General features: G+C 69.4%; 102 protein-coding genes and 1 tRNA gene (1 of these 103 only partly in view). 50 read left to right on the top strand and 53 right to left on the bottom strand.

Annotated features, from left to right (window positions below; all coding sequences use genetic code 11):
- Positions 1-833: the 3' portion of an MFS transporter gene (locus tag VGT80_RS00855; RefSeq protein ID WP_327452050.1), read on the top strand. The gene continues 655 nt to the left of window position 1, outside the view; only the last 833 of its 1,488 coding nucleotides appear in the window; the start codon falls outside the window, past its left edge; its stop codon occupies positions 831-833.
- 9 nt (positions 834-842) lie between these two features.
- Here VGT80_RS00855 and VGT80_RS00850 read toward each other — a convergent pair whose 3' ends face one another.
- Positions 843-2,099 (bottom strand): TetR/AcrR family transcriptional regulator, encoded by a 1,257-nt coding sequence (locus VGT80_RS00850; protein WP_327452048.1) that lies wholly within the window; start codon positions 2,097-2,099, stop codon positions 843-845.
- Positions 2,100-2,138: 39 nt separating this feature from the next.
- Positions 2,139-3,572: a helix-turn-helix domain-containing protein gene (locus tag VGT80_RS00845; RefSeq protein ID WP_327452046.1), complete on the bottom strand. Its 1,434-nt coding sequence runs from the start codon at positions 3,570-3,572 to the stop codon at positions 2,139-2,141.
- Between the two features lie 166 nt (positions 3,573-3,738).
- On the opposite strand from VGT80_RS00845, the gene VGT80_RS00840 reads away from it, so the two are divergent.
- From VGT80_RS00840 to aceB, 3 genes are read left to right on the top strand one after another with little or no spacing between them, the layout of a single operon-like run.
- Positions 3,739-5,331 (top strand): isocitrate lyase, encoded by a 1,593-nt coding sequence (locus VGT80_RS00840; RefSeq protein ID WP_327452044.1) that lies wholly within the window; start codon positions 3,739-3,741, stop codon positions 5,329-5,331.
- A gap of 15 nt (positions 5,332-5,346) precedes the next feature.
- A complete protein-coding gene (locus VGT80_RS00835; RefSeq protein ID WP_327452042.1) occupies positions 5,347-5,556 on the top strand; it encodes a DUF4170 domain-containing protein in 210 nt (69 codons plus the stop codon).
- A gap of 22 nt (positions 5,557-5,578) precedes the next feature.
- A complete protein-coding gene (gene aceB / locus VGT80_RS00830; protein ID WP_327452040.1) occupies positions 5,579-7,180 on the top strand; it encodes a malate synthase A in 1,602 nt (533 codons plus the stop codon).
- A 144-nt stretch (positions 7,181-7,324) separates the two neighbouring features.
- Here aceB and VGT80_RS00825 read toward each other — a convergent pair whose 3' ends face one another.
- Entirely contained in the window at positions 7,325-8,116 is a 792-nt protein-coding gene (locus tag VGT80_RS00825; protein WP_327452038.1) for an SDR family oxidoreductase, read from the bottom strand.
- Positions 8,117-8,304: 188 nt separating this feature from the next.
- Between VGT80_RS00825 and VGT80_RS00820 the strand changes: the two genes are divergently transcribed.
- Both VGT80_RS00820 and VGT80_RS00815 read left to right on the top strand, forming a co-directional pair.
- Positions 8,305-10,383, top strand: a complete 2,079-nt coding sequence (locus VGT80_RS00820; RefSeq protein ID WP_327452036.1) for a 3-hydroxyacyl-CoA dehydrogenase NAD-binding domain-containing protein — start codon at positions 8,305-8,307, stop codon at positions 10,381-10,383.
- Between the two features lie 81 nt (positions 10,384-10,464).
- A complete protein-coding gene (locus VGT80_RS00815; protein WP_327452035.1) occupies positions 10,465-11,670 on the top strand; it encodes an acetyl-CoA C-acyltransferase in 1,206 nt (401 codons plus the stop codon).
- 51 nt (positions 11,671-11,721) lie between these two features.
- Here the strand turns inward: VGT80_RS00815 and VGT80_RS00810 are convergent, their stop codons facing one another.
- The 4 genes from VGT80_RS00810 to VGT80_RS00795 all read right to left on the bottom strand — a co-directional run bounded on the left by VGT80_RS00810 (position 11,722) and on the right by VGT80_RS00795 (position 15,186).
- Complete coding sequence (locus tag VGT80_RS00810) at positions 11,722-12,672, bottom strand: glycosyltransferase family A protein (protein ID WP_327452034.1); 951 nt, start codon at positions 12,670-12,672, stop codon at positions 11,722-11,724.
- 71 nt (positions 12,673-12,743) lie between these two features.
- Positions 12,744-13,337, bottom strand: a complete 594-nt coding sequence (locus VGT80_RS00805; protein ID WP_327452032.1) for a DUF3501 family protein — start codon at positions 13,335-13,337, stop codon at positions 12,744-12,746.
- Positions 13,337-14,701: a (Fe-S)-binding protein gene (locus tag VGT80_RS00800; protein ID WP_327452030.1), complete on the bottom strand. Its 1,365-nt coding sequence runs from the start codon at positions 14,699-14,701 to the stop codon at positions 13,337-13,339. The genes VGT80_RS00805 and VGT80_RS00800 overlap by 1 nt, the downstream gene beginning before the upstream one ends.
- A 68-nt stretch (positions 14,702-14,769) precedes the next feature.
- Positions 14,770-15,186 (bottom strand): rubrerythrin family protein, encoded by a 417-nt coding sequence (locus VGT80_RS00795; RefSeq protein ID WP_327452028.1) that lies wholly within the window; start codon positions 15,184-15,186, stop codon positions 14,770-14,772.
- A 149-nt stretch (positions 15,187-15,335) separates the two neighbouring features.
- Here VGT80_RS00795 and VGT80_RS00790 point away from each other — a divergent pair, with 149 nt between their 5' ends.
- Positions 15,336-15,539: a hypothetical protein gene (locus tag VGT80_RS00790; RefSeq protein ID WP_327452026.1), complete on the top strand. Its 204-nt coding sequence runs from the start codon at positions 15,336-15,338 to the stop codon at positions 15,537-15,539.
- Positions 15,540-15,552: 13 nt separating this feature from the next.
- Here the strand turns inward: VGT80_RS00790 and VGT80_RS00785 are convergent, their stop codons facing one another.
- On the bottom strand, positions 15,553-16,890 hold the full coding sequence (locus VGT80_RS00785) for an MFS transporter (RefSeq protein WP_327452024.1): 1,338 nt from the start codon (positions 16,888-16,890) through the stop codon (positions 15,553-15,555).
- Complete coding sequence (locus VGT80_RS00780) at positions 16,887-18,209, bottom strand: MFS transporter (protein ID WP_327452022.1); 1,323 nt, start codon at positions 18,207-18,209, stop codon at positions 16,887-16,889. Before VGT80_RS00780 ends, VGT80_RS00785 begins: the two co-directional genes overlap by 4 nt.
- A 131-nt stretch (positions 18,210-18,340) precedes the next feature.
- Between VGT80_RS00780 and VGT80_RS00775 the strand changes: the two genes are divergently transcribed.
- Complete coding sequence (locus VGT80_RS00775) at positions 18,341-20,437, top strand: PQQ-dependent dehydrogenase, methanol/ethanol family (RefSeq protein ID WP_327452020.1); 2,097 nt, start codon at positions 18,341-18,343, stop codon at positions 20,435-20,437.
- A 12-nt stretch (positions 20,438-20,449) separates the two neighbouring features.
- Here VGT80_RS00775 and VGT80_RS00770 read toward each other — a convergent pair whose 3' ends face one another.
- Complete coding sequence (locus tag VGT80_RS00770; RefSeq protein ID WP_327452018.1) at positions 20,450-21,046, bottom strand: alpha-ketoglutarate-dependent dioxygenase AlkB; 597 nt, start codon at positions 21,044-21,046, stop codon at positions 20,450-20,452.
- 84 nt (positions 21,047-21,130) lie between these two features.
- Between VGT80_RS00770 and VGT80_RS00765 the strand changes: the two genes are divergently transcribed.
- A complete protein-coding gene (locus VGT80_RS00765) occupies positions 21,131-21,922 on the top strand; it encodes a DUF6065 family protein (RefSeq protein ID WP_327452016.1) in 792 nt (263 codons plus the stop codon).
- Between the two features lie 69 nt (positions 21,923-21,991).
- Here the strand turns inward: VGT80_RS00765 and VGT80_RS00760 are convergent, their stop codons facing one another.
- On the bottom strand, positions 21,992-22,768 hold the full coding sequence (locus VGT80_RS00760) for an alpha/beta hydrolase (RefSeq protein WP_327452014.1): 777 nt from the start codon (positions 22,766-22,768) through the stop codon (positions 21,992-21,994).
- Positions 22,769-22,780: 12 nt separating this feature from the next.
- Complete coding sequence (locus VGT80_RS00755) at positions 22,781-24,040, bottom strand: LLM class flavin-dependent oxidoreductase (RefSeq protein WP_327452012.1); 1,260 nt, start codon at positions 24,038-24,040, stop codon at positions 22,781-22,783.
- A 169-nt stretch (positions 24,041-24,209) separates the two neighbouring features.
- On the opposite strand from VGT80_RS00755, the gene VGT80_RS00750 reads away from it, so the two are divergent.
- The 4 genes from VGT80_RS00750 to VGT80_RS00735 all read left to right on the top strand — a co-directional run bounded on the left by VGT80_RS00750 (position 24,210) and on the right by VGT80_RS00735 (position 28,456).
- Positions 24,210-25,973, top strand: coding sequence for an N-acyl-D-amino-acid deacylase family protein (locus VGT80_RS00750; RefSeq protein WP_327452010.1), 1,764 nt, complete (start codon positions 24,210-24,212; stop codon positions 25,971-25,973).
- 10 nt (positions 25,974-25,983) lie between these two features.
- Positions 25,984-26,364 (top strand): hypothetical protein, encoded by a 381-nt coding sequence (locus VGT80_RS00745; RefSeq protein WP_327452008.1) that lies wholly within the window; start codon positions 25,984-25,986, stop codon positions 26,362-26,364.
- A 127-nt stretch (positions 26,365-26,491) separates the two neighbouring features.
- Positions 26,492-26,770 (top strand): usg protein, encoded by a 279-nt coding sequence (locus VGT80_RS00740; protein ID WP_349256588.1) that lies wholly within the window; start codon positions 26,492-26,494, stop codon positions 26,768-26,770.
- 69 nt (positions 26,771-26,839) lie between these two features.
- On the top strand, positions 26,840-28,456 hold the full coding sequence (locus VGT80_RS00735) for a peptide ABC transporter substrate-binding protein (RefSeq protein ID WP_327452006.1): 1,617 nt from the start codon (positions 26,840-26,842) through the stop codon (positions 28,454-28,456).
- 29 nt (positions 28,457-28,485) lie between these two features.
- Here the strand turns inward: VGT80_RS00735 and VGT80_RS00730 are convergent, their stop codons facing one another.
- The gene (locus VGT80_RS00730) at positions 28,486-28,794 is read right to left on the bottom strand and encodes a glycine zipper 2TM domain-containing protein (protein ID WP_327452004.1); all 309 of its coding nucleotides are present in this window, start codon (positions 28,792-28,794) and stop codon (positions 28,486-28,488) included.
- A 183-nt stretch (positions 28,795-28,977) separates the two neighbouring features.
- Here VGT80_RS00730 and VGT80_RS00725 point away from each other — a divergent pair, with 183 nt between their 5' ends.
- Positions 28,978-29,235 carry a GlsB/YeaQ/YmgE family stress response membrane protein gene (locus VGT80_RS00725; RefSeq protein WP_327452003.1) on the top strand — a complete coding sequence of 86 codons (258 nt, stop codon included), beginning with the start codon at positions 28,978-28,980 and terminating at the stop codon, positions 29,233-29,235.
- Between the two features lie 90 nt (positions 29,236-29,325).
- Here the strand turns inward: VGT80_RS00725 and VGT80_RS00720 are convergent, their stop codons facing one another.
- Positions 29,326-30,006: a peptidoglycan DD-metalloendopeptidase family protein gene (locus VGT80_RS00720; RefSeq protein WP_327452002.1), complete on the bottom strand. Its 681-nt coding sequence runs from the start codon at positions 30,004-30,006 to the stop codon at positions 29,326-29,328.
- Positions 30,007-30,095: 89 nt separating this feature from the next.
- On the opposite strand from VGT80_RS00720, the gene VGT80_RS00715 reads away from it, so the two are divergent.
- Positions 30,096-31,550, top strand: coding sequence for an energy transducer TonB (locus tag VGT80_RS00715; protein WP_327452000.1), 1,455 nt, complete (start codon positions 30,096-30,098; stop codon positions 31,548-31,550).
- Here the strand turns inward: VGT80_RS00715 and tcuA are convergent.
- Positions 31,547-33,058 (bottom strand): FAD-dependent tricarballylate dehydrogenase TcuA, encoded by a 1,512-nt coding sequence (tcuA, locus tag VGT80_RS00710; protein WP_327451999.1) that lies wholly within the window; start codon positions 33,056-33,058, stop codon positions 31,547-31,549. The two genes, VGT80_RS00715 and tcuA, sit on opposite strands and share 4 nt — an antisense overlap.
- Before the next feature lie 54 nt (positions 33,059-33,112).
- Here tcuA and VGT80_RS00705 point away from each other — a divergent pair, with 54 nt between their 5' ends.
- Entirely contained in the window at positions 33,113-36,013 is a 2,901-nt protein-coding gene (locus VGT80_RS00705; protein ID WP_327451997.1) for a hypothetical protein, read from the top strand.
- A 66-nt stretch (positions 36,014-36,079) separates the two neighbouring features.
- A complete protein-coding gene (locus VGT80_RS00700; protein ID WP_327451996.1) occupies positions 36,080-37,894 on the top strand; it encodes an alkaline phosphatase family protein in 1,815 nt (604 codons plus the stop codon).
- A 3-nt stretch (positions 37,895-37,897) separates the two neighbouring features.
- Here VGT80_RS00700 and VGT80_RS00695 read toward each other — a convergent pair whose 3' ends face one another.
- From VGT80_RS00695 to VGT80_RS00685, 3 genes are all read right to left on the bottom strand, one after another.
- Positions 37,898-38,716 carry an enoyl-CoA hydratase/isomerase family protein gene (locus VGT80_RS00695; protein ID WP_327451995.1) on the bottom strand — a complete coding sequence of 273 codons (819 nt, stop codon included), beginning with the start codon at positions 38,714-38,716 and terminating at the stop codon, positions 37,898-37,900.
- Between the two features lie 90 nt (positions 38,717-38,806).
- Positions 38,807-38,896: transfer RNA gene (locus VGT80_RS00690), tRNA-Ser, on the bottom strand.
- A gap of 105 nt (positions 38,897-39,001) precedes the next feature.
- Positions 39,002-39,424 (bottom strand): PaaI family thioesterase, encoded by a 423-nt coding sequence (locus VGT80_RS00685; RefSeq protein ID WP_327451994.1) that lies wholly within the window; start codon positions 39,422-39,424, stop codon positions 39,002-39,004.
- 179 nt (positions 39,425-39,603) lie between these two features.
- Between VGT80_RS00685 and VGT80_RS00680 the strand changes: the two genes are divergently transcribed.
- Together VGT80_RS00680 and VGT80_RS00675 are read left to right on the top strand one after the other, a co-directional pair.
- The gene (locus tag VGT80_RS00680) at positions 39,604-40,800 is read left to right on the top strand and encodes a thiolase domain-containing protein (protein ID WP_327451993.1); all 1,197 of its coding nucleotides are present in this window, start codon (positions 39,604-39,606) and stop codon (positions 40,798-40,800) included.
- 2 nt (positions 40,801-40,802) lie between these two features.
- Entirely contained in the window at positions 40,803-41,219 is a 417-nt protein-coding gene (locus VGT80_RS00675; protein ID WP_327451992.1) for a Zn-ribbon domain-containing OB-fold protein, read from the top strand.
- On the opposite strand, the gene VGT80_RS00670 is transcribed toward VGT80_RS00675, so the two are convergent.
- From VGT80_RS00670 to VGT80_RS00660, 3 genes are read right to left on the bottom strand one after another with little or no spacing between them, the layout of a single operon-like run.
- The gene (locus tag VGT80_RS00670; RefSeq protein ID WP_327451990.1) at positions 41,216-42,286 is read right to left on the bottom strand and encodes a hypothetical protein; all 1,071 of its coding nucleotides are present in this window, start codon (positions 42,284-42,286) and stop codon (positions 41,216-41,218) included. The two genes, VGT80_RS00675 and VGT80_RS00670, sit on opposite strands and share 4 nt — an antisense overlap.
- 51 nt (positions 42,287-42,337) lie before the next feature.
- Positions 42,338-42,907, bottom strand: a complete 570-nt coding sequence (locus VGT80_RS00665; protein ID WP_327451988.1) for an AAA family ATPase — start codon at positions 42,905-42,907, stop codon at positions 42,338-42,340.
- 5 nt (positions 42,908-42,912) lie between these two features.
- Positions 42,913-44,133, bottom strand: a complete 1,221-nt coding sequence (locus VGT80_RS00660) for a CoA transferase (RefSeq protein ID WP_327451986.1) — start codon at positions 44,131-44,133, stop codon at positions 42,913-42,915.
- A gap of 74 nt (positions 44,134-44,207) precedes the next feature.
- On the opposite strand from VGT80_RS00660, the gene VGT80_RS00655 reads away from it, so the two are divergent.
- Positions 44,208-45,374 carry an acyl-CoA dehydrogenase family protein gene (locus VGT80_RS00655; protein WP_327451985.1) on the top strand — a complete coding sequence of 389 codons (1,167 nt, stop codon included), beginning with the start codon at positions 44,208-44,210 and terminating at the stop codon, positions 45,372-45,374.
- Entirely contained in the window at positions 45,371-46,147 is a 777-nt protein-coding gene (locus tag VGT80_RS00650) for an enoyl-CoA hydratase/isomerase family protein (protein WP_327451983.1), read from the top strand. The genes VGT80_RS00655 and VGT80_RS00650 overlap by 4 nt, the downstream gene beginning before the upstream one ends.
- Here VGT80_RS00650 and eda read toward each other — a convergent pair.
- From eda to pgl, 4 genes are read right to left on the bottom strand one after another with little or no spacing between them, the layout of a single operon-like run.
- Positions 46,144-46,758: a bifunctional 4-hydroxy-2-oxoglutarate aldolase/2-dehydro-3-deoxy-phosphogluconate aldolase gene (gene eda, locus VGT80_RS00645; RefSeq protein ID WP_327451981.1), complete on the bottom strand. Its 615-nt coding sequence runs from the start codon at positions 46,756-46,758 to the stop codon at positions 46,144-46,146. The genes VGT80_RS00650 and eda overlap by 4 nt on opposite strands.
- The gene (glk, locus tag VGT80_RS00640) at positions 46,755-47,726 is read right to left on the bottom strand and encodes a glucokinase (protein WP_327451979.1); all 972 of its coding nucleotides are present in this window, start codon (positions 47,724-47,726) and stop codon (positions 46,755-46,757) included. The genes eda and glk overlap by 4 nt, the downstream gene beginning before the upstream one ends.
- Before the next feature lie 2 nt (positions 47,727-47,728).
- Positions 47,729-49,543 carry a phosphogluconate dehydratase gene (gene edd / locus VGT80_RS00635; protein ID WP_327451977.1) on the bottom strand — a complete coding sequence of 605 codons (1,815 nt, stop codon included), beginning with the start codon at positions 49,541-49,543 and terminating at the stop codon, positions 47,729-47,731.
- Between the two features lie 13 nt (positions 49,544-49,556).
- Positions 49,557-50,216: a 6-phosphogluconolactonase gene (pgl, locus tag VGT80_RS00630; RefSeq protein WP_327451976.1), complete on the bottom strand. Its 660-nt coding sequence runs from the start codon at positions 50,214-50,216 to the stop codon at positions 49,557-49,559.
- Between the two features lie 191 nt (positions 50,217-50,407).
- On the opposite strand from pgl, the gene VGT80_RS00625 reads away from it, so the two are divergent.
- Both VGT80_RS00625 and VGT80_RS00620 read left to right on the top strand, forming a co-directional pair.
- Positions 50,408-51,466, top strand: coding sequence for a glycosyltransferase family 4 protein (locus VGT80_RS00625; RefSeq protein WP_327451974.1), 1,059 nt, complete (start codon positions 50,408-50,410; stop codon positions 51,464-51,466).
- Positions 51,467-51,473: 7 nt separating this feature from the next.
- The gene (locus VGT80_RS00620) at positions 51,474-53,624 is read left to right on the top strand and encodes an amylo-alpha-1,6-glucosidase (RefSeq protein ID WP_327451972.1); all 2,151 of its coding nucleotides are present in this window, start codon (positions 51,474-51,476) and stop codon (positions 53,622-53,624) included.
- Here the strand turns inward: VGT80_RS00620 and pyk are convergent.
- Positions 53,621-55,039, bottom strand: coding sequence for a pyruvate kinase (gene pyk, locus VGT80_RS00615; RefSeq protein WP_327451970.1), 1,419 nt, complete (start codon positions 55,037-55,039; stop codon positions 53,621-53,623). The genes VGT80_RS00620 and pyk overlap by 4 nt on opposite strands.
- 202 nt (positions 55,040-55,241) lie before the next feature.
- Between pyk and VGT80_RS00610 the strand changes: the two genes are divergently transcribed.
- On the top strand, positions 55,242-57,137 hold the full coding sequence (locus tag VGT80_RS00610; RefSeq protein ID WP_327451968.1) for a glycoside hydrolase family 15 protein: 1,896 nt from the start codon (positions 55,242-55,244) through the stop codon (positions 57,135-57,137).
- Positions 57,138-57,187: 50 nt separating this feature from the next.
- Positions 57,188-57,415 carry a hypothetical protein gene (locus VGT80_RS00605; RefSeq protein ID WP_327451966.1) on the top strand — a complete coding sequence of 76 codons (228 nt, stop codon included), beginning with the start codon at positions 57,188-57,190 and terminating at the stop codon, positions 57,413-57,415.
- Between the two features lie 60 nt (positions 57,416-57,475).
- Here VGT80_RS00605 and zwf read toward each other — a convergent pair whose 3' ends face one another.
- Complete coding sequence (gene zwf, locus VGT80_RS00600) at positions 57,476-58,939, bottom strand: glucose-6-phosphate dehydrogenase (RefSeq protein WP_327451964.1); 1,464 nt, start codon at positions 58,937-58,939, stop codon at positions 57,476-57,478.
- A gap of 150 nt (positions 58,940-59,089) precedes the next feature.
- Between zwf and otsB the strand changes: the two genes are divergently transcribed.
- The 6 genes from otsB (at position 59,090) to VGT80_RS00570 (ending at position 66,325) form a co-directional block, all read left to right on the top strand.
- Positions 59,090-59,839, top strand: a complete 750-nt coding sequence (otsB, locus tag VGT80_RS00595; RefSeq protein ID WP_327451962.1) for a trehalose-phosphatase — start codon at positions 59,090-59,092, stop codon at positions 59,837-59,839.
- Positions 59,836-61,236, top strand: coding sequence for an alpha,alpha-trehalose-phosphate synthase (UDP-forming) (locus VGT80_RS00590; RefSeq protein ID WP_327451960.1), 1,401 nt, complete (start codon positions 59,836-59,838; stop codon positions 61,234-61,236). Before otsB ends, VGT80_RS00590 begins: the two co-directional genes overlap by 4 nt.
- Before the next feature lie 12 nt (positions 61,237-61,248).
- The gene (gene ligD, locus VGT80_RS00585; protein WP_327451958.1) at positions 61,249-63,867 is read left to right on the top strand and encodes a DNA ligase D; all 2,619 of its coding nucleotides are present in this window, start codon (positions 61,249-61,251) and stop codon (positions 63,865-63,867) included.
- 84 nt (positions 63,868-63,951) lie between these two features.
- Positions 63,952-64,308, top strand: a complete 357-nt coding sequence (locus VGT80_RS00580; protein ID WP_327451955.1) for a DUF1428 domain-containing protein — start codon at positions 63,952-63,954, stop codon at positions 64,306-64,308.
- 82 nt (positions 64,309-64,390) lie between these two features.
- Positions 64,391-64,768, top strand: a complete 378-nt coding sequence (locus VGT80_RS00575; protein ID WP_327451953.1) for a VOC family protein — start codon at positions 64,391-64,393, stop codon at positions 64,766-64,768.
- Positions 64,769-64,846: 78 nt separating this feature from the next.
- Positions 64,847-66,325 (top strand): carboxylesterase/lipase family protein, encoded by a 1,479-nt coding sequence (locus tag VGT80_RS00570; protein WP_327451951.1) that lies wholly within the window; start codon positions 64,847-64,849, stop codon positions 66,323-66,325.
- A 55-nt stretch (positions 66,326-66,380) separates the two neighbouring features.
- Here the strand turns inward: VGT80_RS00570 and VGT80_RS00565 are convergent, their stop codons facing one another.
- On the bottom strand, positions 66,381-67,559 hold the full coding sequence (locus VGT80_RS00565; protein ID WP_327451949.1) for an NAD(P)/FAD-dependent oxidoreductase: 1,179 nt from the start codon (positions 67,557-67,559) through the stop codon (positions 66,381-66,383).
- Positions 67,560-67,649: 90 nt separating this feature from the next.
- On the opposite strand from VGT80_RS00565, the gene VGT80_RS00560 reads away from it, so the two are divergent.
- Complete coding sequence (locus tag VGT80_RS00560; protein ID WP_327451947.1) at positions 67,650-68,414, top strand: pseudouridine synthase; 765 nt, start codon at positions 67,650-67,652, stop codon at positions 68,412-68,414.
- Here VGT80_RS00560 and VGT80_RS00555 read toward each other — a convergent pair.
- Together VGT80_RS00555 and VGT80_RS00550 are read right to left on the bottom strand one after the other, a co-directional pair.
- Positions 68,411-69,274 (bottom strand): Ku protein, encoded by an 864-nt coding sequence (locus VGT80_RS00555; RefSeq protein WP_327451945.1) that lies wholly within the window; start codon positions 69,272-69,274, stop codon positions 68,411-68,413. The two genes, VGT80_RS00560 and VGT80_RS00555, sit on opposite strands and share 4 nt — an antisense overlap.
- Positions 69,275-69,333: 59 nt before the next feature.
- Positions 69,334-70,860, bottom strand: coding sequence for a carboxylesterase/lipase family protein (locus VGT80_RS00550; protein ID WP_327451943.1), 1,527 nt, complete (start codon positions 70,858-70,860; stop codon positions 69,334-69,336).
- Positions 70,861-71,075: 215 nt separating this feature from the next.
- On the opposite strand from VGT80_RS00550, the gene VGT80_RS00545 reads away from it, so the two are divergent.
- From VGT80_RS00545 to VGT80_RS00515, 7 genes are all read left to right on the top strand, one after another.
- Complete coding sequence (locus VGT80_RS00545; protein ID WP_327451941.1) at positions 71,076-71,858, top strand: protein imuA; 783 nt, start codon at positions 71,076-71,078, stop codon at positions 71,856-71,858.
- The gene (locus VGT80_RS00540) at positions 71,779-73,317 is read left to right on the top strand and encodes a DNA polymerase Y family protein (protein ID WP_327451939.1); all 1,539 of its coding nucleotides are present in this window, start codon (positions 71,779-71,781) and stop codon (positions 73,315-73,317) included. Before VGT80_RS00545 ends, VGT80_RS00540 begins: the two co-directional genes overlap by 80 nt.
- A complete protein-coding gene (locus VGT80_RS00535; RefSeq protein WP_327451937.1) occupies positions 73,314-76,508 on the top strand; it encodes an error-prone DNA polymerase in 3,195 nt (1,064 codons plus the stop codon). The genes VGT80_RS00540 and VGT80_RS00535 overlap by 4 nt, the downstream gene beginning before the upstream one ends.
- Before the next feature lie 28 nt (positions 76,509-76,536).
- Positions 76,537-77,199 (top strand): helix-turn-helix domain-containing protein, encoded by a 663-nt coding sequence (locus VGT80_RS00530; protein WP_327451935.1) that lies wholly within the window; start codon positions 76,537-76,539, stop codon positions 77,197-77,199.
- A 118-nt stretch (positions 77,200-77,317) separates the two neighbouring features.
- Positions 77,318-78,979: a carboxylesterase/lipase family protein gene (locus tag VGT80_RS00525; RefSeq protein ID WP_327451933.1), complete on the top strand. Its 1,662-nt coding sequence runs from the start codon at positions 77,318-77,320 to the stop codon at positions 78,977-78,979.
- A gap of 178 nt (positions 78,980-79,157) precedes the next feature.
- Positions 79,158-80,276 (top strand): glycosyl hydrolase, encoded by a 1,119-nt coding sequence (locus VGT80_RS00520; RefSeq protein WP_327451931.1) that lies wholly within the window; start codon positions 79,158-79,160, stop codon positions 80,274-80,276.
- A 3-nt stretch (positions 80,277-80,279) separates the two neighbouring features.
- Positions 80,280-80,543, top strand: coding sequence for a MoaD/ThiS family protein (locus VGT80_RS00515; protein ID WP_327451929.1), 264 nt, complete (start codon positions 80,280-80,282; stop codon positions 80,541-80,543).
- On the opposite strand, the gene serA is transcribed toward VGT80_RS00515, so the two are convergent.
- The 4 genes from serA to VGT80_RS00495 all read right to left on the bottom strand — a co-directional run bounded on the left by serA (position 80,540) and on the right by VGT80_RS00495 (position 84,381).
- Positions 80,540-82,114 carry a phosphoglycerate dehydrogenase gene (gene serA / locus VGT80_RS00510; RefSeq protein WP_327451927.1) on the bottom strand — a complete coding sequence of 525 codons (1,575 nt, stop codon included), beginning with the start codon at positions 82,112-82,114 and terminating at the stop codon, positions 80,540-80,542. The two genes, VGT80_RS00515 and serA, sit on opposite strands and share 4 nt — an antisense overlap.
- Positions 82,115-82,238: 124 nt before the next feature.
- Complete coding sequence (locus VGT80_RS00505; protein ID WP_327451925.1) at positions 82,239-83,405, bottom strand: phosphoserine transaminase; 1,167 nt, start codon at positions 83,403-83,405, stop codon at positions 82,239-82,241.
- 124 nt (positions 83,406-83,529) lie between these two features.
- Positions 83,530-83,985 (bottom strand): hypothetical protein, encoded by a 456-nt coding sequence (locus VGT80_RS00500; protein ID WP_327451923.1) that lies wholly within the window; start codon positions 83,983-83,985, stop codon positions 83,530-83,532.
- A 66-nt stretch (positions 83,986-84,051) separates the two neighbouring features.
- A complete protein-coding gene (locus VGT80_RS00495) occupies positions 84,052-84,381 on the bottom strand; it encodes a hypothetical protein (protein WP_327451921.1) in 330 nt (109 codons plus the stop codon).
- A 226-nt stretch (positions 84,382-84,607) separates the two neighbouring features.
- On the opposite strand from VGT80_RS00495, the gene VGT80_RS00490 reads away from it, so the two are divergent.
- Both VGT80_RS00490 and VGT80_RS00485 read left to right on the top strand, forming a co-directional pair.
- Positions 84,608-86,515 (top strand): ATP-binding protein, encoded by a 1,908-nt coding sequence (locus VGT80_RS00490; protein ID WP_327451919.1) that lies wholly within the window; start codon positions 84,608-84,610, stop codon positions 86,513-86,515.
- 199 nt (positions 86,516-86,714) lie between these two features.
- Entirely contained in the window at positions 86,715-87,116 is a 402-nt protein-coding gene (locus VGT80_RS00485; RefSeq protein WP_327451917.1) for a hypothetical protein, read from the top strand.
- Between the two features lie 51 nt (positions 87,117-87,167).
- On the opposite strand, the gene VGT80_RS00480 is transcribed toward VGT80_RS00485, so the two are convergent.
- The 3 genes from VGT80_RS00480 to thiD all read right to left on the bottom strand — a co-directional run bounded on the left by VGT80_RS00480 (position 87,168) and on the right by thiD (position 89,421).
- The gene (locus tag VGT80_RS00480; RefSeq protein ID WP_327451915.1) at positions 87,168-87,986 is read right to left on the bottom strand and encodes a PhzF family phenazine biosynthesis protein; all 819 of its coding nucleotides are present in this window, start codon (positions 87,984-87,986) and stop codon (positions 87,168-87,170) included.
- Positions 87,987-88,051: 65 nt separating this feature from the next.
- Entirely contained in the window at positions 88,052-88,567 is a 516-nt protein-coding gene (locus VGT80_RS00475; protein WP_414693881.1) for a nucleotidyltransferase family protein, read from the bottom strand.
- 53 nt (positions 88,568-88,620) lie between these two features.
- Positions 88,621-89,421 carry a bifunctional hydroxymethylpyrimidine kinase/phosphomethylpyrimidine kinase gene (thiD, locus tag VGT80_RS00470; RefSeq protein ID WP_327451911.1) on the bottom strand — a complete coding sequence of 267 codons (801 nt, stop codon included), beginning with the start codon at positions 89,419-89,421 and terminating at the stop codon, positions 88,621-88,623.
- A gap of 77 nt (positions 89,422-89,498) precedes the next feature.
- On the opposite strand from thiD, the gene VGT80_RS00465 reads away from it, so the two are divergent.
- The 4 genes from VGT80_RS00465 to VGT80_RS00450 all read left to right on the top strand — a co-directional run bounded on the left by VGT80_RS00465 (position 89,499) and on the right by VGT80_RS00450 (position 92,859).
- Positions 89,499-89,801, top strand: coding sequence for a metalloregulator ArsR/SmtB family transcription factor (locus tag VGT80_RS00465; RefSeq protein ID WP_327451909.1), 303 nt, complete (start codon positions 89,499-89,501; stop codon positions 89,799-89,801).
- Complete coding sequence (locus tag VGT80_RS00460) at positions 89,798-90,295, top strand: SRPBCC family protein (RefSeq protein WP_327451907.1); 498 nt, start codon at positions 89,798-89,800, stop codon at positions 90,293-90,295. The genes VGT80_RS00465 and VGT80_RS00460 overlap by 4 nt, the downstream gene beginning before the upstream one ends.
- 129 nt (positions 90,296-90,424) lie before the next feature.
- Positions 90,425-91,366 (top strand): ABC transporter ATP-binding protein, encoded by a 942-nt coding sequence (locus tag VGT80_RS00455; protein WP_327451905.1) that lies wholly within the window; start codon positions 90,425-90,427, stop codon positions 91,364-91,366.
- Entirely contained in the window at positions 91,363-92,859 is a 1,497-nt protein-coding gene (locus tag VGT80_RS00450; RefSeq protein ID WP_327451903.1) for an ABC transporter permease, read from the top strand. Before VGT80_RS00455 ends, VGT80_RS00450 begins: the two co-directional genes overlap by 4 nt.
- Here VGT80_RS00450 and folP read toward each other — a convergent pair.
- Positions 92,856-93,650 (bottom strand): dihydropteroate synthase, encoded by a 795-nt coding sequence (folP, locus tag VGT80_RS00445; protein WP_327451901.1) that lies wholly within the window; start codon positions 93,648-93,650, stop codon positions 92,856-92,858. The two genes, VGT80_RS00450 and folP, sit on opposite strands and share 4 nt — an antisense overlap.
- A 134-nt stretch (positions 93,651-93,784) precedes the next feature.
- Between folP and VGT80_RS00440 the strand changes: the two genes are divergently transcribed.
- Complete coding sequence (locus VGT80_RS00440; protein ID WP_327451899.1) at positions 93,785-93,985, top strand: hypothetical protein; 201 nt, start codon at positions 93,785-93,787, stop codon at positions 93,983-93,985.
- Positions 93,986-94,044: 59 nt separating this feature from the next.
- Here VGT80_RS00440 and ftsH read toward each other — a convergent pair whose 3' ends face one another.
- Both ftsH and rpsU read right to left on the bottom strand, forming a co-directional pair.
- A complete protein-coding gene (ftsH, locus tag VGT80_RS00435; RefSeq protein ID WP_327451897.1) occupies positions 94,045-95,928 on the bottom strand; it encodes an ATP-dependent zinc metalloprotease FtsH in 1,884 nt (627 codons plus the stop codon).
- Positions 95,929-96,107: 179 nt separating this feature from the next.
- Positions 96,108-96,341, bottom strand: a complete 234-nt coding sequence (gene rpsU, locus VGT80_RS00430) for a 30S ribosomal protein S21 (RefSeq protein ID WP_068874644.1) — start codon at positions 96,339-96,341, stop codon at positions 96,108-96,110.
- Positions 96,342-96,540: 199 nt separating this feature from the next.
- On the opposite strand from rpsU, the gene VGT80_RS00425 reads away from it, so the two are divergent.
- Positions 96,541-97,215: a COQ9 family protein gene (locus tag VGT80_RS00425; RefSeq protein ID WP_327451894.1), complete on the top strand. Its 675-nt coding sequence runs from the start codon at positions 96,541-96,543 to the stop codon at positions 97,213-97,215.
- Here the strand turns inward: VGT80_RS00425 and VGT80_RS00420 are convergent.
- Together VGT80_RS00420 and purE are read right to left on the bottom strand one after the other, a co-directional pair.
- Positions 97,193-98,287 (bottom strand): 5-(carboxyamino)imidazole ribonucleotide synthase, encoded by a 1,095-nt coding sequence (locus VGT80_RS00420; protein WP_327451892.1) that lies wholly within the window; start codon positions 98,285-98,287, stop codon positions 97,193-97,195. The genes VGT80_RS00425 and VGT80_RS00420 overlap by 23 nt on opposite strands.
- An 8-nt stretch (positions 98,288-98,295) precedes the next feature.
- The gene (gene purE, locus VGT80_RS00415) at positions 98,296-98,790 is read right to left on the bottom strand and encodes a 5-(carboxyamino)imidazole ribonucleotide mutase (protein WP_327451890.1); all 495 of its coding nucleotides are present in this window, start codon (positions 98,788-98,790) and stop codon (positions 98,296-98,298) included.
- A gap of 145 nt (positions 98,791-98,935) precedes the next feature.
- Between purE and VGT80_RS00410 the strand changes: the two genes are divergently transcribed.
- The gene (locus VGT80_RS00410) at positions 98,936-99,649 is read left to right on the top strand and encodes a GGDEF domain-containing protein (protein WP_327451888.1); all 714 of its coding nucleotides are present in this window, start codon (positions 98,936-98,938) and stop codon (positions 99,647-99,649) included.
- Between the two features lie 6 nt (positions 99,650-99,655).
- Here the strand turns inward: VGT80_RS00410 and VGT80_RS00405 are convergent, their stop codons facing one another.
- From VGT80_RS00405 to VGT80_RS00395, 3 genes are read right to left on the bottom strand one after another with little or no spacing between them, the layout of a single operon-like run.
- Complete coding sequence (locus tag VGT80_RS00405) at positions 99,656-99,868, bottom strand: YdcH family protein (protein ID WP_327451886.1); 213 nt, start codon at positions 99,866-99,868, stop codon at positions 99,656-99,658.
- A gap of 15 nt (positions 99,869-99,883) precedes the next feature.
- Positions 99,884-100,330 carry a TIGR02444 family protein gene (locus VGT80_RS00400; RefSeq protein WP_327451884.1) on the bottom strand — a complete coding sequence of 149 codons (447 nt, stop codon included), beginning with the start codon at positions 100,328-100,330 and terminating at the stop codon, positions 99,884-99,886.
- Positions 100,330-100,965, bottom strand: coding sequence for a UbiX family flavin prenyltransferase (locus VGT80_RS00395; protein ID WP_327451882.1), 636 nt, complete (start codon positions 100,963-100,965; stop codon positions 100,330-100,332). Before VGT80_RS00395 ends, VGT80_RS00400 begins: the two co-directional genes overlap by 1 nt.
- A 127-nt stretch (positions 100,966-101,092) precedes the next feature.
- Between VGT80_RS00395 and VGT80_RS00390 the strand changes: the two genes are divergently transcribed.
- Positions 101,093-101,269, top strand: a complete 177-nt coding sequence (locus VGT80_RS00390; protein ID WP_327451880.1) for a YdcH family protein — start codon at positions 101,093-101,095, stop codon at positions 101,267-101,269.
- 155 nt (positions 101,270-101,424) lie between these two features.
- Here the strand turns inward: VGT80_RS00390 and VGT80_RS00385 are convergent, their stop codons facing one another.
- The 8 genes from VGT80_RS00385 to VGT80_RS00350 form a co-directional block, all read right to left on the bottom strand.
- Positions 101,425-102,078 carry a DUF1013 domain-containing protein gene (locus tag VGT80_RS00385; RefSeq protein WP_327451878.1) on the bottom strand — a complete coding sequence of 218 codons (654 nt, stop codon included), beginning with the start codon at positions 102,076-102,078 and terminating at the stop codon, positions 101,425-101,427.
- Positions 102,079-102,272: 194 nt separating this feature from the next.
- Positions 102,273-103,739, bottom strand: coding sequence for a calcium-binding protein (locus VGT80_RS00380; RefSeq protein ID WP_327451875.1), 1,467 nt, complete (start codon positions 103,737-103,739; stop codon positions 102,273-102,275).
- A 3-nt stretch (positions 103,740-103,742) separates the two neighbouring features.
- The gene (locus tag VGT80_RS00375) at positions 103,743-105,536 is read right to left on the bottom strand and encodes a calcium-binding protein (RefSeq protein ID WP_327451873.1); all 1,794 of its coding nucleotides are present in this window, start codon (positions 105,534-105,536) and stop codon (positions 103,743-103,745) included.
- Between the two features lie 145 nt (positions 105,537-105,681).
- Positions 105,682-107,379 carry a M10 family metallopeptidase C-terminal domain-containing protein gene (locus tag VGT80_RS00370; protein ID WP_327451871.1) on the bottom strand — a complete coding sequence of 566 codons (1,698 nt, stop codon included), beginning with the start codon at positions 107,377-107,379 and terminating at the stop codon, positions 105,682-105,684.
- 115 nt (positions 107,380-107,494) lie between these two features.
- Positions 107,495-108,244 (bottom strand): DUF72 domain-containing protein, encoded by a 750-nt coding sequence (locus VGT80_RS00365; protein ID WP_327451869.1) that lies wholly within the window; start codon positions 108,242-108,244, stop codon positions 107,495-107,497.
- A 27-nt stretch (positions 108,245-108,271) separates the two neighbouring features.
- The gene (gene ribB / locus VGT80_RS00360; RefSeq protein WP_327451867.1) at positions 108,272-109,417 is read right to left on the bottom strand and encodes a 3,4-dihydroxy-2-butanone-4-phosphate synthase; all 1,146 of its coding nucleotides are present in this window, start codon (positions 109,415-109,417) and stop codon (positions 108,272-108,274) included.
- Between the two features lie 10 nt (positions 109,418-109,427).
- Positions 109,428-110,000, bottom strand: coding sequence for an NADPH-dependent FMN reductase (locus VGT80_RS00355; RefSeq protein WP_327451865.1), 573 nt, complete (start codon positions 109,998-110,000; stop codon positions 109,428-109,430).
- Between the two features lie 16 nt (positions 110,001-110,016).
- Positions 110,017-111,342 carry an acyl-CoA dehydrogenase family protein gene (locus tag VGT80_RS00350; RefSeq protein WP_327451863.1) on the bottom strand — a complete coding sequence of 442 codons (1,326 nt, stop codon included), beginning with the start codon at positions 111,340-111,342 and terminating at the stop codon, positions 110,017-110,019.
- A gap of 137 nt (positions 111,343-111,479) precedes the next feature.
- On the opposite strand from VGT80_RS00350, the gene VGT80_RS00345 reads away from it, so the two are divergent.
- Positions 111,480-111,803: a hypothetical protein gene (locus tag VGT80_RS00345; RefSeq protein WP_327451861.1), complete on the top strand. Its 324-nt coding sequence runs from the start codon at positions 111,480-111,482 to the stop codon at positions 111,801-111,803.
- The last annotated feature ends 52 nt before the right edge of the window (positions 111,804-111,855 follow it).

Raw genomic sequence — 111,855 nt, 5'->3', positions numbered from 1 at the left:
ACAAGGAGATCCCCAAGCTGCGCGCGCCGCCGCACGCGCGGGTCTCGCTGGGCCAGCTGTCGCGCGAGATGTTCGGCACGCTCGCCAACCGGACCTTCCTGTTCATCCTGTCCTCGAGCTTCTTCTACGCGATGGGGATCGGGCTCGGCTTCTCGATCAACCTCTACTTCTCGACCTATTTCTGGGAGTTCTCATCCTTCCAGATCGGGCTGTTCACGCCCTCGAGCCTGGCCGCCGCGATCCTCGCCTTCGCCATCGCGCCGCGCATCGCCCAGCGGTTCGACAAGAAGCCCGCCGCGATGGTCCTGATCCCGCTGGGCCTGCTGATCCTGGTCGCCCCGGTCATCCTGCGGCTGATGGGCATGTTCCTGCCCAACGGCTCGGCGGCCCTATATCCGACGATCTGGATCCTGAACGTGTTCGGGGTAGGCCTGGGCATCACCGGCTCGATCCTGTTCACCTCGATGATCGCCGACGTGGTCGAGGATTCCGAGCTCAAGACCGGGCGGCGGCAGGAGGGGCTGTTCTTCGCCGCGGCCGCCTTCATCAACAAGGCGGTGTCCGGAATGGGCATCTTCACCTCCGGCATGATCATCAGCGCCATCCATTTCCCGAAGAACGTCAAGCCGGGCGAGGTGCCGCCGGAGACCCTGAGAGCGCTCGGCCTGACCTATCTGCCGGTGCAGTTCGTCCTCTACGGCCTGACCGTGCTGCTCCTGATGGGCTACCGGATCAGCCGCAGCAGCCACGAGGAGACCCTGCGCAAGCTGGCCGCCGCCGCAGACCTCGTCGTCGAGGGCGAGCCGGCTTCAACCCAGGCGAAGCTCAGCTAGCGCCGGCCCTCAGGGCTCGAACAGGCCCATCAGCAGCGGACGGGCGAAGATCGCCGGCGCAGCCTTCGGCTTGATGCCCGGAACCCAGAAGGCGAGCTCGGCGCCGGCGTTCAACGTGGCGTTCAGCATCTGGGCGGCGATGAACGGATCCACCGGCCGCAGCGAGCCCTCGGCGATGCCGTCGGAAATCATCGCGGCGAACCGGTCGGAGACCCGCGCCGACTGCAGCACCATCTGCATGCGGATCGGCTCCGGCACCGCCGACAGGGCCGACATCCGCAGCAGGGGCCCGCGCTCCGAGAGCTGGAATTCACACAGCGCGGCCGCGGCGCTGCAGATTCGCGTCCACTCATCGCCCGGCAGGTCCATGGCCAGCCGCTGGACGCGCCGCATGATCTCGAAGCTGCGCTCGAAGCAGGAGACCACCAGGTCGTCCTTGGCGTCGTTGTGGTGATAGAAACTGCCTTTGGTCACCTGCAGGGCGGCGGAGATCTTGTCCACCGAGGCGCCGCGATAGCCGCGGGCGTTGATCAGCTTGGTGGCGGCGACCAGGAAGGTCTCGCGGCCCTTGTCCTTGCGGCCCGGCGGCTCGATGTCGGACATGGCGATCGGGGCGGGACGCCACTCGGCGCCGGGCGCCGCCAGGCCGCCGACCAGGATCTCGAAGGTGCGGTCGCGGATGCGCGGATAGTCCTCGAGGTCGTACTTCAGCAGCCAGGCGCCGGACCAGAACAGCTGTTCCAGCAGTAGATGGGTGCGGGCGGTCTGCCGACCGCGGGACAGCCATTGAAGCTCCGGCGCGTCGAAGATCTGCCGCAGGTGGCGGAACAGCTTCATGAAGGCGGCGAACACCTGGCCCAGGACCGGCGGGTTGAGCGCCCGCAGGTCGGCGAGCTCGGGCAGCGGCGGCGCCTCGCCGGCCAGCGACTGGCGCAGCCGCTCCATGTAGAGGTCGAGCAAGAGCTTCAGGCGATCCTGCGGCGTCGGCTCGGCGAGCGCGCGTTCCACCATGGCGTCCAGCGCCGCGATGCCGCGCAGCATGCAGGCCCCGGCCAGCTCGTCCTTGCGCCTGAAATAATAGGTGACACTGGTGGTCGACAGATCGACGGCGGCGGCCACGTCGCCCAGGGTCAGGCCCTTCACGCCATGGCGGTTGAGCAGCACGGTCGCGGCGTCGAGGATCGCCTCGCGCTTCCTTTCGAAACGGCTGGTCGCCTTGCCCAATGGGGCCTGCATGGAGGTGCGAACCTTGGCTGTGCCGGCCATTTGCGCATGCGGTCTGGCCCCGCGCCAGCGGCAAGGTGCTCAGTTTGAGGCGAACGGATAGGGCGAGATGGACTTGGTGAAATCGTCCACGGTCAGCGTCCGGCTGATCGGTTCGGCGGCGCGTTGCGGGCAGGCCGGACGCTCGCAGATGCGGCAGGCGGGGCCGATGCCGGTGGCCACCGGATCGGCCAGGTCGAGGCCGCGGGAATAGACCAGCCGCTCAGCGTACTTCAGCTCGCAACCCATGCCGATGGCGAGCTCGGATTCGTCGCCGCTGTAGGGCGTCGACACGCGGGCTACCGTGCGGGCGATGGTGAAGTAGCGCTGGCCGTCCGGTGTCTCGATGATCTGGGTGATGATCCGCCCCGGGGTGCGGAAGCTGGAATGGATGTTCCAGCGCGGGCAGGCGCCGCCGAAGCGGGAAAACGGAAAGGTCGCGCCGGCGAAGCGCTTCGAAATGTTGCCGGCCGAGTCGACCCGCACCATGAAGAACGGCAGACCGCGCGCCCCGGGCCGCGCCAGCGTCGTCAGCCGGTGGCAGGCCTGCTCGAAGGAGACCCCGAAGCGGGCGCGGATCAGCTCGATGTCATAGGCGGTGCGTTCGGCCGCCTCGGCGAACCGGGCGTAGGGCATCAGGACGGCGGCGGCGAGGTAGTTGGCGAGCGATACCTTCAGCAGGTTGCGGGTCGGCCGGTCGGGCGGCCCCGCGCGGTCGGCGAGCGCGTCGAGCAGCTCGCCATTCTCCAGCACCGCCAGCTGATAGGCGAGCGAGAAGGCGCGCCCGGCGCCGGTCAGCACCTCCGACAGGAACAGCCTGCGGCGATGGTGGTCGAAGCGGCGCACGCTCTCCGGCAGCACGTCGACCGGCACGATGCGCACCGCGATGCCATGAACCTTGGCCAGCCGCTCGCGGGCGGCAGCGGCGAAGTCCTGAGGCTCTGGCTTCAGTTCGGCGGAGAGCCGGTCGGCCGCCTCCTCGAGGTCGCCGAAGTAGTTCTTCTGAGCCTGGATGTAGTCGCGCACCCAGTCCGACGGCGAGGGCTGGTCGAAGGTCCCTTCCTCCGGCCGTCCGACGGCGCCGAACTCGCTGAGCCGCCGCTTCTCCAGATAGGCGCGGTAGAGCCGCACGATCGCCTCGGCGACGCCCGGCGCGCTGTCAGCCACCTCGGCGATCTCGTGGCGCGGGACGCCCAGGTCGCGGAACATCTGGTCGGAGAGCACCTCGGTCAGGTCGGTGGCGCTGCCGCTGTCCGGATCGGACGACAGGGACTTCAGGTCCAGATCGTAGGCCTCCGCCAGGCGCAGCAGCACCTGGGCGGTCACCGGCCGCTGGTTGCGTTCCAGGAGGTTCAGGTAGCTCGGCGAAACCCCCAGGTCCTCGGCCATCCGCGACTGGGTCAGGCCCAGGTCGCGACGCAGGCGCTTCATGCGCGCGCCGAGGAACAGCTTTCGGTCAGCGGTGGCGGCCGGCATCTTGTGTGATTGTCACAGATTTACAACCTTGACAAGGTTCGGCTGTGACACACACGCCTTTTCGCAACGCTCAAGCCTGTTCGCACGTGCAATATCAAGCGTTAGAGCCATACAGCGGTTTGTCAAAGACCGCGCAATTCACGCAGTAAAGCGGCGGAAGAGGCAGATGTCCTACCAAGACCACATCATCGAGATGAGCCAGCTCGTCAAAAGCAAGGGCGGGACATGGGACGGCATCGATCCGGAAGGCGTGGCGCGGATGCGCCTGCAGAACCGGTTCAAGACCGGCCTGGAGATCGCCAAATACACCGCCGACATCATGCGCCACGACATGGCGGCCTATGACGCCGATCCGGCCAACTACACCCAGTCGCTGGGCTGCTGGCACGGCTTCATCGCCCAGCAGAAGCTGATCTCCATCAAGAAGCACTTCGGCTCGACGGAGCGCCGCTACATCTACCTGTCCGGCTGGATGGTGGCGGCCCTGCGCTCCGAGTTCGGTCCGCTGCCCGACCAGTCGATGCACGAGAAGACCTCGGTGCCGGCGCTGATCGAGGAGATCTACACCTTCCTCAAACAGGCCGACGCGCGTGAGCTCGGCCTGCTGTTCCGCGATCTCGACGCCGCCCGCGCCGCCGGCGACAAGGCCCGCGAAGAAAAGCTGGTCGACGCCATCGACAACTTCCAGACCCACGTGGTGCCGATCATCGCCGACATCGACGCGGGCTTCGGCAACGCCGAGGCGACCTATCTCCTGGCCAAGAAGATGATCGAGGCCGGCGCCTGCGCCCTGCAGATCGAGAACCAGGTCTCCGACGAGAAGCAGTGCGGTCACCAGGACGGCAAGGTCACCGTCCCGCACGACGACTTCCTGGCGAAGGTGCGGGCCGTCCGCTACGCCTTCCTCGAGCTCGGCGTCGACAACGGGATCATCGTCACCCGCACCGACAGCCTGGGCGCGGGCCTGACCAAGCAGATCGCGGTCAGCCACGAGCCGGGCGACATCGGCGATCAGTACAACAGCTTCCTCGACTGCGAGGAGATCTCGCCGGCCGACATGAAGAACGGCGACGTGGTGCTGAACCGCGGCGGCAAGCTGCTGCGGCCCAAGCGCCTGCCGTCGAACCTCTTCCAGTTCCGCGCCGGCACCGGTGAGGACCGCTGCGTGCTCGATTCCATCACCTCGCTGCAGAACGGCGCGGACCTGCTGTGGATCGAGACGGAAAAGCCGCACATCGAGCAGATCGCCGGCATGATGGACCGCATCCGCGCGGTCGTGCCGAACGCCAAGCTCGCCTACAACAATTCGCCGTCCTTCAACTGGACGCTGAACTTCCGTCAGCAGGTCTATGACGCCTGGGAAAAGGCCGGCAAGGACGTCTCGGCCTACGAGCGCGAGAAGCTGATGAGCGTGGACTACGACACCACGGCGCTGGCCATCGAGGCCGATGAGAAGATCCGCACCTTCCAGGCCGACGCGGCCAAGCGGGCCGGCATCTTCCATCACCTGATCACGCTGCCGACCTATCACACGGCCGCGCTCTCCACCGACAACCTGGCCCGCGACTACTTCGGCAGCCAGGGGATGCTCGGCTACGTGCTGGGCGTGCAGCGCCAGGAGATCCGCCAGGGCATCGCCTGCGTGAAGCACCAGAACATGTCCGGCTCCGACATCGGCGACGACCACAAGGAGTACTTCGCCGGCGAGGCGGCGCTGAAGGCCGGCGGCGTCCACAACACCATGAACCAGTTCGCCTGAGGCGGGGTGCGCGAGATGATGACCACGGAACGCTTCTGGGTCGTCGGCGGCGAGTACAGCTGCCTGGCCTTCAAGACGCTGAAGAACGGGGCCCCGCAGGTGCTGGGCCCCTACCCGACGCGGGAAGAGGCCAAGGCGGCCTGGCGGCGGATCTCCGAGGAGACCCGCAGCTTCGCCACCACCCGCTACGCCATCGCCACCGAGCAACTCACCCTGCCGAACTGATCCCTGGGATCGGAGCCCCGCCATGTCCGTCGATCTCGCCGCCCGGCCCGCCGTCCAGCTGAAGGAGCCGGCGACCGGTCGCGCCGCCGAAGTGCTGACGCCCGATGCCCTGGCCTTTCTCGCCGAGCTGCACCGCCGCTTCAACGACCGCCGGCTGGAGCTGCTGGCGCTGCGCGACGAACGCCAGACCCGTTACGATTCCGGTTCGGCGCCCGACTTCCTGGCCGAGACCAAGTCGGTCCGCGACGGGGACTGGAAGGTCGCCCCGATCCCCGCCGACCTGCAGGACCGCCGCGTGGAGATCACCGGGCCGGTGGACCGCAAGATGATCATCAACGCCCTCAATTCCGGGGCCAAGGTGTTCATGGCCGACTTCGAGGACGCCTCCTCGCCGACCTGGGCCAACATGGTCGAGGGCCAGGCCAACCTGAAGGACCGCTGGGCCGGCAAGCTCGGCTTCACAGACGCCTCGACAGGCAAGGCCTATGCGCTGAAGGACAAGGTCGCGACCCTGATCGTGCGGCCGCGCGGCTGGCACCTGCCGGAGGCCCACGCCCTGGTCGACGGCGAGGAGATGAGCGGCTCGCTGTTCGATTTCGGCCTCTATTTTTTCCACAACGCCAAGGCGACGCTGGCCGCCGGGACCGGGCCCTACTTCTACCTGCCGAAGATGGAGAGCCATCTGGAGGCGCGTCTGTGGAACGACGTCTTCGTCTATGCGCAGCAAGCGGTGGGCGTGCCGAACGGGACCATCAAGGTCACCGTGCTGATCGAGACCTTGCCGGCCGCCTTCGAGATGGAGGAGATCCTCTACGAGCTGCGCGACCACATGGCGGGTCTCAACTGCGGCCGCTGGGACTACATCTTCTCGTTCATCAAGCGGCTGAAGACCCACCCCGAGGCGCTGACGCCGGATCGCGGCGTGATGGGCATGGGCTCCGGCTTCCTGGCCGCCTATTCCCTGAAGCTGATCCAGACCTGCCATCGCCGGGGCGCCTTCGCCATGGGGGGCATGGCCGCCCAGATCCCGGTGAAGGGCGATCCCGCCGCCAACGAGGCCGCCTTCGCCAAGGTGCGCGCCGACAAGGAGCGGGAAGCGTCCAACGGCCACGACGGCACCTGGGTCGCCCACCCGGACCTGGTGCCTGTGGCCCTGGAGGTCTTCGACCGGCTGATGCCGGGGCCGAACCAGCTTTCCAAGCTGCGCGAGGACGTCGTCGTCACCCGCGAGGACCTGCTGCGCGTGCACGAGGGCGAGCGCACCGAGCACGGCCTGCGCGAGAACATCCGGGTCGGGGTCCAGTACATCGAGGCCTGGCTGCGCGGTAAGGGCGCCGTTCCGCTCTACAACCTGATGGAAGACGCCGCGACGGCCGAGATCAGCCGCGGCCAGATCTGGCAATGGATCCGCCACAAGGCGAGCCTCGCCGACGGCCGCGCGGTGACGCCGGAGCTGTTCCGCCAGCTGCTCGACGAGGAGATGGCGGCCCTGCGCCAGACCTTGCCGGCGGAGGCCTTTGATCGTGGCCGCTTCGCCGAGGCGGTGCAGATCTTCACCGACATGAGCCTGTCGGACAGCTTCGAGGAATTCCTGACGCTCCCGGCGTACCGGGCGCTGGATTGATCCATTCAAGATGAGTCCGTCATCCCCGGGCTTGTCCCGGGGACCCAGAAACGGTGGCGTCGGATCAGCTCGCGCGGACCATCCAGCTGCGGTGCTTCTGGGTGGCCGGGCCAAGCCCGGCCATGACGATCAGATTTTTGACGCCTACCCCGCCGCCCCCACCGCCGGCAGGCTGGCCATCGAGACGCCGCCGTCCACGGGGATGGTGACGCCGACCACATAGTCGCCGGCCCGGCTGGCCAGGTAGATCGCGACGGCGGCCATATCGTCGTCGCGGCCGATGCGCCCCTGCGGGATCGCCTTGGCCACCACGTCGCCGTGGTCTCGCGCCGCCCGGTTCATCGCCGAGGGGAAGGCGCCGGGCGCGATGCAGGTGACCAGGATGTTCTCCTTCACCAGCGTCGCCGCCATCCGCCGCGTCAGGTAGATCAGCGACGATTTCGACGCGTGATAGGAATAGGTCTCCAACGGGTTGAGATAGATGCCGTCGATCGAGGCGACATTGATCACCTTGGCCGGCTTGTCCGGGCTCGCCGCCTTCTTCAGCGCGCCATGCAGCGCCTGGGTCAGGAAGAAGGGCGACTTGACGTTGAGGTTCATCACCTTGTCCCAGCCGGCCTCCGGGAACTCGTCGAACGGCGCGCCCCAGGCGGCGCCGGCGTTGTTCACCAGGATGTCGAGCTTGTCCTCATGCTCGCCGTAGCGACCCGCGAGCGCCTGCACGCCGTCCACCGTCGAGACGTCCTGCGGCAGGGAGATGCAGGCCGGGCCGAGTTCGGCGGCGGTGGCGTCGCAGTCGCCGGCCTTGCGCGAGGAGATGTAGACCTTCGCCGCGCCCGCCTCGATGAAGCCCCTGGCGATCATCTTGCCGATACCCCGCGAACCGCCGGTGACCAGCGCCGTGCGCCCCTTGAGCGAGAACAGATCGAGCGACATCGACGCCCCCTTGTCTTGTGTTCCGGACGCCAGGATCGGCGGCCCCTTTTGATCGACGTGCCGCCGCCGTTCCGGCAGCGGCGGGAATTGACTTGGCCCCTTCGGACGGGGCCTATAACAAGCGTTTGAATTTCGCCGGCCGCCACACTCAACGAGCGGCCGCTTCCCGTCAATTCGAGGACGCCCGCATGACCGAGATCAATTCGGTGACGACGCTCACCCGAGACGGCGACATCGCCATCGTGACGCTGAATTCGCCGCCGGTGAACGCGCTGTCGGCCAATGTGCGCGACGGCCTCTTCGAGGGGTTCAAACAGGCCATCGCCTCGGACGCCAAGGCGATCGTGCTGATCTGTGAGGGCCGCACCTTCATCGCCGGGGCGGACATCACCGAGTTCGGCGGCGCCATGAAGGGCGCCAGCCTGCCCGACGTGCAGGCGCAGATGGAGAATTCGCCCAAGCCGGTGGTCGCCGCGATCCATGGCACGGCGCTGGGCGGCGGCCTGGAGGTGGCGCTGTGCGCCCACTACCGCGTCGCGGTGCCCTCGGCGCGCCTCGGCCTGCCGGAAGTGAACCTGGGCCTCCTGCCGGGCGCGGGCGGCACCCAGCGGCTGCCGCGCATCGCCGGTGTCGAGAAGGCGCTGGAGATGATGACCTCGGGCCGCCACGCGCCGGCCAAGGAAGCGCTCGAGATGGGGCTGGTCGACGAGATCGTGCCGGAAGGCCAGCTCAAGGACGGCGCCGTCGCCTTCGCCCGCAAGGCGGTCGCCGACGGCAAGCCGCTGGTCAAGGTGCGGGAGAACAACGCCAAGCTCGAGCCGGCCAAAGGCCACCCGGAGATCTTCGAGGGCTTCCGCAAGGCCAATGCGCGCAAGTTCCGCGGCTTCCTGGCGCCGGAGTACAACATCCGCTGCGTCGAGGCGGCCGTGAATTCGGCCTCGTTCGACGAGGGCCTGGGCGTCGAGCGCAAGCTGTTCATGGAGCTGATGATGGGTCCGCAGTCGGCGGCCCAGCGCTACTATTTCTTCGCCGAGCGGCAGGCCAACAAGATCCCCGACGTACCGGACGACACCCCCACCCGGCCGATCAACAAGGTCGGCATCCTGGGCGCGGGCACAATGGGCGGCGGCATCGCCATGAACTTCGCCAACGCCGGCATCCCGGTGGTGATCGTCGAGGTGAAGCAGGACGCGCTCGACCGCGGGTTCTCCACCATCCGCAAGAACTACGAGCGCTCGCGTGGCGCCGTCGCCGAGCAGACCGAAAAGCGCATGGGCCTGCTGACCGGCTCTCTGGACATGGACGCCTTCGCCGACTGCGACCTGGTCATCGAGGCGGTGTTCGAGCGGATGGACATCAAGAAGGAGGTGTTCACCAACCTCGACCGCATCTGCAAGCCGGGCGCGATCCTGGCCACCAACACCTCGGCGCTGAACATCGACGAGATCGCCTCGGTGACCAAGCGGCCGCAAGACGTCATCGGCCTGCACTTCTTCTCGCCGGCCAACGTCATGAAGCTGCTGGAGATCGTCCGCGCCGACCACACCGCCAAGGACGTCATCGCGACCTCGATGAAGCTCGCCAAGCAGATCGGCAAGGTCGCCGTGCTGGTGGGCGTCACCCCCGGCTTCGTCGGCAACCGCATCCTCGGCCAACGCCAGCGGGAGGCGCAGAAGCTGGTGCTGGAAGGCGCCATGCCCTGGGACGTCGACCGCGTGCTCTACGACTTCGGCTTCCCCATGGGCCCCTTCGCCATGAGCGACCTGGCCGGCCTCGACATCGGCTGGGTAAAGGAGAAGTCCAACGGCGCGACGATCCGCGACGTGCTCTGCGAGATGGACCGGCGGGGCCAGAAGACCGGCGCCGGCTACTACGACTACGACGAGAACCGCAACGCCAAGCCCAGCCCCGTCACCGAGCAGATCATCAACGACTTCATCGTCAAGTCAGGCCGCAACCCGCGCAAGATTTCCGACGAGGAAATCCTCGAGCGCTGCATCTATCCGATGATCAACGAGGGCGCGAAGATCCTCGATGAGGGCAAGGCCATTCGCTCGTCCGACATCGATGTGGTCTGGGTGAACGGCTACGGCTGGCCGGTCTATCGCGGCGGCCCCATGTATTACGGAGACCAGCTCGGCGCCGACAAGGTGCTCGCCAAGATGAAGGAATTCCACGGCGCCATGGGCGAGGACTTCAAGCCCTCGGCGCTGCTGGAAAAGCTGGTCGCCGACGGCAAGAAATTCGCCGATTTCAAGCGTCAATAGAACCCGTCATCCCGGCCAACGGAGGGCCGCAGGGCCCGAAGGCCGAGCCGGGAACCATCCTCTCTTTAAGGACCCCTCCCCATGCGTGAAGCTGTCATCGTCGCCGCCAAGCGGACGCCCATCGGCAAGGCCTACCGCGGCGCCTTCAACAACACCTATGGCGCGACGCTTGCCGCCGAATCCATCCGCGCGGTCGTGGAGCAGGCCGGCGTCGATCCGGGCGAGGTGGACGACGTGGCCTTCGGCTGCGCCCTGGAGCAGGGCACCACCGGCAACAACATCGCCCGCCAGGCGGCGCTGCGCGCGGGCCTGCCCAACACCGTCGCCGGCATGACCATGGACCGGCAGTGCTCCTCGGGCCTGATGGGCATCGCCACGGCCGCGAAGTACATCATCAACGACGGCGCTCCGATCGCTATCGGCGGTGGCGTGGAGAGCATCTCCCTTGTCCAGAACGACAAGGTGAACCGCTACATGGCCTCCGACCCGTGGCTGCGCGAGCATGTGCCCGAGCTCGCCACCTCGATGATCGAGACCGCCGAGATCGTCGCCGACCGCTACGGCATCTCGCGCGAGGCGCAGGACGAATATGCGCTGCAGTCCCAGCAGCGGACCGCCCAGGCGCAGGCCGACAACCGCTTCAAGGACGAGGTGATCTCGGTCACCACGATCATGAAGGTGCTGGTCAACAAGGAGACCGGCGAGACCGCCGACAAGGAGATCACCATCTCCGCCGACGAGGGCAACCGGCCGCAAACCACGCTCGAGGACCTCAAGAAGCTGAACCCGGTGTTCAAGGGCGGCCGCTATGTGCCGGAGGGCAAGTTCGTCACCGCCGGCAACGCCTCCCAGCTGTCGGACGGTTCGGCCGCGGTGCTGATGATGGAGCGCAAGGAAGCCGAGAAACGTGGTCTCACCCCGCTGGGCGCCTACCGCGGCATGGCGGTGGCGGGCTGCGGGCCGGAGGAGATGGGAATCGGCCCGGTGTTCGCCATCCCCAAGCTCCTGGAGCGCAACGGCCTGAAGATCGAGGACATCGACATCTGGGAGCTGAACGAGGCCTTCGCGAGCCAGGTGCTCTATTGCCGCGACAAGCTGGGCATCCCGAATGAAAAACTCAACGTCTCCGGCGGCTCGATCTCCATCGGCCACCCCTACGGCATGACCGGGGCCCGCTGTACCGCCCACCTGATGTACGAGGGCAAGCGGCGCGGCGCGAAGTACGGCGTCGTCACCATGTGCGTCGGCGGCGGCATGGGCGCTGCAGGACTGTTCGAGATCTTCTGATCTGGCCTTCGATCGGAATGCAAAGGGCCGTCCGCGAGGGCGGCCCTTCTGCTATCGGGAGAAGGGGCCGAACGCCGCGCCCAGCATCAGGCCGCGGGTCCAGTGCGTCTGCCAGAGGCGGTCGAAGGTCGCGGCATCAGGCCGGGCCTCGCTCGGCGCGGCGGCTTTGCCGACGCTGCCGGCCAGTCCGCGGAGCAACAGCTTGAGCCGCCGAGCCCAGACCAGCCGGTCCTCGCCGACCATCTCCAGCGCCGAGCCGCGGCCGTGTCGGATCGCCCGGTCGAGCATGAACCCCAGCTCCGTCTGGAAGGGCCGGATCAGGTGCTTCACCCTGGCCGCGGCGACCCCATGGCCTGCGGCGCCGCGGGCGGCGGCGGCCATCATCACCCGGGTGTCCTCGCCCATCGGATAGCGCCGCCGCCAGATCGAATCGAAGCGCGGCCCGACGTATTCCGGCACCTCGGCCAGCACCTCGACGTGGGCTCGCCGCATCATGAAGTTGGGCCCGTAGAGCGCGCCCACCGGCGCGAGGGGCCCGTCGGCGATCTCGCACTTGGCGAACAGCTCGGCGTGGTGGGCGGCGGCGGCCTCGAACCAGGGGCCGGGCTCGCCGTATGCCACCGGGGTGATCGGCCCCCCGAACAGGTCGGCGCCGGGGTTGGCGTCCGCCGCGGCCTCATAGGCGACCAGCCAGTCCGGGCAGGGCTCCACGTCGTCGTCGGTGAACACCAGCAGATCGCCGTCCAGGTGCGGCAGGGCGTGGCGCAGGGCCGAGGCCTTGCCCGGCCGCGGACAGTTCAGCACCTGCAGGGGCAGGTCCATCGCGGCCTCGCTGAGGATGCGCGCCGTGGCGTCGGTGCTCGCATTGTCGACCGCCAGGATGCGGAACGGCCGCCGGGGCGGCTTCAGGCGCCGCAGCGCCTGCAACATCCTGGGGAGCGTCTGTTCGCCATTGTGCGTCGCGAACAGCACGGTGATCGCGGGGGATGAGACCGCAGCCATGCCGAACCCCTTCAAGGTGAAGCTCGGTACGGTAGCGCTGTCAGGGCGTGTCGGGTTCCCGACCGACGGGGTCAGGCGAAGTCCCGGCTGAGCTCCGCGCGCGTGGCCGGGGAAATCCCGGCCAAGTGGCTGTAGTGCTCATGGTCGCAGCCGACCAGGATGGCGGTCGCCGGATCGCGGAAGCGGGCGATGTGCTCCGGCTTCAGCGGGAAGCGCAGGAAGTGCACCGAGGAGGTCTTTCCGTCCTCGCGCGTGCGCTCGATGTCGCCCTCGGGGGCGCCATAGACCCGCTCATCGCCGACGGCCACGAAGAACCTGTCCTCGACCCCGCCGAGCTTGGCCAGGGTCGCCGCGCGGCGCACCGGCTCGTCGATCTCGAACAGCACGGTGGCGACCAGCTCCGAGCCCTGGGGGATCAGCGGATTGTAGGCCGCCAGCTCATCGGCCACCTGAGCCTCGCCGCCCTTCTCGATCAGCAGCATCTCCTGGATCTGGAAGAGCATGGTCTCGAAGCACTCGAAGTGCACGGTGCAGACCGGCCCCAACTCGATGCGGCGCAAGCGCTTGATCGGGAGGAGCTCGGCGCGGCGCTCGCGGCGCACCTTGGCGAACTCGGCGTCGGTCAGCAGGTCCTGGCGGGTCACTGCACGTTGGGCGGCGGGCATCACATCAATCCATAGGCTTGGGCGAGAATCTCGATCGGGTGCGCCTGGCGAGGCGCGGCCTGGCCGTCGGTCACCTCGGTGGCGAGCAGCTGGCCCAGGTGCTTGCAGGCCAGCGGGCAGTCCGAGCACAGGGTCTCCGACCCCTTGGCGGCCACCTGGCGCGCCGCCGGGCGGCCGACCTTCACGGCCGTGGGATAGGTCGCCTTCATCACCCCGAAGGTGCCGCCGTGCCCGGAGCAGCGCTCGACCAGCTCGACGGCCGTGTCGGGGATCAGCCGCAGCATCTCGGCGGACTTGGCGCCCATGTTCTGGGCCCGCGCATGGCAGGCGTGGTGGATCGTGACACCGCCGGCGACGGCTTGCAGGCCGGGCGCCAGGCCCGTCGCGCGGTTCAGCTCGACCACATATTCGCTGACGTCACGCGTGGCCCGCGACAGGGCCGTGACCGCGGCGTTCTCCGGCAGCATCAGCGGCCACTCGAACTTCATCATCAGCCCGCAGCTGGCGGTCAGCGCCACCACGTCGAAGCCGCGTTCGATATAGGGCCCAAAGGCCTTGGCGACGCGCTCGGCGCGGGCCGCCACGTCGCCGACATTGCCCGCTTCCAGCTCCGGCATGCCGCAGCATTCCGGATAGACCAGCTCCACCTCGCAGCCCTGGTGGGCCAGCACCTTGGTGGCGGCGACCGCCGTGTCGGGGGCGTTGTAGTCGACGAAGCAGGTGGCATAGAGGGCCACCTTCTTCTGGCCGAACGCGGGGCCGTCAGGATTGGGGGCCAGCGGCCCCCTCAGCCGGTCGGTGGCGGTCTTGGAATAGTACTTCGGCAGCTCCACCTCGGCGTCGATCTGGGCGATGGCCTCCAGCAGCTTGCGCAGCGGCGTGTTCTTGCGCGCCGTGGCCCAGTTGGCGATCGGCGCCAGGGGCGCCGCGAGCTTGCCGTTGCGGTCGGTCTTGCCGAGCTCCTCGCGCACGAACGCGCGCTCGCCGGCCCGCCGCTTGGCGGCGCGGTAGCGCAGGATCAGATGCGGGATATCGATGTCGAAGGGATGCGGCGGCACGTAGGGACACTTGGTCAGGAAACACATGTCGCAGAGCGTGCAGGCCTGCTCGACGTGGTCGTGCTCCTTGGTCCCGATGCTCTCGACCTCGCCGGTGGCGCTCTCGTCGATGGCGTCGAACAGCCTGGGAAAGCTGTCGCACAGATTGAAGCAGCGCCGGCAGGTATGACAGACGTCGAACTGCCGCTGCAGCTCGTCGTGGACCTTCGCCAGATCGTAGTAGTCGCCGTCGCGCCACTCGATCGGCCTGCGGAATGGCGCGTCGAGGCTGCCCTCGCGGGGAGGGCCTTGTCCGCTGTCGCTCACGATCACCTGCCGGTCGGAATGAGAACGGCGGCTCCGCGAAGAGCCGCCGCTGCGATGTGGCGAATGCCTTAGTCCAGGGTGTCCAACGCCCGCTGGAAGCGGCCGGCATGGGACTTCTCGGCCTTGGCCAGCGTCTCGAACCAGTCAGCGATCTCGTCGAAGCCTTCGTCACGGGCGGTGCGCGCCATGCCCGGGTACATGTCGGTATATTCGTGGGTCTCGCCGGCGATCGCCGCCTTGAGGTTCAGCGAGGTGCCGCCGATCGGCAGGCCCGTCGCCGGATCGCCGACGGCTTCCATGAATTCCAGATGGCCGTGCGCGTGGCCGGTCTCACCCTCCGCCGTCGAGCGGAACACCGCGGCCACGTCGTTGTAGCCTTCGACGTCGGCCTTCTGGGCGAAGTAGAGGTAGCGGCGGTTCGCCTGGCTCTCGCCCGCGAAGGCGGCCTTGAGGTTGTCGAGGGTCTTGCTGCTCGCGAGGCTCATCGTGGGCTCCTTGGGTTGGCCGGCGCGCACTATGGCCGCATGCGTCGATAGAGCCCAATCGCTTCTTTCGATAGTTTGCATAGATCAGGTCTATGGGAACCTTCGGCCCCGTCCCAGCGCTTTTCCCTGCGGACAGAGGAGGCCTGACCATGGGCGACAAGAGCCAGATCCAGGGCGAAGGCAACTACGACGCCGCCCGCAAGTTCGACGCCGAGGAACGCGCCTTCGTCGAGAAGGGCGGCATCGAGAAGAAGGCCCGCGAGGCGGAGGAAGCCCTCGACGGCCCGGAAGGCGAGGACCTCGAGAAGGCTCGCAAGGAGAGCGGGTCGAAGGGCGCCGAGGCCGACGGCTAGGCCGGATGGCCGTTCAGCCGTCGATCTCGGGGAAGGTCTTCCCCTTGGTTTCCTTCGCCAGGAGCGTCGCGACGAAGCTGACGCCGCACGCCACGAGCACATAGATCGCGATCGGCACGGTCGAGCCGGTCGCGCGCAGCAGGCCGATGGAGATGATCGGGGCCAGCGAGCCGCCGACGATGGCCGGCAGCTGGTAGCTGAGCGAGGCGCCGGAGTAGCGCACCCGGGTCGGGAACAGCTCGGCGATAAACGCGCCCTGCGGACCGTTCATGGCGCTGTGGATCAGCACGCCCACCAGGATGGCGAGCGCGATCACGGTGGGCGAGCCGGTGCGCACCAGCGGGAAGAAGACGAACAGCCACAGACCGACGCCCAGCGCGCCGAAGCCATAGACCGGCTTGCGGCCGATCTTGTCCGACAGCCACGACCACAGCGGCATGGAGACCGCGCCCGCCACGCCGCCGGCCATGACGCCATTCAGCGCCACGCTGCGCGGCAGTTTCAGCACCTCGGTGACGTAGGTGATCGTGAAGGCGGTCATCACGTAGTAGGAGATGTTTTCCCCGAGCTTCAGGGCCGCGCCCAGCGCCACGCTGCCGCCCTTGGTCCTGAGCGCCTCGACAATCGGGGCGCGGTGGGGGCCGTCGGCGCCGCCGATGGCCTGCTCGAACACCGGGCTTTCGGCGATCGAGAAGCGCACCCACAGGCCCACCCCGATCAGGGCGGCGGAAAACAGGAACGGCACGCGCCAGCCCCACGAGAGGAAGGCCTCGTTGGTCTGGGTCGCGGCCATGATGGCCAGGATGCCGGTGGCCAGCAGGTTGCCCGCCGCGCCGCCGGCCTGCACGAGGCCGCACCAGAAGCCGCGCCGCGGCGCATCGGAATATTCCGCCGCCATCAGGATCGCGCCCGCCCATTCGCCGCCCAGGCCGAAGCCCTGCACCAGACGCAGCAGGGTCAGCATGATCGGAGCCCAGACGCCCACCGTGTTGAAGCTCGGCAGCAGGCCGATGGCGAAGGTCGCCCCACCCATCACGAAGAGGCTGGCCATCAGCAGCTTCTTGCGCCCGATCCGGTCCCCGAAATGGCCGAAGACCACGGCGCCCAGCGGCCGGGCCATGAAGCCCAGCGCATAGGTCGAAAACGCCAGCATGGCCCCGGTCAGCGGATCCTGGCGGGGAAAGAACAGCTTGTTGAACACCAGGGCCGCGGCGGTGGCGTAGAGCAGGAAATCGTACCACTCGATGGTGGTGCCGATGGCCGCGCCCAGCACCGCGCGGCGGCGGTCCCCCAGGGTCGCGATGCGCAGCGGGCGGGCGCCCGACAACAGCACGGCGGCGTCGCCGGTCATGGGGTCTCCGCGTCGATCTCGGCCCAGCTCTTGCCCTTGGTCTCGCGCGCCATCAAGGCGGCGATGACGCTGACCGTGCAGGCCGCCGCCACGTAGATGGAGATCGGCAGCGAGGAGTGGGTCTGCTTCCACAGCGCCACCGCGATGATCGGGGCGAGCGAGCCGGCCACCACCGAGGTCGCCTGATAGGCGAAGGACGCCCCGGAATAGCGGAAGCGGGTGGGGAAGAGCTCGGCGATGAAGGCCGCCTGCGGGCCATACATGGCGCCGTGGCAGACCAGGCCGACGATCACCGCCAACAGCACCAGCGGCGTGGCGCCGGTGTCCAGCATGCGGAAGAAGGCGAAGGCCCACAACGCCATGCCGCCCGCGCCCAGCGCATAGACCGGCCGCCGTCCGATCCGGTCGGATAGCCAGGAGAAGAACGGCATGGCCGCCACCTCCACCGCCGCGCCGGCCAAGAGGGCGTTCAGCGCCAGGGTGCGGCTCAGATGCCCGACATCGGTGATGTAGGTGAGCGAGAAGGCGGTGATCACGTAGAAGCAGATGTTTTCCCCGACGCGCAGACCCGCGCCGATGGCGATGCCCCCCGGCCGCCGGCGTAGCGCCTCGATCAGGGGGGCCTTCGGGATCGTGTCCTCGCGCCGTTCCAAGGCCTGGAAGACCGGGGTCTCCTCCAACGAGATGCGCACCCACCAGCCAATCGCCACCAGCACGACCGACAGCAGGAACGGCACGCGCCAGCCCCAGGCCAGGAAGTCGTGGTCGGTCTGCACCGCGGCCATGATCGCCAGCACGCCCGCGGCGATCAGGTTGCCGGCCGGAACCCCCACCTGCGGCCAGCCGGCCCACATGCCGCGGCGCCTGGCGTCGCCATACTCCGCGGCCATCAGCACCGCCCCGCCCCACTCGCCGCCCACCGCGAAGCCCTGGATGAGGCGCAGCAGGGTGAGCGCGATCGGCGCCGCCGCCCCGGCGCTGGCGTAGGTGGGGAGCAACCCGATCGCGGCGCTGGAGGCGCCCATCAGCACCAGGCTGACCATCAGGAGGCGCTTGCGCCCGATCCGGTCGCCGAAGTGGCCGAACACGATGCCGCCCAGCGGACGGGCCGCGAAGCCCAGCGCATAGGTGGCGAAGGCCAGCATCGTGCCGGTCAGCGGGTCGGATTTCGGGAAGAACAGCTTGTTGAACACCAGCGCCGCGGCGGTGCCGTAGAGGAAGAAGTCGTACCACTCGATGGTGGTGCCGATCAGGGCGCCGAAGATCACCTTGCGCAGGGTCGCCGGCGAGGCGGCGGGCGGCGCGGCCGTGGTGCTCAAGATATCCCTCCCGACAGCCTTCATGAGGCCTTGGCGCGAGCATGCCCGCGTTCTTCGGCCGCGCACAAGCCGGGGCTCGCGTCGCGGCGGCCGCTGCGGCTACAGTGCCGCAAAGGTACGGGGGAGCGCAGATGAAGGTGCTGATCGGTCTGGCCCTCGCGATGAGCGCGGCGCTGGCGATGGCCGCCAACCAGCCGGTGGACGGGGCGCGGATCGGCGCGGCCGCCAAGGGCGAGTGGCTGAGCCATGGCCGCACCTACGACGAGCAGCGGTTCTCGCCGCTGAGCCAGGTCAACGCGGCGACGGTGGGCAAGCTGGGCCTCGCCTGGTGGGCGCAGTTCGACACCGACCGCGGCCAGGAGGCGACGCCGCTGGTCGCCGACGGCGTGCTCTACACCACCACCGCCTGGTCCAAGGTCTTCGCCTTCGACGCCAAGACCGGCCAGCGCCTCTGGGCCTACGACCCCAAGGTGCCGGGCGAGAAGGGCTTCAACGCCTGTTGCGACGTGGTCAACCGCGGCGTCGCGCTGTGGCGCGACAAGGCCTATCTCGGAGCCCTCGATGGCCGGCTGATCGCGCTCGATCGCAAGACCGGCCGGCCCGTCTGGTCCGTCCAGACCACCGACCCGGACATGCCCTACACGATCACCGGGGCGCCCAGGATCGCCAAGGGCCTGGTGATCATCGGCAATGGCGGGGCCGAATACCCGGTGCGAGGCTACGTCACCGCCTACGATGCGCAGACCGGCAAGCAGGCTTGGCGCTTCTACTTCACGCCCAACCCGACCGGCGCGGCGGATCATGCCGCCTCCGACAAGGTGATGCAGCTGAAGGCCAACGCCACCTGGGGAGCCGGCGCCTGGACCAAGGGCGGCGGCGGCGCCACGGCCTGGGACGCGATCACCTACGACCCCAAGACCGACCTCATCTTCGTGGGCACCGGCAATGCCGGCCCCTGGAACGATCGGATCCGCTCGGCCAAGGGAGACAACCTGTTCGTCACCTCGATCATCGCCCTGAAGCGGTCGACCGGCGCCTATGTCTGGCACTACCAGCCGACGCCGCGCGATGCGTGGGACTATGACGCCGTCCAGCAGCTGATGACCGCCGACCTGAAGATCGGCGGCAAGTCGCGCCACGTGGTCATGCAGGCCGACAAGAACGGCTTCTACTATGTGCTCGACGCGGCCACCGGGAAGGTGATCTCGGCTGAGAAGTTCGTGCCCGTCGACTGGGCCGATCACGTGGACCTCAAGACCGGCCGGCCGGTGGAGCGCCAGGGCGTGCGCTATACTCCCGGCGGCGTGACCGTGCAGTCGCCGGGCGCGCTGGGCGGCCACAACTGGCAGCCCATGGCGATGAACCCCAGGCTCGGCTTGGTCTATATTCCGGCGATGCTGTCGACCGGCGTGTTCGGCGACCCGGATGACTTCCAGTACATTCCCGGCGCCTGGAACACCGGCGAGCCGCGCGGCTCGAAGTCGGGCCCCCACGCGCCGCCGCCGCCGCCCCTGCCCGCGGGGCTGGCCAGGCGGCCGGCCGGCTACGGCGAGCTGATCGCCTGGGATCCGGCGGCCGGCAAGGCCCGCTGGCGCGTGCAGTTCCCGCAGCCCTGGACCGGCGGCGTGCTGGCCACCGATGGCGGCCTGGTGTTCCACGCCGTCGGCCACGAGTTCGCGGCCTATGACGCCGCGAGCGGCAAGAAGCTGTGGACCTACGACACGGTCGCCCCGGCGATTGCCCCGGCCATGAGCTACGCCATCGACGGCGAGCAGTATGTGGCCCTGATGGTCGGCTACGGCGGCGCGGGCGGCATGGGCGGTCTGGAGCCGCGCCGCCTGGGCCGCCTGCTGGTCTTCAAGCTGGGCGCGGCGGCGGCGCCGGCCGCCTATCCGGCGCCGCGCACCTATGCCGACCTCGATTTCACCAAGGCCGAGGCGTCCACCGGCGATGCGGACAAGGGCGACGTGAACTACCGCCGCTATTGCGGCGTCTGCCACGGTGGCGGGGCGTTCCTGCCGAACCTTGCGAAGTCACCGGCCATCCTGCGCAGGCAGACCTTCAAGGCGATCGTCTATGACGGCGCCCTGGCCAGGAACGGCATGCCGCCGTTCAAGCGCTTCATGTCCGAGGCCGAGGTCGAGGACCTGCGGGCCTTCATCCTGTGGAGCGCGCAGCGCCAGGCCGGCGCGCCGGCGCCCGCGGCGGAGCCGGACCACCCGCACTGATCCCGCTTTTCGTCACGCCGGCGCGCCGCCGGCCCTGAAATTGCGGAAGGTGATCGAGTAGCGGAGCTCGGCCACGGGCGGGATCGAGTGCTCCCATTCGGTCCGCGCCGGGCCAGCCAGCAGGTAGGCCGAGCGCGGCGCGAGCCTCAGCGTCAGGCGCTCGAACCCCGTGGCAGTCCGCTTGCGCAGGCGGAATGTGCAGGGCGCCATCAGCGAGACGCCCACCACCTCGGCGAACACCGGCCGGTCGCGATGCCAGCCGATCGGCGCGCCGGGTTCGTATTTGTTGATCAGCACCTGCTGCAGGTCTTCGGGCTTGTGGCCCGCCAGCCCCGCCGCCCGCACGCGCAGCGGCTCGAGCTGTGAGGGCACGTCGTCGGCCTTCAGCAGGTGGCTGCGCGAGAAGTCGTAATGCCAGCCGAACGACACCACCTGACGGCGGCCCTCGAAGCCCTGGAACAGGAACGGCTTGAACGGCAGGGTCTCCAGCCAGGCGGCGAGGTCGCGTTCCTCGGCCGTGGTCACGAATTCGGGCCGATAGACCATGCCCGGCGGCAGGGCGGGCGGGGCCTCGAACAGGCTCGGCTGGTTGGCGGCGGCTCTGGCCATGGCCCATCCTAACGCGCGGTGGGCTTGCCACGATGGCGCCCTTGCAGCGTTGATGCTGGGGCCGTCGCATCGCAAGGTCCCCGCATGCAGCTCGAATGCTTCACCACCCTCGACGATCCGCCGAAGCTCGTGCCCGGCCGCCCCGAACGGCGCTGGATGGACGCCTTCGCCGGCCGCGCGCCCTATCGCTGCCTGCCGCTGACCATGGCCAACACGACCGGATGGGAGATCCTCTGCCCATTCGGCTTCACCGCCGAGTGGAACGGCGGCACGGCGACCTCGGCGATCCGCATCATCCCCGATCCGGACTCCGGCGTGAAGGACCCCTCAGGCTTCGTCATGAGCCACTTCGCCTATGGCACGCTGACCTTCCACACGGGCTACCTGTTCCGCACCGAGCCCGGCTGGGCGGTGCTGGCCGGCGGTCCGCCCAACCATATCAAGCACGGCATCCAGCCGCTGATCGGCCTGGTGGAGACCGACTGGCTGCCCTTCCCCTTCACCATGAACTGGCTGTTCACGGCGCCAAGCCGCGTGCGCTTCGAGAAGGACGAGCCGTTCTGCTTCATCAATGTCGTGGAGCACAACAAGCTGGAGCGCTTCGAACCGGTGCTGAAGACCCTCGACGCCGACCCCGAGCTGAAGACCCAGTACGAGGTGTGGTCCTCGTCGCGCAACGAGTTCAACCAGCAGCTCAAGGACGGCGACCCGGAGGCCCTGAAGCGCTCCTGGCAGAAGTTCTACTTCCGCGGCGAGCGGGTCGAGGGCGGCAAGGTGGAGAGCCATGTCAACAAGCGCCGGCTCAAGACGCCGGAGCCGCAACTCACGCCGTCATCGTCCGCTCGTCCGAAGGACGATGCGGGGGACCCAAGCTGAGTCCGCAGTTCGGAACGGCCGAGTGGGTCACCCGGATCGCTTCGCGACCGTGGGATGACGCAGCTTGGATCACCCCAGTCTCGACACCGCCTCCACCACCGCCGCGGTCTGTTCGACGACGACCATGTGGCCGGCCTCGGGGATGGAGACCAGCTCGGCGCCCTTGATGCCCTTCTTGAAGGCGTGGGCGTAGACCGGCGGGATCAGCCGGTCGGAATCCCCCCAGACCAGCACCGTCCTGGCCTTGATCCGGTAGAGCCGCTGCTGGAGCCCGCGCTCTGGAATGGGAAACAATATGCGCCCGGCCATGCCGAGCTGGCGGGCGTTGGTCACCAGGTACTGCTGCAGGAAACCGGGATCCTCGACATTGCGGCCCGCGGTCATCATCGCCGCCCCGGCCGCTGCATCATGGAACAGTAGCTCCGGCATCTCGTAGGGCATGGTCGAGAACAGGTCCGGGATCGGATGGTCGTCGTCCCAGAGGCCGGCCGGGGCGATCAGCGCCAGGCGCGAGACGTCGTTGGGCGCGACGGCCGCCATCTCGGCCGCGATCATCCCGCCCATCGAGTGTCCGACGAGGATCGGGTCCTTGAGCCCCAGGGCCTCGACCACGTCCCAGCTGTGCAGGGTGAAATCCAGCATGTCGCGGATCTCGGGGCATTCGTCGCTGTCGCCGTAGCCCGGCACCAGGGGCGCGTAGACGTGGTGGCTCTTGGCCAGCGCGGCCAGGAACGGATCCTCCGCCGTGACGCCGCCGGCGCCGTGCAGGAAGACGAGGTCGGGACCCGAGCCGCCTTCGATGTAGCGGACCGGGACGTGTGGGGTCTGGACGGTCTTCAGTTCCATGATCGTCCTCTCCTATTCGGCCGGAATCGGCGCACGCGTCGGCGCGACGGGCAGCGAGCCCGGCGTCACCTGCTTGGCCAGCGGCTTGCACCAAAAGCGGTCGTCGTCGGCATAGTCGGGGAAGATGTTGCGCAGCTTGGGCATCACCTTCTCGGCGAACAGCTTGGTCGAGTACATGCACTTCTCGGCCGGCATGTTCCCCACGTGCATCAGGCAGAACAGGTTGCCGACGTTGAGGCTCTTGGCGAGCTCCTCCAGCCGCTGGCGCACGGTCTCCGGCGAGCCCGCGATCACGTGGCCCTGCTCGGTGAGGTCCTTCCAGGTCAGCTCGGTGAAGCCCTGCGGCCGGCCGTATTGCGAGAGCGCCCCGGTCTGGATGGTCTTGATGGTGCGGTAGCCCGGGGCATCGGCGAAGCCCGGATAGACGTGCAGGCAGCGGTTGTAGAAGTAGTCGATGTGCGGCGCGTAGAGGCGCTCGGCCTCCTCGTCGGTCTCGGCCACGCAGATGGTCTGGGCGAAGCCCGCGCGATAGGGGCTCTTGTCCGGCGCGCCGCGCTCTTCCACCCGCTTCCAGTAGCCGTCCATCAGCGCCTTGGCGCGGATGTAGCCGGTGAAGCTCAGGTATGAGTACGAATAGGTGTTGTCGATACAGAAGTCGTAGGTCTCGACCGAGCCGCCGCCCGGGATGTGCACCGGCGGATGCGGCTGCTGGATAGGCCTGGGCCAGATGTTCACGTGGCGCAGCTTGTTGTAGCGGCCGTTGAAGGCGAACGGGTCGCGCGTCGTCCAGGCCTTGATGATCAACTCATGGGCCTCGGCGTACTTCTCCCGCGTCAGCGAGGGGATCTGGCCGTAGCAGAAGTTGGTGTCCATCGAGGTGCCGACCGGGAAGCCGGCCACCAGCCTGCCGCCCGAGATGCAGTCCAGCATGGCGAACTCTTCGGCCACCCGAACCGGCGGGTTGTAGAGGGCGATGGAGTTGCCCAGCACCACAAGGCCCACGTCCTTGGTGCGGCGGGCCAGGCCGGCGGCGATGATGTTGGGGCTCGGCATGATGCCGTAGCCGTTCTGGTGGTGCTCGTTGACGCCGATGCCGTCGAACCCGAGCGTGCCGGCATATTCCAGCAGGTCCATGTAGGTGTTGTAGACCTCATGGCTCTTCACCGGATCGAACAGACGCTGGTCGATGTCGACCCAGACCGATCGGTTCTTCTCCCGGAAATCGTCCGGCAGATACGGCCACGGCATCAGGTTGAACCAGGTGAACTTCATCGTCGTCTCCTGCCCGCGCCGCCTCTATCCCCGGGCGGTCACTGATCGACGATAACTCATTGCGGGGCGGCGCCAAGCCGACTCGGTCGACGACGCCGCGCGGAAAAACCTCGCCCTTCCCCGACGGCGCCAGGCTATCCTTCGCCAAAGATGTCCTGGGAGGACCGCCGTGCGTGACCTGATCATCCGCAACGGGACCATCGTCGACGGGACGGGCGCCAAGCCCTTCGTCGGCGACATCGCCATCGACGGCGACCGCATCGTCCAGGTGGGCGAGGTCGAGGGCCCCGCGCGCCGCGAGATCGACGCCACGGGGCTCATCGTCACGCCCGGCTGGGTCGACATCCACACCCACTACGACGGCCAGGCGACCTGGGATCCGCTGCTGGCGCCCTCCAGCTGGCACGGGGTGACGACGGCCATCATGGGCAACTGCGGCGTGGGCTTCGCACCCGTTCGGCCCGATGCGCACGACTTCCTGATCGAGCTGATGGAGGGAGTGGAGGACATTCCCGGCTCGGCCCTGCACGAGGGGATCGACTGGACCTGGGAGAGCTTCCCGCAATACCTCGACGCCCTGGAGGCCAAGCCGCGGGTGCTGGATATCGGCACCCATGTGCCGCACGCGCCGGTTCGGGCCTATGTGCTCGGCGACCGCTGCAACACCGACTACGAGCCCAACCGCGAGGAGATCGCCGAGATGGCTCGCCTGGTGCGCGAGGGCGTCGAAGCCGGCGCGCTGGGCTTCTCCACTTCGCGGACCCTGCTGCACAAGGACCTGAAGGGCGTGCACATGCCCGGCACCTTCGCGGGCTCCGACGAGATGCTGGCGCTCGGTCTCTCCATGAAGGGGCTGCAGCACGGCGTCTTCGAGATGGTCTCCGACCATCTGGGCGACGACGACGAGTGGCAGTGGGTCAAGGCCTTCGCCCAGGAGACGGGGCTTCCTGTGACCCTCGTGGCGACCTCGGCCGGCGCCTACGAAGGCAACAAGATGTACAACATCGCCGAGGAGAGCCGCCGCCACGGCATGGACATCCGGCCCCAGATCGCCGGCCGCCCGACGGGCATCCTGCATGGCCTGACCTCCAGCTTCCACGTGTTCCTGGCGAGCCAAACCTGGAAGGAGAAGCTCGCCCACCTGTCGCTGGAAGACCGCCTCGCGGCGATGCAGACGCCCGAGATCCGCGCCGCCCTGCTCTCGGAGGACAGCCCGTTGATCCGCGCGGCCATTGGCGAGGCGCCCACGGACGCAGCGCTGGCGACCGCGCTCGGCGCGTCGAGCCTTCTGTGGCGCATCTTCCCGCTCGGCGAGCGGCCCGACTACGAGCCGGACCGCGAGCAGTCGGTCGCCGGATTGGCCGCGGCCGCCGGCGTCGCCCCGCTGGAGATGATGTACGACCTGCTGCTGCGCGACGGGGGACGTGAGCTGTTCTACCAGCCGCTCGGCGGCTACCAGACCTACAACTTCGACTTCTTCCGCAAGAACATGCAGCACCCCAACGTGCTGTTCGGGCTCTCCGATGGGGGCGCCCACTGCGGCGTCATCGCCGACGCCGGCATGCCGAGCTTCATCCTCACCCATTGGGCGCGCGACCGGACGAAGGGCGAGCAGTTCCCGCTGGAGTTCCTGGTCCGCAAGCTGACCAGCGACACCGCCAAGGCCTATGGCCTGCACGATCGCGGCCAGCTTAAGCCGGGGCTGCTGGCCGACCTGAACGTCATCGACTTCGAGGGTCTGCGGCTGCATCGCCCCGAGGCGGTGCACGACCTGCCGGCCGGCGGCCGGCGGCTGGTGCAGCGGGTGGACGGCTACCGCTATACGGTGAAGTCCGGCCAGGTGACCTTCCAGGACGGGCAGTTCACCGGGGCCCTGCCGGGCTCGCTGGTGCGAGGCGGCCGCGAGGCGGTGATCCTGCAGGCCGCCGAATAGGTCTTGAGCGGTGGCGGCTCGACCGGGCTTCATCGGCTGGTCGCTGGACCGCAGCCAGCGGGAAGACCTGCTGAGGCGCTTCCCGCCGCGCTATGCGGAGGCCGTGGCCGATCACGTGACCTTGAAATTCGGCGATGCGGCGGCGCGACTGCCGACCGAGACCTCGGGGGAGATCGTCGGCCTCGCCGATGATGGCCGCGGCGTCCAGGCCATGGTGGTGCGCATCGGCGGGACTACCGACCGCCCCGACGGCTCGACCTACCACATCACCTGGTCGCTGGCGCCCGGCCGCCGGGCCAAGGAAAGCAACGAGGCGATCGCCGCCCATGGCTGGACGCCGATCGAACCGCCTGTGGCGGTGCAGCTGAAGCCCAGGTCCTACACGACCTGAGCTTGGCAGCAGTCATTCAGCTTGAGTGCTAAGCTCCTGATTTTCAGGAACTATTCAGCGAATCACGCATACGTCTAACTGGCGCGGCGCCCGCGCGGCCCGCGCGTTGGATCAATTGCGCCGAGGTATGCGAATGTTGGCGTCGCCGGAGTTCCGCAAGCAGCTGGAAGGCTACAGCCTCACCACAGCGGAGATCCTCTATCGGATGCCCGATCATCCGAGCCTGCTGCAGAGCTACATCTGGCAGGACTATGACCTGTTCCCCGACTTCCCCGTGCTGAAGAAGTTCCTGGATTTCTGGGAGCGCACGCTGGAGGGCCCGCTGTTCAAGGTGACGGTCGGCCACTGCAAGCTGATCAAGCCGGCGGAGCTGAAGGCGCTGGGCGCGGAGTTCAGGCTGCACTGACCCGACGACCTGCCTCGACATCGCCGGTTTCGCGTGGAGGGATGAGGGCCTCGTGCTGAGGTCCCTGACTTGCGCCGATACCTGATCGCCCTCGTCCCCGCGCTCTCGGCCCTGATGCTCGCCGGCTGCCAGGACAAGCCGCACCGCCCGGCCTGTCCGGCCGGCGCCCAATGCTTCGAGTTCGGCCTCGACGCCGAGCCCGCCACGCTCGATCCGCACCGCGCCAACCTGGTCGAGGAGGCCTGGGTGATTGGCGACCTGATGGAGGGCCTGACCACCGAAGCCGCCGACGGCAGCCCGATCGCGGGCGGCGCCACCGCCTGGGAAACCAGCCCCGACGGCCTGGTCTGGACCTTCCACCTGCGCCACGGCGCGCGCTGGTCCGACGGGACGCCGGTGACGGCCGACGACTATGTCTACGGCCTGCAACGCGTGCTCGATCCGAAAATCGCCTCGATCTACGCCTACCTGGTCTATGTCATCAAAGGCGGCGCGGCGGTCAGCGAGGGCCGCGCGCCGGCGTCCAGCCTGGGGGCCAGGGCGCTCGACCCCTACACCCTGCAACTGACCCTCGAGCACCCGGCGCCCTACCTGCTGGAGCTGACCAAGCACCAGAGCTTCTATCCCGTGCCCAGACATGTGGTGGAGCGGTACGGCGACAACTGGGTCGCGCCCGGGCACTACGTCTCGAACGGCCCTTTCAAGCTGGTCTCCTGGCGCCTGGGCGACCACATCGAGATCACCAAGAACCCGCAGTTCCATGACGCCGCCCACGTCTGTCTGGATCGGGTCGACTATTTCCAGACGCCCGACGCCATCTCCGGCGAACGGCGCGTGCAGAGCGGCGAACTGGACGCCACCAACACCTTCCAGTCCAACCGTATCGACCGGCTGAAGACGGTGATGCCGCGCTACGTCCACACCCATACCGCGCTGGCCACCAGCTACCTGTCGCTCAACACCCGCGGCGTGAAGCCTTTCCAGGACCTGCGCGTGCGCCGGGCCCTGTCGGAAGCCGTCGACCGGGAGTTCATGACCGCCAAGCTGATGCGGGCGGGCCAGCAGCCGGCCTACGCCTTCGTGCCGCCGGGCACGGCCAACTATCCCTTCGGCGTCGGGCTGAGATGGGCCGCCGAGCCGTTCGCCCAGCGCCAGATCGAGGCCCGCGCCTTGCTGGCCCAGGCCGGCTTCACGGCGGCGCACCCGCTAAAGATCGAGATCAAGACCACCACCAACAGCGAGAGCCTGTTGCTCACCGAGGCGATCCAGGCCGACTGGCGCGCCGTCGGCGTCGAGGTCTCCATCGTGCAGAACGACGGGCCCGTGGCCTTCGCCGCCTACGCCGACCGTGATTATCAGGTGGGCTACATGGCCTGGTACGCTGACTTCAACGACCCGCTGACCTTCCTGGGCCTCTTGAAGTCCGACACCGGCGCGCAGAACTACGGCGACTACAAGAACCCGGCCTACGACGCCCTGTTGGCGGCCGCCGACAAGGAGCCGGACGCCGCGCGGCGCGGCCAGATCCTGGCGCGCGCCGAACAGACCATGCTCGATGACGCGGCCATGATCCCAGTCGCCTATACGGTGACCCGCGCGCTGGTGAATCCGCGCGTCAGCGGATGGGTGGACAATCCGGAGAACTTCCACCGCAGCCGCTGGCTGTGCATGGGCCCGGGCCGCTAGCTCCCCGGGGCGCTAGCCTCGTTGCGCGCCTAGTCCCTGCGCCACTCGTAGTGGCAGTGGGTGCTGCCGTTGCTGCGGGCGATCTGGTGGCCCGCCACCGCGCCGACGCCGGCTCCGATCAGGGTGCCGCCGGTCTTGCCGCCCCCGTGGCTGACGGCGTTGCCCAGCAGGCCGCCGGTCACCGCGCCGACCACCGTGCCGGTATTCTTGGCGTGCTGGCTCGCGCCGCAGACCTGCACGCGATGGCGGTGCGGTTGGGCGCTTGCGCTCAGCGGCGCCGCGGCGACGCTGAGCGTGGCCAGGACCAGGGACGCAGAGGCGATCAACTTGTTGCGCAAGGGGGAGTTCTCCTTCGGTTTGCGGGCACACGCTCGGCGGATAGAACCCTCCGCCATGGCTAAGGTTGCTTGCCGCGATCGTCGCTCGGCCAAAACGACGTTCGGAACCTAAGCGGCTCGTCTGGCTTTTTTCGGGCACTCGCCGGCCGCTTCTCACAAAGCCGGCAGCCTGGAGAAAACGCTATGTCAGTTCTTGCCTGGATCGTTCTGGGCCTCATCGCCGGCTTCATCGCCAGCAAGCTTGTGAACAGGACGGGTGGCAATCTGTTGCTCGATCTCGTCCTCGGTGTCGTCGGCGCGTTCGTCGGCGGCTTCCTGTTCACCCGCTTCGGCGCCGCCGGCGTCACGGGCCTGAACATCTATTCGATCCTCGTCGCCATCGTCGGCGCCGTGGTCGTGCTGTTCATCTACCACGCCCTCGTCGGTCGCAGAGCCCTGTAGGCGGCGACCTCCGGCTTCGGTCGGAACGAGATAGTTCGACGACAGTTCGAAAGCCCCGCCATCGCGCGGGGCTTTCTTTTTTCCCGCGCCCTAGTTCATGCCGCTCATGACGCCCGCCCCGCCGGCGCGGGCGAGGATCATGGTCTGGGCGTCGATCTTGCGGCCGCCCTCCACCAGCTCGAGATGGATGTGATCGGTGATGCCGCCGTAACGGGCCTGCAGGCTGTGGGCCGTGCCGATCGGGCGGCCGAGCGCCACGCTGTCGCCGACGCCAACCTGCGGATCGACGTAGAACACCCGCGCCTCCAGGCGCAGGGCCGGGTTCTCGATCTCGACGTACTTGAAGCGCGCATCGCCGGGGTAGGCGTAGCCGATGTGCGACACATAGCCCGAGATCGGGGCCACGACCGCCTGGCCGGCGCGCGAATCGTAGTCGACGCCTTCATGAGGCCGCGAACCGCCATCGCGGCGGGCGTGGAAGAAGCCGTCGCCGAAGGCGTCGTGGCCGCGGGGCGCCTCGCCGGTCGGATTGGCGAAGTCGGGCGCGCCGTCGCCGTCGATGTCGCGGCCCACCCAGGCCGGACCGGAATCGGGTTCGGCCGCCGGCGCCGGCACGGCGGGCGGGGCTTCGACGGCGGTGAGTCGCACGTTCTCGGCCGACAGCGGGGGCGCGGCGAATCCCGTCTGCACGGCGGCGTCGGCGATGCCCAGCGACACCACGGCCAGCCCGAAGCTCAGCGCGATGACGCCCGCGCCGCCGAAGCGGTCCAAGCGCTGCTTTATGAGATGAACAAGCGAAGCTTTTGAGAAGATGTTCAGGTCCATGGCCAGATAAATGGCCGAGGATCGGTGATATATTAATGCGTCATCTCGCCGCTAACGATGACGAGTTCGTTATATACTGTCATCAGTCTGACAATTCGATGTCTTTGTGGCAAAGCTTGACTAAATCTCCGCCGATGGGAGAGTTCGCGACCCTGACCTTGAGAACGGACCTGGCGATGCGCCCTCTCCTGTTCACCGGCCTCCTGTTGGTCCTCGCGAGCGGCGCGGCCGCCGCGGCCGTGAACCCAGACATCCCCGCCGAGGTCATCGGAGGGGCGTCACCCGAGGCCCGGGAAGGCGCGTTCGCCCACCACCCGCAGTCGCGCAATGTGGAGGCCAGAGCGGTGGCCCGTTGCAAGGTGAACGCCGCGGCCGCGGTCTCCGACTGCCAGATCGTCGTCGACACGCCGACCAACTCGGGCCTCGGCCCCGTGCTGCTCGAGGTCGCCCCGCAATACCGCGTGAAGCCTGCGATCCACGCGGGACAGCCCGCGGATGGGCAGGTCCTGATCGAGATGGACACATATCGTTTCGAGAAGCCCGCGGATTGGTTACGCAAACCCACCGCCAGCGACCTGCTGGCGGTCTATCCGGTCGAAGCGTTGCGCGAGGGCCTAGCGGGCCGCGCCCTGATCAGCTGCCTCGCGAGCACCCAGGGCGTGCTGTTCGACTGCTATGTGCAGCGCGAGAGCCCGCCAGGCGTCGGCTTCGGCTCGGCGGCGATCGCGCTGACGCCGCAATTTCTCATGAAGCCGGCGATGCGCGAAGGAAAGCCAGTTGTCTCGGCTGTGCGGATTCCGATCAACTGGGAGAAGAGCGCCCCCGGAAGCGACGGTGGGTTCGGCGCGCGCAAGACGGTGCTTCCAACCCTTGTCTGGCTTGCAGCCCCGGCCTACGCCGACGTGACCGCCGCCTATCCCGTCAAGGCCAGGGCCACCAAGACGGCCGGCCGCGCCACTCTCTACTGCAGCTTTGTCAGTGACGGTCGGCTGACCAACTGCGACGTGATCGCCGAAGAGCCGCGCGGAATGGGCTTTGCGGCCGCGGCGCGCAAGCTGGCGCCGCTGTTTCGAGCTCCGACCGAACTCGGAGACGGCAAGGGGTTGAAGGGAGCCAGCGTACAGCTGCCCTTCACCTTCGATTCCGACATGCTCGCGCCAGGGCGGGCCGCCGTCGGCAAGCCGCAATGGAAGGGGCTCCCGGTCTTCGAGGACGTCCAGACGGCCTTCGCCCACACGCCCAAGAACGTCGGCACGGTTCGCGTAATGCTGAGCTGCGTCGTCCAGCAGGGCGGCTACGTCTCTGACTGCAAGCCAGACTCCGAGGCGCCGTCCGGAAGGGGCTTCGGGGCTGCGGCCGTAGCGCTCGCCGCCAAGTTCCGCCTCAGCACTTGGAGCAACGACGGACTGCCCGTGGTGGGCGGAGCTGTCCGAATCCCGATCCGCTACGAGAGCGACGAGCCGCAACCCGAGCCGCCCGCCAAGCCTTAAGCCCGCACAGCCCGCCCGGCGCTGTCGCCCGCGATCCGGCCGAACACCGCCCCGGCCATCAGGCCCGCGCCCCCCGGATAGTTCTCGTAGAACAGGCCGCCCACCATCTCGCCGGCGGCGTAGAGGCCGGGGATGGGCGCGAGGTCGACGTCCAGAACCTGGGCGTCGGTTGCGATCCGCAGCCCGCCGAAGGTGAAGGTGATGCCGCAGGTGACCGCGTAGGCCTCGAAGGGCGGTTCATCGAGGGTGTTGGCCCAGTTCGACTTGGGAATCTCCAGGCCCTCCGTGCGCCGGCCGTCCTTCACATTGGGATCGAAGGCGATGTCGGTGCGGATCGCGGCGTTGTAGGCCTCAAGCGTGGCCAGCGCCTGCGCCGGGTCGACGTCTTCCAGCTTGGCCACCAGCGCCTCCAGCGTCTGGGCGGTCACCTTGGTCACCTGCTTGATCCGGTACTCGTCACGCAGCAGGTGGGCCACTTTGGCGTCGAACACCTGCCAGGCGAACTGGCGCGGCTGCCTGAGGATCTCGCGGCCGTAGCGGGCATAGGTGTAGTTGCGGAAGTCCGCCCCCTCATCGACGAACCGCTCCCCCCTGGCGTTGAGCATCACCCCGAACGGATAGGAGTGCTTCTGGAAGCCGTCGCCGACAGCCAGGTCGCCGAACTCCGGGGCGTTGCGCTCCCATCCCACCGCATGGCAGCCGGACCAGTTGCCGGTCGGCATGGCCCCGATGTCGAGCGCCATGCGCAGGCCGTCGCCGGTGTTGAACCGCGTGCCGCGCACCTTCGCGAGGTCCCAGCCGGGGCCCAGGTAGCGGGTGCGCCATTCGGTGTTGGCCTGGAAGCCGCCCGCCGCCAGCACCACCGCCTTGGCGGCGATGTCGCGCGTGCGGCCGTCCTGCTTCACGCGCACCCCGTGGACGCCGCCGTCATCGGCGATCAGCGAGATCGCCCGCGCGCCGTAGAGCACCTCCAGCCCTCGTCCGGCTGCGATGCGCGTCCAGCCCTCCACAAGACCCGGCCCGCCGCCCACGGCCTCCACCGTCAGCCCGCCCCAGAACTTGAAGCGGCCATCCACCTTGAAGGCCTGGCGTCCCCAGATGGGCGCGAAGCGGTGGCCCATCTGCGCCATCCACTGCATCGTCGGCTGAGAGCGGGTGACCAGCAGTTCGCAGAGGTCCGGGTCGGTGCGGTACTCGGTGACCCGGCCCATGTCCTCGAAGAACTGGGTTTGCGTATAGGCGCCGAAGTCGGTGGCGGCGACTTCCTGGTCGGTCAGGTCGGGCATCAGGCGGCGCAGGTCGTCCACGCCGTCGTAGGCGAAGCGCATGGCGCCGGCGGTGAAGCGGGTGTTGCCGCCCGACAGCGCCGCGGGCGCGCGTTCCAGCACGGTGACGGCGCAGCCTCGCTCGCCCGCGGCGAGCGCCGCCGCGAAGGCCGCATTGCCGGCGCCCACCACCACCACGTCCGTCATCGCGCCCGCCTCCCGATCCTGCATCAGAGCTTGCACGATTGTCGTCTATTCGGGCTAGCTTCACCGCTCAGCGGGATGGGGAGTATCGCGATGCGGCGGTTGGGTTGGGCGGCGGCCATGGCGGCCGGAATCGTGGCCTGCGCCGGCGTGGCCCAAGGCCAGGGCCTCCAGGCAGGCGAGCCGACGCCCACGGGCTTTGCGATCACGCCCTCCGCCGCGGCGGGCGCGCTGTTCCAGGCGCTGAACCCCGACCTGCCGAGCCTGCCGGGCTTCACCGCCGGCCAGGCCTCGGCCGTGGCGCTGTCACCGGACGGCAAGACCCTGCTGATCCTCACCTCCGGCTTCAACCGCAACCTCGGTCCCGACGGCAAGGCCATTCCCGCCCAGTCGAGCGAATATGTCTTCGTCTATGACGTGAGCGGCGCGGCGCCCGCCAAGCGGCAGGTGATCCAGGTCGCCAACACCTTCCTCGGCATCGGCTGGGCGCCGGCCGGGGACCGCTTCTTCGTTTCCGGCGGCATGGACGACAATGTCCTGGAGTTCACCGGCGGCTCAAGCGGCTTCAAGTCCGGGCGCAGCTTCGCGCTCGGCCACAAGATCGGCCTGGGTCTGTTGGTCAAACCCCAGGCCGCGGGCCTGGCGGTCAGCCCGGACGGCAAGCGGCTGCTGGTCGCCAATATCCAGAACGATTCCGTCAGCCTGATCGATCTGGCGTCGGGGGCCATCTCCGAGCTCGACCTGCGGCCGGGCAAGGGCGCGGCCGGCGGGACCTATCCGCGCGCCGTGTCCTGGGTCTCCAACCGCAAGGCCTATGTGGCCAGCGAGCGCGACCGCGAGATCATCGCGCTTGGCGTCTCCCGCAAAGGCCTCGCCGTCCGGGCCCGCATCCACACCCGCGGCCAGCCAGTGTTCCTGCTGGCCAGCGGCAGGTCGCTGCGGCTCTATGCGGCGCTCGACAACACCGACGCCGTCGCGGTGATCGACCCGATGAGCGACCGGGTGATCGAGGAGATCCCGACCGCCGCGCCGCCGGTGCTGCGCGCCCGCATAGGCCATCTCGGCGGGGCCGGATCCAACAGCCTGGCCCTGTCGGCCGACGCCCGCACCCTCTTGGTCACCAACGGCGGCGAGAACGCCGTGGCCGTCGTGCGCCTGTCGCCCCGGGCGGCCGCCCTGGCCGAGCGCGCGCCGGGCCGCAAGCCGCCCACCCACCGCGGCGGCGACGGCGATGACGACGCCGCCAAGCCCGCCACCCGCTCCGAGGTCGTCGGCCTGATCCCCACCGGCTGGTACCCGACGGGCGTCGCCATCCGCCCGGACGGAGGGCAACTCTATGTGGTCAACGGCAAGTCCAACGCCGGGCCCAATCCCACCGGCTGCCGCAACAACCTCTCGACGGCGAAGGACAACCGATACGCCTGCGGCGCGCGCAACCAGTACGTCTGGCAGCTGGAGAAGGCGGGCTTCCTGACCCTGCCCACGCCGAGCCCGGCGGAGCTTGGCCGACTGACCCGCCAGGTCGCCCGGAACGACCGCTTCCCCGGCGCCCGCGAGGCCGACAAGGGCGAAGCCGTGATGGCCTTCCTGCGCCAGCACATCCATCACGTGATCTACATCGTGAAGGAGAACCGCACCTACGATCAGATCCTGGGCGACCTCGAGGTCGGCGACGGCGATCCGAAGCTGGCGATCTTCGGGCGCGCCATCACCCCCAACCAGCACGCCATCGCCCGCGAGTTCGTCGACCTCGACCGCTTCTTCGATAGTGGCGAGAGCAGCAACACCGGCTGGAACTGGACCACCGCGGCGCGCACCAATGACTGGACCGAGCGCGAGGCGCCGGTGAACTACGCCCAGCGCGGCCTGCAGTACGATCAGGAAGGCGCCAACCGCAACGTCAACGTGGCCCTGGCCACCCTCGCCCAGCGCCGGGCGGCCAACCCGTCGACGCCGAACGACGCCAATGTGCTGCCCGGCGCCGTCGACGTCGCCGCGCCCGATGGACCGGATGGCGCGGCCGGCGCCGGCTACATCTGGGACGGGGCGCTGCGGGCCGGGCTGTCGGTCCGCAACTGGGGCTTCTATGGCGACCTCGTCCGCTACGACAAGGACGCCGGCGCCGCCCAGCTGCCGCTCGACCGCGAGCCCTGGAAGTCCAAGCGCACGGTCTACTACGCCGCCAACCGCTCGCTGCTGGCGATCAGCGACCCCTATTTCCGCGCCTTCGACCAGGCCTTCCCGGACTTCTGGCGCTACCGCGAATGGGAACGCGAGTTCGATGGCTTCATGACCGCCGGGAAGGCGCCCAACCTGATGCTGGTGCGCTTCCCGCACGACCACACTGGATCCTTCGGCCAGGCCATAGATGGCGTGAACACGGTGGAGACCGAGGTCGCCGACAACGACTACGCGGTGGGCATGCTGGTGGAGAAGATCTCCAAGAGCCCGATCGCCAGGGACACCCTGATCTTTGTGGTCGAGGACGACGCCCAGGACGGACCCGACCACGTGGAGGCGCACCGCTCGGTCGCCTTCGTCGCCGGCGCCTACGTGAAGCACGGCGCGGTGATCAGCGCCCGCTACACCACCGTCAACCTGATCCGCACCATGGAGGCGGTGCTGGGGACAGCGCCGCTCGGCCTGAACGACGCCATGGCCGAACCCATGGCCGAGGCGTTCGACATCAAGGGCTCCGGCGACTGGCGCTTCGAGGCCCGCGTCCCGGCCGTGCTGCGCACCACCCGGCTGCCGCTGCCGCCGGCTCGCGAGGCTTGTCTCGCACGGCCGACCCACGACGCGGCCTGGTGGACCGCGGCCATGAAGGGCCAGGACTTCGGCGCCGAGGACCGGCTGGACACCGCCGCCTACAACCGGGCGCTCTGGCGCGGTCTGCGGGGCAATGAGCCCTATCCGGCGGCCCGCAACGGCGCGGACCTGCGGGCGCATCGGGCCGAGCTGTTGGCCAGGGGGACGCACGGGGACTGCGGCTAGCGGCTGCTTTCGAACTGTCACGATCCTGCGCCATGGTGCGGCGCCTGCCGACCATGTGAGATCGCCTTGCCCCTTCGCCGCCTGTTCGCGCTCGCCCTTTCCGCCCTCTCGCTCGCCGGCCCCGCGGCCGCCGCCCGCCCGCACAACCTGATCCTGTTCGTGGCCGACGGCCTGCGCGCGCACATTGTGACGCCGGAAACCGCGCCGGCCATCGCCGCGGTGCGCGCCGAGGGCGTCGATTTCCAGAACAGCCACTCGCTCTATCCGACGGTGACCACGCCCAACGCCTCGGCCATCGCCACCGGCCACCTGCTCGGCGACACCGGCGATTTCGGCAACACCATCTATGTGACCACGCCCCTCGCGGCGCCGGTCTCGTCGGTACTGGCCCCCATCGAGGACGACATCGTCCAGGGGATGCTGAACCAGCGCTACGACGGCGACTATCTCGGCGAGGTGAGTCTGTTGCAGGCCGCCCGCGCCAAGGGTTACGCCACCGCCGTGCTCGGCAAGCTGGGCCCGGTCGGCGTCCAGGACGTGACCAGCCGCGACGGCACGGCCGGCATCGTCATCGACGACGCGACGGGCTGGAACACCGGCGAGGGCGTCGCCTTGCCGCCGGCCATCGTCGCGGCGATCAAGGCCGCCGGCCTGCCGACCCAGGCGCCCGATCGGGGCCTCAACGGCGGCGGCGGGGCCTACAACATGCCCGGCGTCCTGGTGGCCAATGTCGAGCAACAGAACTGGTTCGTGAGCGTCGCCGCCAAGGTGCTGCTGCCGCGCTTCAAGGCGCAGGGTAAGCCCTTCGTGCTGGTGTTCTGGTCGCGCGATCCCGACGGCAGCCAGCACGATCAGGGCGACAGCCTCAACACACTCACGCCCGGCATCAACGGCCCCACCAGCCTGGCCGCCATCCGCAACGCGTCGAACGACCTGCAGGCGCTGCGCGAGGCGGTGGCGCGGCTGGGCCTCGCGGCCGACACCGACATCGTGGTCACCGCCGACCACGGCTTCTCGGTGATGTCGCGGGAGAGCCGAACCAGCGCCTCGGCGCGGACCACCTATCGGGACGTGAAGCCGGGCTTCATCCCGCCGGGCTTCCTCGCCATCGACCTCGCCAAGGCGCTCAAGCTGCCGCTGCACGACGCTGCCGGTCTGCCGGTGGAGGTCGCCGACGGTTTCCATCCCAGGGGCGGCGCTCTGCTCGGCGCCGACCCGAAACATCCCGACGTGGTGGTCGCGCCCAACGGCGGCTCCAACCTGATCTATCTGCCGGGTCCCGACGCCGGCGCGCTCGCCGCGCGCATCGTGCAGGTGCTCACCGAGGAGGACTACACCGGCGGCCTGTTCGTCCGCGACGGCCTCGGGCCGATCCCGGGGACCCTGCCGACCAGCGCGGTGGGGCTGGCGGGCTCGGCGCGCACGCCGGCGCCGGACATCGCCATCAGCTTCGCGAGCTTCGCGACCGGCTGCGCGGATCCGGAGCTGTGCGGCGCCGAGTTCGGCGACAGCGCCCAGCAGCAGGGCCAGGGGACCCACGGCTCCTTCGGCCGCCAGGACACCCACAACTTCATGGCCGCCACCGGCCCCGATTTCCGCAAGGGTTTCGTCGACCCGGCGCCGGTCAGCAACGCCGACTGGGCGCCCACGCTGGCGCGCATCCTCGGCCTCGACATGGCGCCGCGCGGCAAGCTGACGGGCCGGGTCATGGAAGAAGCCCTGGCGGACGGCGCAGCGCCGCCGGCGGCGCGGCGCGTGGTGCTGCGCTCCGAGCCGGCGACCAACGGTTTCATCACCGTGCTCAACGCCCAGACCGCGGCCGGCAAGACCTATTTCGACGCCGCCGGCATGCCCGGCCGGGTGATCGGCCTGGAGCCCTAGCCCCTACCGCCCCTCGAACTTCGGCGCGCGCTTCGCGCGGAAGGCCGCAATCCCTTCGCGGACGTCGGCGCTGGGATTGGTGACCATCACCGCCACCTGAGCATCGACCATCGAGGCCTCCAGGCCGGTCTCCATGGCCTTGGCCATCATCATCTTGGTCAGCCGCACGGCCAGCGGGGCCTTGGCCGCCAGGGTCTCGCAGAGCAGCAGGGTCCGCGCCTCCAGTTCGGCGTCGGCGACCACCTCGGTGACCAGGCCCAGCCGCTCGGCGGTCTCCGCGTCGTAGATCTCGTGCAGCAGGCTCATCTTCAGCGCGCGGTCCAGGCCCATGGCCCGCGGGAACAGCCAGGCGCCGCCCTCGTCCGGCAGCAGGCCCACCTTGTTCGAGGTGTCGCCGAGCTTGGCCGAGGCTGCGGCCACGCGCATGTCGCAGGCCAGCGCCAACGCCAAACCGCCGGCCACCGCATAGCCGCGGATCATCGCCACCGACGGCTTGTCGAGCCGGCGCAGCGCCAGCACCACCGCCTGCATGCCGTCGCGCATCTCGCGCCCGTGGCCCATGGGCGAGGCCGCCACCGCGCGCGAATGCTCGGGATCGGCGCCGCCGATGTCGCCGCCGGTGCAGAACGCCCGCTCGCCGGCGCCGGTGATCAACAGCGCCCGCAGGCCATCGTCGTCCCGGAACGCCACGATCGCCGCCTGCAGTTCCTGCGTCATCCGAAAGGAATAGGCGTTCATCGCCTGCGGCCGGTTGAGGGTGATCCGGGCCACGCCCTGGCGGGGGACGTCGCAGAGGAGGGTCTCGTACGTGGCTTCGAACATCGCGCTCGCCCTTCTTCGCTGAAGCGTCGAAGGTCATCCTGCGTCGCGGCTGGGCGCGCGGCTAGTCCTGCGGTGCGGCTGGGCGAAGGGTGGCGGAGAGGGAGGGATTCGAACCCTCGATACCCTTGCGAGTATGTCGCATTTCGAGTGCGGTGCTTTCAACCACTCAGCCACCTCTCCGGACCGGTGCAGGGCGCTCGTCGATGAGGGCCTGCCGAGTGAGCGGCGGAACCTAGTCAATGGGCCCCGCCGATGCAAGAGCCGGATCGGCGCAGGCAGATCCGGTCAGCGCGGGTAGAGCACCATCTGGGTGCAGCGGAACAGGGCCATGGTCTTGCCGGTGGTTTCGTTGACCGCCTCGGCGTCCCAGACCTGGGTCATGCGCCCGCCGTGCACGAGGCGGGCTGTGCAGGCGACGGTTTCGCCCTCCCGCGCCGTGCCCAGGAAGTTGGTCTTCAGCTCGATGGTGGTGAAACCGGTCGCGCCCTCCGGCAGGCTCGCCACGCAGGCATAGCCGCAGGCGCTGTCGACCAGGCAGATGACCGAGGCGGCGTGCAGGAAGCCGTTGGGGGCCATGTGCTTGCGGCTCGCCGTGAAGCGGCCGACCGCGCGGCCCTGGGCGACCTCCTCCCACTCGAGCGCCAGTTCGCCCGGCAACATGCCCTGCTGGCGCTGGGTGAACTCCGCGGCCTGGTTGCCTTGCATCATGGTCGAGGATGTCCTTCGTGGCGGCCCGCCACCGCGCAGGTGGGGACCCGACGCAGGGGAAGGCAAGAGGCGGCAAGGCAAGGGCTTGCGGAGCCGCGTCGCGATGGGGACAGTGGCGACCGCATTTTTCCAAGGGCGCCGGCCCAAGCCATTCTTCTGATCCATTGCCGGGGAGCACGATGAGCATCAAGGGCAAGGCCTACATCATGGGGGCGTACGAGCATCCGCTCCGCGACGCCCCGGACACCTCGACCCCGCAGCTGCACATGGAATGCGCGCTGGGCGCGCTGGCCGACGCCGGCCTCTCCAAGGACCAGGTGGACGGCTATTTCTGCGCCGGCGACGCGCCGGGGTTCGGCGCCATGTCGATGATCGACTACATGGGCCTGAAGAACGTCCGCCACATGGACTCCACCGAGACCGGCGGCTCCTCCTACATCGTCCACGTGGGCCATGCGGCCCAGGCGATCGCTGCGGGCAAGTGCAGCGTGGCGCTCATCACGCTGGCCGGTCGACCCCGCCACGGCGGCAACCGGCCGGGCGCGCGGATGGGCGCCGGCGGCGGCGGAGGCGGCCTGACCGACGGTCCGCCCGAGGCCGGCTTCGAGAACATCTACGGCGGCTCGACCCACAACACCTACGGCATGTGCGCCATGCGCCACATGTACGAATACGGCACCACGTCGGAGCAGTTGGCCTGGATCAAGGTCGCGGCCTCCCACCACGCCCAGTGGAACGAGCACGCCTTCCTCAAGGACGTGGTCACCGTCGAGCAGGTGGTGAACTCCCGCATGATCGCCGACCCGCTGCACTTGCTGGACTGCTGCGTGGTCACCGACGGCGGCGGCGCGCTGCTCGTCACCAGTCCCGAGGTCGCCAGGAGCCTGAAGCGGCCGAAGGTGAAGATCATCGGCGCGGGCGAGGCGCCCAAGGCCCCGCTCGGCGGCCAGGACCTCGACCTCACCTATTCCGGCGCCGTCTGGTCCGGCCCGCGCGCCTTCGATGAGGCCGGGGTGAAACCCGCGGACATCAAATACGCCTCGATCTACGACAGCTTCACCATCACCGTGCTGATGCAGATCGAGGACCTGGGATTCTGCGAGAAGGGCCAGGGCGGCAAGTTCGTGGCCGACGGCAACCTGATCTCCGGCGTCGGCAAGCTGCCCTTCAACACCGACGGCGGCGGCCTGTGCAACAACCACCCCACCAACCGCGGCGGCATCACCAAGGTGATCGAGGCGGTGCGCCAGCTGCGCGGCGAGGCCCATCCGAAGGTGCAGGTGGCGAACTGCGACCTCGCCATCGCGCACGGCACCGGCGGCTCGCTCGGCACGCGCCACGGCTCGGCGACCGTGGTTCTGGAACGGGAGGCTTGAGAATGTCCGAGACCGAAACCAGGCCCGCCATCATGACCCGGCCGATCCCGGCCCCGGCCGTCAGCGTCGAGACCAAGCCCTTCTGGGACGCGGCCGCCGAGGGGCGCTTCCTGATCAAGCGCTGCGAGGCCTGCGGCAAGGCCCACTGGTATCCGCGCACCTACTGCCCGTTCTGCAATTCCGAGAAGACCGTCTGGGAGGAGAGCCCCGGCGAGGGGGTGATCTACACCTACTCCGTGATGCACCGCTCGCCGAGCGGCCCCTACGCCATCGGCTATGTGACCCTCGACGAGGGGCCGGCGGTGCTCACCAATTTCGTGGACGTGGCGCCGGACGGCCTGTCGATCGGCCTGCGCGTGAAGGTGCGCTTCCAGCCGACGGAGGGAGGCCCGCCCGCCCCGGTGTTCGCGCCGGCCTAGTTCCCCTCGCCGCCCGGGCCGCCGCCGATGTCGTAGGGGCGGCCTTCCTTCTCGGCCGCCCGCGCGCCGGCCAGCATGCCGGTCATGGCGTAGTTGCCCTCGTGGCAAGCGTACTCATAGAGCTGGCCTTTGGACGGATTCAGCGCCAACTCGCCGACGAGCGGCGCGGTGTAGGTCTGCGGGTCTTCCAGCTTGAAGCGGTAGTCGATCTTGTTCGGCGCGATACGGGTGAACCATTCGGTCACCTTGGCCCTGTCCGAGATGCCGCCACGCATGCCTTCCTCCGGCCGCATGCCGACGGTCTCGACTACCAGGGTGTCCCCCTCGAAGTGGCCGATCGAGTCGCCCAGCCACTGGCGGATGTTCGACGGCACGTGGGTCCCGTTCAGCCGGATGTGACGCACGTCGTGGTCCATCTCGACCACGATGATCACCTCGTCCTTGGTCTGCACGATCTGGTAGTTGTTGTTGTACATCACCGGCAGCATCGGCGGCCCGCCGGTGGAGCCGAAGCCGACCAGGCAGCGCTCGCCCGCGGCGCGGGCTTCCGGCCCGTCGTAGAATCCGCCCGAGCGCATCTTCGCCATCCGCTCGCGCAGCTTGGCCTGCGCGTCCGGGGTCATGGGCGGAAAGCGGCCGTCGGCCGGCGAGATGATGATCGAGGCGCGTTTCTCGCCGTTGATGTCGACGACCTTGGTGCCGGGATCCTTCCAGCCCTGGTTGTAGCCGCAGTTGAAGCCGGAGATGCCGTCCGGGCCGCAGTCGGCGTTCTTCAGCTCGGTGACCTTCAGGTTCGGATCTGTGGGCGTATCGGCGCGCTTGATCTGCGCCTGGGTGGCGGCCTCGGCGGCGGCCGCCTCGTCCTGGGTCAGCACATTCCGGGCGCCGAACTTCTGAGGCCGGGTGAGCGGCGTGATGGTGGCGTTGGTCCAGACGCCGGAAAGGTCCGGCTGGCCCAAAGCGTTGTGCGGGGCGTGATAGGCGGTCTTGGGGCCCTGGGCCCAGGCCGGCGCGGCGATCAGCAGCGTGGCGGCGGATGCGGCGAAAAATGTCGCCCGGATGCGCATCGAAATATCCTCCCAACCCCGGCTCTGAAGGCCGTTCGTTCGAACCACAGTCTAAGCCGCTCCCGCCAAACGGGAAGAGGCCGCGTCTGCGGCCAGGGCCGCCAGCATGGGCGCCGCCTCGCGCGGATGGCGCAGGCGGTATTTCGCCAGGTGCGCGGTCGAGGGATCGGCCAGCACCGCCTCATATTCCGCACGGTGGCGATGATAGGTATCCCACGCCCAGCGGATCGGATGCTCCGGGTCCAGCCAGCGGTGGAATTCCTCCCGGTTGCCGGTGCCGGGCCATAGCTCCTTGTTCTCCAGGGCCCGCACGAAGGAGCGCCAGATGACCCGGCGCATGATCACCGGCCGCGGGTAGTCGAGCCAGACCAGATGGGTGGCGCGACCCACCACGATGTCGCGGATCGCGGTGTAGTTGCCCTCGCAGGCCCATTCATCCGCCGCCAGGGCCAGGCTCGCGCGCCTGCGAAGCTCCGCCGGATCGACCTGGCTGAGGTTCCTCCAGCCGGGGTCCCAGTTGAGCGCGTCCTGCTCGATGCGCGCCATGCCCACCCGCTCGGCGAGCCGGCGGGCGAAGGTGGACTTCCCCGATCCGGCCGAGCCCATCACCAGGACGCGCATGGCGCTTAGGCCTCCTCGCCCTCGCTAACCTCGGCGAGCACCTCGTCGGTGTGTTCGCCCATGCGCGGCGGGTGGCGGCGGATATTGGCCGGCGTCTTGGAGAACTTCACGGGCGGGCGCATGGCGCGGTAGCGGCCGAGCTCGGGGTGCTCATAGGTCTGGAAGAAGTCCACGGCCTTGAGGTGCGGATCGTCCGGCAGGTCGTCCAGCCGGTTGGTCTTCACCACGGGGATCGACAGGGGCTTCAGTACGTCGAGCCACTCCTGGGTGGTCTTGGTGGCGGCCGCCTGCTCCACCAGGCCGTAGAGCTCGCTGATGTGCTTCATGCGGGTGAAGTAGTCGGAAAACCGCGGGTCCTGGGCGATGGTCCCGCCCATGCCGGCGGCCTCGAAGAACTGGTCCCACTGCTTGTCGGTGTAGGGCAGGAGCCCGATGTGGCCATCCTTGGTCTTGAACGGCTTACGGTTGGGATTGACCACCCGGATGTAGCCCCACTGGCCGGTGGGCGGATCGTAGGTCTGGTCGTACATGTGCTCGACCAGCAGGAAGCTGGTCACGCACTCCAGCATCGGCACCTCGACGAACTGGCCTTCGCCGGTGCGCGCCCGGTGCAGCAGGGCCGCCGTCACCGCCTGGCTGAAGAACAGGCCCGAGACCTTGTCGGCGACCAGCGTCGGCAGGATGCGCGGCGTCGGGTTGCCGTCGACGCGCGACAACAGATCGGCGCAGCCGGAGGCCGACTGGATCAGGTCGTCATAGGCCGGCTCCCCCGCATAGGGCCCGTCCGAGCCGTAGCCGGCGGCGTGCACATAGACGATGTCGGGCCGGATCGCGGCGACGTCCTCATAGGCCAGTCCTAGCCGCTTCAAGCCCTCGTAGCGCACCGAGGCCGCGAACACGTCGCAGGTCTTGATCAGCCGCCGGATCGCCCGCTTGGCGCTGTCGGACTTCATGTCGAGCACGATGGAGCGCTTGTTGCGGTTGATGGTCAGGAAGATGGGGCCGAGGTCGCGGGGCGCGCCCTCCGGCACGTGGCCGGCCCAGCGCATGATGTCACCGCCGTCGCCGCGATTGCCGCCGGGGTCTTCCAGCTTGATCACGTCGGCGCCCTGGTCGGCCAGCAGCTGGGTGCCGTAGGCGCCGTTGACCACGCTGGTCAGGTCGAGGATGCGGATTCCAGAGAGCGGTCCGGTCGCCTTGCCCGCCAATCGCTTCGCTTCCGCCACGTCATCTATCCCCTGCCCGGTTCCGGTCGCTAAGATCACCCTACAAAGATCGAACGACGCGCGGGAGGGCTTCTATGGACTTCGAGCTCAGCGACGAGCACCGCATGCTCAAGGACCTGGTCGCCCGGTTCGTGAAGGACGAGCTGATGCCGCTGGAGGCTGGCGTCCTGGCCCGCGAGGCCGAGGGCAAGGGCCTGGGGCTCGGCCCGGACGACCACGCCCGCCTTGACAAGGTGGCCGGCGAGCTCGGCCTGTTCGGCCTGGACGCCCCGGAGGACGTCGGCGGCTCGGACCTGCCGATGCTGGCCATGGTCGGCGTCGAGGAGGAGATCGGCCGCTGCGTGACGCCCTACACCCTGCCGCCGGACAGCCCGAACCTGCGGATGCTGATGCAGACCGTCGACGACCGGCAGCGGGAGGCCTATCTCGCGCCCTATGTGGCCGGGAAGACGGTCTCGGCCATCGGCATCTCCGAGCCGGGCGCCGGCTCCGATCCCGCCGGCATGACCACGCGGGCCGTCCGGGACGGCGACGACTGGGTGATCAACGGCCGGAAGATCTGGATTTCGCGGGCCGACCACGCCGACTTCACCATCCTGATGGCGGTGACCGACCAGGAGAAGCGGGCGCGCGGCGGCATCTCGGCCTTCCTGGTCGACAAGGGCACGCCGGGGTTCAACGTGCTGCGCCGCATCCCGATGATCGGCGGGGCCTATACCTATGAGATCGCGCTGGAGGACTGCCGAGTCGAGGGCTGGAAGTTGCTGGGCCAGGAAGGCGCGGGCTTTGCGCCGATGCAGACGCGGCTGGGCACGCGGCGCATCCAGATGGCCGCCTGGTCGGTGGGCATGGCCCAGCGGGCGCTGGACATGGTCATCGAATACGCCCCGCAGCGGAAGACCTTCGGGGTCCCGCTCTCGGAGCGCCAGGCGATCCAGTTCTGGGTCGCCGAGGCCGCCACCAAGATCCACGCCACGCGGCTGATGACCTACCACTGCGCCTGGAAGCTCGACCGGGGCCTGGACGTGCGCAACGAGATCTCGATGATCAAATGGTACGCCACCGAAATGGCCTATGAGACGGTCGACCGGGCCATGCAGGCGTTCGGCGCCATGGGCATGACCAAGGAGCTGCCGCTCTCGCTGATGCAGGCCAAGCTCCGCACCATGCGCATCTATGATGGGCCCACCGAGGTCCATAAGTGGGTGGTGGCGAGGAATCTTTTGGGGACGCGGAAATGAAATCGAACTTCGGCGATCATGTGGGCGTGACGGTGGCGGGCCACGTGGCCGTGGTGACTATCGACCGGGCGCCGCACAACCACGTCACCGTGGACTTCATGCGCGACCTGGCCGACGCCTTCGAGGCCATCGACGGCGAGATCGAGCTGCGCTGTTCGGTGCTGCAGGCGGAGGGAAAGAACTTCTGCGCCGGCGCCGACCTCGTCAGGCGCGAGGACCAGGGCGGCCTGGGGGCGGTCAATCCGCTCTACGACGAAGCGGTCCGGCTGTTCTCAGCCAAGAAGCCGATCGTCGCGGCCGTGCAGGGCGCGGCGGTGGGCGCTGGCCTGGGGCTGGCGGTGATGGCCGACTTCCGCATCGCTTCGCCGGACGCCAGATTCGCCGCCAACTTCGTGAAGCTGGGCTTCCATCCGGGCTTTGGCCTGACCTACACCCTGCCCCGGCTGATCGGGCCGACCAAGGCCGAGCTGATGTGCCTGACGGGCCGCCGGGTGAAGGCCGAGGAGGGCCTGCCGTGGGGCCTGGTGGACGAGGTCGTCCCGCTGGAGGAGCTGCGCGCTGCGGCCCTACGGCTCGCAGAGGAAATCGCCGAGAACGCGCCGCTCGCCATCGTCTCGACCCGCAAGACCCTGCGCGGCGAGGTCGCCGCGGCGGTCCGCGCCCAGACCGACAAGGAAGCCGTCGAGCAGGGCTGGCTGCGCGACACCGAGGACTACAAGGAAGGTGTCCGCTCGGTGAGCGAACGGCGGGTGGGGAATTTCACCGGGCGTTAGCCCCGCAGCCCCGCGGCTTCCCTGGCGAGCGCCGTGATCCGGTCCCAGTCGCCGGCGCGCACGGCCTCGGGCGGGGCGACCCAGCTGCCGCCGACGCAGACCACGTTGGGGAGCGCCAGATACTCGGCCGCGTTGGCCGCGCTGACCCCGCCCGTGGGGCAGAAGCGGGCCTTGGCGAAGGGGCTCTGGAAGGCCCTCAAAGCGCCGGCGCCGCCCGCCACATTGGCCGGGAACAGCTTGAAGAGCTCGAAGCCGGCGGCGAGACCCGCCATCAGCTCGGTGGCGGTGGCGATCCCCGGCAACAGGGGCGTCGGCCCGTCGGGCCCCTCGCCCGGGATCAGGCCCGGGGAGACCGCGAACTGGCAGCCCAGGTCGGCGGCGGCCTGGCGCATGGGGGCGTCCAGCACCGTGCCCGCGCCGACGATCGCCCCTTCGACCTCGGCGACCATGGCCTCGATGCAGGCGGCGGCGGCCTGGGTGCGGAAGGTCACCTCCAAGACGCTCAAGCCCCCCGCCACCAGGGCCCGGCCCAGCGGCACGGCGTGGGCCACGTGCTCGATGACCAGCACCGGAATGACCGGTGCGCGGGCGAGAATCTGATCGAGCGTCATAGCCGCTCCATCTGCTCCAGCTCGCGCGCCGCGCCGAGCAGGGCGGGATAGGGGTGCAGCACCAGCGCGGTCGGAATGTCCTTCACGAACTCGCTGAGCCGGCCCTTGTCCTCGAAGCGCTGCCGGAAGGCGCCGCTCGCCAGCCGATCGGCCATGCGTGGCGCGATGCCGCCGGAGACGAACACCCCGCCCCGCGCGCCGAAGCTCAAGGCCAGGTCGCCGGCCACGCTCCCGAGGATGGCGCAGAACCGGTCGAGCGCGGCGCCCGCCAGCTCGTCGCCCGCCGCGGCGGCCTCGACCACCGCTTTCTCGTCGCCGCAGGTCCCGGCCGTCTGTCCCAGCTCGCTGAGGATGCCGTAGAGATCGAACAGGCCCGCGCCGGACAGCAGCCGCTCGATGGACACCCGGCCGTGCTTGGCGTGCAACCGCCGCCAGACCTCGACCTCCACCTCGTCGGTGGGCGCAAAGCCGGCATGACCGCCCTCGGTGGAGATGGCGAGGTCGCCCAAGGGCCCGCGCGCCAGTCCCGCGACCCCGAAGCCGGTGCCGGCGCCCAGCACCACCAGCGGGCAGTCCGGCCCGCCGCCGCGAAGGGGCGGCCCGATGACCCGCAGGTTCTCCCGCTCGAGCCTCGGACAGGCCAGGGCCTGGGCGGCGAAGTCGTTGAGCAGCTTCACCGCCTCGAACTCAAAATGCGCCAGGAGGTCGCCCTCGGAGACCGTCCATTCCAGGTTGGTGAAGGTGATCTCGCCATCGAGGACGGGGCCCGCGACGGCGATCACCGCGCGCGGCGGGCGGCGGGGACCCATGCTGCGCGTCAGGAAATCGGCGATGATGTCGGCGAGCGAGCCGTAGTCGCGGGCCGGATAGATGTGCAGGTGGCGAACGCGGCCCTCGGCGTCCACCAGGGCGAAGCGGGCATTGGTGCCGCCGACGTCGCCCACCAGTCCGATGTACTGCGGCTTCATGCTCAGGCGGCCTCGAACAGGGCGCAGGCGCCGTCGTCGGCGCGACCGGCGGCCTTGCGCATCCAGCCGAACAGCTCTCGGCCATAGCCGGTGGAGGAGGCCTCGCTCGCCCGCGCGGGCGTCCGGCCCATCAACTCGTTTTTCGCCACCTTGATCTCCAGGGTCCCGGCGTGGGCGTCGAGGCGGATGATGTCGCCGTCGCGGACATAGGCCAGCGGCCCGCCCTCATGGGCCTCCGGCGTCACGTGGATGGCCGCGGGGACCTTGCCCGAAGCGCCCGACATCCGCCCGTCGGTGACCAGCGCCACCTTGAACCCCTTGTCGAGCAGCACGCCGAGGGTGGGCGTCAGGGAGTGCAGTTCCGGCATGCCGTTGGCCTTCGGCCCCTGGAAGCGCACCACGGCCACGAAGTCGCGGTTCAGCTCGCCGCGCTTGTGCGCCGCCAGCAGCGCGTCCTGGTCGTCGAACACCAGGGCCGGCGCCTCGACGACCAGGTGCTCGGCCTTCACGGCCGAGGTCTTGATCACCGCGCGGCCGAGTGGCCCGTTCAGTAACCTCAAGCCGCCCTCGCTCTGGAACGGATCGTCGACGGTGCGCAGGATGTCCGTGTTCAGCGACACCGCGGTCCCCTCGCGCCAGACCAGCCTGCCGTCGGCCAGGAACGGCTCCTGCTGGAACCGGCGCAGCCCCGGTCCGGCGACGGTCTGCACGTCGTCGTGCGCCAGGCCGGCGTCCAGCAGCTGGCGGGTGACGAAGGCCATGCCGCCCGCCGCCTGGAAGGCGTTCACGTCCTCCGCGCCGTTCGGATAGACCCGCGCGATCAGGGGCGTGATGCGGCTGAGATCGTCGAAGTCTTCCCAGGTGATCCGGATGCCGGCGGCGCGCGCCATGGCGATCAGGTGCAGGGTGTGGTTGGTCGAGCCCCCCGTGGCCAGTAGTCCCGCCAGGGCGTTGACGATCGACTTCTCATCCACCACCGCAGAGAACGGCGTGTAGGCGTTGGTTCCATTGCGGATCTCAACCGCGCGTTTCGGCGCCGCGGCCACCAGGGCCTCGCGCAGGGGGGTGTTCGGGTGCACGAAGGCCGAGCCGGGCAGATGGAGCCCGGTCATCTCCATCATCATCTGATTTGAGTTGGCGGTGCCGTAAAAGGTGCAGGTGCCGGGCCCGTGGTAGGATTTCATCTCCGAATCCAGCAACTCCTCGCGCGTCGCCTTGCCCTCCGCGTAGAGGGCGCGCACCCGGGCCTTCTCGGGGTTCGAGATCCCCGAAGTCATCGGCCCGCCGGGCACGAAGATCACCGGCAGGTGGCCGAAGCTCGCCGCCCCGATAAACAGGCCGGGCACGATCTTGTCGCAGATGCCCAGCATCAGGGCCGCGTCGAAGGCGTCGTGGGTCAGCGCAACCGCCGTCGCCATGGCGATCACGTCGCGGGAGAACAGGGAAAGCTCCATGCCCGGCCGGCCCTGGGTCACGCCATCGCACATGGCCGGCACCCCGCCGGCGTACTGGGCAGTCGCCCCGACCTCGCGGGCCGCGGCCTTGATGATCGGCGGGAAGCGCTCCAGCGGCTGGTGGGCTGAGAGCATGTCGTTGTAGGCCGAGACGATGGCCACATTGGGCGCGGAGGGATCGCGCATCCGGGTCTTGTCGCCGTCGGGGGAGGCGGCGAAGGCATGGGCGAAATTGGCGCAGGACAGCTTGCCCCGGCCGGGGCCGGCCTGACGCGCGGCCTCCATCCGCTCCAGATAGTCGGCGCGGCTGTCGCGGCTGCGCGCCGCGATCCGCTCGGTGACCTCCGCCGTGACGCGATGCATGGTCTTCACCTCTTCAACTCGGCGACCAGAAGATCCTCACCGGAACGTCTTGCTGGGCCAGGAGCGCCCGCACGGGCAGGTCCTCCCCGCCCAGCGCGCGGTCGATCACCGAGCGCTTAGCCCCGCCGGCGATCAAGAGGAAGATGGCGCGCGCCGATAGAAGCGCTTTCAGGGTCAGGGTGATCCGCGCCACGGGCGGCGTCCCAAGTCCGGCCGGAACCTCGGCGAGCAGCGCCCGGCCGTCGGGATCGAGGCTCCCCGCCAGTCCGGGGTCGCCCGGGATCAGCGAGGCGACATGGCCGTCCTCGCCCATGCCGAGCATCATCGCATCGAACGGCAGGAGCGCCGTGAGGACGGCGGTTTCGGGCTTCGGCCACAGCGGGACCAGGTGCGCCTTCGCCGCCGGTCCGCAGAGCAGCCGCTCTCGCACCAGGCGGGCGTTGGACCGCGGATCGGCCTCGTCCACGCAGCGCTCGTCCGACAGGGTCACCACCACGCGGGACCAGTCGAGGTCCGCAGCCTTCAACAGGTCATAGACCGGGCCCGGCGCGCGGCCGCCGGTGGCGCAGAGGCTGGCCCGCGGGCGGGTGCGCGTCCCCTCGCGCAGCTGCGCGCCGACGGCCGCGGCGGCCGCCTCGGCCAGCGCTCCGCCGTTCGCAAAGGTCTCGATCATGCCTGCTCCGCGATCTCCAGCGCCCGCCAAAGAGGCGACCCGGAACCGGCGCGCAAGACATACGGGTGAAATCCGCCGCTCAGCTTGACCCTAGCCACGAGGACGCGCAGGTTTGCCCGGCGTCCAAGTCGGAATCCACTCAACTGGCGCCGCTGTCGCGGTGTCCGGTGCTTTCTCTGGATTCGCGTCACATGAGGATCGCGCAGGTCTCCCCTCTGTACGAAGCCGTGCCGCCGAAGCTCTACGGCGGCACCGAGCGCGTGGTCGCCCATCTGTGCGACGCCCTGGTCGAGCTCGGCCATGAGGTCACCCTGTTCGCCAGCGCCGAGGCGCGGACCAAGGCGCGGCTGGCGCCGGTGCGCGACCAGGCGATCCGGCTCGACCCGTCGCCGCTGAAATCCGACCTCGCGGCGCACATGAGCCAGCTCTCGGAAGTTCGCAGACGCGCTCATGAATTCGACGTGCTGCACTTCCACACCGACATGATCCACTTCCCGTTCTTCGAGGAGATCGCGCACCGCACCGTCACCACCCTGCACGGCCGGCTCGACATGAAGGACCTGCCCGAGGTCTACCGCCGCTGGCCGCAATTCCCGCTGGTCTCGATCAGCAACGATCAGCGCAAGCCCCTGCCCTTCGCCAACTGGGCGGCGACCGTCCACCACGGTCTGGATGAGGGGCTCTATCGCTTCGCGCCGCGCAGCCGCGGCTATCTCGCCTTCCTCGGCCGCATCTCGCCGGAGAAGCGGCCGGACCGGGCCATAGCCATCGCCACCCGGCTCGGGCGGACCCTGCGGATCGCGGCCAAGGTGGACGCCGCCGACCGGGTCTATTTCGACGAGAAGATCGAGCCCCTGATGCACAATCCGCTGGTCGAGTTCATCGGCGAGATCGGCGACGACAGGAAGTCGGAGTTCCTCGGCGGGGCGGACGCCTTGCTCTTCCCCATCGACTGGCCCGAGCCCTTCGGCCTGGTGATGATCGAGGCCATGGCCTGTGGCACGCCGGTGATCGCCTACGACTGCGGCTCGGTGCGCGAGGTGGTCGAGGACGGGCTGACCGGCTTCATCGTCCGCGATGAGGATGAGGCGGTGGCCGCCGCCGCCCGGGTCCATAGGCTCGACCGGGCGGCGATCCGCCGGCGCTTCGAGGAACGCTTCTCCGGTCACGCCATGGCGCGGCGCTATCTCGACCTCTATGCGCGGCTGCGGCGCCCGGTCGGGGCCGATGCGCACGCCGCCTGGGCCTGAGGCGGGCATGGATGATCTCGACCTCGCGCCGGGGCAGGACGCGCCGGTCGAATGGGGGCAGATGGAGGAACCGCGGGTCCCCGCGCGCCTCTACGCCCTCAAGGACCGCGACACCTTCCTGGTCGCCGATTCCATGGGCGACGTGCTGGGCTTCGCCGACGGCCTGTTCCACGACGACACCCGCATCCTGTCGCGGTGGCGCCTGAGGCTGGGCGCCCAGTCGCCGACGCTGCTGTCCGGCGCGGTCAGCCAGGACAATGTCTTCTTCACCTCCAACCTGGTGAACGGGGCCCTGGTCAGCCCCGGCGGGCCGGTGGGGCCGCCCGGCGTGCTGCACGTCGAGCGCAAGCGCTTCCTGTGGGACGAGCGGCTCTACGAGCGGGTCAGCATCCGCAACTATTCTCGGGCGGTGGTGATCCTACCGCTGGCCTTCGAGTTCGACGCCGATTTCCGCGACATGTTCGAGGTGCGCGGCGCCCAGCGCGCCCAGCGCGGCGTCCGCCATCCGGTGGAGGTCGGCGAGCGGGCCGTGCGCTTCCGCTACGACGGCCTCGACAAGGTGGAGCGCTGCTCGACGGTGATCTTCTCCGATCCGCCGAGCCGGCTCACGGAGGGCCACGCGGAGTTCCTCTACGCCCTGCAGGCCCACGGCTGCGTCGACCTCTACGTCGAGATCGGGGCGCATGGCGGTCCGACGCCCAGCCGCGAGCGGTTCCGCGCCGCCGCCGCCCGCGCCCGCTTCGCCATGCGCGCCAAGCGCCGCCGCGGGGGCCGGCTGCGCACCACCGGGCGGCTGTTCAACGGCTGGATCGAGAAGTCCCGCGCGGACCTCGCCCTGCTGACCACGCCGCTCTCCACCGGCCCCTATCCCTACGCCGGCATCCCCTGGTTCTCGACCGCCTTCGGGCGCGACGCGATCATCACCGCCTGGCAGATCCTGTGGTTCGACCCGAGCCTGGCCAAGGGGGTGCTGACCTATCTGGCCATGCAGCAGGCCGAGCAGGTCTCCGCCTTCCGCGACAGCGAGCCCGGCAAGATCATGCACGAGACCCGGCGCGGCGAGATGGCGGCGCTCGGCGAGGTGCCCTTCGGGCGCTACTACGGCGGGGTCGACACCACGCCGCTGTTCGTAGGCCTGGCCGGCGCCTATGTAGCGCGGACCGGCAGCCGCGAACTGGTCGACCAGCTGTGGCCGCAGCTGGAGCGCGCCATCGCCTGGGTCGAGCGGCGGATCGACGACAACCCCTATGGCCTGCTGGCCTATTCGAAGACCTCCGAGAAGGGCCTGACCAACCAGGGCTGGAAGGATTCGGGCGACTCCATCTTCCACGCCGACGGCCTGTTCCCGCCGCCGCCCATCGCCCTCGTCGAGGTGCAGGGCTACGCCTTCGCGGCCTTCCGGACCATGGCCAAGCTGGCCCGGCTGCGCGGCGACGGGGAGGCCTCGGACGGCTGGTCCGCCCGCGCCGAGACCCTGCGCGCCAAGGTCGAGGAGATGTTCTGGATGGAGGAGGCCGGCGCCTATGGCCTGGCCATCGACGGCGAGGGCCGGCTGACCCAGGTGCGGGCCTCCAACATGGGGCACCTGCTGTTTTCCGGGCTGCCGTCGCCCGAACGGGCGGCCAGGGTGATCGAGACCCTGCTCGGCGCCGACTTCTCGTCCGGCTGGGGCTTGCGGACGCTCGCCGTCGGCGAGGCGCGCTACAATCCGATGAGCTACCACAACGGCTCCATCTGGCCGCACGACACCGCCATCTGCGCCATGGGCATGGCCCGCTACGGCGAGCGCCGCGGCGTGGTGCACATCACCACCGCCATGTTCGAGAGCGCCGCCCAGTTCGAGATGCGCCTGCCGGAGCTGTTCTGCGGCTTCCCGCGCGAGCCGGGCGACGCCCCGGTCCCCTATCCGGTGGCCTGCCTGCCGCAGGCCTGGGCCGCGGGCTCGGTGTTCATGATGCTGCAGGCCTGCCTGGGCCTGACGGTGGATGGCGAGAAGGGCGTGGTCGAGGTCAAGGATCCGCGCCTGCCCATCGGCATCGACCACTTCAGCCTGCTGAGGCTCGGCCTGGGCAAGGAGACCCTCGACCTGCGCTTCGAGCGCGAGGGCGACCGCGTCACGGTCCGCAGCAAGGCGGAGAAGAAGCTGAAGGTCAGCTAGCGCCGCGGCGTGTGGGCCAGGCGCAGGATGTTGGCCGCGCCGGGCGAGCCCAGCGGCAGGCCGGCCAGGATCAGCACCCGGGCGCCGGGCGGGGCGAGGCCGGTCAGCACCGCCTGCTCGACGGCGATGCGGGCCAGGTCCTCGGGATCGAAGATCTCCGGGATCACCCGCGGCTCCACGCCCCAGGCCAAGGCCAGACGCCGCGCCGTCGAGAGGTTCGGCGTCAGCCCAAGGGTCGGCTGCAGCGGACGTTCGCGGGCCAGTCGGAGCGCCGTCTGGCCGGTGGTGGTGAAGGCCGCGATGCAGGCGGTGGACGCACTCTCCGAGGCCTTGCGCGCGGCGGCCACCAGCGCGTCGGCGTCGGCATCCTCCACCGGATATTCGGCGCGCATCAGCTCCGGCCAGCGGGGGTCCTGCTCCACGCGGGTGATGATCCGGTCCATCATCGCGACCGCTTCGACCGGATAGTCGCCGGCCGCCGTCTCCGCCGACAGCATCAGGGCGTCGGCGCCTTCGTAGACCGCCCCGGCCACGTCGGAGGCCTCGGCCCGGGTGGGGGTGGGCGAGTGGGTCATGCTCTCCAGCATCTGGGTGGCGACGATCACCGGCAGGCCGCGCAGGCGCGCGGCGCGCACCAGCTTCTTCTGGAAGACCGGCACCTCCTCGGGCGCCAGCTCCACGCCCAGGTCGCCGCGGGCCACCATGATCGCCTCGCAGAGGTCGAGGATCTCATCCAGGCTTTCGAGGGCGGCGGGCTTCTCGATCTTCGCCAGCACGCCGGCGCGGCCTTGCACCAGCTTGCGCAGCTCGGCCATGTCGGAGGCCCGCTGCACGAACGACAGCGCCACCCAGTCGACGCCTTCCTGCAGGGCGAAGGCCAGGTCCTGGCGGTCCTTCTCGGTCAGGGCCGGGATCGGGATCGAGAGGTTCGGGAGATTGACCCCCTTGTGGTCGGAGAGCTGGTCGCCCGCCTCGACCACGGTGTCGGCGTAGTCCGGACCATGGCCCACCACCCGCAACTTCACCTTGCCGTCGTCCAGCAGCACGAAGGCGCCGGTGCGCAGCGCCGCGAACACCTCGGGATGCGGCACGCCGATGCGGCTGGCGTCGCCGGGCGTGCGCTTCATGTCGAGGCGCAGGTCCTGGCCGGCCTTGAGGCGGACCACCCCGTCGGCGAACTCGCCCAGCCGGATCTTCGGCCCCTGCAGGTCGGCGAGCACCGCCAGCGGCCGGTCGACGGCGGCCTCGGCCCGGCGCACCGCGGCGATGGTGCGGGCGTGGTCGGCCTGGCTGCCGTGGCTGAAGTTGACGCGGAACACATCGGCGCCGGCCTGCGCCAGCTCGCGCACGCGGGCGGGGTCTCTGCTCGCCGGACCTAGGGTCGCGACGATTCGGGCTCTGCGGGCTCGGATCATCCGGCGTTTCCGTTTTTGGAAAAGTCTGGGTAAGGGATGGCGGGCTGACGGGCAACGCAGGAGCGACCCGCGAAGCTTCCCGGACCCAAGCTTTATCCATGGGCGTTAAGCCCCAGTCGAGCGAAAGCTGGGGAGCGGAAGGCGGGGGCTTCGGAAATGGGCGACTTGCGAATGGCAGGATGCGAGTCTTGAGGCGCACCTCTTGAGCCAGACCCTCGAGCTGTTTCCGATCGGAAACTGCGCCGCGAGCGCCCTCATCGACGAGGGTGGGCGCTTCGTCTGGGCCTGCACGCCCCGGGTGGACGGCGACCCGTTCTTCTCCGGCCTGCTCTGCGGCCGTGACCCGGCCAGCGAGGCGGCCCAGGGCGTCTGGGCCGTGGAGGCCGAGGACGCCGTCTCGATCCGCCAGTCCTACCTGCGCAACACCCCGATCCTCTCCACCGAGGTCGTCGACGCGCACGGCGGGGCCTTCGAGATCATCGACTTCTGCCCGCGCTACCGGCAGTTCGGGCGGGTCTACCGGCCGCTGGCCTTCATCCGCCTGGTCAAGCCGCTCTCGGGCGCGCCGCGCATCCGCATCCGCATGCGGCCGATGTTCAACTACGGCGAGCGGTCCTGCGCGACCACCGCCGGCTCCAACCACATCCGTTATGTGGGCGGCGAGGTGACCATGCGGCTCACCACCGACGCCTCGGTGAGCCATATCCTCGAGGAGCGGGTGTTCCGGCTGGAAGAGCCGATCGCCATGTTCCTCGGCCCCGACGAAGGCTTCGATTCCGACATCGCCATTGTCACCGAGCGGATGCTGCGCGAGACGACCTTCTACTGGCGCAGCTGGGTGCGCACCCTGTCGGTGCCGCTGGAGTGGCAGGAGGAGGTGATCCGCGCGGCGATCACCCTGAAGCTCTGCGCCTATGAGGAGACCGGCGCCATCGTGGCGGCGCTCACCACCTCGGTCCCCGAGCATCCGGTCGAACCGGGTGAGCCCGGGCGCAACTGGGACTACCGCTACTGCTGGCTGCGCGACGCCTACTATGTGGTCCAGGCGCTGAACCGGCTGGGCGCAGCCGACCTGCTGGAGAACTACCTCGGCTACCTGCGTAATCTCGTCGACCAGGCGCGCCACGGCGAGATGGAGCCGGTCTATGGCCCGGCCGGCGCGGCGAGCGCCAAGGGGCTCGGCTCCGCGATGATCGTCGACGCCAGCAAGGCCGGCCACGTCCAGCCGGTCTATGGGGTCGGGCTGGAGCCGGTGCTGACCGAATGGATCGCCCCGCACCTGTCGGGCTATCGCGGCATGGGGCCGGTGCGGATCGGCAACCAGGCGCACGAGCACCACCAGCACGACGTCTACGGCCAGATCGTGCTTTCGACGGTGCAGGCCTTCTTCGACGAGCGGCTGTTCCGGCCGGCCACCGAGGATGACTTCCGCGCGCTGGAGCCGATCGCCGAGCGGGCCTTCGCCATGCACGACAAGCCCGACGCCAGCCTCTGGGAGTTCCGCGGCCGCGAGGCGGTGCACACCTATTCGTCGGTCATGTGCTGGGCGGCCTGCGACCGGCTCGCCAACGCCGGCGCGCGGGTCGGGCTGCCCGACCGCGCCCACTACTGGGCCGACAAGGCCCGCCTCATCCGCCAGACCATCGAGACCCGCGCCTGGAACGAAGAGCTCGGCCGCTATGCCGCGACCTTCGAGGGCGACGAGCTGGACGCGTCCTTGCTGCAGCTCATCGATGTGCGCTTCACCACGCCGGACGATCCGCGCATGCGCGCCACCATGGTGGCGGTGGAAAAGGGCCTGCGCCGCGGGCCGTTCATGCTGCGCTACGCCATCCCCGATGACTTCGGCGCGCCGAAGACGGCGTTCAACTTCTGCACCTTCTGGCTGATCGAGGCCCTGCACCTCTCCGGCCGCACCCAGGAGGCCCGCGGCCTGTTCGAGCAGATGTTGGCGCGCCGCACCAAGGCTGGCCTGCTCTCCGAGGACATCACCTTCGACGGCAAGGAGCTGTGGGGCAACTATCCCCAGACCTACTCCCTGGTCGGCCTGATCAACTGCGCCACCCTGCTGTCGCGGCCCTGGTCGAGCGTGCGCTAGCGGAACCGCGGGGGCCGCTGGCCGCTTTCCTTGCCATGGCAGAGCATGACATGCGCGCGGCCGCCGCGGCCGCGAACCGGCTGATCGAGAAGATCGAGGAGATCATCGCCGACCACCTGCAGCCCGGCCGCGAGGTCGACGAGAAGGCGGCCTTCTACCAGATCGTCACCACCATCGAAGACTCCCGCGAGATCGCCATCGTGCGCATGGCGCTCGACGACGACCCGGTGAGGTTCGGTGAACCGACGCCGTTGGCCGCGGGCGATCGGACGGGCTGACCTTCTCTACGCGCAGCCGGACGCAAAGGCGGTTCCCACCTTTGCTGGCTGTCGCTCGGTTCAGTCGTACCAGGCCCGCTCGGACCGCTCGATGAGCGCGAAGGCGCCGGCCGGGCCCCAGGAGCCGGCGGCGTAGGGCTTGGGCGCCATGCCGGCGTCCTTCCAGGCCGCCGCCACGCCGTCGACCCAGCGCCAGGCCGCCTCCACCTCGTCGCGGCGCACGAACAGGGTGGAATTGCCGGCGATCACGTCCAGCAGCAACCGCTCGTAGGCGATGCGCCGCCGCGCGCCGGGGCCCTCGTAGGCCTTCATCAGCGAGAGCGACAGCGGCAGGGACTGCAGCCGCAGGCCGCCGGCGGTGATGCCCGGCGCCTTGTTCATCAGGAGCAGCTCGATGTCCTCGTCCGGCTGCAGGTCGATGACCAGCCGGTTCGCCACCAGGTCGTCGCGCGCCGATCCGCCGAAGATCGAGTGCGGCACCGGCTTGAACTGGATGGCGATCGAGGTGCGCCGCTCGGGCAGCCGCTTGCCGGTTCGCAGGAAGAACGGCACGCCCGCCCATCGCCAGTTGTCGATGTCGGCGCGGAGCGCCACGAAGGTCTCGGTGTCGGAGGGCTGGCCGCGCTCCTTCTCGTAGCCCGCCGCCGAGCGGCCGCCGACCACGCCCTCGGTGTACTGGCCGCGCACCGAGGCGTTCTGGGCGTCGGCGCGGGTGAAGCCGCGCAGACTGCGCAGCACCTTGACCTTCTCGTTGCGCACCGAGTCCGGCTCCATATCGGCCGGCGGCTCCATGGCCACCAGGCACAGCAGCTGCAGCATGTGGTTCTGCAGCATGTCGCGAAGCGCGCCGTACTCGTCGTAATAGGGCCAGCGGTCGCCGACGCCTTCGGTCTCGGCCACGGTGATCTGCACGTGGTCGATGGTCAGGTTGTTCCACAAGGGCTCGAACAGGGTGTTGGCGAACCGGAGCGCGATGAGGTTCTGCACCGTCTCCTTGCCGAGGTAGTGGTCGATGCGGAAGATCCGCGCCTCGTCGAACACCGCGCCCACCGCCACATTGATGGCCCGCGAGCTCTCGAGATCGCGGCCGATCGGCTTCTCCAGCACGATGCGGCTGTCGTCGGTGGCGAAGCCGGCGGCGGCCAGCGCCACGCCGACCCGCGAATAGAGGCTGGGCGAGATCGCCAGGTAGAACATCGGCCGGGCGGCGCCGGCCATGTGCGGCGCGAGGCCGGCGAGGCCCTCGGCGCTGGTGGCGTCGGCCGCCACATAGTCGAGCCGGCCCGAGAAGCGCGCCCAGGCCGCCTCGTCCAGACCCTCCGGCCGCGCCTTGAGATCGCCCTGCACCAGCTCGAGGAAGGCCTCGCGGGTCAGTTCGGCGCGCGCGCTGGCGACGATCCGGAAGCCCTCGGGCAGGAAGCCGTCCACGTCGAGGAAATACAGCGACGGCAACAGCATCCGGCGCGCGAGATCGCCGGTGCCGCCGAACAGGACGAGCAGGTCCGCGCGTGGCGTCTCAGCCATCGGCTAGAGTCCTTCTGCCAGGAGGATCGGTGCATAGCGCGGGTTTGGCCTGCAACGTCAAGAGGACCACTGGCGTTCTTTTCCCTTACGCCAAACTGGATCGAAGAGGGGCGCCTGCGCGTTTCAATTCGATCCGGGGGCGACGAGTTGATGTCAATCGAAGAGCTCACCGCGCAACTGCCAGCTCCGAAGCCGCTGTCGCTTCGCGAGTGCGCGCTGTTCCTCGACCTCGACGGCACCCTGGCGCCCATCGCCGCGCGGCCGCAGGACGTGCGCCCCGACCGCCGCCGCACCGACCTTCTGGAGCGCCTCGCCGAGGTGACCGGCGGGCGGCTCGCCGTGGTCACCGGCCGCACGCTCGCCGACGTCGACCGTATCCTGGAGGGCCGGGTCATCGCCGTGGCCGCCGTGCATGGCCTGGTGCGGCGCGACTCCCGCGGCGCGGTCGACGCCACCTCCCAACACCCGAAGCTGCGCGAAGCCGCCGAGGCCTTCCGCGCCTTCGCCGCCCGCGATTCCGGCCTGCTGGTGGAGGACAAGGGGCTTTCCATCGCCCTGCACTTCCGCCTCGCGCGCCAGCACGCCGACGCCGCCCGCGTCTGCGCGCGCCGGCTCGCCGCCGAGACCGGCCTGACCCTGCAGGACGGCGACATGGTCGAGGAGCTGCGCACGCCGGGCCCCACCAAGGCCGACAGCGTGCGGGCGTTCATGGCCGAGCCGCCGTTCCATGGGTCCTGCCCGATGTTCCTCGGCGACGACACCACCGACGAGGACGGCTTCACCGCGGCCCGCGAGCTGGGCGGCGCCGGCATCCTGGTCGGCGCGCCGCGGGCCACCGGCGCCAAGTACCGCCTGGCCGGCGTCGAAGCCGCTCTCGCCTGGCTGGAGGCCGCGCTGTGAGTCGGCTGATCGTCGTTTCGAACCGGGTCAACCCGCCGTCCGGCGCCGGCGAGGAGAGCGTCGGCGGCCTGGCCATGGCGCTGGCCGCGGCGCTGCGGGAATATTCCGGCCTGTGGTTTGGCTGGTCCGGCCAGTCGACGCCGACCTTCACCGGCCAGCTCTCCATGCAGAAGATCGACGGCGTCACCGCCGCCACGGTCGACCTCGAGGAGAGCGACGTCGAGGAGTACTACAACGGCTACGCCAACAAGACCCTGTGGCCGCTGTTCCACTACCGCACCGACCTGGTGGCCTACGACCGCGCCTTCGGCGAAGGCTACCAGCGCGCCAACCGCCGCTTCGCCGAGACGCTGCGGCCGCTGATCGAGCCCGGGGACCTGATCTGGATCCACGACTACCACCTGATCCCCTTGGCCCGGGAGCTCAGGAAGCTCGGCCTGAAGAACCGCATGGGCTTCTTCCTGCACGTGCCGTGGCCGGCCTATCAGGTGTTCGTCACCCTGCCGGGCAGCCGCCAGCTGGTGGAGGCGCTGTTCGACTACGACCTGGTGGGCTTCCAGACCGAGGACTACCGCCAGGCTTTCGAGGAATATGTGCTCGCCGAGGCCGGCGGCGAGAAGGTGGGCGACGACGTCTTCAAGGCGTTCGGCCGCACCGTGCGCATCGGCGCCTTCCCGATCGGCATCGATGCCAAGGACTTCGGCCGCCTGCTGAAGAGCAGCCGGGCGCGACGGATGCGCGACCTGATGACCGCCTGCACGGTGTTCCGCCACCTGATCGTCGGCGTCGACCGGCTGGACTATTCCAAGGGCCTCGAAGAGCGCTTCACCGGCTTCGAGCGCTATCTGGACGCCAACCCGGACATGCGCCGCGAAGTGCTGATGCTGCAGATCGCCCCGGTCAGCCGCGAGAGCGTCGACGCCTACCAGGAAATCCGCGGCCGGCTGGACGCCATCTCCGGCCGCATCAACGGCGAGTTCGCCGACGTGGACTGGGCGCCGTTCCGCTATGTGAACAAGAACTATCGCCGCGATGAGCTGGCGGGCCTCTATGGCGCCGCCCGCGTCGGCCTGGTGACGCCCTTGCGCGACGGCATGAACCTGGTGGCCAAGGAGTTCGTGGCCTCGCAGAACCCCGACGATCCCGGCGTGCTGATCCTCTCGCGCTTCGCCGGGGCGGCCCGGCAGCTGACGGAGGCGCTGCTGGTCAACCCCAACAGCCCCGACGAGATCGCCGACGCCATCGAAAAGGCGCTCGCCATGGACAAGCCGGAGCGAATCCGCCGCTGGAGCGCTCTGTTCGACAACGTCCAGCGCGAGGACGTCACCGCCTGGCGCGACGCCTTCGTGGCGGCCCTGAAAGGCGTCGAGGAGCGTCGCACCGCGCTGGCCAGCTGAAGGGGACGCCGTTTGGCCAAGAAGGACCAGCTTAGCCGCTACCGCTCCATGCGGGACTTCACCCGGACCGCCGAGCCCGCCGGGGCCGAGGCGACCAAGCCCTCCAACCGCCTGCGCTTCGTGATCCAGAAGCACGCCGCCACCCGCCTGCACTATGACTTGCGCCTGGAGCTGGACGGGGTCTTCAAGTCCTGGGCGGTGACCCGCGGCCCTTCCCTCGACCCGCATGAGCGCCGGCTGGCCGTCGAGGTCGAGGACCATCCCCTCGACTACGGCGACTTCGAGGGCGCCATCCCCAAGGGCCAGTACGGCGGCGGCACGGTCCTGCTGTGGGACCGCGGCTACTGGGAGCCCGAGGGCGACCCGCACGCCATGCTCAGGAAGGGCGATTTCAAGTTCCGGCTGGAGGGTGAGCGGCTGCACGGCAGCTACGTCCTGGTGCGCATGAAGCGCCGCGAGCGGGAGAAGCGCGACAACTGGCTGCTCATCAAGCACCACGACGGCTATTCGATCGACGACAGCGGCTCGGCCATCACCGATCAGGAGACCAGCTCCATAGCCTCGGGCCGCTCCATGGACGAGATCGCCGCTGGCAAGGGCAAGGGACCGAAGGCCTTCATGACCGGAAAGAAGGGTCGCGCCTCAGCCAAGGCGGTCTGGCGATCGAACCGCGCCCAGCAGAACGACGCGGCGCCGAAGTCCGCGCCGCTGAAGGCCGCGCCGGCCCCCAAGCTGAAGGCCTCCGCCCTGCCCGGCTTCGTGCCGCCGCAGCTCGCCAAGTCCGTCGACCGGCCGCCGCCCGGGGCGGGCTGGGCGCACGAGATCAAGTTCGACGGCTACCGGCTGCAGCTGCGGGTCCACGGCGGCAAGGCGACGTTGAAGACCCGCGCCGGCCTCGACTGGACGGCGAAGTTCAAGGAGATCGCCAAGGCGGCCGCCGGCCTGCCCGATTGTATTGTCGACGGCGAGGCCTGTGCGCTCGACAGCCACGGCGCGCCGGACTTCCCTGCCTTGCAGGCCGCGCTCTCCGACGGCAAGACCCAGGATCTGGTGTTCTTCGCCTTCGACCTGCTGTTCACGGGCGGCGAAGACCTGCGCGAACGGCCGCTCAGCCAGCGCAAGGCGCGGCTGGCCGACCTGTTGGCCGACCAGCAGGCCGAGCCGCGCATCCGCTTTGTCGAGCACTTCGAGACCGGCGGGGAGGCGGTGCTGCAATCGGCCTGCCGCATGTCCCTCGAAGGCATCGTCTCCAAGCGGCTGAGCGCGCCCTATCGCTCGGGCCGCGGCGAGGACTGGGTGAAGGCCAAGTGCCGCGCCGGCCACGAGGTGGTGATCGGCGGCTGGTCGGGCGAGGCGGGCCAGCTGCGCTCCCTGCTGGTCGGCGTCCACCGCGGCGACAAGCTGGTCTATGTGGGCAAGGTCGGCACGGGATTCGGGCGCGACACCGTGCGCCGCGTGTTGCCGCGGCTGGAGAAGGTCGAGGCCAGGACCAGCCCCTTTACCGGCCCGGAAGCCCCCAAGCGCGGCGAGGCCCTGCATTGGGCGAAACCCGAGCTGGTCGCCGAGATCGAGTTCGCGGGCTTCACCGGCTCCGGCATGGTCCGCCAAGGCGCCTTCAAGGGGCTGCGCGAGGACAAGCCGGCCGATCAGGTGGTGGCCGAAACGCCGGCGCCAGTCGACACCGCCGAGGCCGCGCCCGCGCCGCTGATCTTCAAGCCCAAGGCGGAGGCGAGCCCGATCGTGCTCGGCGTTCGGCTCTCCAGCCCCGACAAGCCGCTGTGGTCCGACGGCGGCGACGGCAATCCCGTCACCAAGCTCGATCTCGCCCGATATCTGGAGACCGTCGGGCCCTGGATGATGACCCACATCAAGGGCCGCCCCTGCTCGATCATCCGCATGCCGGACGGCATCGCCGGCAAGGAGCGGTTCTTCCAGCGCCACGCGGGCAAGGGCTCCTCGGCCCTGCTCACCGAGGTCAAGGTGTTCGGCGACCACAAGCCCTACCTGCAGGTGGACCGCATCGAGGCGCTGATCGCGCTCGCCCAGGTGGCCGCCGTGGAATTCCACCCCTGGAACTGCCAGCCCGGCCAGCCGGAGACCCCCGGGCGGCTGGTCTTCGACCTGGATCCCGACGAGGACATCCCGTTCGAGCGGGTTATCGAAGGGGCCCTGGAGGTGAAGGCGCGCCTGGAGGCGCTCGGCCTCGAAGCCTTCTGCAAGACCACCGGCGGCAAGGGCCTGCACGTGGTGACGCCGCTGAAGGACGGGAAGGGCAAGACCGACTGGCCGACCGCCAAGAAATTCGCCCAGGACGTCTGCCTGGCGATCGCCGCCGACCAGCCTGACCGCTACGTCGTCAACATGGCCAAGGCCAAGCGGGTCGGCCGGATCTTCCTCGACTATCTGCGCAATGACCGGCTCTCGACGGCGGTGGCCCCGCTCTCGCCACGCGGACGGCCCGGCGCGCCCGTCTCCTTCCCGATCACCTGGGACCTGGTGAAGCCCGGCCTCGACCCCAAGCGCTGGACGATCCGCACCGCGCCGGACCTGCTGAAGAAAACCAAGGCCTGGGCCGACTACTGCGACGCCGAACGTCCGCTGGTGGACGCGATCAAGAAGCTGAAGCGTTGAGGCTCGCCCGGCGCGGCGAAGGCTGCTGACAAGACTGGGATTGCGTGGCGTGATGCTCCGGGATCCGCAACAGGAGCCCCAACCATGTATGTCTGCGGCTTGGTGATACCGGTGCCGGAGGATCGGCGGGACGCCTATCGCAAGTGGGCGGAGAACGGCGCGCGCTTCTTCCAGGAATACGGCTGCCTGGAGATCGTCGAGTGCTGGGAGGACTTCGTGCCCGACGGCCAGACGACGGACTTCCGCCGCGCCGTCGCGGCCAAGCCGGGCGAGAAGATCGTCTTCACCTGGCAGGTTTGGCCCGACAAAGAGAGCTTCTCCGCCGCCGAGGCGCGGATGCACGAGGATTCGCGCATGGATACGTCGGGCGAGCCGCCCTTCGACGCGCGACGCCTTATCCTCGGCTGCTTCGCCCCGGTCTTCTCGATGGGCCGGGATTGATCGTCGAACGGACTCGACCGGGGCCCGCGCTTTGCTCTAACTCGCCTCGAACCGGCTCAGCGCCGCAGGGAGGGATCACACCATGTTCTCGCACGTCATGATCGGCACCAACGACCTCGACCGGGCCAAGACCTTCTACGACGCGGTGCTCGGCGCCCTGGACATTCCGCCGGCCATGGTCGACCGCCATCGCATCTTCTACCGGACCAAGACCGGCGTGTTCTCCGTGTCGCTGCCCATCGACGGCGAGCCCGCGACCTGCGCCAACGGCGGCACCATCGGCTTCGCCTGCGCCACCACCGACCAGGCCGACGCCTGGCATGCGGCGGGCGTGGCCAACGGCGGGACGTCCATCGAGGACCCGCCCGGCGTGCGCGAAGGCGGCATGGGCAAGATGTATCTCGCCTATCTGCGCGACCCGGACGGCAACAAGATCTGCGCCCTGCACCGGATGGGCTGAGGACCGGCGGCCCGCTCGGACACATTGCCGAAACAGCCGGTCGCTAGTCAGCGGCCCATATTTTGGGGGGAATTTGAGATGATCCGACGGGCATTCGTCGCCGGCGCACTTGCGCTCGCTTTCGCCACCGCCTCCACGGCCGCTTTCGCGCAAGCCGCCGCGCCGGTCGTGAAGATCAGGCAAGGCGCGCTTTCCGGCGCCACCGCCGACGGCGCGTCCAGCTACCTCGGCATCCCCTACGCGGCCCCACCGATCGGCGAGCTGCGCTGGAAGCCGCCGGCGTCGGCCGCCGGCTGGAACGGGACGCGCGATGCGACCAAGCCCGGCGCGAGCTGCGAGAAGGACGTGGAGGACTGCCTCTATCTGAACGTCACCACCCCGGCCGGCGCCAAGCCTGGATCGAAACTGCCGGTGATGGTCTGGATCCACGGCGGGGCCTTCGTCGTCGGGACCTCCATGGGCGCGTTCGGCGCCACCCACGACGGGACCGAGTTCGCCCACCACGGGGTGATCACCGTCAGCCTCAACTACCGCCTGGGGCACGCCGGCTGGTTCGCCCATCCGGCGCTCGACAGGGAAGGCCACACCGCCAACTACGGCCTCGCCGACCAGATCGCGGCGTTGAAGTGGGTGAAGGCCAATATCGGGTCATTCGGCGGCGATCCGTCCAACGTCACCGTCTTCGGCGAGAGCGCCGGGGGCATCTCGGTGCTCTATCTGATGCTCGCGCCAGAGGCCCGCGGCCTGTTCCAGAAGGCGATCGGCGAGAGCAGCTTCCCGCGCCACACGCCCTATGACCTGGCCAAGGCCGACGCCATGGGCTTGGCCGCCGCCAAGGCCGCCGGGGTCGAGGGGACCGATGCGGCGACCGCCGCCGCGCTACGCGCCCTGCCGCTGTCCAAGCTTCCCTATTCCGGCGGCTTCACCGAGCGCGCCCAGCCGATCCTCGACGGCAAGCTGATCGTCTCGGGCATCACCCAGGGATTCGCCGCGGGTCGCCAGGCCAAGGTTCCGCTGCTGTTCGGCGGCAACTCCAACGAAGCGAGCCTGTTCAGGCCCACAGCCGCCCAGCTCGACGCCATGCCGGCGGCCGCGCAGGCGGCGATCAAGGCCGGCTACGATCCGCAGGGGACCGGCGACAAGCTGCGCACGATCAACGAGCTGGTCACCGACGAATTCATAACCGAGCCCGACCGCAACCTGGCCCGCATCGAGGCCAAGGCCGGCGTGCCGGTCTGGCTCTATTTCTTCTCCTTCGTCCCGGAGAAGACGCGCGCGACCTCGCAGGGCGCGGGCCACGTCACCGAGGTCCGCTTCGTGTTCGGCGGCGACAAGCAGAAGTTCGCCCCCGAAGAGGTCGCGCTCTCGAAATCGATGAACGCCTACTGGGCGGCCTTCGCCAAGTCCGGCAATCCGGACAGCGCCGGCGGCGTGCCCTGGCCGAGGTTCGATGTGGCCCACGAGGCGTCCCTCGAGTTCGGCGCCGACGGCGTCCATCCGCACGAGCACCAGTTCAAGGCCCGCCTCGACGTGGCCGAACAACTGCAGCCGAAGTGACGCCCGCAAGGGTGTCATCCCGGTTTTCACCTCGGCGGAAGACCGGGATCCAGTCCTAGACAGCCTGCCCCGCGGCCCAGCCGCTGGCCCAGGCCCACTGGAAATTGTAGCCGCCGAGCCAGCCCGTAACGTCGACCGCCTCGCCCACCACATAGAGGCCGTGGACGGCCTTGGCCTGCATCGTGCGGCTGTCGAGGCCCGCGGTGTCGACGCCGCCCAGCGTCACCTCGGCGGTGCGGTAACCCTCCGAGCCCACCGGCTTCACCCGCCAGCGGTTCACCGCCTCGGCGACCCGGCGCAGGGTCTTGTCCGGTGTATCGGCCACCCGGCCGGTCGCGCCCTCTCGCTCGGCGATGTGATGCGCCAGCCGATGGGGCAGCCAGCCGCCCAGCACCGTCGCCACGGCCTGCTTGCCGTGACCGCTCCGCGCGGCCCGGAGATCCTCGAACACATCGACGCCCGGCGCCAGGTCGATCCCGATCTCCTGCCCCTCGCGCCAGAAGGACGAGATCTGCAGGATCGCGGGGCCCGAGACCCCGCGATGGGTGAAGAGCATCGCCTCGTCGAAGCTCGTCTTGCCGCAGCTCACCCGCGCCTCCACGGCGACGCCCGTGAGGCCCTTCAGCGGCTGCAGCACGCTGACGTCGAAGGTCAGCGGCACGAGCGCGGGCCGCGTCTCCGTCACCGCCAGTCCGAATTGCCGGGCGATCTCATAGGCAAAGCCCGTGGCCCCCATCTTCGGGATCGACTTGCCGCCGGTCGCCACGACCAGGGCCTCGCAGGCGATCCGCCCGCCGCCCAGCGCCAGCTCGAAGCCGTCGGCCGCCCGCTCGATCCGGTCGACCGTCGCGCCCAGCCGCAAGGTCGCCCCGGCCCCGCGCACCTCGGAGAGCAGCATGTCGATGATCTCGCGCGCGCTGCCGTCGCAGAACAGCTGGCCCAGCGTCTTTTCGTGCCAGGGGATGCGGTGGCGATCGACCAGCGCGATGAAGTCGGCCGGCGTGTAGCGGCTGAGCGCCGAGATGCAGAACCGCGGGTTCTGCGACAGGAACTGCGCGGGCGTCGTGCGGGTGTTGGTGAAGTTGCAGCGCCCGCCGCCTGAGATGCGGATCTTCTCGCCGGGGGCCGCCGCGTGATCCAGCACCAGAACGGAGCGCCCGCGCTTGCCCGCCTCGATGGCGCACATCATGCCCGCCGCGCCGGCGCCGACGATCACGACATCGAACCGCTCCATGGCCCGCTCTTAGCCGGCTTGCCGGAGCGACAGCCAGCAAAAGTGGAGACCGCTTTTGCGTCCGGCCGCGCGACCACTTAACAAGCCCTCATGGCCTGGACCCGCCGCTACGACGACGCCGAGCCGCAGCGGGTGAACCGCTGGCTGGCGCAGCAGGGCGTCTGCTCGCGGCGCGAGGCCGAGGCGCTGATCGCGGGCGGGCTGGTCGTCATCGACGGGGCTGTGGTCGAGGACGTCGGCCGCAAAATCCTGCCCGGCCAGACCCTGACGCTGGCCGACCGCGCCGAGGCGGGCCTGGCCGCCCAGCTGACCGCCGTGCTGCACAAGCCGGTCGGCGTGGTCTCCGCCCAGCCGGAGCCTGGCCAGACGCCGGCCGTGCGCCTGCTCTCCAGGGCCAACCTGATGGGCGAGGCGCCCTCCATCCCCGGCGCCGAGGCGAGCCTCGCCCCGCTCGGCCGGCTCGACATGGATAGCCGCGGCCTGCTGCTGCTGTCCGAGGACGGGGTGCTGGCCAAGGCGGTGATCGGGCCGGAATCCCAACTCGACAAGGAATACCTGGTCCGCATCACGGGCCAGGTCACCGAGGGCAAGCTCAAGCAGCTGCGGCACGGCCTGCGGCTTGACGGCCGCCAGTTGAAGCCCGCCAAGGTGAGCGTGGTCGGCGACCAGCGCCTGCGCATCGTGCTGACCGAAGGCCGCAACCGCCAGATCCGCCGAATGTGCGACCTCGTCGGCCTCTCGGTCACCGACCTGTTCCGCGTCCGGATCGGGCCCCTGGAACTGGGCGACCTGCCGGAGGGGAAATGGCGGGCCCTGACGGCGGATGAACGGGCCGCCCTGTTGAAAGCCAGCTAGGCCCGCTTCTTCGCCGCGGCCTTCTTCGGCGCGCTTTTCTTGGCCGAACCCGCCTTGCTCCGCGCCGCGGGCTTGCGCCGGTCGCCGCCGGTCTGGCCGAGGCTGCGCTTGAGGGCGTCCATCAGGTCGATGACCTCGGCCTCCTTGGGCTCCTTCACCGTCGCGATCTTGTGGCCCTTCTCCTTCTCGGCGACGAGCTCGCGCAGGGCGTCCTCGTAGCGGTCGGTGAACTGGCTGGGATCGAAGGGGCCTTCCAACTGGTCGATGATCTTGGCGGCGATCTCGACCATCTGCCGGTTGGGCTTCTCGTCGGGAATCTTGTCGAACAGCTCGTCGGGGTCCTTCACCTCGCGCCGGGAGCGGATCGTATAGGCGAGGATGCCCTTATCGCGCGGCTCCAGCGCCATCAACCGCTCGCGCTGGTGCATGACAAGGCGCCCCAGCGCCACCTTGTCCGAGGTCTCCATGGCCTCGCGGATCACCGTGAAGGCCTCCAGCGCCATGTCGCCGTCGGGGACCAGGAAATAGGGGTCGTTCCAGTACAGCCGGTCGATGTCGGCCTCGTCGACGAACCGCTCGATGTCCAGCGTCCGGGTGGTCGGCAGCCGCACGTTGGCGATCTCGTCGTCGGTGATGACGACGTAGTGGCCCTTCTCCACCTCGTAGCCCTTGACGATGTCGGCGCGGTCCACCGGCCCGCTCTCCGGATCGGTGGGGATCATCCGGATTCGGTTGTGGGTCGTCTTGCTCAACATGTTGAAGTGCACCTCGCTGGTGCGCGACGTGCCCGTGTAGAGCGCCACGGGGCAGCTCACGAGGCTGAGCCGCAGGTATCCCTGCCAAGTGGGTCGCGTGGCCATTCTGGCGCCTCCGGAAGTCGAGAGTCCGGAAACGCCGGGCGCGGCGATTCAGTTCGGAGCTACTTCCCGAGCGCCAGCGTCGGCAGGACGGCGCCTTCCTGGGCGTCGAGCTGGGCCTTGCGCAGGTGCGTCCGCACGCCGGAGGCGGCGCCGAACTCCATCAGCTGATCGCCCGAGGGCGTGTAGGCCGGCCAGGGCTCGGCGCCGCACTTGGGCGCGCCGGTCTTGGCGAAGGCCACCCAGCAGGCGTGCATCAGGGCCGCCGTGCGCTTGTCCTCGTCGGAGACCAGGCTCATCGGCGTGCGCCGGCCCCAGTATTCCCAGACGTACTGGATCTCGTCAGCGTGGCTGGCCCGGGTCTTGGCCGGCCGGAAGCGGCTGCCGATGTAGGAGAAATAGTAGAGCCACGCCGGCTTGCCGCCCGAGGCCCTGGCCGCCACCCAGCGCGCCGGACCGCCCATTACCCGGTCGGTGAACACCGCGCGGGCCACCAGTTCGTCGCTGACCGCCGCCTCGTCGCGGTAGACCAGCTTGGCGGCCGGGGGCGCGAACGCCGCCACCCGCGGCGCCGGCATGGGGCTGGGGCCCAGCAGGGAATCCTCGCCGGAGTTGGAGCCGATGATCAGCGGCACGTCGTCGAAATGCCCGTCGGCCAGCGCCTGGCTCGGCGTCTCCTTCATCAGCACCCCATCGGTGATCGGGCCGTAGTTCATGCTGACCGGGACCAGCTTCTCCACGGGCAGGGACCGCAGTTCCGCCGCGGCGGAGCCCGGCGCGATGCCCGCCGCCGCCAGCGCGCCGGCGCCCTTCTTCTCCTCGGCCGCCAGGGTCGTCGGCTCGAACCAGCCCGCGCCGGATTCCACGATGGCCTTCTGGTAGAGCCCGCGCGCCGAGGGCGTGGCCAGCAGCGCCAGGGTCGACATCCCCCCGGCGCTCTCGCCGAACACCGTCACGTTCTTCGGATCGCCGCCGAACGTGGCGATGTTCCGCTGCACCCACTTCAGGGCCGCGATCTGGTCCATCAGGCCGTAGTTGGCGACCGGCTCGCCGCGCGGCGCGGCCTTCGTCAGGGCCGGATGGGCGAAGTAGCCGAGCGCGCCCAGCCGGTAGTTGATCGTCACCACCACCACGCCGTCGCGGGCGAAGTTCAGGCCGTCATAGACCCAGCCCGCGCCGGTCCGGTGGCCGCCGCCGTGGATCCACACCATCACCGGCGCGGCCTTGGCCTTCTTCGGCGCGAAGACGTTGAGCTGCAGGCAGTCCTCCGAGGTTGGCCCATTGGCGCCGCCGGAGTTGGGGCTGTTGTCGGGGTTCATCGGCTGCGGGCACGAGACGCCCGGGAACACCGCCGGGCGCTCGCCGGTCCAGGGCCTGGCCGGCTGCGGCGGCCGCCAGCGCAGCGGCCCGACCGGCGGGGCGGCATAGGGGATGTTGCGGAACGCATTGCCGGTGTCGTGGGCGATGCCCAGCAGGACGCCGCCATCGACCCGCGTGCGGACCGTGTCGATGCCGGCAAGCGACTGCGCCCGGCCGGCGCCGGCCGCCAGCAGCACCGCCGCGGCCGTGGCGATCAGGATCACTCGCATCGTCCCCTCCGAAAGTCGCGGGGCGATTAGGACGCCAATCCGGCGCCGCCGCAAGGCCGCCTTCGCGGGTCTCACTGGAGCTTCGGCGCGGCTGCCCAGAAGCCCAGGACCTTCGACTTCAGCGGCGCTTAGCGGCGCTGCGGCAAATCTCCGGGAACTTGACTCCCCCCGTTCCGGGTTTAGAACAAACTCGGAACATAAGGAGTCCGAAAGCCGTGTCCGATTTTCGCGGAGGCGCCTTGGCCGCGCTGCGAGCGGAGATCGCCGCCCTCGAAGCGGGCGGACGGGCGGACTGCGACTTCCTGCCCTTCGGCGACCCGGCCGTCGATGGGCTGCTGCCCGGCGGCGGCCTGCCGCTCGGCCGCTGGCACGAAATCACCGGCGGCGGTCTGGAGGCCGAGACCTCCGCCGCGCCGGCCGCCTTCGCGGCCTTGATGGCGGCGCCCCTGGCGGCCCGCGGCGAGGCGGTCTGGGTGTTCCGTCGAGACGACCTGTTCGCGCCGGGCCTGGCCGGCCTCGGCTTCCCAGCCGAGAAGCTGATCCAGGTCTGCGCCCGCGACGCGGCCGAAGCGCTGTCCATCATGGAGGATGCGCTCTCGACGCTCGGCGTCGCCGCCGTGATCGGTGAGGCGGAGGACGTCGACCTGACCGCCGGCCGGCGGCTGCAGCTGGCCTGCGAGAAGCGCGGGTCGACCGCCTTCGTCCTGCGCCGCAGCCCGTTCGGCGAACGGATGAAGCGCGGGGCCGGGTCTGCCGCCGCCACCCGCTGGCGCGTGGCCTCGGCCCCCTCCGAGCCGCCGGCCGGCGAGTTCGGCCTGGGCGCGCCGCGCTTCGAGGTCGCCCTGGAACGCTGCCGCGGCGGACGCACCGGCGCCTTCCTGTTCGAGGCGCCAGAAGCCTATTCTTTGGAGACAACCGATGGCGCGCATCCTTTGCGCCTGGTCGCCGACCTGGGCGATCGCCAACTGGCGCCGGCGCAACACCGACACGCCGCCTGAACCCCAGCCGCCCGCCCCCTTCGCCCTGGTCGAGACGGTCCGCGGGACCCGCCGGATCGCGGCGGTCAGCCTGGAGGCTGCGCGGCTGCGCCTCTATCCCGGCCAGAAGGCCACCGACGCCTTCGCCATCGCGCCGGAACTTGCGACCGCCGAGGCCGAGCCGGAGGCCGACGCCGCGGCGCTGGCGGCCCTCGTCGACTGGTGCATGCGCTATTCCCCGGCGGTGGCCGCCGACGCGCCGGATGGGTTGTTCCTGGACATCACCGGGGTCGACCACCTGTGGGGCGGCGAGGCCGAACTGATGGCCGACTTCCAGCAACGCCTCTTCGCCAACGGCCTGCCGTTCCGCTGCGCCATCGCCGACACCCCGGCCGCCGCCTGGGGCCTCGCCCACTATGGCGAGGACGGGATCATCGCCCCGCCCGGCGGCCAGCAGGCGGCGCTCGCCCCCCTGCCGCCCGCGGCCCTGCGGCTCGAGACCGAGACCGCCGCCCAGATCGAGCGGTTGGGCTTGCGCCGGCTCGCCCAGCTGTTCGCCCTGCCCCGCGCGCCCTTCGCCAAGCGGTTCGGCAAACAGACCTTGATGCGCCTCGACCAGGCGCTTGGCCGCACGCGCGAGGCGCTCACCTATCGCCGCCCGCCGACGCCGTGGGTCGCGCGGCTCGCCTTCGCCGAGCCGATCAGCACGCCGGAGGACATGGCCCGCGTGGCCTTCGACGCGTCGGCCGGCCTGTGCGCGCGGCTGGAGCGCGAGGGCAAGGGCGCGCGCCGCTTCGAGCTCTATTTCCACCGCCTCGACGGCCAGTGTCCCTCGGTGACCGCCGGCCTGGCTCTGCCGGGCCGCGACGCCCGGCGGATCGCCAAGCTGCTGGCCCCCAAGATCGAAAGCATCGATCCGGGCTTCGGGGTCGAGATCGTCACCCTCACCGCCAGCGAGGTCGAGACCCTGTCCGGCCGACAGGCGAAGCTGGAGGGCGCCGCCCAGCCCGGCGTCGAGGACGGACTCCTGCCGCTGATCGACCGGCTGACCAACCGGCTGGGCGAGGACCGCGTCTGGCGCGCCGCCCCCGTGGAGAGCCACGTGCCGGAGCTGTCGGTCGCCCACGCCACGCCGCTCGGTCCGACCGCGGAGGCCCGGCCCTGGGACCCGGCGACGCCGCGCCCCATCCGCCTGTTCCGCCGTCCCGAGCCGTTGGAGGGCGTCATCGCCCTGACCCCCGACGATCCGCCCAGCCAGTTCCGCTGGCGCGGCCGCGTCCACCGCGTGCGCCGCGCCGAGGGGCCCGAACGCATCGCCGAGGAATGGTGGAAACGCCAGATCGAGGACATCAGCACGGGCCGCGTCCGCGACTACTACCGGGTGGAGGACGCCGAGGGCGGCCGCTTCTGGCTGTTCCGCGCCGGCCTCTATGAGCCCAATGAACCGCCCAAGTGGTGGCTGCACGGGCTGTTCGGATGACCCGCTACGCCGAACTGCAGGCCGCCACCAATTTCTCGTTCCTGCGCGGTGCGTCGCATCCGCACGAGCTGGTCAACGGCGCCCATGTGCTGGGGCTGGAGGCCATCGGCATCTGCGACCGCAACTCGCTCGCCGGCGTGGTCCGCGCCTGGTCGGAGATGCAGGCCCGCCGGGCGGCCGGGTCCCAGGTTCGCGCGCTCACCGGCTGCCGGCTGGACTTCGCCGACGCGACGCCGAGCCTGCTGGTCTATCCCTCCGATCGCGAGGCCTATGGCCGGCTTACCCGCCTGCTCACCCTGGGCCAGCGCCGCGCCGAGAAGGGTGGGTGCGAGCTCCATTGGGCCGATTTCCTCGACCACGCCGAGGGCCAGCTGGTGCTGGTGGTCCCGCCCGAGCGCCTGGACGGCGCCTTCGAGATCGGCCTCAAGCGCATCTCAGGGGCGCTGCCCGACGTCTGGCTGGCGGCGGCGCGGCGCTACGGCGCGCGCGACCTGCAGCGCCTGTCGCGGCTGGCCGGCCTCGCTCAGTCGGCCCGCGCCCCGATGGTGGCGGTGAACGACGTGCTCTACCACGGCCCCGAGCGGCGGCCGCTGCAGGACGTGCTGACCTGCATCCGCGAGGGCTGCACGGTGACGCAGGCCGGCCTGCGTCTCGCGGCCAATGCCGAGCGGCACCTGAAGTCGCCGGACGAGATGGCCCGCCTGTTCGCCAGATACCCCGGCGCGGTGGAGCGCAGCGTCGAGATCGCCGAGCGGATCGGTTTCGACCTCGGCCAGCTCCGCTACGAATATCCCGACGAGCCGGTGCCGCCCGGCAAGACCGCCATCGAGCACCTGCGCGATCTCACCTGGGAGGGCGCCGCTTGGCGGTTCGAAAACGGCATGGGCGAGAAGGAGCGGGAGACGATCCAGAAGGAGCTCGACCTGATCGAGAGACTCGATTTCGCCAACTACTTCCTGACCGTCCACGACATCGTCAGATGGGCGCGGGACGAGGACATCCTCTGCCAGGGCCGCGGGTCGGCGGCCAACTCCTGCGTCTGCTTCTGCCTGGGCGTCACCGCAGTCGATCCGACCAAGAAGAACCAGGATCTGCTGTTCTCCCGCTTCATCTCCGAGCGGCGCGGCGAGCCGCCGGATATCGACGTCGACTTCGAGCACAGCCGCCGCGAAGAGGTGATGCAATACGTCTATCGCCGCTACACCCGCGACCGGGCGGCCATCGTGGCGACGGTGATCCACTATCGGCCGCGCATGGCGATCCGCCAGGTGGGCAAGGCGCTGGGCCTCACCGAGGATATCACCGCCGCGCTCGCGGGCACCGTCTGGGGTTCCTACGGCGACGGCGTGCCGGACGAGCACATCAGGCAGGTGGGCTTGAATCCCGATGCGCCGGAGATCCGCCGAGCCACGGCGCTGGCCCAGGAGCTGCTGGGCTTCCCCCGCCACCTTTCGCAGCACGTGGGCGGCTATGTGCTGACCAAGCGCCGGCTCGACGAGACGGTGCCGATCGGCAACGCCGCCATGGCCGAGCGCACCTTCATCGAGTGGGACAAGGACGACATCGACGCGCTCGGCCTGATGAAGGTCGACGTGCTGGCGCTGGGCATGCTGACCGCCTTGAAGGAAAGCCTGACCCTCCTGGGCATCGGCGACATCGCCGACATCCCGCAGGAAGATCCGGCGGTCTACGAGATGCTCTGCCACGCCGACAGCGTGGGCGTGTTCCAGGTGGAGAGCCGGGCGCAGATGTCCATGCTGCCGAGGCTCAAGCCGCGGGAGTTCTACGACCTGGTCATCGAGGTGGCGATCGTCCGGCCGGGCCCCATCCAGGGCGACATGGTCCATCCCTACCTGCGCCGGCGCGATGGCGTGGAGCCGGTGGAATTCCCCTCGCCCGCGCCGGAACACGGGCCGCCGGACGAACTGCGCCAGGTGCTCGGCAAGACGCTCGGCGTGCCGCTGTTCCAGGAACAGGCCATGCGGCTGGCCATCGAGGCGGCGAAGTTCACCGAGGACGAGGCCGACGGCCTGCGCCGCTCCATGGCCACCTTCCGGGCCAACGGCAAGCTGCACGAATACCGCGACAAGTTCATCGAGGGCATGGCGCGCCGCGGCTATGAGCGGGACTTCGCCGAGCGCTGCTTCAAGCAGATCGAGGGCTTCGGCTCCTACGGCTTCCCGGAGAGCCACGCGATCAGCTTCGCCCTGCTGGTCTATGCCTCGGCCTGGGTGAAATGGCATCGCCCGGACGTCTTCCTGGTCAGCCTGCTCAACGCCCAGCCCATGGGTTTCTACCAGCCCGCCCAGCTGGTCCGCGACGCCCGCGAGCACGGGGTGGAGGTGCGCCCGCCGGACGTGATGGCGAGCGGCTGGAACTCGACGCTGGAAGACCCCGACGATCCCCGCATGCCCCGCCGCCCCGTCCGCCTGGGGCTGCGGCAGGTGAAGGGCTTCAAGGAGGCGGACGCCGAGGCCCTGCTGGCGGCCCGCCACGCCGGCGCCCGCACCCTGGAGGATTTCGCCCTGCGCGCCGGCCTCACCCGCCGGGCGCTGGAGCTGTTGGCCGAGGCCGACGCCTTCCGCTCGCTGGGCCTCGACCGCCGCGCCGCGCTCTGGGCGGTGAAGGGACTGGGCGGCGAGATCGGCGTCGAGGCCAACGCCCCCCTGCTCGCCCGCCAGGCCTTCAAGGAAGCGCAGGTCCAGCTGCCCTTCATGAGCGCCCCGCAGCACGTGGCCGAGGACTACCGCACCACCAGCCTCTCCCTGAAAGCCCATCCCGTGAGCTTCTTCCGCGAGGCCCTGGCCCGCGCCGGCGCCACGCCCGCCGCGGCGCTGAAGACCCTGGGCGACCGGCGGCGGCTGTCGGTGGGCGGGCTGGTGCTGGTGCGCCAGCGGCCCGGCACCGCCAAGGGCGTGGTGTTCATGACGCTGGAGGACGAGACCGGCATCGCCAACATCGTCGTCTGGAAGGACGCCTTCGAGGCCAACCGCCGGCTGGTGATGGGGGCCTCCTTCGTCATCGTGCACGGCCAGCTGCAGAAGGAGGGCGAGGTCATCCACCTGGTGGCCGAGCGCTTCACCGACCTCTCCGAGAGGCTCGGCGAGATGCGCGACGACGAGGGCGCCCCGCCGCCCGCCATCCGGAACCGCGTCACGGGCCGCCTGATCCGCAGCCGGGACTTCCACTGACGCCTCGTCCGACGCATGGTGAGCCGACATGGGGGTTGCCGAACGACATAAGGCGCCGCGAGGCCCGAACGCCGAGCGTCGGGCCGCGACGCGGGCGAAGATTCTCGCCGCCGGCGTGAAATGCCTGGCCGAGTTCGGCTACGCCTCGACTTCCACGCCGCTGGTGGCGCGCCTGGCCAAGGTCAGCCGCGGATCGCTGCTGCACCAATTCCCCACCAAGGTCGACCTGATGCTGGCGGTCGCCGAGCATGCCTGGATCGCGCAGCGCGATTTCACCCGCGCCCAGGTGGCTACCAATCCCACCGGCCGCGAGCAGTTCGTCGGCGGCGTGCAGGCGATCTGGCAGAGCCTGCAACTGCCCGAGGCCATCGCCTTCATGGAGGTGATGATCGCCGCGCGCACCGACCCCGAGCTCGCCGAGCGCTACGCCGAATTCGCGTCCGAGCGTGAGGCCGGCATGCACCGCACGCGCCGCCGGATGGCGGTGGGCCAGCTCAGCGCCCCCGAACACGTGGCCGACATCGACGCCATGGCCCACCTGACGCTCGCGGCCCTGCGCGGCCTGGCCCTGGAGACGGTGTTCATCGGCCGGCCCACCGACGAGGCGGAGAAGGTGCTGGGGTTGCTGGAGAACATGCGGCGGCGGATGGCCGACGACATTTCCGCCGAGCGGTTGCGCGCCGGCGGCTGATCTGTAAGCAGGATTGACCACAAACCCGCGGCGGCTAAGCTTGCGGGCAAGGATCGGGGAGGGCGGGCGGCCAGGCATCCCCGGCGCGAAAGAAAGCTGGCGGGGAGGAACGCTTCAGATGACCGATCACCCGGATTCCGGCCGCAGGGCCGTGCTGGCCGCCGGCGCCGCGCTGGCCGCCGTCGCGGCGGCGCCCAAGGCCTTGGCCCAGGGCTCGCCGACCCCGCCCGCCCGTCCGCCCGCGGGGCTGGCGGCCGGCGGCGGCTCCTCGAAGATCTTCCAGACCACCGAGATCGCCACGGGCCGGGTGCAGGGCATCGCCAATGGCCCGGTGTGGGAGTTCAAGGGCATCCCCTACGGCGCGCCCACCGGCGGCAAGAACCGCTTCATGCCGCCCAAGCCCGCCGCGCCCTGGAAGGGCGTTCGCGAATGCTTCGGCTTCGGCCAGTGCTGCCCGCAGACCCAGGCCGACATCCGCGGCGAATACGGCCAGCTGATCATGTGGGACCGGCACGACATCGCCGGCATGGGCGAGGACTGCCTGACGCTGAACGTCTGGACGCCCACCACCGACCGGGCTGCGAAGCGGCCGGTGTTCGTCTCCTTCCACGGCGGCGGCTTCGCCACCGGTTCGGGCAATGCGCCGGGCTTCGATGGCAAGAACCTGGCGTTCTACGCAGACGCCGTGGTGGTGACGGTAAGCCACAGGCTGGCGTCGTTCGGCTACACCGACCTGGTGGGCGCGGGCGCGCCGGCCGAGTTCAAATATGCCGGCGTCACCGGCATGATGGACCTGGTCCATTCGCTGCGCTGGGTGCGTGAGAACATCGGCGCCTTCGGCGGCGATCCCGGCAACGTCATGATCTTCGGCCAGTCGGGCGGCGGGGCGAAGACCTCCACCATGCTGGCCATGCCGCCCGGCAAGGGCCTGTTCCATCGCGCGGCCGTGCAGTCAGGCTCGGCCCTGCGGCTGGTCACCCCCGAGGCCGGCGCCGAGACCGCCGCGAAGCTGCTGAAAGAGCTCGGCATCGGCAAGTCCAACATGGGCGAGCTGCAGCGCATCTCCTGGCAGCGTATCCTCGAGGCCCAGACCGCGACCGGCGGCAACTTCTCGCCGGTGATCGGCACCGACGCCCTGCCCAACCATCCCTTCGACCCCGTCGCGCCGGCGGTGTCGGCGGACATCCCGATCATCGTCTCGACGACCCTGGAGGACGCCGCGCTTGGCCTGACCAATTTCGACCTGACCGAATCCGGCCTGCAGAAGCTGCTGGACCAGCGGTTCCCCGGCCACGGCGTCGAGCTGGTCGCTCTCTATCGCCGCTATGATCCCGGCGCCTCGCCGTTCCTGATCCAGGCCCAGGCCTTCACCGACGCGGGCGGCCGCCGCGCCGCCTACGCGCTGGCCGCCCGCAAGGCGGCGCAGAACGCCGCGCCGGCCTATGTCTATCAGTGGAACTGGCGCACGCCCGCCTACGACGGCAAGTTCGGCGCGGTGCACGGCATCGACGTCTCGGCGTCCTTCCATTCCTACCGCGACGGCTTCTTCGCGGGCTCCAGCCGGGGCAAGGCCATGGCCGACCGGCTGGCCTCCACCTGGGCCGCCTTCGTGCGCAACGGCGATCCGAACAACGCCCACATCCCGCCGTGGCAGCCCTACAGCGACGCCCGCCGCAACGTCATGCTGTTCGACAACGACACGCGCCAGGAGACCAACCCGCGCGCCGAGATCCGCGCCTTCTGGGACGCCCATCCCCCAGCGCCGGGGCCGCGCGGCTAGGCGCCGGCGGGCCGGCCTGTCGGGATCGTGTGGTATCGTTCGTCCTAGGAGCGCAGGCAGCAGAAGTGGGAGCCGCTTTTGCGCCCGCCTGCGCTCGACGTTTCTGATCGGCGCGCCCTCCGGGCGGCGAAGCGGTTCCCATTTCGCCTGAGGGCGCGCGGGTCGGGGAGGACCTTGGATGACCGATGCGATCCAGCTGCTAGTCGGCACCCGCAAGGGCGCCTGGGTGCTGAAGAGCGACGCCGAGCGTCGGACCTGGCGCGTGGAAGGCCCGAAATTCCTGGGCCAGATCATCAACCACTTCGTCGCCGATCCGCGTGACGGCAAGACCATGCTGATGGCGGCCTCCACCGGCCACCTCGGCCCCACCATCCTGCGCTCCACGGACGGCGGCGCGACCTGGACCGAGGCCAAGACGCCGCCCGCCTTCCCCAAGGGCGACAAGCTCGGCCGCGCGGTCAACCACACCTTCTGGCTGGAACCCGGCCATGCCGACGAACCCGGCGTCTGGTGGGCGGGCGTCTCGCCGCCTGGCCTGTTCCGCAGCGGCGACGGTGGCCAAACCTGGGAGGGCGTCTCCGGCCTCAACGACCACCCGATGGTCGCGCAATGGTTGCCCCCCGATGGCGGCACCCCGGATGGGGCGATCCTCAACCAGGTGGTGGTCGATCCGCGCGACGCACGACACATGTATTTGGCGAGCTGTTCGGCCGGCGTTCTGGAAACCCATGACCAGGGTCAGACCTGGCGACCGCTGAACAAGAACGTGCGCTGCGATTTCCTGCCCGACCCCTATCCGGAGTTCGGCCAGGACAGCCACTACATCGCCCTAGCCCCCAGCAATCCCGACCGGCTCTGGCAGCAGAACCACTGTGGCATCTACCGCTTGGACCGGCCCGGCGAGACCTGGGACCGCATTGGCGAGGCGATGCCCCGCGAGATCGGCGACATCGGCTTCACCATCGTGCCGCATCCGCGCTCAGCCGAGACCGCCTATGTCTTCCCGATGGACGGCACCGACGTGTGGCCGCGCGTCAGCCCCGGCGGCCGGCCCGCCGTCTACCGCACCGCCGACGCCGGCCGGAGCTGGACGCGGCAGGACCGCGGCTTCCCCGCCGAGCAGGGCTGGTTCACGGTCAAGCGCCAGGCGTTCTGCGGCGACCAGGCCGACCCGTTCGGCCTCTACCTGGGCACCACCGGCGGCGAGGTCTGGATGAGCGGCGACGAGGGCGAGAGCTTCCGCCAGATCGCCGCCCACCTGCCGGAGATCTATTCGGTGGTCGCAGCGCCGCTCTGAGCCATGGTCCGGGTCCTGATCCCCTCGCAGCTGACCTCCTACACTGATGGCGCGACGCGGATCGAGGCCGCCGGCGCGACGGTCGACGCGGTGCTGCGCGACCTCGACCGCCGCTTCCCGGGCCTGCGCTTCCGCGTGGTCGACGAGCAGGACCGCATCCGCAAGCATATGCGGCTGTTCATTGGCCAGGACGAGACCCGCTCGGTCGCCCGGGCCCTGACCGAGGCCGACGAACTGCTGATCTTCGGCGCGCTGAGCGGGGGCTAGAACCGCAGCGTCCGGGCTTCCTTGACGTGCGGCAGGGCGCGGATCTTCTCCACCAGGTCATCGTTGGGCGCCTGGTCGATGCCGACCATGGCGATGGCGTCCTCGCCGGTCGACACCCGGCCGAGGTTGAAGGTGGCGATGTTGATGTTGGCCTCGCCCAGCAAGACCCCGAGGTTGCCGATGAAGCCCGGCTTATCGAGGTTGTTCACATAGAGCATGGTCTGGGAGAACGGCGCGTCGAGCTCCATGCCCTTGACCTCGACCACGCGCGGGGCGCCGGCCAGCACCGAGCCCGCGAACGAGCGCTTGCCCTTCTCCGTCGTCACCGTGATCCGCATCAGACTCTCGTAGATCGGCGAGACCTCCTGCTTCGACTCCGAGACGGTGATGCCCCGCTCCTTGGCCACGGCGGGCGCGGAGACCATGTTGATCTCCGCCAGCATCGGCCGCATGACGCCGGCCAGGGCCGCGGCGGTCAGGGGCCGGGTGTTGAGCTTGGCCACCTCGCCCTCGAAGGCGATGTCGATGGCCTTGATCCCGAAGTCGACCATCTGGCCGGCCAGCAGGCCCAGCTTGTCGGCCAGCGCCACGAAGGGCTTCAGCCGCGGCGCCTCCTCGGCCGTGACCGAGGGGCTGTTGAGCGCATTGGTCACCGCCCCGGTCAGCAGGTAGTCGCTCATCTGCTCGGCGACCTGCAGGGCGACGTTCTCCTGGGCCTCGACGGTCGAGGCGCCCAGGTGCGGGGTGGCGATGAAGTTCTCGGCCCCGAACAGCGGATTGTCCTTGGCCGGCTCCTCGATGAACACATCGAAGGCCGCGCCGCCGATATGGCCCTCGTCCAGCAGCTTGCGCAAGGCTGCCTCGTCCACCAGCCCGCCGCGCGCGCAGTTGACGATCAGCACGCCCTTCTTGGTCTTGGCCAGGTTCTTGGCCGACAGGATGTTGCGGGTCTTGTCGGTGAGCGGGGTATGCAGGGTGATCAGGTCGGCGCGCTTCAGAAGAGCGTCCAGCTCGACCTTCTCGACGCCGATCTCCACCGCCCGCTCCGGCGACAGGAAGGGGTCGTAGGCCACCACGTGCATCTTCAGTCCAATGGCGCGGTCGGCGACGATGCCGCCGATGTTGCCCGCTCCGATCAGGCCCAGCGTCTTGCCGTAGAGCTCGACGCCCATGAAGCGGTTCTTCTCCCACTTGCCGGCCTGGGTGGAGGCGTCGGCGGCCGGGAGTTGGCGGGCCAGCGCGAACATCATGGCGATGGCGTGCTCGGCGGTGGTGATCGAGTTACCGAACGGGGTGTTCATGACCACGACGCCGGCGGCGGTGGCGGCCGGGATGTCGACATTGTCCACGCCGATGCCGGCGCGGCCGATCACCTTGAGGTTCCTGGCCGCGGCGATGACCTCCTTGTCGGCCTTGGTGGCCGATCGCACGGCCAGGCCGTCATAGTCGCCGATGATCTTGAGCAGCTCGTCCTTGGTCAGGCCGGTCTTCACGTCGGCGTCGACGCCGCGCTGCTTGAAAATCTCGATGGCGGCCGGGGAGAGTTTGTCTGCGATGAGCACGCGGGGCATTTGGGTTTTCTCGTGAGCGCCCCTCCCCCTTGCGGGGAGGGGTCGGGGTGGGGTGAAAGCGCGGCGGGCGGGGAGCTGACACCCCCCTCCCAACCCTCCCCCGCAAGGGGGAGGGCCCGGGGATCTAGGCTGACTGCAGCTCGGCGACGGTGGTCTCGAAGGCCCAGTCGAGCCAGGGCGTCAGGGCCTCGAGGTCGGACCCGTCCACCGTGGCCCCGCACCAGATGCGCAGGCCCGCGGGCGCGTCGCGGTAGCCCGCCACGTCATAGGCCACGCCCTCCTTCTCCAGGGCGGAGGCCAGCTTCTTGGCGAAGTCGGCCTGGGCCTCCTCGGAGAGGGCAGTGACGCGCGGGTCGACCACCGTCAGGCACACCGAGGTGTTGGAGCGGATCGAGGCGTCGGCCGCCAGGAAGCCGACCCAGGCGGTCTTCTCCGCCCAGTCCTCCAGCACTTTCAGATTGCCGTCAGCGCGGCGGCGGAGCTCCGCCAGGCCGCCGATCTGGGACGCCCAGCGCAGGGCGTCGAGGTAGTCCTCCACGCACAGCATGGAGGGCGTGTTGATGGTCGAACCCTCGAAGATCTCGGCGTTCAGCTTGCCGCCCTTCGTCAGGCGGAACAGCTTCGGCAGGGGCCACGGCGGGGCGTAGCTCTCGAGCCTCGCCACCGCCCGCGGCGACAGGATCAGCACCCCGTGCGCGGCCTCGCCGCCCAGCGCCTTCTGCCAGGAGAAGGTCACCACATCGAGCTTTTGCCAGTCGAGGGCTTGGGCGAAGGCGGCGCTGGTGGCGTCGCAGATCGTCAGCCCCTCGCGGTCTGCGGCGATGAAGGCGGCGTCGGGCACCCGCACGCCCGAGGTGGTGCCGTTCCAGGTGAACACCAGGTCGGCGTCCTTGCGGACCTTGGAGAGGTCGGGAAGCTGGCCATAGGGCGCGTCGAGCACCTGGGCTTCGATCTTCAGCTGCTTGACGACATCGGTCACCCAGTCCTTGCCGAAGCTCTCGAAGGCCAGGAGCTGCACCGGGCGTGCGCCCAGCAGCGACCACAGCGCCATCTCCACGGCGCCGGTGTCGGAGCCGGGAACGATGCCGATCAGATAGTCGTCGGGGACCTCCAGAACGTCGCGGGTGCGGTCGATCGCCTCCTTGAGGCGCGCCTTGCCGAGCTTGGAGCGGTGCGAGCGCCCAAGGACCGCGTTCTGGAGATTTTCTGGAGCCCATCCGGGGCGCTTGGCGCACGGGCCGGAGGAAAATTCAGCACGGGCCGGCCGCATGGCCGGCTTGGGGGTGGTCATAGCGATGTCTCCCATCCTTACAGATGGGCAGCGTCCCGTTGGGGGGACGTGGCCCGCCGGCCAGAAGCCCTCGTTCGTGTTGCAGCGCAAGAGAAAGAATTCTGACAGCGCCTATAGGGCGACGTCAGGACGCGGGCGCTATCTCGCCCTTGGACGCCTCCGCCTTGGCCGCGCGAATTCGCTGCCGCCAAGCCATGGCCGCGCCGATAATCAGCGACCAGACGACGCCATACCAGTTGATGTTGTTGACCAGCGCATGAAGGTAGTCAGGCGGCCGCTCGGTCACCAGGTAGTAGGCATGCAGGCTGAATTGGGCCGCGTAGAACAGCATCACCGCGCCCATCCAGAGAGCGCCGTAGCGCAAGGTGATGACCAGAAGGGCGACTGCGGCGAGACCGTCGTTGCCGAGGCGAATCAAGCCATCCCCGTCCACGCTGAGCCAATGGCACAGGGAGCCGACCGCCAGGTTGAACAGCACGACGCCCGCAGCGAGGCGTTCCGCCGCGCCGCCCTTCCAGAGGGCGAACAGCGCCGCGGCCACCGAGAAGCCTTGGGAGACCAGATAGAAGGTATCGGACATGACATCGCGCCCCTAACTCACATTAGAGGCGCGACACCAGTTAAGTTATTGCAACCCTGCCGCGGGTCAGACCGCCTTGGCGATGACCTCGTTGGTCTCGAGCAGGTGCGGCTTCGGCTCGGTGTCCATCTTCGTGCGGATGCCGAGGCGCAGCTTGGCTTCGTCGAGCTGGCCGTGCAGGCCGACCATCGCCGTGCGGGCTTCGCTGAGGGCCTTGAGGGCCTCCATCAGCTTCACCTGAGAGTTGTCGGCGAACACCATCGACACGCCCACGTCCTTGCGGGCCTTGAGCATCTCGGCCATCAGCTCGGTCGCTTCGACGAAGGCGGCATCGACGGCCGCTTCAGTTGCGAACAGCTTTCCCGCCACCCGCTTCGCCACAAAAATCTTTTCCATGAAAACCCCCACGGCGGCCGTTAATGAAAACCGCGATCTCACGGTAAATGAACGGTAAAGCTTCCGGCAACCGATTCATGAGTTATTAACCATAAAATCTGCGTCCAAGGGTTGTAGTGTGGCGCAAAGGCCACAAACAGCCTGGGCGCGAACCTCATTTGAGGCGCCGCAACCCCGCCGGGTGGAAGCGAACCGTTAGGACTATTGGGCTAGACCGGAAGCCCGAGTGGCCACCGAACCCATGACGCCAGCTTCCGACCCGCCCCGTTCAGCCCCCGTGGCCACCTTCCACGCCCGCGTCGCGAGCGTCGGCCTGGTCACGACCGTGGTCGTGCTGCTGGTCGCCTGCCTGACCTTCATGATGCAGCAGTGGGCGGTCGAGCGCGCCCAGGCGCGCGCCACCTCCCAATCTCTGGCCCAGATCACCGCCACCACTGCCGCGCCGGCCGTGCGGCGCGGCGACGTGGCCGAATACACCGCCGCGCTCGCCGCCCTGCAGGCGAGCCCGCGGGTGGTCGCGGCCCAGCTCACCGATCCCGCCGGCCGCATCATCGCTGCCTATCGCGCGTCCAAGCCCGCGGAAGGCGACCGCGAGCTGGTGCGTAATCCGGTCCGGCTCGGGGCGCGTGACCTCGGCGGCCTGACCCTGACCGTGGCCCAGCCGTCCTTGGCGCCTGTCCTGCCCAAATATATCGCGCTCACCGCCGTCCTGCTGTTCGGCGGCGTCGGCGTGGCGCTGTTCCTGGCCCGCGGCATGGCCCATCGGGTGATCGCCCCGGTGCAGCGCCTCTCCGAGGCCATGCATAAAGTGGCCGCCGGCGGCAGCTTCGAGCCGGTCGAGGTGCAGGCCGACGACGAGTTGTTCCGCAGCCTCACCGCCAGCTTCAACCACCTGCTGGCCAAGCTCGCCGAGCGCGAGGACGACCTGAAGCGCGCCATGCGGGATCTGGAACAGGCCCGCGACGCGGCCAACGCCGCCAATGTGCTCAAGACCCAGTTCCTGGCCAATATGAGCCACGAGATTCGCACGCCGCTGAACGGCGTCCTGGCCATGGCCGAGGTCATGGCCATGGGCGAGCTCGGCGAGGTGCAGCGCGATCGGCTGGACGTCATCCGCCAGTCGGGCAGCCTGCTCCTGGCGGTGCTCAACGACGTCCTCGACCTGTCGAAGATCGAGGCCGGCAAGCTGGCGCTTGCCGTCGACGACTTCGACCTGGAGCCGGTCATGGCCGGGGCCGCCGAGGGTTTCCGGGTCATGGCCGAGACCAAGGGTCTCGACTTCCGCTTCGACGTCGCTGAGGCGGCGCACGGCTGGTGGCGGGGCGACGCCGACCGCCTGCGCCAGATCGTCGGCAACCTGATGTCAAACGCCGTGAAGTTCACCGCGCGTGGCTCGGTCGAGGCCAGGGTCGACATCAGCCCCGACAACGGCGCCCTGAAGATCGTCGTGCGCGACACCGGCGTCGGCATCGCGCCCGAAAAGCTGCCGACCCTGTTCGAGAAGTTCACCCAGGCGGACAACTCGGCGACCCGCCGGTTCGGCGGCACCGGGCTGGGCTTGGCGATCTGCCGCGAGCTGACCCAGATGATGGGCGGCGCCATCGACGTGGAGAGCCGCGAGGGCCAGGGCTCGACCTTCACGGTCGAGCTGCCGCTGGCGCGCGGCGAACCCGCCGAGCCGGCCGCCGCCCCGGAAAGCCATGGCGACGACGGCGACCTGCGCCTGCTGGCCGCCGAGGACAATCCCACCAACCGCCAGGTGCTGCAGGCGGTCATGGATTCGCTGGGCATCGACGTCGACATCGTGCCCGACGGCCAGGAGGCCGTGGAGGCGTGGCGCCACGGGGGCTACGACCTGATCCTGATGGACATCCAGATGCCGGTGATGGACGGCATCGCCGCGGCGCGCGAGATCCGCGCCCTGGAGGCCAAGGACGGCCGCCGCCGCACGCCGATCGTGGCGCTCACGGCCAACGCCCTGACCCACCAGATCGAGGAATATCTGGCCGCGGGGATGGACGGCCACGTCGCCAAGCCCATCGAGATCGCCAAGCTCTACGAGGCGATCAGCGCCGCGCTCACCGCCGCGGCCACCGGCGCCGCCGGCCAGGGGCGCGCCGTCTCCGCCGGGTGAACGGCGCACAACGCCGGCCTCAGGTCGCGGTCAGCCCAACCGTGTTGTTCTTCTCCACAGCCCTGAGGGTGATCAAAACACGCCTTGGCTGCCGCTCTTGAATGATTTTTCAGGAAACCAAGCGGCGGCCAGTGAGTTTTGAAGCCCACGAACGGGGACGAACCAAAGCAGCGGGATATCCGCGCAGAGGAGAAGACCAATGACTAAGCTCAAGAAGATCGCCGCTATTGCCGTTTCTACGCTGGCGCTCGGCGGCGCCGCGGTGACGGCTGCGCAAGCTCAACCTTGGAACAACTACGACCGCGACCACGGGTATCAAAATCGCGGCTATGAAAACCGCGGCTACAACAACGACAGCCGCCTGACCACGTCCTACGTCGACGGCTTGGACTGGAAGATCCAGACCGCCGCGCAGTACCACAGGATCTCCTGGCGTGACGCCCGCGACCTGCGCGGGCAACTTCAGGCGATGAAGCCGATCGCCTGGCGCGTCCAGACCGGCCAGGCCCGACCCTGGGAAGTGAGCCGCCTAGAGCAGTTCGTGAATCGGGTCGACGCCCTGACCAACGGCTACGCCCAGAACAACCGTCGCTGGCGCTAAGCCGAAACGACCGAGACCGACAGCGCCCCCGGAGCGATCCGGGGGCGTCTTCTATGGGGCGATGCGCAGGCTGGCTTCCAGGATGGTGACCGCCCGGCCGCAGAGCAGCACCCGGTCGCCGCGATGCTCGCACTCCAGGTCGCCGCCGCGACCGGGGTAGGCCTGGTGGAACCTCAGGCGCGGGCGGCCCAGCTTGTCGGCGAACAGCGGCGTCAGGATGCAGTGCAGCGAGCCGGTCGCCGGATCCTCGTCGATGCCCGATCCCGGGGCGAAGAAGCGGTCGACCACGTCGTAGCCGCCTCCGGCGTCGGCCAGGGCCGCCACCCCGACGTTGCCGCGGCCCAGCGTCGTGGCGCGGGAAACATCGTGCAGGGCCTTGATGTCCGGCGCCAGGCCGCGGACCGCCGCCTCGTCGGCCATCACCGCCACCAGATAGGGGCCAGCCCAGACCTCCACGGGTTCCGCGCCGAGCGCCTGGGCCAGGCCCGGCGGGGTCTCGATCCGGCGCGGGGGTTGGGCCGGGAAGTCCATCTCGTAGAGGGCGCCGGCCCGCCGCACCGTCAGCGGCCCCGACTGGGTGTCGAAGACGACCTGATCGCCCGCCAGCCCGAGTTCGGAGAACAGCACATGGCCCGACCCCAGGGTCGCGTGGCCGCACAGCGGGACCTCCAGCGCCGGGGTGAACCAGCGCAGGCCAAAGCGCGCCGGATCACGCGTCTTCAACAGGAAGGCGGTCTCCGCCTGGTTGTTCTCGGCGGCGAGCGCCTGCATCCAGGCCGCGTCCGGCCAGGCGTCCAGCGGCTCCAGCACGCAGGCCTGGTTGCCGCGGAACGGCCCGCTGGCGAAGGCGTCGACAGTCCACTGGCGCATGGGCAGGCTCTCCGGCACGTTGCGGTCGCGCTTCACATAGGCGAGCTCAGGAATTAGCCAAGTGGCTAATTAGCAACAACCAGCTCCGGCCAGCGCGCCGTGGCCGAGGCCGCCGTGCGCGGGAAGCCGTTGGTGGGCCGGTGCGGATTGCGCCGCAGGGTCATGGAAAACAGGTCCTCGAGCCCGAAGGGCGCCTCGATGGTCAGGGCGTCGTCCGGCTCCAGCCGCACCCCCACGGCGAACAGCGGGCTCACGAACCGGGTCAGGGCCTCGGCGGTGCGGGTCAGCGGCGCATAGGGCTCGCCGAACTTGCCCTCGAACCAGACGTGCACCCGGGCCTGGTTGCGCACCTCCACCATCTCCTTCAGCGGGCTGTCGAAGGCGGCCGCCACCCGCCGGATCACCAGATCCTCCGCCTCGTAGGAGATGTCGGCGGGATCGAAGTAGCCGAGGTCGTAGTCGCGGATGCCGTAGTCCGCATCGCGGCCGGTCAGGTGGTTCAGCACCCGCTGGTAGACGGCGCCGGAGAACACCAGCCAGTCGGGCAGTTCGAGCGCCCGGGCGGTGGTCAGCACCTGCATCAGACTCGGGCAGGCTCGCACGATCTCCTCCAGCCGCTGGTCGAGCGCCTGGCTCACGTGCGTCCCCTGAGCGGCCAGCCGTGATCCAGCGGCCCATGCCCCGACCCGAAGCCCGGCGCACGGGCGATCGCCTCCTGCACATAGGCCCAGGCCCGCGCGGCCGCCGCCTCCAGGGACAACCCCTGGGCCAGACCCGTCGCGCAGGCCGAGGCCAGGGTGCAGCCGGTGCCGTGGGTGTGGCGGCTGGCGCTCCGCTCGGCCTCGAAGGTCGTCTCGCCATAAGGGGTCATCAGGATGTCGACGACCCGGTCGCCCGGCAGGTGGCCGCCCTTCATCAGCACGGCGCCGGCGCCGGCTCTCAACAGGGCCTCGCCGGCCCGCCGCAGGTCGTCCTGCGTCGCGATCGTCAGGCCGGTGAGCGCCTCCGCCTCCGGCGCATTGGGGGTGAGCAGGGCGGCCCGCGGCGCCAGCAACCTGCGGATCGGCGCCACGGCCTCATCGGCCACCAGCCGGGTCCCGCCCTTGGCGACCATGACCGGATCGACCACCGTCGGCCGCGCAGCCTCGTCGAGCAGTTCGGCCACCAGCTCCACCACCTCGGCATCGCCCAGCATGCCGGTCTTGATGACGTCGGCGCCAATGTCGCCGAGCACCGCGCGGGCCTGGGCGGCGATGGTCGCCGGGGCGATGGGGTGGACGGCGAAGACGCCGAGGGTGTTCTGCACGGTGATCGCGGTGATCGCGGTAGCCGCATAGCCGCCCAGCGCCGTCACCGTCTTGATGTCGGCCTGGACCCCCGCCCCGCCGCCGGAATCGGATCCGGCGATGATCAGGACTCTGCCGCGAGGCTGCATGGCCCAGCCGGATAGCGACTTTGCGCCCGGCGCGCACATATCTTGACAGTTATATAACTTGATGGATATCTAATGGCATGGACCTCTTCGAAGCTGTCGCCGAACCCAATCGTCGCCGCATCCTCGACCTGCTGCGCGAACGCGAGCGGCCGGCGGGCGAGTTGGTCGAGGCGCTGTCGATCAGCCAGCCCGGCGTGTCCAAGCACCTGCGCCTGCTGCGCGAGACTGGTCTGGTCGGCGTCCGCGTCGAGGGCGCCAGGCGGCTCTATCGACTGGAGCCGGCCGCACTCGCCGACCTCGAAGCCTGGCTCGCGCCCTATCGCCGATTCTGGGGCGAACGCTTGGCGGCCCTCGAACGCCACTTGGAGACCGAGCAATGAGCGTCATGGACGAGGAGTTGGGCGAGGTGCGGCGCACCGGCGACACCGTCGAAGTCGTCTTCCGCCGTCGCTACGGCAAGCCCGTCGAGAAGGTGTGGGCCGCCATCACCATCCCCGAACGGATCGCCGACTGGTTCGCCGAGACGCACATCGACGGCGAGGCCATCGACTTCCTGTTCCCCGACGTGGACTACCGGATCAACGGCCGGATCGTCGCCCACACGCCGCTGCGCACCTTCGCCTGGACCTGGCCCAACGATGACGGCTCGGTCTCGGTCGTGCGCTTCGACCTGGAGGCGGACGGCGACGGCTGCCGCCTGACCCTGACGCAGTCCGGCCTTGTCCCCAAGGATGGCGCCGCGGTCGCCGGCGGCTGGCACGCGCACCTGGCCGGGCTCGCCGACGCTGCCGAGGGCCGCAAGACGCCCTGGGCCACCGTCATGGCGCGGGAGACGCCGCTCGGCCCCATCTACAAGGCCCGCGCCCCGGCCTGAGCCAGCGCTTGTCGCCCCTTCGAAATCGGGGTTTGCTGCAACCCCACGTGGCGACCGACAGAAAGGCCTGTCGGCCCACGCCGAAGGGACGGGGAGGCGCAGCTGTCGGTCCTGACATTCGAAGCCGTGGTGAAGCGCTTCGGCGACTTCACCGCCGTTGACGACCTCAGTTTCGCGGTCCCCGAGGGGGGCGTGTTCGGATTCCTGGGCGCCAATGGCGCGGGCAAGACCACCAGCCTGCGGATGGCGCTCGACATCCTGCGGCCGACCGCGGGGACCATCTCGGTGCTGGGCCAGTCGCCCGGCCGCAAGCTCGGCGGCGAGATCGGCTTCCTGCCCGAGGAACGCGGCCTCTACCGCCAGATGACGGCGATCGAGACCGTGACCTACTTCGGCCAGCTGAAGGGCATGGCCATGGCCCCGGCCAGGAGCGCCGCCGAGGTCCTGATCGACCGCTTCGGCCTCTCGGCCTTCGGGCACGAGAAGGTCGAGCGCCTCTCCAAGGGCATGGCGCAGAAGGTGCAGCTCGCCGCGGCGCTGGTGACCAAACCGCAGCTCCTGATTCTCGACGAGCCCTTCGCCGGCCTCGACCCGGTCAACCAGGCGACGCTGGAGGAGGTGATCCTCGATCTGGCCCGCACCGGCTCGACCGTGGTCTTCTCCACCCATGTGATGCAGCACGCCGAGCGGCTCTGCGACCGGCTGATGCTCATCGCCCGCGGCCGCAAGGTGTTCCAGGGCGACCAGGACGCGGCCCGCGCCCTGCTGCCGGGCCGGCTGGTCCTCTGCGCGCGCCAGGACCCCAAGGCCCTGCCGGGCGTGGCCAGCGCCCAGCCGAAGGGCGCGGCGAAGGACGGCTGGACCGACTACGATGTGGCGCTGGCGCCGGACGCCAGCTCCGCCGCCTTGCTGGAGGCCTGCACCACCACGGGCTTCGCCCTGCGCCGCTTCGAGGAACGCCGGGCCAGCCTGCACGAGGTGTTCCTGCATCTGGTGGGCGGCGCGCCAGAGACGGCCCATGGGACGACCCCGGGGACCACCCCCGAGACCACCCCGGAGATCGCCGCATGAGCCCGATGCTGCTCGTCGCCCAGCGCGAGTTCCGCCAGATCATCCGCACCCGCAGCTTCTGGCTGATGCTGCTGTTCCTGCCCGCCGCCCTGGTGCTGAGCCAGGTGGGCGTGCGCCTGTTCAAGCCGCCGGCCCAGGCCGCCTATGTCATCGTCGACGAAAGCGGTCGCTACGCGCCGGCCATCGACCGCCGCATCCGGCTCAACGCCGAGCGCGAGACCATCGGCGAGCTCGCCCGCTACGCCGCCAAGTGGAAGATCACCCCGCCTGGCCCGACGGCGTGGGGCATCGGCCCGCACTATGTCACCGACGCCGAGGCGATCCAGTTCGAGGCGGCCGGCGGACTGCCCGCGGCGCAGGCGCAGATCGCCCGGCTGAAGCCCAAAGACGCCCCCGATTTCCATGCCGACCCGGCCGACTACGAGGCCATTCCCGCCCCACCGGGCGTCGACGCGCGCGACGGTCCCGAGCGTTTCGGCGCGACGCTCGCCCCGCACCTGAAGGGCGACGTGAAGACCGCCAGCGGCCTGCGCACCCTGGCGCTCGGCGTCTATATCCCGGCCAATCTCGGCGAGCCCGGCGCGACGGTGCGCATGTGGACCAACGGGCGGCCGGACACCGATCTGGTCGACACCATCCGCGAGCAGCTCAATCAGGCGCTTCGCGTGAAGGCCCTGCAGGCCTCCGGCGTCGACCTGGCGGCGCTCGCCCGCGCCCAGGCGGTGGCCGCGCCGGTCGCCCTGAGCGCGCCGCAGCAGGGCTCGGCCCGCGAGCGGATGATCCTGCGCTCCGCGCTGCCGCTGGGCCTGGCCTATCTGCTGCTGATGTCGCTGATGATGTCCGGCTCCTGGGCGCTGCAGGGGCTGATCGAGGAGCGCTCCAACAAGCTGCTGGAAGCGGTGCTGGCCTGCATCACGCCCGATGAGCTGCTCTACGGCAAGCTGCTGGGCGTGCTGGGCGTCGGCGGCCTGATGATCGGCGCCTGGATCGGCTTCGCCGTGGCCGCCGCCTTCGGGGTGCAGGGGGTGATCGCCGACTTCCTGCGCCCGGCCCTCGCCTCGCTCAATTCGCCCTGGATCGCCGTCGCCCTCGTCTACTATTTCGTCGCCGGCTACCTCTGCATCTCCATGCTCTTCCTGGCGGTGGGCGCGGTCAGCGACAACATGCGCGACGCGCAGGGCTATCTCTCGCCGATCATCCTGGGCCTCACCCTGCCCTTCGCCGTGATGATCAGCGCCGTGCTGCAGAACCCCGACGGGCCGCTGCCGCGGATCATGTCGTGGCTGCCGATCTATTCGCCCTTCGCCATGATGGCCCGGCTGGGCAGCGGGGTCTCGCCATGGGAGGTCGCGGGCTCCGCGGCGGTCCTGGCGGTGTTCATCGTGCTGGAGCTGTTCCTGGTGAGCCGTCTGTTCCGGGCCAGCATCCTGCAGGCCGGCCAGCCCATGCGGTTGCGCAACCTCGGACGGCTGCTGCGCGCCAAGCCAGCCTAGCCGCCGCCCCTCGCCATCGCCGCCCAGACGCGCAGCGCCTGCACGGTTTCGCGCACGTCGTGGACCCGCACCGCCGCGACGCCCGCCTGCGCGCCCCACAGGGCCGCGGCGAGGGAGCCGCCCAGCCGCTGATCGGCGCTGCGGCCGCCGCCGTCCAGCGCCCCGATGAAGCTCTTGCGGCTGGCGCCCAGCAGCACCGGGAAGCCCAGGCCGACGATCGCCTTCAACCCATGCAGCAGCGGCAGGTTGTGGCGGACCATGTGCTTGCCAAAGCCGACCCCCGGATCGAGCCAGATCTTATGGCGCGCCACCCCAGCCGCCAGGGCCGCCTGCGCCCGCGCCTGGAGGAAGGCGGCCACCTCACCCACCACGTCGTCGTAGTGCGGCTCGGCCTGCATGGTCGCCGGCTCCCCCTGCATGTGCATCAGCACCACCTCGCAGCCGAGCTCGGCGGCGACGTCCAGGCTCTCAGGCGCGTGGCGCAGGGCGGTCACGTCGTTCCACATGGTCGCCCCGGCGGCCACCGCGGCGCGGGCTACCGCGGGCTTCATGGTGTCGACCGAGACGGGCACGTCGCTCTCGGCGCGGATCGCGGCGATCAGCGGGACGACGCGGCCGATCTCCTCGGCCTCGGCGACCGGCGCGGCGCCGGGTCGCGTCGACTCCCCGCCGACATCCAGCCGGTCCGCGCCCTCGGCGACCAGCCGCCGGGCGTGCGCCAGCCCCCCCGCGGGACCGAGATGGCGGCCGCCGTCGGAAAAGCTGTCGGGGGTGACGTTCACCACGCCCATCGCTTCGACCGGGGAGGTTGCGGATCGTGGTTCTGCCATTGGCGGGCGCAAATTCTTCAAACTTGCGGTATAGTTTGGGTTGTCCCGGGGACCGGGAGGGCGGTCGGAATCTGCCGCTTCGGGGGTGTGTATACATGATCCTCAACCCGCTGCGCCTCTACCGGCGGCGACAGCGCCTTCTGCGTGAGGCGCTGGAGGAGGCTCAGTATCTGCGGCGCCGCCACGGCGACGCGGCCATCGCGGCCGCGCGCGACCAGCTGCGCCGGCCCGACCTGACCAGCTGGGGCCACGAGGTCCTGGAGCGGGCCATCAAGTACCTGCAGAACAGGATCTAGGCGGATACGAAGAAGGCGGCCGCTGAAGCGACCGCCTCGTCCGTCCAAACGCCAGGCCTTCAGGCCGGCTCGGGATCGGGCCTGGGCGAGATCGGCACCGCCACGGACGGGCCCGTGGGCCGCTTGGCCTCGGCTTCCTCGCGCACCGGAGCGATGCCCTTCAGCGCATTGATGATCTCGTCGCCGCTCAGGGTCTCGTATTCCAGGAGCGCCTTGGCCAGGGTGTGCAGGTCCTCGAGCTTTTCCGTGAGGATCCGGCGGGCTTCTTCTTCGCCCTCCTTCACCAGCTTCTTGACCTCCTGATCGATGATCTCGGCGGTCGCCTCGGAGACGTTCTGGTTGCGCGCCACGGAATGGCCCAGGAACACCTCTTCCTGGTTCTCGCCGTACTCCACGGCGCCCAGCAGGTCGGAGAAGCCCCACTTGGTGACCATGGCGCGGGCGAGCTTGGTCGCCTGGCCGATGTCCGAGGAGGCGCCGGATGTCACCTTCTGCTTGCCGAAGATGATCTCCTCGGCGACGCGGCCGCCGAACAGGATCGCCAGCCGCGAGGTCATCTGCTCATAGGTCATCGAGAACTTGTCGCGCTCGGGCAGCTGCATGACCATGCCCAGGGCCCGACCGCGCGGAATGATCGTCGCCTTGTGCACCGGGTCGGTGGCCGGGACGTTCAGCGCCACCAGGGCGTGGCCGCCCTCGTGGTAGGCGGTCAGCGTCTTTTCTTCCTCGGTCATGACCATGGAGCGGCGCTCGGCGCCCATCATGACCTTGTCCTTGGCGTCCTCGAAGTCGCGCATCATCACCATGCGGCGGTTCTTGCGCGCCGCCAGCAGGGCGGCCTCGTTGACCAGGTTCGACAGGTCCGCGCCGGAGAAGCCCGGCGTGCCGCGGGCGATGATCTTGACGTCGACGTCGGCGGCCAGCGGCACGTTTCGCATGTGCACGCGCAGGATGCGCTCGCGGCCGTTGATGTCGGGGTTCGGCACCACGACCTGGCGGTCGAAGCGGCCGGGCCTGAGCAGCGCCGGGTCCAGCACGTCGGGGCGGTTGGTGGCGGCGATCAGGATGATGCCCTCGTTGGCTTCGAAGCCGTCCATCTCGACCAGCAGCTGGTTCAGGGTCTGCTCGCGCTCGTCGTTGCCGCCGCCCAAGCCAGCCCCACGATGGCGACCGACCGCGTCGATCTCGTCGATGAAGATGATGCAGGGCGCGTTCTTCTTGGCCTGCTCGAACATGTCGCGCACACGCGATGCGCCAACCCCCACGAACATCTCCACGAAGTCCGAGCCCGAGATGGTGAAGAAGGGCACGCCGGCCTCGCCCGCGATGGCGCGCGCCAGGAGGGTCTTGCCGGTGCCGGGCGGACCGATCAGCAAGGCGCCCTTGGGGATCTTGCCGCCCAGGCGCTGGAACTTCTGCGGGTCCTTCAGGAAGTCGACGATCTCGGTGAGCTCGTCCTTGGCCTCGTCGACGCCGGCCACGTCCTCGAAGGTGACGCGGTTCTTGTTCTCGGTGAGCAGCCTGGCCTTGGATTTCCCAAAGCCCATGGCCCCGCGGGCGCCGCCCTGCATCTGGCGCATGAAGAACACCCAGACCCCGATCAGGAGCAGGATCGGCAGCGAGTTCAGGATGAAGCCCAGGAGGGTGAAGCCCCCGGCCGCCTTCACCTGCATGTCGACGCCCTGGGCCTTCATGGACTTGGCCAGGTCGTCCTGATTGTTCAGCGTGACCGAGGTGTAGGTCTTGTTGGCGGCGTCATGCACCTCGACCGTCGAGCCGCGGAAGACGGCCGACTTCACCTGGCCCGCGTCAACCTTGGAGAGCAGCTGCGAATAGCTGATCTCCGAGGCGCCGGCCGCATGGCCGCCGCCGGTGACCATCGAGTAGATGCCGATCAGGGCGACGACGACGATGCCCCAGATGACGAGATTGCGCAGGTTCATCGTTTGAAACCGCCTTCAAGGATTGCCGGCCGGAACGTTAAAGATAGGACGCGAACCGACGTTCCACCAGCAATGCGCCTGTCGCGCGACCGAAGACCGCGCCTTGACCATAAATGCGAAAGGCCGCGCCCGGTGGCGCGGCCCTCCAAAATAGGAACTCGACAGGCCGGTTACGAGCGCTACCGGGTCGGCTTTTTCGGCGCGGCGATCAGGCCTTCGCGCTGGGCGCGCTTGCGGGCCAGCTTGCGGGCGCGGCGCACGGCCTCGGCCTTCTGGCGGGCGCGCTTCTCGGAAGGCTTCTCGTAGTGCACGTGCCGCTTCATCTCGCGGAACGAGCCCTCGCGCTGCATCTTCTTCTTCAGCGCCTTGAGGGCCTGGTCGACGTTGTTGTCGCGGACGAAAATCTGAACCAGAGGTCTCTCTCCTGCCTGCCTGCCGGGCCCGGCCCCCTGTCTCCCTGCCCAAGCTGGACGTTCGGGGGCGGCGGCGGGCGAACAAAAAAATAATGGCCCGGAGGCAGCGGCCTTCGGGTCGAGCGCGGCGAGATACACCAAGAGGGGCCCGATGTCCACGCCGAGACGAGCATCGCGCAAAGCGCTAAACAAGCCGCCCATGACGAAACCCCCCGAACGCCGCGATTGGGCCGCAGACACCGAGCAGCAGGTGCTGGACCGCGCGCTGGCCATCGCCGCGCATGAGGGCTGGACCTCGCGGATGGCGCGGCTGGCCGGCCGCGCCGCCGGCCTGTCAGATGGGGAGACCGAGCTCTTGCTGCCGCGCGGTCCGGCCGATCTCGCCGCCCTGCTGTCGCGCCGCCACGACGCGCGCGCCCTGGTCCTGCTGGAGGGGGTGGATCCCACGGCCCTGAAGATCCGCGAGCGCATCGCCCGCGCCGTCGAGGCCCGGCTGGACGCCGCCGCCCAGGACGAGACGGCCACCCGCCGCTGGATGGGCTTTCTGGCGTTGCCCGGCCGTGTCCCGCTGGCCGGCCGCCTGGCCTGGGAGAGCGCCGATGGCCTGTGGCGCTGGGCGGGCGACGCGGCCACCGACGAGAACCACTATTCCAAGCGCGTCCTGCTGGCTGGCATCCTCACCGGCGCCATGGCCGTGCGCCTGAGCTCGGGCCGCGGCGAGGCCCTGGCCTTCGTCGATCGCCGCATCGCCGATGTCATGGCCTTCGAGACCTGGAAGGCGACCACCCGCTGGCGGCCCTACGACCTCCTCGCCGGGGCCGCAGCGGCGCTTGGCCGCATTCGCTACGGGACTAGAGCGGCTTCACCCGATTGACGTGGCCCATCTTGCGGCCGGGCTTGGCCCCGCGCTTGCCGTAGAGGTGGACGCGCGTCTCGGGCTCGGCGGCGTAGCGCAGCCAGTCGTCGGCCTCGTCGCCCAGGAGGTTCAGCATCTCCACCCGCGCGATCGCCGCCGTGGGGCCGAGGGGCCAGCCGGCGACGGCGCGGATATGCTGCTCGAACTGGTCGACCTCGCAGCCGTCCTGGGTCCAGTGGCCGGTGTTGTGCACGCGCGGGGCGAACTCGTTGACCAATAGGGACCCGTCTCGCATCTCGAACAGCTCGATACCGATGACGCCCACATAGTCGAGGCCCGCCAGCACGCGGGCGGCGATCCGCTCGGCCTGGTCGGCGAGAGCCGGAGCGACGCGGGCCGGCGCGATCGAGCGGCGCAGGACGCCGCCCTCGTGGTGGTTCTCGGCCAGCGGATAGATCGCCGTCGCCCCGTCGCGCCCGCGCGCGGCGATGATCGAGAGCTCGCGCACGAAATCGGCCGCCGCCTCCAGGATCACCGGCCCGCCGCCCAGCGCCTCGAAGGCCGCCGCGGCGTCCGACGCATGCTCCACCCAGCGCTGGCCCTTGCCGTCATAGCCCTCGCGCCGGGTCTTCATCAGGCAGGGCGCGCCGAGTTGCTCCGCCGCCGCGACCGCCGCCTCGGCGCTGTCGGCGGCCGCGAACGCCACCGTCGCCGCCCCGTTGGCGTTGAGGAAGGTTTTCTCCTCCAGCCGGTCCTGGGCGACGCGCAACGCCAGCGGCCCCGGCGCGACCTCCATACCCATCTCGGCGAGCCTGGCGACCGCCTGGGCCGGCACGTTCTCGAACTCATAGGTGACGATGTCGGCGGCGGCGGCCAGGGCCGCCAGCCCCTGCGGGTCGTCGTAGGCCGCGACGATCGTATGGGCGGCAACCCGGCCGGCCGGCGCGTCGGGCTCGGGATCGAGGATCGCCACGTCGAAGCCCAGCCGGCTCGCCGCGACCGCCAGCATGCGGCCGAGCTGGCCGCCCCCGAGGATGCCGATGGTCCGGCCCGGTTCCAGCGGCCCGCCTTTGCGCGACACGTCCGGCATGGCGCTGTCTAAGCGTCCTCGACCGTCTCGGGGATGCTGGCGGTCTGGCGGGCGGTGAACTCGGCCACGCGCGCGGCCAACGCCGGATCGCCCAACGCCAGGATGCGCGCGGCCAGCAGGGCGGCGTTCTTCGCCCCGGCCTCGCCGATGGCCAGCGTTCCGACCGGTATGCCGGCCGGCATCTGGACGATGGAAAGCAGGCTATCCATGCCCTTCAGCGCCTTGGATTCGATGGGCACGCCCAGCACCGGCAGGTCGGTGAGCGAGGCGGTCATGCCCGGCAGGTGCGCCGCCCCGCCGGCCCCGGCGATGATCACCTGCACGCCGGCCGCCTTGGCGCCGCGGGCGAAGTCGTACATGCGCCCGGGCGTACGGTGGGCGGAAACCACCTTGGCCTCGTAGCCCACGCCGAGCTCGTCGAGCATCTCAGCCGCGCGCTTGAGGACGGGCCAATCGGATCGGCTGCCCATGATGATGGCGACGGGCGCTGCGGCGGCGGTCATTTGGATGCTCTGGAACCTTCCGCCCCGGCCGGAAAGGCGCGGAGTATAGGCAGGCGCTTTCTTCGAGCAACCGGGAGGTTTAGGATTCGCCTCTGTTCGTGCTGCGTCGTTGATTCTCTTGGACCTTTAGAGGCCTCCCACCTCGATGAAGATTTCCGGCGCGCGCAACGAGCCCTTCTCGACAATCCGTCGGCGAGCCCTGGCCCAGGCCGGGGCCCAGGTGGCCGCCCCGCCCCCCGCCGACACGGCTGCCTTCCTTGGCCTCACCGAGCCGGACCTGACGCCGGCGGTGCAAGCCGCCTTGCAGACCCTGCTCAGCGAGATCGACGACCTCAGGACCGAGGTCGGGCGGTTGAAGGCCAAGCTCATCGAGACCGAGGGCCTGGCCGACCGCGACGCGCTCACCCCGCTGCTCAACCGCCGGGCCTTCCTGCGCGAGGTGGGGCGCATCCGCACCTTTGCCCAGCGCTATGGCGCGCCGGCCAGCCTGGTCTATTTCGACCTCGACGGCTTCAAGGCGGTCAACGACCGCTACGGCCATGCCGCGGGCGATGCGGCCCTGCAGGCCGTGGCCGAGCGCCTGCAGGCCAATGTCCGCGAGTCCGACATCGTGGGCCGCATGGGCGGCGACGAGTTCGCCGTCATCCTGGTGCAGGCCGACCAGACCATCGCCGAGGCCAAGGCCGCGGCGCTGGCCGGCGCCATCCAGCGAGAGCCCATCGCGTTCGGCGACTGGACCGCGCCGCTGCACATCTCCTACGGCGTCGCCCAGATCTCCCACGACCTCGAGCCCGAAGCCCTGGTCGCCCGGGCCGATGCCGCCATGTACGCCGCCAAGCGGGAGCGCGCGGCGGGCTGACCTAACCTAAGCCAATATATCCGGCGTCAGCTCTTCCTCGATCCGGAAGATCTCGTCCTTCAGGGCCAGCTTCTTACGCTTCAGGCGGCCGATCAGCATCATGTCGGGCAGCGGCGACAGCGCCACCGCCTGGATCGAGGCGTCGAGGTCGGCATGCTCCTGGCGCAGCTCGGCGAGCCGCGCTCGCAGCATCTCTTCGTTGAAATCGGAATCATCCATGAGCGTGGCGGCAGACTAGCCCAAGGCGGCGGCGAGCGCAGCCAGCTCCGCGTCCGGCGCGGCCGGTTTCCAGGCCGCCGAGGCCGCCTCCAGGGCGTCCAGCGCATGCGCCCCGCCGGATGACTCGCCGGCGATCTCAGCCAGGGTCTCCAGCAGCGCCCGCTCGGCCTGCAGCTCGCAGGCCTTGACCTCTTCGCGCAGCCGCTCGCGCGCCGCATCGTCGACCGGCGGCAAGGCCGGCTTGAGGCCCCGGCGCACGGCGCGCAACGGCGCCAGCGCCACGGCCTCCCACGCCCGCGTCACCGCCACGGCCCGGGCCAGCAGCGAGGGATCCTTGACCTCGGCCCAGACCGCCCAGAGCAAGAGGTCGGTGTTCTGGCCGAACCGGTCCTGCAACGCCAGGCAGGCCTCCGGCACGCCGGGTCGGCCATAGGCTTTCAGCGTCCAGTCCCAGATCGACATCAGGCCTCGTCCTTCGCGGCGGCGTCGAGCGGATCCCCGAGAGGACCCCCCAAGGGACCTATGTCCTCGCCCCAGCGCTTCACGGGCTTCCAGGACAGACCGAACAGGTCCAGCGCGCGGCCCACCGATTGGTCGACCATCTCCTCCAGGCTCCCAGGCTTGGCGTAGAAGGCCGGCATCGGCGGGGCGATCACCGCGCCCATCTGGGCGAGCTTGGCCATGGTGCGCAGGTGGCCCAGGTGCAGCGGGCTCTCGCGGACCATCAGGACCAGCGGCCGCCGCTCCTTGAGCGTGACGTCGGCGGCCCGCGTCAGCAGCGAGGCGGTCACCCCGGTGGCGACCTCGCTCATGGTGCGCACCGAGCAGGGCGCCACGATCATGCCCAGCGTCTTGAACGATCCCGAGGCGATCGCGGCTCCCACGTCGCCCACCCGATAGACCGCCGCGGCGCGGCCTTGCGCCTGCGCCATGCTGAGCGTGGTTTCCTGGGCCAGCGTCAGCGCCGCGGCCCGGCTCATCACCAGGTGCGTCTCGACGCCGAGCTCGCGGGCCGCGTCCAGCACCCGCAGTCCATAGACGATCCCCGAAGCGCCGGAGATGCCGACCACCAGCCGGGGCTGCTCGCTCTTCGCCATGCGGAAGGTCCTAAACGCCCCGGGTTCCAACGCGTCGCACGCGCCGGCTGCAAACATATGTGATCTGACAGCCGAGCACAGCGGGTGTTCACTGCGTCGCTGTCCACCCGCAAAGGAGGCGCTGCTCATGGCCTTGGAAGCCAGGCTCCGCGAACTCGGAGCTCGTCACCAGTCCCTGGAAAAAGCCATCCAGGACGAACTGCGAAGCCCCTCAGGGGATGACCTCAGGCTCCAGGAACTCAAGCGACAGAAGCTAAAGCTGAAAGACGAACTCGAATCGCTGCGAGGCGCGGCGGTTCACTGATCGCCATCCCTCCTCTTTAGGGGAGGGTGGCCCGAGCGCAGCTCGGGACGGGTGGGGGTCTGCGCCTCGAGCGCCGACTTGGGAGTCTGATCCCGACTTCCCCACCCTGTCCGCTGCGCGGACATCCCTCCCCTGAAGAGGAGGGACGAACTCTCTCAATCCTCGTCGGCCATTTCCTCGTCGTCGACGACGGCGGATTCGTCCTCGATCACACCGGTCTCCGAGGCGGGCCGCAGGGTCGGGCCTTCCGGCGCGATGCCCTTCTTGGCGTCGTCGCGGGTTTTCTTGTCGGCCGCCTTGCGCACCACCTCGTCCAGTTCGAGCTGCAGGACCAGGCCCAGCGTCACCGGGTCGACCGGCTTGATGTTGGCCGAGTTCCAGTGCGTGCGGTTGCGCACGGAATCGATCGTCGCCTTGGTGGTGCCGAGGATGCGGGCGATCTGGCTGTCGGCGATCTCCGGGTGGTTGCGCAGGAACCAGGCGATGGCGTCCGGCCGGTCCTGGCGGCGCGAGACCGGCGTATACTTCGGGCCCTTCTTCTGGGGCTTCAGATATTCGGCGTGACGGCTCTTCTGGGCCATCATGCGGTACTTGGAATCCTTCTCCGCCCGGTCCAGCTCCTCGCGGTTGAGCTGGCCGTTGGCGATCGGGTCGGCGCCGCGGATATCGCGCGCCACTTCGCCGTCGGCGATGCCCTTCACCTCCAGCGGGTGCAGGCCGCAGAAGGCGGCGATCTGGTCGAAGGTCAGGGAGGTGTTGTCCACCAGCCAGACCGCGGTCGCCTTGGGCATCAGAATGTCAGTCGTCATGGCCAGGTCTCGGTTCGAAATTCCGGGTTTCGGAAACAAAGGCGCCCGGCCTTTCGGCCGGGCGGGTGTGGGCTCCATATAGGCCCGATCGCGGCTCGGGGGAACTCAGATTGTGGCGCCAGAGCGCATCCGCCAAAGTGGACTCGATCCTGTTCATCCCGGTTGGCTTGGCTCAAACCAACCGCGACAGGCTTCTAGGCGCCGAAGATCCAACCCGGGTGCAGGTTCGCCATATCGACCCCCACCAGCACCATCTGGCCGCCGCCGGTCATGTTGATCACCGTGTCGGCGCCCACCTGGCTCACCGCATAGACCGTGCCCGGGTCCACCTCGACGTGGTCGCCCTTGGCCTCCGAGAAGCCGAGCACGCGGTCGATCCCGGCATCGGCGAAGGTGTGGAAAGTGTCCGCGCCCGACCCGCCCTGGATGGTGTCGTCGCCGCGGTCTCCGGAGATCCACGCCCTGCCCGCTCCGGCTGTGATGGAATCGTCGCCTTGGCCGCCGCGGATGATCTCATCCCCCGCGCCCCCCACGAGGGTGTCGTTGCCGATGTTGCCGTAGAGGATGTTGCCAGAGGTGTGGCTTTCGATCAGGTCGTTGCCCTGGCCGCCCACGAGCCAGTCGCCGATCTGCGAATGGCCCTCGATGGTGTCGTCGCCAAGGTTGCCGTTGATGTCGTTGAAGCCGCTCCCGCCGACGATGGAGTCATTGCCGTCGTCACCGCGCAGGTAGTTAGTCCCCAAGCCGGCGATGATCACGTCATCGCCAGCCCCGCCGTGGACCGCGCCGGAAACCCCCGTCGCGCCCGCGTAGGTGTCGGCGCCGGCGCCCAAGTCGACCTCCCCGTCGATCCGGCCGCTGTTCAGCAGGTGGTCGCCGCCGGGTCCAAGGTCGATGCGCCCGATCATCCGACCCTGATTGGTGAACAACTCCGGGGTCTGCGTGGAGGCGGGCTGCGAGACCTGCAGGGCCACGTCGCCCTGGATCGTCCCGGTGTTCAGCCAGCTGTGCTGCGGCTGCCACGAAAAGGGGTCCGTGGCGTCGTACCAGCTCACCGCCACGGTCTCGGAGCCCGCCGCCGGATCGCTGATCTGGATCGTGCCCGAATTCAGGAAGGTTCCGGCGTACATCGAGACGGCGTACGGCCCGATGCCGAAGCCGTGCTCGTAGAGTCCCGCGGTGATGTCGATCAGGCCGCTGTTGATGACGGTGGCCTGGTTGGAGATGTCGATCCCGCGCACCATGCCGCCGCCGTCGATGCGGAACACGCCGGAATTCTCGAAGCTCATGTCGCCGCCATGCACGCCGCCGGCGCTGGCGATGGTGAGCGAGGTAAGCTGCACCAGGCCGCGGTTCACGAAGTCCGGATCCGACCCCAGTCCGCCGTCATAGACGTTGGCCCCGCCCTGCAGGGCGGAAATCTTCAACGCGCCGGTCGTGTCGACGAGGATCTGTGAACTGTCGGATATGCCCGAGGCGCCGATGGCGGCCCGCGAGTAGCCGGTGGCCGTTGTCCAGGTTTCGGTGACGGCGCCGGCGATGGTGAGCGAGGGCGCGGCATGGCCCTGGACCTGCTGGATGCCGAAGGCCTCAGCGTCGGTGAAGTCGAAGCTTTCGCCGGAATACACGGTGTAGTCGGCCTGGACGATGACGGTGTCCACGGCTCAGGCCCCCAGGATCCAGCCGGCGGGCAGGCCCGCGAGCTGCACGTCCTTCAACACCAGCTCATTACCGCCGCCGAAGTCGATCACCGTGTCGGCGCCCGACTGGTAGGTCGTGTAAGCCGAGCCCGGGTCGAGCATCACCCGGTCGCCCTCTGCCGAGTTGAAATCGGTCACGACGTCCAGGCCTGCGTCGGAAGAGCTGTGGAAGATGTCGGCGCCTGCGCCGCCGGTGAGGGTGTCGGCGCCACGGTCGCCGGAGAGCCAGTCGTCGCCGGGCCCTCCGATCAGCACGTCGTCCCCCTGGCCGCCGCGGATCAGGTCGTTGCCCGTCCCGCCATCGCAGGTGTCATTCCCAAGATTGCCGTAAACGATGTCGTCGCCGGCGTCGCCGGACAGCCGGTCATCGTCCTTGCCGCCCACTACCCAGTCGTTGCCATCGCCGCCGGAGGCGGTGTCGTTGCCGGCGTTGCCGTTGATGTCATCGAAGTCCGCGCCGCCGGAAAGGCTGTCGGCCCCATCGCCGCCGCGCAGATAGTCCTGCCCGTCGCCGCCCACGATGCTGTCATTTCCCTCGCGGCCGAAGATCTGATCGGCCCCGGCGTCGCCGCTCAGGGTGTTGGCGCCGGCATCCCCCGAGAGCGTGTCGGCGAAGCGGCTGCCAAACGCGAGCTCGAAACCGGAAATCGTGTCTTCCCCGGAGGAGTCGGCCCGGCCGGACACGAAGTCCAGGTTCACCCCCATGGTGGCGTCTTCGTAGGTGACCCCGTCGTTTCCGGGCCCGCCGTCGAGCAGGTCGGAGTCGCGCCCGCCGGAGATCAGGTCGTCGCCGCCCCCGCCGTGGATGGTGTCGGCCCCGTTGCCGCCGGTCAGGCTCTCGCCCTGGGCGCCGCCCCAGATGACGTCGTTGCCGTCGCCGCCATCCACCGATCCCCAGACCACGCCCGATCCGCCGCTGTAGGTGTCGTCGCCCAACCCGAGGTTCACCGCGCCGACGATTTCGCCGCCGTTCACCAGGATTGCATCGCCGGGTCCCATGTCGACGGCGCCGTACATGTGACCGTCATTGACGAACAGCATGGGGTCCCCGGTCGCGCCGCCGGGCGGCGCGCCCACCTTCAGGGCGTAGGCGCCCTCGATGATCCCGTCGTTGATGAAACCCGCCCCGCCGCCTTGGAACGGGGCCGACCACGCGACTCCGACCGAAACGATGGCGGGGTCCGAGACATGAACCCGGATCTCGCCCGAGTTGACGAAGTCGCTGACGCCGCCAAAGCCGCTGACCGAGACTCCCACGCTGTACTTGTTGCTGTCGACTTCGATGACGCCGCTGTTGTTGAAGTGGCCGCCTCCGAACGCCACACCGCTCGCCCCGATGTCGGCGGACGTCACGGTGATCCGCCCGGTATTCTGGAAGTCGACGATTCCCTGCGAATAGAGGCCGTCGGCCGAACCGGGGGCCGAAACCTCGATCGTCCCATGATTGACGACCGTCAGCGCGGGGCCGCTGGCGTCGATGCCCTCGACGTGCGCGCCGTTCGCCTGGGCGTTGACGCTAAGACTGCCGCCCGCGGCGATCTCGATGGTGGAACCGGCGGTGCTCCACTTGTCGACGACGCCGAAGATGGAGTCCGCCCCGGTGCTGTTCGCCACCACCGTCCCCGCGATTATCAGGTGCAGGGGGGCCGGCGTCGGCCACATGCCGCTCTGGTCGACCGCGAATCCCCACTCATTGGTGAAGGTCAGCGTCTGGCCGGGGGCGACCGAATAGTCGCTGTCGACGTTGATGGTGGTCACGGCAATCCCTGCTAGCGCGCGCAATCCGGGGCTGCTCGCCCCCCCTCGAAGGCGCGCCAATATCCCCGGCATAGCGGCGATATTTGGGCGGAGCTTTGCCTTAACACTCTGATTTTATTTCTGAAGCTTGGCTTGTGGCCCGGCGTTACGCGCCGAATATCCACCCCGGCGGCAAGGTGGTGGCCTGCACCCCGACCAAGACCATGTTGTCGCCCGGCCCCATGCTGATCACCGTATCAGCGCCCACTTGGCTCACCGCGTAGACCGTGCCCGGATCGAGCTGCACATGGTCCTTGCCGACCTCGAAGCCCAGCACCCGGTCGAGGCCGGCGCCGGTGAAGCCGTGGAAGGTGTCGGCGCCGGCTCCGCCCTGGAGGGTGTCGTTGCCCCGGTCGCCGGACAGCCACGCGCCCCCAGCCCCGGCGGCAATGGAATCGTCGCCCTGGCCTCCCCGGATGATCTCCCCGCCGCCGCCGCCCACCAGGGTGTCGTTGCCGATGTTGCCGTAGAGGATGTTGCCGGAGGTGTGGCTGGTGATCAGGTCGTTGCCCTGGCCGCCGACCAGCCAGTCGCCGACCTGCGAATGGCCGTCGATCACGTCGTCGCCCAGGTTGCCGTTGATATCGTTGAAGCCGGTTCCGCCCTGGATCGAGTCGTTGCCGTCGTCGCCGCGCAGGTAGTTGCTGCCCGCACCGCCGACGATGGTGTCGGCGCCGCCGTGGCCAAAGATCTGGTTGCCCGCGTCGTTGCCGAAGATCCTGTCCGCGCCGCCGCCGCCGATGGCGTTCTCTATGGCCACGCCCTGGGCGATCGCCACGTTGCCAACCAGGCCGCCGACGTTGGAAAAGTCGCCGGCGCGGAGGTCGATCAGCTGGTTCTGGCCGTAGCCTGAGAAGTCGAAGGTGTCGTTGCCGCCGGCGTCCCACACCGCGAACACCAGCTTGCTGGTTGGCCCGCTCGCTGCGAACCATGGCTCGTCGGCGGTCGCATGGAAGCCGTAGACCGTGTCGCCCGTGCGGGTCGACATGTTCGCGCCGTACTCGAGTTGCGCGGCGGCGATGTCGTCCAGCATGGGCGCGGCCGGATAGACGCCCCCAAAATTGGCCCCCGTGTTCGACTCGCCGAAGTAGCTCATCACCGAATATTGCCGGTCGTCCTCGTAGTAGGAGGCGTCGGTCGCATAGCTCAGGGTCGAATTCGCGCTGGCGTCGTAGTCCGACGGGTGGTCGAGGCCGATCGAATGGCCGAGTTCGTGCACCAGGGTGAGCGCCCCGTAAGTCCCCGGGGATGGGGCGAAGTTGTAGCCGAGGCTGACGTTGACCCAGACGTCGCCCGACGACGAGCTCGCTCGGCTCGATCCGGGGAAGAAGGTGAAGGCCGACGCGCCCGCCTGCCCGGTCGTATAGTCGCCGAGCAGGATGGTGGCGTTGTCCGAATAGGCTGCCGGGCCGCTATCGCCGGCGCCCACCCGCACAAGGCGGATGTTGGCCACATCCTCCCACGCCTTGATGGCCGTCTCCGCCTGGTCGATCTGGGCGGCGTTGAACGGCTGGAAGCCTGCCGTGTCGTCCGGCATCGTGGGTGGCGCGTCGGCGCGATAGGCATAGGTGACCGTGGAGGGCTCGCCCAGGACCCCGGACCAGCCGGGCGCGCCGCGGATGATCTGGTTCGCCGCCTGGTCGATGGTGTAGCTGGTCTTGCCGTTGTCCCCCAGGCCGGCGCGCTGGTCGGCGTCGAGGTAGGCGGCAGGACCGAGCGGCCCGGTCTCGGCCGCCGGCGCATCGGGATAGAGGTCAGCAAGGGAGGGCGCGCGGATCGCGAGCGTGACGGAATCCAAGGGCATCCTATAACTCTACAATGCCCATCCCTTTCATTTTATTAGAGTAAGTAGCCATCGACTGCAATGCATCGAGGTGCGGCGGTTTCCCGCACGCCCGGCCTGCAGCCAGGCTTCGCCATCAGCCGGCTCGGGATTCGTAAGGTCTGGCGCCGGTTAGCGACATCAGGACCTCGGCGTCGAACGGCGCGGCGCTTTTGATGTCGTTGTCGAAGTAGGCGTAGACGTCGCGCCCTGCCGCTCGCCAGGCGCCGATCCGCTCGGCCCAGGCCGCCAGCTCGGCCTGGGGATAGCGGCCCCGGTAGCGCCCGCCCGGCCCATGGCCGCGCACATAGACCCAGGACGCCGTCACCGCCCAGGGCGCCGGCGCCGAATGGTGGTCGGAGATGCACAGGGCGGCGTCGAAGTCGGCGAGGATCTGGAACACCTGCGGCGCGTACCAGCTCTCGTGCCGGAACTCGACGGCGTGCCGCCGGCCCGTCGGCAACAGCTTCAGGAAACCCGCCAGCCGTTCGTCGTTGCGCCGCAGCTGCGGCGGCGCCTGGATCAGCGCTGGGCCATGGTGCTCGGCGAGCGGCGCCATGCGTCCGAACACCAGGGCGACCGAATCCTCGCAGTCCTTCAGCTTCTTGTTGTGGGTGATGAAGCGGCTGACCTTCCAGGCGTAGGTGAAGCCCGCCGGCGCGCGCCTGGCCCAGCCCTCGACCATCGCCTCCGACGGCAGCCGGTAGAAGCTGGCGTTGAGCTCGGCGGTGTCGAAGCGGGTGGCGTAGTACTCGAGCCGCGTCCTGTCCTTCACCTCCGGCGGATAGAACGGACCCTTCCAGTCCTTGTAGGTCCAGCCCGAACAGCCGATGCGAAGCTGGCTCATGCCCCGCGAAACGCGCGAGGCCGCCGATCAGTCCAGCGGCATCCGACCGAGGATCTTCAGGCCGTAGCCGGCCGAGCCCGGCAGCACGGTCTTGGACGAGGTGAGCAGGGTCATGTCGCGCACCCCGAGGTCGAGCAGGATCTGCGCGCCGATTCCATAGTCGCGCAGGATGTTCTCGCTCTGGTTGGCGTCGGGGCGGCCATAGCGTTCCGACAGCCAGTGCGGGTTGGGGTCGCGGATGAACACCGCCACGCCCGCGCCATCGTAGTCGGCGATCGCCTGCAGGGCCTTGGCCACATAGTCCCGCCGCGTCTCCACATGGCCCAGCATGTCGGCCGCCATGTCGACCCGGTGCATGCGGACCAGCGTCGGCTTCTCCGCATCGATCTTGCCGCGCGCCAGAACCACGTGCTCGGTCTCGTCCAGCACGTTGCGATAGACGATCATCCGGAACCGGCCGCCGAAGGCTGAGTCGAACGGCCGCTCCAGCACCCGCTCCACCTGCCGCTCGGTGCGCCGGCGATAGGCGATCAGGTCGGCGATGGTGCCGATCTTCAGGCCGTGCAGCTGTGCGAACGCGACGAGGTCCGGCAACCGCGCCATCGACCCGTCGTCCTTCATGATCTCGCAGATCACCCCGGCCGGCGACAGGCCGGCCAGGCGGCTGATGTCGACAGCCGCCTCGGTGTGGCCGGCGCGGACCAGCACGCCCCCGTCCTTGGCGACCAGCGGGAAGACGTGGCCCGGCGAGACGATGTCGTCCGGGCCCTTGGTCGGATCGATGGCGACCGCGATGGTGTGGGCCCGGTCGTGGGCCGAGATGCCGGTGGTCACCCCCTCGCGCGCCTCGATGGAGACGGTGAAGGCGGTGCCGTGGCCCGACTGATTGTCGCTGGCCATGGGCGGCAGGCGCAGCGCCCGGGCCCGCTCCAGCGGAATCGACAGGCAGATCAGGCCGCGGGCGTGCTTGGCCATGAAGTTGATCTGCTCGGGCGTGGCGAACTGGGCCGGGATGATGACATCGCCCTCGTTCTCCCGGTCCTCGGCGTCGACGAGGATGTAGGGCCGCCCGTTGCGGGCGTCCTCGATGATGTCCTCGATCGGGCTGATCGCGTCGGTGACGCCTTCGGCCATGCCGGAGCCGGGGGGCGGAACGAGATAGGGGCGCTTCATGGCCAAGATCTCACTGTCTCGCTCGCATCTGGGCGAAGTCCATCACCTGCTCGGCGACCGTGGCGAGCTGCCAGGCGTCCTTCGCCTCGCGACACTCCCCCGCCTCGTCGAACAGGCTGGTCCCCGCGTTCAGGGCCGCGCCGAACGGCGTCGGCCAGCCCCGCATGGCATGTATGATCGCCCTGAGCGCCATCAAGGTGGTGCCCGCCGCCTGCCAACCGTCGGCGGTGATGATCGTACCCACCGGCTTGCCCTGGAAATAGGGCGTGGGATCGTCGCGGGTCAGCTCGAGGGTATCGAGGGCGTTCTTGATCACGCCGGAGAGGGAGCCGTGGTAGCCGGGGCTGGCCACGATCACCCCGTCGGCCGTGCGGATCGCCTCGGCGAGCTCGGTCTGCTCCGCCGTCGGCCCGCTCGGCCGAGGATCGAAGATCGGCAGCCGGCTGAGGAATTCGCCCCCCAGGAGCCGCGTCTCCGCCCCTGCGGCTTCCGCCGCCCGCAGCGCGACGCCCAGCGCCCGCTCCGTGGAGGAGCCGGCCCGCACCGTGCCGCCCAGGCCGACGATCAGCGGCGCCTTGCTCACGCGCAATCTCCTAGGTTCACGCCGGCTCGGCTTCCTTGCGCGCCGCGTAGGCCGCCCGCAATTCCTTCAGCTCCTTGGCATAGCGCTTCTGGGCTTCTTCGCGCAGCTTGGGGATGTGGTAGGCCGGGAACAGGTCGTTGTCGGGCCGGTAGTCCTTCAGCACCTGCTTGGCGACCGTCACCTTGTGCACCTCGGTCGGCCCATCGGCGATACCCATCACGAGCGACGAGGTCACCATGTGCATGAACGGCATCTCGTTGGAGACCCCCAGCGCGCCGTGCAGGTGGGCGGCCTTGGTGGCGATGTCGTTATAGACCTTGGGCATCATCACCTTGATGGCGGCGATGTCCTTGCGGACCAGCTGGTAGTCCTTGTGCTTGTCGATCAGCCAGGCGGTGCGCAGCACCATCAGGCGGAAGGCCTCCAGCGCGATCCAGCTCTCGGCGATGTCGGACTGCACCATCTGCAGGTCGGCGAGCTTGCCGTCGCGGGTGGTCCGCGACACCGCCCGCTTGCACATCAGGTCCAGCGCGTTCTTGCAGGCGCCCACCGTGCGCATGGCGTGGTGCACCCGCCCGCCGCCCAGCCGCACCTGGGCGATCACGAAGGCCGCGCCGCGCTCGCCCAGCAAGGCGTCATAGGGCAGGCGCACATCGTTATAGCGGACGTAGCCCTCGTTGCCGCCGCCGATCTCGCCACCGCCGCCCACCGCCACATTGCGGATGATCTCCACCCCGGGCGTGTCGGTCGGCACCAGGAAGATCGAGGTCCGCCGATAGGGGTCCTTGGCGTCGGGGTCGGTGACCGCATAGAGCACCAGCACCTTGGAATACCGCGCGTTGGTGGAGAACCACTTCTCGCCGTTGATCACCCATTCGTCGCCGTCGAGCACGGCGCGGGTCTTGAAGGTCAGGGGATCGGAGCCGCCGGTCGGCTCGCTCATCGAGAAGGCCGAGCGGATCTCGCCATTGAGCAGCGGCCAGAGGTATTTCTCCTTCTGAGCGTCCGTGCCGTAGTGGGCGATGATTTCGGCGTTGCCTGAATCGGGCGCCTGGCAGCCGAAGACAGTGGGGGCCAGGCCGTTGCGGCCCAGCTTCTCGTTCATCAGGCCGAGCTTCACCTGGCCATAGCCCTGGCCGCCCAGTTCGGGGCCGAGGTGGCAGGCCCACAGCCCCTGGTCCTTCACCTTCTGCTGCAGCGGCTTGATGAATTTCTCGCGGCCGAGGCCGCCATAGACCGCCATGCCCAGGTGCGAGAGGGGCTCGACCTCCTCGCGCATGAAATCCTCGATCCAGTCGAGCTTCTTCTGGAAATCAGGATCGGTCTCGAAATCCCAGGCCATCGGCGTCTCCCATCGAATTTCTTGCTTTTCGAAATTTCGGTATGTTTTTCTGGATCGGCTCATTATCAAACGCATGTTCGACCGGCGCAACCGCCGCCGATATGGTGTAGGCTCCGCCGGCAACAGGGGAGGGTCCCATGCGCAGACTCATCATCGCCGTGGCCGCCTTGGCCGCGCTCGCCACGCCGGCCTGGGCCGGCACGCTGCAGGAAGTCACCACCCGCGGCATGGTCCTGACCATCCAGGACATGAAGATCGACGTGACCTTCACGCCCGATGGCAAGTTCAGCGCCTTCGACGGCCAGATCACCGGGACCTGGCGGATCGACGGCGACAAGCTCTGCACCATATCGAACGCCGATCCCAACGAGAGCTGCATCGAATATCCCAAGGACAAGAAGTCCGGCGACAGCTTCGAGGTGACCGGTCCGCAGGGCTCGGCGACCGTCACCATCAAGTAGCCCGGCCTCGGCGCGACGGCGTCAGAAGGCCCCGCCGCGGCCCTCGCCGGCC

Origin of the sequence: Phenylobacterium sp. (assembly GCF_035944335.1) — a bacterium.
Lineage (GTDB): Bacteria > Pseudomonadota > Alphaproteobacteria > Caulobacterales > Caulobacteraceae > Phenylobacterium.
This window is presented reverse-complemented; position numbering and strand designations above follow the sequence as displayed.

What these genes read in the sequence shown, in the direction of transcription:
- serA (WP_327451927.1), bottom strand. Translation starts at nt 82,114, where the DNA reads ATGCCCCGCGTGCTCATCGCAGACAAACTCTCCCCGGCCGCCATCGAG.
- VGT80_RS00370 (WP_327451871.1), bottom strand. Translation starts at nt 107,379, where the DNA reads ATGCCCTTGGATTCCGTCACGCTCGCGATCCGCGCGCCCTCCCTTGCT.
- VGT80_RS00395 (WP_327451882.1), bottom strand. Translation starts at nt 100,965, where the DNA reads ATGGCGAAGAGCGAGCAGCCCCGGCTGGTGGTCGGCATCTCCGGCGCT.
- VGT80_RS00670 (WP_327451990.1), bottom strand. Translation starts at nt 42,286, where the DNA reads ATGCGCATCCGGGCGACATTTTTCGCCGCATCCGCCGCCACGCTGCTG.
- VGT80_RS00605 (WP_327451966.1), top strand. Translation starts at nt 57,188, where the DNA reads ATGCGCGCGGCCGCCGCGGCCGCGAACCGGCTGATCGAGAAGATCGAG.
- eda (WP_327451981.1), bottom strand. Translation starts at nt 46,758, where the DNA reads ATGACGCTCGATCAGATTCTCGCCCGCGCACCGGTCATTCCGGTGCTG.
- VGT80_RS00790 (WP_327452026.1), top strand. Translation starts at nt 15,336, where the DNA reads ATGGGCGACAAGAGCCAGATCCAGGGCGAAGGCAACTACGACGCCGCC.
- VGT80_RS00650 (WP_327451983.1), top strand. Translation starts at nt 45,371, where the DNA reads ATGAAATCGAACTTCGGCGATCATGTGGGCGTGACGGTGGCGGGCCAC.
- VGT80_RS00420 (WP_327451892.1), bottom strand. Translation starts at nt 98,287, where the DNA reads ATGCCGGACGTGTCGCGCAAAGGCGGGCCGCTGGAACCGGGCCGGACC.
- VGT80_RS00705 (WP_327451997.1), top strand. Translation starts at nt 33,113, where the DNA reads ATGCGGCGGTTGGGTTGGGCGGCGGCCATGGCGGCCGGAATCGTGGCC.
- VGT80_RS00505 (WP_327451925.1), bottom strand. Translation starts at nt 83,405, where the DNA reads ATGACCACCCCCAAGCCGGCCATGCGGCCGGCCCGTGCTGAATTTTCC.
- VGT80_RS00755 (WP_327452012.1), bottom strand. Translation starts at nt 24,040, where the DNA reads ATGAAGTTCACCTGGTTCAACCTGATGCCGTGGCCGTATCTGCCGGAC.
- folP (WP_327451901.1), bottom strand. Translation starts at nt 93,650, where the DNA reads ATGGGCGTGGTGAACGTCACCCCCGACAGCTTTTCCGACGGCGGCCGC.
- VGT80_RS00480 (WP_327451915.1), bottom strand. Translation starts at nt 87,986, where the DNA reads ATGCGCCAGTGGACTGTCGACGCCTTCGCCAGCGGGCCGTTCCGCGGC.
- glk (WP_327451979.1), bottom strand. Translation starts at nt 47,726, where the DNA reads ATGAAGCCGCAGTACATCGGACTGGTGGGCGACGTCGGCGGCACCAAT.
- VGT80_RS00625 (WP_327451974.1), top strand. Translation starts at nt 50,408, where the DNA reads ATGAGGATCGCGCAGGTCTCCCCTCTGTACGAAGCCGTGCCGCCGAAG.
- VGT80_RS00575 (WP_327451953.1), top strand. Translation starts at nt 64,391, where the DNA reads ATGTTCTCGCACGTCATGATCGGCACCAACGACCTCGACCGGGCCAAG.
- VGT80_RS00815 (WP_327452035.1), top strand. Translation starts at nt 10,465, where the DNA reads ATGCGTGAAGCTGTCATCGTCGCCGCCAAGCGGACGCCCATCGGCAAG.
- VGT80_RS00520 (WP_327451931.1), top strand. Translation starts at nt 79,158, where the DNA reads ATGACCGATGCGATCCAGCTGCTAGTCGGCACCCGCAAGGGCGCCTGG.
- VGT80_RS00850 (WP_327452048.1), bottom strand. Translation starts at nt 2,099, where the DNA reads ATGGCCGGCACAGCCAAGGTTCGCACCTCCATGCAGGCCCCATTGGGC.
- VGT80_RS00775 (WP_327452020.1), top strand. Translation starts at nt 18,341, where the DNA reads ATGAAGGTGCTGATCGGTCTGGCCCTCGCGATGAGCGCGGCGCTGGCG.
- zwf (WP_327451964.1), bottom strand. Translation starts at nt 58,939, where the DNA reads ATGGCTGAGACGCCACGCGCGGACCTGCTCGTCCTGTTCGGCGGCACC.
- VGT80_RS00460 (WP_327451907.1), top strand. Translation starts at nt 89,798, where the DNA reads ATGAGCGTCATGGACGAGGAGTTGGGCGAGGTGCGGCGCACCGGCGAC.
- VGT80_RS00770 (WP_327452018.1), bottom strand. Translation starts at nt 21,046, where the DNA reads ATGGCCAGAGCCGCCGCCAACCAGCCGAGCCTGTTCGAGGCCCCGCCC.
- VGT80_RS00350 (WP_327451863.1), bottom strand. Translation starts at nt 111,342, where the DNA reads ATGGCCTGGGATTTCGAGACCGATCCTGATTTCCAGAAGAAGCTCGAC.
- VGT80_RS00765 (WP_327452016.1), top strand. Translation starts at nt 21,131, where the DNA reads ATGCAGCTCGAATGCTTCACCACCCTCGACGATCCGCCGAAGCTCGTG.
- VGT80_RS00530 (WP_327451935.1), top strand. Translation starts at nt 76,537, where the DNA reads ATGGGGGTTGCCGAACGACATAAGGCGCCGCGAGGCCCGAACGCCGAG.
- VGT80_RS00465 (WP_327451909.1), top strand. Translation starts at nt 89,499, where the DNA reads ATGGACCTCTTCGAAGCTGTCGCCGAACCCAATCGTCGCCGCATCCTC.
- ribB (WP_327451867.1), bottom strand. Translation starts at nt 109,417, where the DNA reads ATGAAGCGCCCCTATCTCGTTCCGCCCCCCGGCTCCGGCATGGCCGAA.
- VGT80_RS00805 (WP_327452032.1), bottom strand. Translation starts at nt 13,337, where the DNA reads ATGCCCGCCGCCCAACGTGCAGTGACCCGCCAGGACCTGCTGACCGAC.
- VGT80_RS00795 (WP_327452028.1), bottom strand. Translation starts at nt 15,186, where the DNA reads ATGAGCCTCGCGAGCAGCAAGACCCTCGACAACCTCAAGGCCGCCTTC.
- VGT80_RS00515 (WP_327451929.1), top strand. Translation starts at nt 80,280, where the DNA reads ATGGTCCGGGTCCTGATCCCCTCGCAGCTGACCTCCTACACTGATGGC.
- VGT80_RS00835 (WP_327452042.1), top strand. Translation starts at nt 5,347, where the DNA reads ATGATGACCACGGAACGCTTCTGGGTCGTCGGCGGCGAGTACAGCTGC.
- VGT80_RS00760 (WP_327452014.1), bottom strand. Translation starts at nt 22,768, where the DNA reads ATGGAACTGAAGACCGTCCAGACCCCACACGTCCCGGTCCGCTACATC.
- VGT80_RS00500 (WP_327451923.1), bottom strand. Translation starts at nt 83,985, where the DNA reads ATGTCCGATACCTTCTATCTGGTCTCCCAAGGCTTCTCGGTGGCCGCG.
- thiD (WP_327451911.1), bottom strand. Translation starts at nt 89,421, where the DNA reads ATGCAGCCTCGCGGCAGAGTCCTGATCATCGCCGGATCCGATTCCGGC.
- VGT80_RS00365 (WP_327451869.1), bottom strand. Translation starts at nt 108,244, where the DNA reads ATGAGCCAGCTTCGCATCGGCTGTTCGGGCTGGACCTACAAGGACTGG.
- edd (WP_327451977.1), bottom strand. Translation starts at nt 49,543, where the DNA reads ATGCATCGCGTCACGGCGGAGGTCACCGAGCGGATCGCGGCGCGCAGC.
- VGT80_RS00440 (WP_327451899.1), top strand. Translation starts at nt 93,785, where the DNA reads ATGATCCTCAACCCGCTGCGCCTCTACCGGCGGCGACAGCGCCTTCTG.
- VGT80_RS00565 (WP_327451949.1), bottom strand. Translation starts at nt 67,559, where the DNA reads ATGGAGCGGTTCGATGTCGTGATCGTCGGCGCCGGCGCGGCGGGCATG.
- VGT80_RS00555 (WP_327451945.1), bottom strand. Translation starts at nt 69,274, where the DNA reads ATGGCCACGCGACCCACTTGGCAGGGATACCTGCGGCTCAGCCTCGTG.
- VGT80_RS00845 (WP_327452046.1), bottom strand. Translation starts at nt 3,572, where the DNA reads ATGCCGGCCGCCACCGCTGACCGAAAGCTGTTCCTCGGCGCGCGCATG.
- VGT80_RS00540 (WP_327451939.1), top strand. Translation starts at nt 71,779, where the DNA reads ATGGCGCGCATCCTTTGCGCCTGGTCGCCGACCTGGGCGATCGCCAAC.
- VGT80_RS00580 (WP_327451955.1), top strand. Translation starts at nt 63,952, where the DNA reads ATGTATGTCTGCGGCTTGGTGATACCGGTGCCGGAGGATCGGCGGGAC.
- VGT80_RS00740 (WP_349256588.1), top strand. Translation starts at nt 26,492, where the DNA reads ATGCGAATGTTGGCGTCGCCGGAGTTCCGCAAGCAGCTGGAAGGCTAC.
- VGT80_RS00695 (WP_327451995.1), bottom strand. Translation starts at nt 38,716, where the DNA reads ATGTTCGAAGCCACGTACGAGACCCTCCTCTGCGACGTCCCCCGCCAG.
- VGT80_RS00385 (WP_327451878.1), bottom strand. Translation starts at nt 102,078, where the DNA reads ATGACGACTGACATTCTGATGCCCAAGGCGACCGCGGTCTGGCTGGTG.
- VGT80_RS00620 (WP_327451972.1), top strand. Translation starts at nt 51,474, where the DNA reads ATGGATGATCTCGACCTCGCGCCGGGGCAGGACGCGCCGGTCGAATGG.
- VGT80_RS00550 (WP_327451943.1), bottom strand. Translation starts at nt 70,860, where the DNA reads ATGCGAGTGATCCTGATCGCCACGGCCGCGGCGGTGCTGCTGGCGGCC.
- VGT80_RS00680 (WP_327451993.1), top strand. Translation starts at nt 39,604, where the DNA reads ATGAGCATCAAGGGCAAGGCCTACATCATGGGGGCGTACGAGCATCCG.
- VGT80_RS00715 (WP_327452000.1), top strand. Translation starts at nt 30,096, where the DNA reads ATGCGTCATCTCGCCGCTAACGATGACGAGTTCGTTATATACTGTCAT.
- VGT80_RS00675 (WP_327451992.1), top strand. Translation starts at nt 40,803, where the DNA reads ATGTCCGAGACCGAAACCAGGCCCGCCATCATGACCCGGCCGATCCCG.
- VGT80_RS00820 (WP_327452036.1), top strand. Translation starts at nt 8,305, where the DNA reads ATGACCGAGATCAATTCGGTGACGACGCTCACCCGAGACGGCGACATC.
- purE (WP_327451890.1), bottom strand. Translation starts at nt 98,790, where the DNA reads ATGACCGCCGCCGCAGCGCCCGTCGCCATCATCATGGGCAGCCGATCC.
- VGT80_RS00560 (WP_327451947.1), top strand. Translation starts at nt 67,650, where the DNA reads ATGGCCTGGACCCGCCGCTACGACGACGCCGAGCCGCAGCGGGTGAAC.
- VGT80_RS00475 (WP_414693881.1), bottom strand. Translation starts at nt 88,567, where the DNA reads ATGCAGGTGCTGACCACCGCCCGGGCGCTCGAACTGCCCGACTGGCTG.
- VGT80_RS00405 (WP_327451886.1), bottom strand. Translation starts at nt 99,868, where the DNA reads ATGGATGATTCCGATTTCAACGAAGAGATGCTGCGAGCGCGGCTCGCC.
- pyk (WP_327451970.1), bottom strand. Translation starts at nt 55,039, where the DNA reads ATGATCCGAGCCCGCAGAGCCCGAATCGTCGCGACCCTAGGTCCGGCG.
- VGT80_RS00495 (WP_327451921.1), bottom strand. Translation starts at nt 84,381, where the DNA reads ATGGAAAAGATTTTTGTGGCGAAGCGGGTGGCGGGAAAGCTGTTCGCA.
- VGT80_RS00425 (WP_327451894.1), top strand. Translation starts at nt 96,541, where the DNA reads ATGACGAAACCCCCCGAACGCCGCGATTGGGCCGCAGACACCGAGCAG.
- VGT80_RS00810 (WP_327452034.1), bottom strand. Translation starts at nt 12,672, where the DNA reads ATGGCTGCGGTCTCATCCCCCGCGATCACCGTGCTGTTCGCGACGCAC.
- ftsH (WP_327451897.1), bottom strand. Translation starts at nt 95,928, where the DNA reads ATGAACCTGCGCAATCTCGTCATCTGGGGCATCGTCGTCGTCGCCCTG.
- VGT80_RS00450 (WP_327451903.1), top strand. Translation starts at nt 91,363, where the DNA reads ATGAGCCCGATGCTGCTCGTCGCCCAGCGCGAGTTCCGCCAGATCATC.
- pgl (WP_327451976.1), bottom strand. Translation starts at nt 50,216, where the DNA reads ATGATCGAGACCTTTGCGAACGGCGGAGCGCTGGCCGAGGCGGCCGCC.
- VGT80_RS00665 (WP_327451988.1), bottom strand. Translation starts at nt 42,907, where the DNA reads ATGCGCGTCCTGGTGATGGGCTCGGCCGGATCGGGGAAGTCCACCTTC.
- VGT80_RS00535 (WP_327451937.1), top strand. Translation starts at nt 73,314, where the DNA reads ATGACCCGCTACGCCGAACTGCAGGCCGCCACCAATTTCTCGTTCCTG.
- VGT80_RS00525 (WP_327451933.1), top strand. Translation starts at nt 77,318, where the DNA reads ATGACCGATCACCCGGATTCCGGCCGCAGGGCCGTGCTGGCCGCCGGC.
- VGT80_RS00410 (WP_327451888.1), top strand. Translation starts at nt 98,936, where the DNA reads ATGAAGATTTCCGGCGCGCGCAACGAGCCCTTCTCGACAATCCGTCGG.
- VGT80_RS00485 (WP_327451917.1), top strand. Translation starts at nt 86,715, where the DNA reads ATGACTAAGCTCAAGAAGATCGCCGCTATTGCCGTTTCTACGCTGGCG.
- VGT80_RS00390 (WP_327451880.1), top strand. Translation starts at nt 101,093, where the DNA reads ATGGCCTTGGAAGCCAGGCTCCGCGAACTCGGAGCTCGTCACCAGTCC.
- VGT80_RS00725 (WP_327452003.1), top strand. Translation starts at nt 28,978, where the DNA reads ATGTCAGTTCTTGCCTGGATCGTTCTGGGCCTCATCGCCGGCTTCATC.
- VGT80_RS00400 (WP_327451884.1), bottom strand. Translation starts at nt 100,330, where the DNA reads ATGTCGATCTGGGACTGGACGCTGAAAGCCTATGGCCGACCCGGCGTG.
- VGT80_RS00570 (WP_327451951.1), top strand. Translation starts at nt 64,847, where the DNA reads ATGATCCGACGGGCATTCGTCGCCGGCGCACTTGCGCTCGCTTTCGCC.
- otsB (WP_327451962.1), top strand. Translation starts at nt 59,090, where the DNA reads ATGTCAATCGAAGAGCTCACCGCGCAACTGCCAGCTCCGAAGCCGCTG.
- VGT80_RS00825 (WP_327452038.1), bottom strand. Translation starts at nt 8,116, where the DNA reads ATGTCGCTCGATCTGTTCTCGCTCAAGGGGCGCACGGCGCTGGTCACC.
- aceB (WP_327452040.1), top strand. Translation starts at nt 5,579, where the DNA reads ATGTCCGTCGATCTCGCCGCCCGGCCCGCCGTCCAGCTGAAGGAGCCG.
- VGT80_RS00785 (WP_327452024.1), bottom strand. Translation starts at nt 16,890, where the DNA reads ATGACCGGCGACGCCGCCGTGCTGTTGTCGGGCGCCCGCCCGCTGCGC.
- VGT80_RS00345 (WP_327451861.1), top strand. Translation starts at nt 111,480, where the DNA reads ATGCGCAGACTCATCATCGCCGTGGCCGCCTTGGCCGCGCTCGCCACG.
- VGT80_RS00655 (WP_327451985.1), top strand. Translation starts at nt 44,208, where the DNA reads ATGGACTTCGAGCTCAGCGACGAGCACCGCATGCTCAAGGACCTGGTC.
- VGT80_RS00685 (WP_327451994.1), bottom strand. Translation starts at nt 39,424, where the DNA reads ATGATGCAAGGCAACCAGGCCGCGGAGTTCACCCAGCGCCAGCAGGGC.
- VGT80_RS00840 (WP_327452044.1), top strand. Translation starts at nt 3,739, where the DNA reads ATGTCCTACCAAGACCACATCATCGAGATGAGCCAGCTCGTCAAAAGC.